Here is an 87,802-nt window from a genome sequence, read left to right as displayed (position 1 = left end):
TCACAATCGGTTCACGAGCATAGCATCACCCAACAATCGGTGCCTGTTGCAAGCACATCAGTTCATGCGAACCCTGTATCTAATAACAATACAAATAACGGTTCACAATCGGTTCACGAAAAGGTTAATGATTTGGCATCTAAAACATTTGATGCTCAAGATCCAGTATTGGAAAAAAATCCTCAAATTAGCTTTTCAAAATTAGTTGGCAACCAGCGGGCAATTATAATTGCACTATACAAAAACATTAAAATAAACAAATCAGATACAACTGATGAGTTAACACTCGAATCAATATCCAAATTAACTCAAGTCAATCAAAAATCTCTTAAAAACACTTTGTTCCGTTTAAATAATGCAGGAATACTTATCCGAGCCGATCAAAAGGTTGGGCGGGGTGGCTGGGTTAAATATAAAATAAATACTCAAATCATAAGAGAAATTCAACAGAAGGAATTTTTTAGATAAATGTTGTTTTTTTGTGGTTCTATCGCGTTGTGATAACATAAGGAGCAATTTCGGTTTAAAAGAACATGATATAAAGAAAGAAATCAAAAATAGATTTTATCTTCTCTTATAGAAGAATTATCAATAAGATCTTAACAGTTGGTTTATACGTTAGATGTAAATGGAAAAAATATGAATGTATTAAATACTAATATAATGAGTTTCTATCATCCCACTAAAGTTGTTTTTCTTGATGATAATCAAGCTTTTCTAGATGCTGTTGCTTTAGAGTTGTACGAACAAGAAAATCTACTCATGTTTACGAACCCAGATAGCGCGATGGAGCAATGCAAAAATAGTAACGAAAGCATATTTCAATTCACAGCAATGGAAAAAGAGAATAATAACTTAGATCTAAATGGCAACTCTATAACAACAACATTCAACATGGTTAATATGATTTATGAACCTTCACGTTTTAATAATGTTGCTGTATTAGTTGTTGATTATTCAATGCCGAAAATTAATGGTATTGAATTTTGTAAACAACTACGTGATAGAAACATATATAAGATACTACTAACAGCCGAAGCTGATAGTGATATTGCAATCAACGCGTTTAATGATGGGATTATAGATAAATTTATATTAAAGACACATGCTAATTTATTTGAACAATTGAAAATCTATATTAATGAGTTAACAAATAAATATTTTATTAATTTTTCACGTGATTCTCTTAATTATGGTGGTGGATCATTAAAATCCTTATTAAATAATGATTCATTCAAAGATTTGTTTAATAAAATTATTAAACAAAATGCCGCAATTGAATACTATCTTATTGATCGATTGGGTAGTTTTTTATTTTTGACAAGAGATGGTAAACCAACGTGGTTGCTCATATCAGATCAAGATAAAATTAACAGTCAAGTTGATTTATTAAAAGATTATTCTTTTCCAGATGAACTTATCAAAAAAATAAAAGAAAAAGAAAATATATTGTTCTTGTTTTCAGAAAATGAATATAAAGAAGACCTGGTTGAATGGAAAAAATATATTTTTGAGTCCCAAAAATTAGATGATAACTACAATTTTAGTATCGTAGTAGGAAATTTAACCAACTCAATTGATTGGGACAAGGTGGTTTCATATCAATGAACTTCTACCATTTATCAAAATTATCGTGAAATATAATTTCAATCTTAGATATCTCTTTTTGAAGGGATAACATTGCGTTTTTAAATAAATCGGCTTGAGCAACACTAAGGGAGTTATCATTTTCTAAGATTTTATTAACAAAATTAGATGCTGATTTTGATATGCTTTTAATAACTACGAATGAATTCGTAACATCGTGAATTAGCTTATTTTTTTCTTCTAAATTCATATGAATTTCTTCTTTAAAAAGGTGGCGACTTCCCAATAATAGACTTTAACCAAGGCATATTTTCAAACCGCTTCGGAGAATGTCCTGTAGCTAGATGAATTTCCGTGAAACCAAGATCAAAAAGCTTTTTAGCTTCAATTTCCCCTTTGATATTGTTATCAAGATCTGAATCAATATAAATTATTGTATCACTGGTATAATCATTAATTACACTCATGAATTCATCCATGGAGGAATAAAGCGCGATTTGTGTACCCGCATCACTTGCGGCAAAGGCCCAAGTGGTTCGCATCATTTCATCGTCATCAATAAAAACGAAGGATGCATTACTTACACGCTGATGGCAGAGGTTAATCTTAATATAAGGAACATATGGTTTTGGTATAATTTGAACATCAAGTTTTTTGCATCGATTGCGTACAGTCAAGTCTTCGAAACAACTGGTTACTAGAAAAGCTTTGGTTTTTAATTCAAGATCAGCAATAACGTCCAATCCGTTTTTATTATCCGCAAGTAACTCATAGTCAATTAGATATATATCAGGTTTTAATTCTTCTATTTTTTTTAATGTCAAATCAGATGCATTATAGAAGTGTACTATCCTAATGTCAGAAAAACCTATAAATTTTTCATTCCATGCCTCATGGATTGATGGATCATCATCCAATACAATAATTACCGATTGATTTTTAATAAATAATGCTTCACAGAACCAAACAGGGGGATTAGAGCGAGGTAAAAAAATTGTAACTTTCGTACCTATACCAACTTCTGAATGAAGTTCTATTTTTCCATTAAGCAATCCTATGTATTTTTTAGAATAGGATAAACCAAAACCAGCACCATTTTTTTTATTAAAGCTAAATCCTTGCTCAGTTACTTGGGGTAGAATTTCTGAAGGAATCCCACATCCGTTATCTTCAATAGTAATTTCAACCTGGTTATTATCACATCGTAGGGAAATAATTACGAACCCACTACAATCAATAGCTTCAATGCTGTTATTTATAAGGTTTGATAATACTCGTTTAAAAGAAACTAGATTAATATTAGAAAAACTACTATAACAACATGGTGATACTTTTAATTGGATGTCAATTTTTGAGTTATGATATTCATACCGTTTTTCAGAAACGATATTGTCTAAAACAACAAATATTAATTCAGGTAATATATTTCTATCTAAATCGTTACTTCCCAACTCAGAAGAATTATGTTTTGACTGTGATAGTATATTATTCGCAATATCATTAATTCTCTTAGCTGCACTTCTAATCATAATACGCTTATTTTCTGAAATTGAAGTCACATCAGATAAAGCTGTATTAATTGCCGCTAATGGTGACCGGATGTCATGAGCAACTTGCTCAGCAATCTGTTTTCTTGCATCATAGTAAGCCTTTTCCTTTTGTAAGCTTAATGTTTGGCTATGTTCCTCAATAAATTTAGTTGCTATTTGTCTATACTCATCAATATCTACTTTCGAAAATTCAGAGGCATTATTATTTTGATGTGAAGAAATAAAATCAAGTAAATATCCTGTGCTATTTGCAATGGTCTTTCTCATAGATAAGAATAGAAATAGAAAATTAAAAAGAAATATTCCAATAACCGTTATTAAAATCAATAAAAGACCATGAGAAGCAGGTATTAAAAAAATCGAGTTATATTGCTTTTTTGATATCACATATCCAAGTATTTGGTCATCTTTTTTAATTGCAGTTATACCGGAAAACTGACCATTATCCGCTTTGCAAATTGTATGGATATTGCCACTAATTGACTGACAAGATCCAAGATTCTCCAATGGTTTTTGAGCGGAGACAAACTTTATTGAGTCTAATTTACGTTCATTTTCTAAGTTGTACAATGCCAAATCTAATGCGTGTTTATTATTCAGCAACTGATATCTTCCGATTTCATCCGTAGTAAATGAGTCATTTATTATTAAATTTTTCGATAATGATCCTATCTGACTATTATCAAAATACTCTTTTGCCAGTAGTAAAATCAATCCAAAAACAAAAAACTGAATAAATGCTGAGTATGCCATTTTTTTTATAAATATAGTTTTTATTGAATGGCTTTTATTTTTCATATTTATATCCATCTTTATTTACAGACAAAATTATATAATTTGTCGAACGATGGAATTTACCATTATTGATATATGCCCCGGTGATCCCATTATAATTAATCTTAAATATACTATGTGTATCAATGAAACCAACCACCTTAAATGCGTTTAAAATAATTCGCATCGCATCGTATGTATATGCAGCTAATATTGTAGGTTGTTCATGATATTTTTTAGTATAAATACTTTCAAATGCCTGCAAAGCAGGGCTTGGTTTTATGAAATCTAAATTGCGAATAAAATACGATTGGATCAATTTATTATTAAGCCGCATAAAAAAAGTTGGACTTACTGATGACCCAAAATTCTCTGTCCCGATAAATATTGTATTTTGATTATTCATAGCATCGGCAATCTTTGCTGATGCGATTGCACCCGACAATAGAAAAACATAGTTATATTTCTTTTTCTTTAAAAATATATGTAATTTATTTAAAATTTCTTTATCATTTTCTAAAAAATCGAATGTGTCATATTTAATATATTCTTTATTTAAGACATCAGAATATACCTCTTTATATTTTAACATTTCATCACGATTAATCTCTGTAACTAATAATACGTCATCTATTTTATTAAATCGGCTCCGTAAATAATTTAACATTTCTTTGGCTTGGGAATCATAGCTTGGCATAAATATAAATACATTATTAGGCAATTTATCTACTTCAGTAGTGCTAGCATACGAGGTAAATATTGGTATATTATTGTTTTTCTGTTCTTTAATTGCCAATAAAAGATCGGAAAGATATTCAAATCCAATAATTGCTGAACAGCCCTCACTTACCATTTTTTTATACGCATGCATTGGCTCTAGAGGCCTATTATTGTAAAAATAATTTTTAATCTCGACTTTACCAAATTTTTCACCTTGGTCTAAAGCAAGATTCGCAGCATTTTCAAATGATTGGCCATAGGATTTTAAGTTTTCAACAACTCTCCCTGTTAAGCATATTTTAATTTGATTATTAGCCATGACAGCAGGGCATACTGATAAAAAAAATATTAAGACAATAACTTTAAGAATGTTTGATAAATTCATTTAAAATCTCACTAAAATGATTATTTTCTTCTATGTGTGGATAGTGAGCAGATTTATAGAAAGTTAAAATATTTTTATTTTTTGACAACGCTGCTTCTTGTCCGTTCATAACGAAATCATGAAAACCATTTATCCATAATTTAGAGATACCAAGCGTATCAATATCAACTGGAAAATTTAATTCACTTGAATAAAGATCTTTTCTTACACTAATGAACGTTTCTGTATCTGTAGGAAGTCGAATGCGCTTTTGAATTTCCTGAACCATATGGAAACACTCTAAATTTGCCCAGTAGAAGTATGGCCTATCTTCGTTTTCTTGAAATAGAGGTGTTAATTGTTCTGATATTTCCCATATTTTATTAAGATCAAGATCATTTATTGCATTGAATAATTTATTATACTCAACCAAGTTACTCTTTTTTAAATAGGATAGATCAAGCATCAAGTTATTTAGTCGGGGAGTAAGTATAGAATTGGCTGTAGAGACAAAAACACCTGGGATAAATGATGAGAATTTTTTATAGTAATCAAAAAGTAATTTTGCACCATAACTATGTCCAATTAAAGCTTGCGTTTCAATTTCACAAAATTCTGTTATATATAAAATTATTCTTTGTAAATCCTCTATATTATCCTGATGCGAAACGACCATAGATGTTTTCTTAGATTTACCGCAGTTTCGTTGATCATACAATATGATATTGTAGTTTAGTGAGCTAAATAATTTATTATTATCAATAAGATATTCTATTGTTCCGCAATTAAACCCAGGGCCCCCATGGATAAAAAGAACATAGGGCTTGTTTAAATTTTGGGTGAATTTAACTATATAAAATTCTGGATGATTTAAAATGTCTTTATCATATCGTCCCATCAAGAGTCGCTCTCTAAAAAAACTCTACGTATCCAAATGATAGGGGCTGCAATTCTTACAGATATATTCTTAATTTCTTTTTTTACAAGACTTGGATTTTGATTGAGACAAACTAAATTAAATAAGTTTTGGTCGTTACCTGGCATCAGAATTCTGATGTATATATCATTGTTATCATCAATAACAATGCATTCTTTTCCAATAGCATTTTCAATTTTATTGTATATTATTCCTGCAACATAATTACCTGGGTATAAAAGGGGGGTCATTCCATCATCTTTAACAATAGCATTAACAGAATTATGGAGTTCGCTAAATAGCAGTAATTCCTTAGCGATATGATTTTCATCGATCTCTTGTATATCTAAATCTTTTGTTAGATGAATAGCCTCTCGCCCAATGCCATGCATGAGCCATGAATCTGAGCAATACACATTGAGTTGTTTAGCACGCTTAGCGATTTTTTCAGCCCCCTGCTGAGTTAATCCACCTCCCCAGCCCAATTCCCATCCTTTGATTGCTGCAGAAGTAATATCGCTATCTTGACAGAATTCATTCCTAGTAAGAGATAAAAGATGGTCGCGAACAAATCTTATTCTTTTTCCTCGTGATTCTGCACTAGATGGGTTATCGAGTAACGAGTTTTTCATATTATAAAAATAACTAAGTTGGTTGTTTTATAAATAACATAGTATACCAATGGAGTTAAAAAATCATCGTTAAAACTACCTTAAAACAATTGTCGATTTTATATCTCACAAATAAATGGATAATTTTATCATAACAAATAATCCCCCATGGTTAAATTTTCATTGACTTTTTAACCATGAATAGATAAAATTTTATTCTATAGTACGGGTAAAGGGAATTTGATGTGAATTATTTTGAACCATATAAACAAGCACGAATAAATATTGAGAATAGATTTAAAGGGTTATTACACGCACACACAACTTTAATAAAGTCTCTTATAACGCTAGCAAATCCGCTAACAGGAATAGTTACTGGAATTACTTACCGAGACATTGCCGATTTATTAACTATCAGCAAAGCTCCTGGAAGAACTGGGTCAGGAGCTCCTCAAAAAGAAACCATTCGAAGTTATTTGCGATCCATTGAAAAACAATGTCCGGAAGATTTTAAAGTTATTAGTGAAGGCCAAAAACTACAATTTCAGTTCCCAAAATTACCAAAGATTTATGCCGATTTTCTTGAGCAATCAGAAGTGTACACAGAATGCAGGGATGAACAATCCATATCTAAAACCATTGAAAATGCTAAGAAAAATGATGAATTAAAATCGCTTGATAACACACAGGAATACACCGAACTGTACACAGATCAATACACAGCTGATACTGCAGTAAAGAATATTAATATATTTAATATAACTAACTCAAACAAACAAACTCAAACTGCGGGCAATGATTTTTCTTGCAGCAAAAAGCAAATTAGCGATGACTTTTACCCAAACACAAAAACCATCGAAATGGCATTTTCCATGGGACTAACCAAAGTCACTGACAAAGAAGAAATTCAGGCGTTTATCAAGCACAACAAGAAACAAAACACTCTATGGGCTGACTTTAATCCAGTATTCATTAACTGGCTTGAGCGAGATGCCCAATACATGCAAAAACAACTACAAAAGGCACAAGGACAATTAAGGAGTCATCACAATGAGCGTGGTACAAATCAAAGCACTCTTAACCAAACAGCACTTGAGCGAGTCAGCGAACATCATGGCATTTCAATCGACTCACTCTGGGACACCTCAGGCAGTGAACTCAACTCCGGTTCATTTATCGAAGGAACACTTGTCCAGCCTCTGGATGAAGCTGACTGCAATATACGGGCAACTTTTTATCAGTAAGCATGGAGTGAAAGATACAGGAGTTTGGTTTGCTGCACTTAAAGATTTAACTCCAAAAGCATTAGACAGTGGTGTGGAGCGATTAATGACATTGAGTAAAGGCGACAAGTTTTGTGAATTTCCACCCAATTGCCTGCAGTTTCGAGCTTTGTGTCTTGGCTTTTATAGTGATTTGCGCCTGCCTTCTGCTGCCGAGGCGCATAGGGAGGTTTTAAACAGCGCTTATTCAACGAACCCAAACTGGAGTCATGCAGTGGTTAAATTTACTGCCAAAAGACTGGGGCTTAAATTTCTGGAAATTGATAATGAAGGCCATTCTTTTGCAGTATTTAAAGAGGCATATGAACAGGTATGTCATTTAATGAGACAAGGACACCAGATCCCGGAAATTAAAGAGAAGGTGCTGTGCGCTTTGCCTCAATCAAAAGACATTGCAACAACACACCTTGCGAAAATTCGCCAGTTATTGGGAGTTGCATGATGAAACAAATTCCATGTTTAAAACTGTTTACAAAGGAAGAACTGTACTGTCTTTTAAACGCTTGCTCTGAGTCTTTGGCTCTGGCCTACCAGGAAATCCCTGAATGCGATTTCTGGCACATTGCAATGGAGGCACGATTGGCATGCGAAGCGCTTCGATTCGAGATTGATTCACAAAAAAAAGAATATTCAATTCACTAACCAATAAAAGGAACACAGCATGTTAATACTTACACGTAGAATAGGCGAAACCGTACTAATCAATGATGACATTTATATCACCGTGCTCGGTGTTAAGGGTAATCAAGTCCGCTTAGGGTTCGATGCACCACAAGATGTAATTATTCATCGTCAGGAAATACATCAAAAAATTAAAAAAGAACAATCTCTGTTTTTAAATACGCCTGGTCAGTGGAAGGAAGCACGGGGCGTACAGACTCATTAACCAACCAAATCACCATACTAACGAGTTAAGGGAATAAAATGAAACCATGCATTAACCAGATACAAAAGGCAATCACCACTTTAGCTTTAACTGGATCTTTTGCCCTATTGGTGAGCTGTGCTGCAACATCAACAGTGATCGAACATCGCAACTTAGAAACAGATACAAAACTCAGCCAAACGATTTTTCTTGATCCTGTAGCTCAAAGTCAAAAAACGATTTACATCACGGTTAAGAATACTTCTCAAGAGTCATTATCCATTGATAAGTCACTAAAGCAGGCATTAGAAGAACATGGCTATAAAGTGGTTGGAAATCCATCCAAAGCCCATTACCTGCTGCAGGCCAATATTCTTAAGGTTGGAAAAATGAGCGTGTCTGCAAGCCAATCCGCGCTAGGTGGTGGGTATGGCAGTGCATTGGCAGGGGCAGCAACAGGAACTGCACTGGGTGCATTAAGCGGTCATTCAAGCACCATGATTGGTGCAGGTATAGGTGGAGGAATTATTGGTTTGGCTGCAGATTCTCTAGTCAAGGCAGTGAATTACACGATGATTACCGATGTACAAATTTCTGAACGTGTTGGAAACGGTACCGTTCATGAGCAGTTTAATTCCAACCTTCAAAATGGCACTGCATCTGGAACCACCCAGACATTGAGCAAACACAGTGATTACCAACGCTATAGAACGCGGGTGGTATCCAATGCCGATAAAGTCAATCTGAGTTTTGCAGAAGCAAGACCCGCATTGGAACAAGGTCTGGTAAAAACATTAGCGGGCATTTTTTGATGCAGCCTGATTAGAGCTTCATGAAAAAAAGTGCATAGGATTTAAAAAACAATAATGAGTTAAAGAGGGAATAGTAATGAGAATCAATGTAATAGTAGGACTTATCATCACCGCACTGGGTTCACCCTGTGCTGTTGCAACCAGTTCGAATCACTACGATTTAGAAAGACGAATTTTTGATACGTCTTATCAACTAAACCAGATTGCCAAAGAAAACAACTCCGATTTATGTTCTGGAGATGTCGCAATTGCTGCAGCCTACCTGGAGTCAGCAGGAGCCCAATTGCAGCATCATAAAAAAGACAGTGCAGTTGTTTCTATGGCTTATGGATACAATGAATTAAAAGAAATCAGCAATGTAAGAAGCTACTGTACACATTTATCACCGAAGGTAAAACCCTATCTTGCACGAGTTATTGTGATGAAAAGTGAACTTGAGAACATCAACATACCAGAAACAGACCAAACATCGGACTAATTTTAAAAGCTTAAGTTCATAACAAAAATAAAAGGAGCGCTCAATGAACCCAATTAAAACACTCATGCTGTCGATGACCCTTATCGTTGTGAGTGGAGTTATTCATGCAGAGCCCACAACACTGCCTGAAAACAACTTTAAGATTAATCAGAATCTGACTGCCGTTTCAACTGAAAATGATGAACAGGATGTCGAATATTTTAAACACATTCTTTCAGGTGGAACGCTTTTTACGCTTTTGCTAGCAATGGATAAGGAGGTTCCTGATGTAGCCAAAGCAGTTGAGTATGTGGCTTTGTTCAAAAAACTAGATTCTGCAAATCACCTACTGACGCAAATTTTAGTTGAACTTAAAAAAAACAACCACCTGTTAAGTCAAAGCATGCTTGATAAAGGAGTAACCATGAATGGATAAACGCTCTTTTTAAAACCACAAAAACACGATTCATTAAATAAAAAGAATAAAAAATGAGCACAAATTAGGGCTCAGGGGATTTTTTTAACCAAAAAAGGAGAATGTGATGAAATACAGAACAGCAATGAACGATTTGAGCCTTAAAGGATATCTCTATGCCAGGCAACTGCTCCCGTTTTTAATGATTGGTTTGGCGCTGCTGTGCCTGATGCCAGACTCCTGTTTTGCTGCTGAGAATCGGCTTTCTGGATTAAAAGAGGAAGTAAAGGCAACCTTTGGAGCGGATTCAGATCTCCCTTATTTTCTTTTGTTAGCAGAAGGGCTTGCAGGGGCTTATGCCTACATCAAAACCAAAAATATCGCAGTCCTTGCAGGTGTTCCTGTATTGATGGTGTTCACTCACTGGGCATTGAAATAATGGCTCGTAACTACCAAACATTCATGCTCTCTGATGAGCCTAAAATTGCGGGTATTCCTGTTACCACAGGCCTGCCCATTTTTTTACTCACGGGAATTGGGCTTTTAACAGGACTTGCCTATCAGCTTTTTATGATAGGCGCAGCCCTAAGCGTTGCGATGCATATCAAGTATGGCGGACTACCTCTGCGGAGTCTGTTTGCCATCGTGTATTGGTCGCTGCCTCACAGGTTAACGTCTCTGTTATTTCGAGCTTTGCCCGATTCTGCCAACCGAATTTATATCAGGTGATTTAATGGATACTTCATTTCGTGATAATGCGATTGCAAAAAACAGACTGTTATTCAAGCTGACACTGATTTGGGCGCTATCGAGTACGTTTGCAGTTATTGTTCTTTGCGCCTTAAATTTTTATACCTTACTGCATAAGCAGGTTCACTGGCTTCCTGTGTGTACTGGTCTAGAGTTTAGCATTGGTGATAAAGGCTATTCACCCGAATACCTGAAAGAAATGACGCAGAAAGTAGCTGACTTACGTCTGACCTACAACCCTGAAACCATTGATGCACGCTACACCATGCTGTCTCATCTGATTCCAGCGAAATACCAGGAATCGTTTTCCAAACTACTGGATGCCGAGCGCAAAACAGTACATGACAAAAATGTAAGCTCAGTGTTTTACGCCGAAAAAGTATCCGTGGATGTCACTAAAAATCAAGGTCAAATCGAAGGGCAGTTGCATCGTACAAGCCATGGACTGCAATTAAAGCCACAACACAAAATGTATCGAGTGCAGTTTTCACATCAATCAGGCCTTTTAAATCTTGTGTCCATTCAGGAGATACACCATGACTAACTCAATTTATGAAAAAGCTAAAAAAACCATTCTTCTTATTAGTTGTTTGTGCTCAGGAATTGTTTGTGCAAGCACTCCTCCTTCGGTCATCGCTTTTGAAGAAGGAGAGCAGTTTAATCTGACCTTATCGAGTATTAACTTTAATCGTGTGTTTATTGAAGGAGAATCGATCACTAAATTAAGTTACCCAGAGCATGCTATTACAGTCGATAAAAGTGAGATGGATAACCCTGAAAGCACGGATTCTTCGGTGTATATAAAGCCCAATTTTCAAGTTCCCATTACCCTGTTCCTAACTACAGATAAAGGACATCACGTATCACTTACCCTGACACCTGATGAATCGGTTGGAAAAACCTTAAGGCTTGTGCCTCGCGCTCAAACAAAATTGAAATTTGTGAAACTGGATACCCCTGATGCTAGTGAAGTAGATGAGGCAATCGCTGCCATGAAAGCAGGGGAGACCCCCAAAGAATTTAATGAGAAGCGAATTACTCCACGTTCTTTTTACATTAAAAAAAACATTAAGGTAACTCTTGAAAAACAATATCAGGGGAAGCGTTTCACCGGCTTTATCTATCGGTTAGAAAATACATCAAATCATGAGCTGGCGCTTACAACCGCCTTATTTGCCCATAAGGACGCAGAATCCCTGTCATTAAGTGATGAGGCGCTTCCACCTAAAAAAATCGCTTATTTATACGGGTTATACAGCAATCAGGGATAAACCAGGAGCTGCTTAAAATGAGTTGGAAGGAGAGTAGGTAATGTTTAAAAAAATAAAACGATGGTTGACGCTAAAACCTCAAAATGCCAATAAACTGGCCAAAAAGGAACAATTGAAGCACGCAGCCATTTTATTACTGGTGGGTGGGGCATCCTATGGATTTTATTGCTACTCATCAGCTGAGAAAAAAAAACCAGTCCACCAGGAAGAAGCTCCCTTCGAGAGTATTTTTGAAAGTACTTTTAATCAGGGCAGTGACGAGGCACTCCTTCTGCAACAGCAGCAACAAATTGATTCTTTAAAAGAGTTAGTGGCAGAACATCATAAAAAACAGCAGGAAGCAGCACCTGTGAAAACAGAAAATTCGGAAACAAAAGCTTTGATCCAGGCCATGAAAGAACAGCTTTCACACCTTGAAGAAGAAAATAAAAAAATGAACGAACAATTACAGGTTGCACTAGTTTCTACCCGTCAGGCAAGCCTGGTCACCGTTAGGCCTCCAACTCGTGAAGAAATGGAAGCACAGCAAAAGAAAAAGCATCAGGCAGAGCGCGAACTGCTCGCAAAATCAGGACTGGAAACAGTGCAATTTAACAACCGAAAGAAAAAAAACAAGGAAGTACGAACCTCTAAAAATTACGTTTGGGCGGGAACCTTTGTTGAAGGGGTGTTGCTGACTGGTGTTTTAGGTGATGCAGGAATAAACGGCTCAAAAAACATGGGAACTGCTTTAATCCGCCTTACCAGCGGAGGAATAATGCCCAACAACCAGCGTTCTCATCTAGAAGACTGTGTCGCCCTGGTATCCACTTATGGTGATTTATCAGGAAGTTCCGTGGTGATGCATTTAGAAACACTGTCTTGCGCAGGAAACAACATCAATTTTGAACAAAAGGCCTACGGCTCTGTATTTGATTTGGATGCCATGCAGGATTTACGCGGAACATCCATTCTAAAAACAAAGCCGCTCTTAACCTATTCGGCAGCGGCAGGCATGCTGGCAGGATTTGGTGATGGCTTAAAGAATTTAAATACCGCTCAAACAATCAATCCGGGGGCTGGCACCATTACGACCTACGGGCAGGCATCAACCCTGGCTCAATCGGCTGCTGGTGGTGCACTTAGTAATCCTGCCAATCGTATTTCAGACTATGTAATGCGCATTGCTGATATTTATCATCCACTGGTTGTGGCACGTGCTGGTCGTCGTGTGTCCGTTTTATTTACTAAAGGCTTTTGGATAGACAAAGAACATCAGGTGTACGAGTCAGGACGCGCTATCAATGAAGGACATGCCCAAAACGAGTCTGGGGTTACAACCACTGTAAGCCGTGCCTATGAATTAAATACACACCCTGTGAATGGCGCTTCATTGATGCAGTCCAATAATCCAGAGCCCATGGTTCAAACCGTTAATCCTGTTGAGAATCCCCTCTTAAATCAACCAGGACAACCCTCTACCCCATTATTTTCAACCGTACAAAATGAGGAGCCACTTCATGACTAAACCTCTATTTTTATTGAGTACCCTTTTCTTAGTGTCGCAGTTATGTGCCTGCTCGAAATCCATCCTCGACAATCAGGATGCAAGATGTCCCTTTGCTGACAGGGGTGGTTGTCAAAGTATGGAAATGGTGAATCGTATGGTGCAGGAAAAACGCTATACACCCGATGGTCAATTCGTGCAGCAGGCAAGAATTCAAGATCTGTATTCAGATTATAAATAGGCGCTGGCACGAATACAGGAGAGAAGCAATGCTTACAAACGCTATAGAATGGGTTCAAGATACTTATCAGTTGCTAAAGGAGACCTGGAATGACAAAGGGCTAGCCGATAACGGAGCCGCTTTTGACCTCAATGCGCATCAATATCCTTCTTTTACTGAGGAGCTATTACCTTATCAATATTTTGATGAGGAATCGAAGCTGTTTTTTAATGAACACAATGCGGGTTTAATTTATCGCATTGTCCCTTTAACGGGTGCGAATGAACACATAGCAGAGCAGCTGGATGCGCTGCTTCAATCTAAAGTGTCTCATGAGTTCACCTTGCAGTTGATTTGCGTCAAACACAATCAGGTAGGGAAAGATATTGAGGCATTTACTTCGCAGTTCACAAAAAGCGAATTTGAAAATTTAAGCCTGTTAGGAGAGAACCTTAAGGCATTTTATCAAAAAGCCGCCATACACGGTTTTAAAACCAACACGATGCTTGCACCTCGATTAACGCATACGGATTGCTATATCGTCATTGATAAAATCAAAAAAGAATCCGAGAGTGATTTAAAAGCCTGTTTTGGCCAGTTTCGCGTTTCATTTGAAGCATCCTTAGGTGCTGCAAAAATTGGATTTAAGCAAGCAGATGCGACTGATTTTTTGCATTTGCTTCAGTTTTATCTGGATAATTGCCCTGATGCAATTACCCCACGCCCTGTTATATACGACAAAACCAAATTACTTAAAGAGCAGGCGCTGTCTCATGACTTTGATATTGAAATTAAAAACAATGAAGTAGTAATTCAAGGGGCTAATGAAGCTGGACATGCTTATGAAACAGCTGTATCTGTTCTGACCATTGATCGCCTGCCTCGTCAGTATTGTTTATGGGAGAACATCAATAATACCAGCAACATTTTTCATCCTGATAAAAGAATATCCTGTAATCACATCATCTCGGTCATCTATCTGGTTGAAGAGCAGGGACGTGCTCAGGGTAGGGCGAACCGTAAGACCCGTGATTTGGATAAAAAATCTAAAAGTGATTATGCCTTGAATGTAGCGGGAACTGAGGAGCAGGCAAGAGTATGGCGTACTTTTCGAGATGATTTATCCTCACAGAAGACTCGTTCTGTAAAGATGCTTTATAACGTGGTTCTTTTTTCAAGACCTCATGAAAAAGAGCGTGATGTGGAGGCTGCTCGCACGGTATTTGCGTTCAATGACATTAAACTGGCATTGTGTAAACGGATGCAATGTCCGTATTTTTTAGTCTCGATGCCGTTTTTTTTCACAGGAAATCTGGCTAAGGATTTTTCTCTTCCAACCATGATGTGGCCAATTTCTTCATGGAATGCAACCCAATACATGCCAATTCTTTCTGACTGGCGCGGGGTGGGCAAGGGTATTTTGTTGCCCACCATGCGCGATCAGTTTGCCTGCATCGATCCTTTCTCGGGTGCATTTGGCAGCAATTACAATATGGCCGTAACCGGCACATCGGGCGGTGGAAAAAGTTTTTTCATTCAGATGCTGATGCTCAATATTTTATTTAATGGCGGGGATATTTTTATTATTGATGTAGGCGGGAGCTACAGAAAACTGTGTGAGGCGCTCGGTGGGACTTATCTTGAATACAGCAATTTGGCGATGAATCCCTTTACCCATGTTACGGACATTTTACGAGAGATTGATGACATTATTGCCCTGTTTGAATTATTAACCTGCCCGACCAGCGGTGCTACAGATGACGACAGAGGCACTTTAAGAGAAGCCATTTTAACCGCTTTTGGAACAACTCAGAATCAAACGCGCATTGATGAGGTGGCAGGAGTCTTATTGTCGTTGTACGAGCACGACCGCGAAACCTATCCTACAGCGCGCATTTTGTCTAAAAACCTTCAGCGTTACTGTTCTGCGTCAGAGCATGGAAAGGCGTTTAATGAACCATCCCAGTTATCGCCTGATGCCCGCATAATTGTAGTTGATTTGAAGGAAATTGAAGACAATCAAAGCATTCGCGCACCGGTTCTCCTGTCCGTTATTTCTCAGTTTCAAAGGCGTATGTTCAACTCGGACAGAAACAAACAAAAGATGTGCATCATTGATGAAGCCTGGTCTTTTTTTACAGGAGATTCAATTGCAGTGAACTTTATTACCAAAGGCTTTCGTACTGGTCGGCGGCATAAAGCATCATTTGTCACGATTACTCAGGGGATTGAGGATTATTTTGAGTTTTCAGAAGCTCGTGCCGCATGGGAAAACTCCGCTTTAAAGCTTGTTTTTTTACAAGAAGAATCACCGCTTTTAGAGCATCAAAAAAAGCATGAGACTTTTTCGGACTACGAGATGACTATTCTGAAATCATTCCCAATAGCGAAAGAAGCTGGTTTTTCGCAAGTCTTGTTGCGCGCCAACGGTATTTCCTCCTTTCATCGCTTGTTCGTTGATCCGTTTACTCGCGTGCTTTTATCTTCTGATGGTGATGACTATCAGGCGGTCATTAATTATGTGGCACAAGGATTTGCATTTCTTGATGCGGTATCGCATGTCGCAGAACTGCATTATGGGAGGGGTTATGCCATTTAATCGCTTAAACACCACATATTGGGTCATTGCAGGAGTTGGTGGGTTCATTGGAGTCCTGGCGGGTATGTTGATGATGTGGCCTAAGCCGTTACCTCTTTTGGTGGTTGATATGAATCGTGCCATAGAGGCGCCTTCAGTGCTGCTTGCCCGTTCTAAACTGACTCATGATGAACAATTAAACATTATGGATCGCTTTTCACGAGCCCTTCCAGAAGTCATCAAGGACTATGGAAGGTCTCACCGGGTAACCTTAGTCAGTGCGCCCGTATTGACTGGTTACAAACCTTCCCAAGTGGATGTGACGGACGAGCTCATTGCTTTGACCATAGCAAGGATAAAGCATGAAGCGCACTAACAAACGATTTTTTTCCTTGATTCTTGGTCTGGCCTTCTTATTAGAGCCTGTAAGTCATGCAAAAAATATTGGTCAATATGGCCAGACATTCCCTGTTATAGAAGAGGATATAAGAAAAGTCATTATGAACAAACTCAATGCATTACAGCAAAGTGGTGATTTAGAGCATGTTCAGCGTGATTTAGAGCAGAAAGCAGCGCGTCAAGCGATGAGACCACACCCTTTGGCATTGAGCACGACTCGCACGCCTAAGACGTTTCGCATCTCGCCGGCAGTGACTGTATCTCATGATATCTGGACACCTGATGGGTATTTAATTGCAAAAGCAGGAACGCGGATAAACCCATTTGAGCGCGTTCACTTCCTCAAAACCCTGATTTTCTTTAATGCGGATGATGCAAGACAGGTTACCTGGGTTAAGAAACATTACACCGATTTTAAGCACGTTAAGTTCATTTTAACCGGTGGTGATGTTCGAGTTGCCGCAGAGCTTTTTGGTCGAATTTATTTTGATGTGAACGGCATCATTTCATCTCGGCTGCAGCTTCAACACGTTCCAAGCATAGTCAGTCAGGTAGGTCTTGATTGGCAAATTAAAGAAATTGGAGTGAATGATGAATAAACGACTCTTCTGTTCAATTGCTGCAGGCTTATTCTTCATCTGTTCATTGCACGCGTCACAATGTAAAGGGCATTTTGTCAATCCTATAACGGACATTTGCTGGGATTGTTTGTTCCCATTAACCATTGGCTCCTCCGAAGTAGTAAAAAGCCAGTATCCTGATACTAAAAATCCTGGGAACCCTATCTGTTCCTGCCCAAACAAATTACAACTTTTAGGAGTTACTATCGGTTATTGGGAACCCTTTGCGTTAGTCGATGTGACACGAAAGCCATATTGCATGGTGAATCTTGGGGTGCAACTGCATATTAAAGACCAGGGGCTTGGTGGTTCACAAATGCCCGATACGGATGGGCGAGGCGCATTTTATTACGTGCATTGGTACAAATACCCTCTGATGTATTGGCTGCAGGTCCTTACATCCATCGGCTGTATGGAGACAGAAGATTTTGATGTGATGTATTTGAGTGAACTGGATCCCACATGGAATGACTCGGAGTTTGCTTTTGTTCTTAATCCTGAGGCCACCTTATTTACCACATCGCCAGTACGGGCGTCTTGTGCAGCAGATGCAACCAAAGCATTGGCAGGAACGGCCATGGATTCTCTATTCTGGTGCCAGGGCGCTCAAGGATCTACCTACCCGCTCAATGGTTTTGTGGCGAATCAGGCAAGTCCCATTAGTGCTGCAACACTCCTGGCAGAACGCACCGACTTTAAGCTTCATCGCCTTGGAGCAATTAAAGATTCTGTTGGTAAAGATTGGCCTGCACTTTGTCGCACCTATCACTCTTCCATTTTGCCTAAAAGCCGGTATCGGTACCAGTTAGTCAATACATTACCTGATGCGAAACGCTGCCAGCCCTTTGGCCGTTCAGTCATTACCTGGGAGGCCGGACATACCTACCCTGGAGATGGGGATAATTTTGGGTATCTGATTTGGCGCAAGAGAAATTGTTGTTTTTTATAAGGAGGCCTTTAATGGCGCACTACATTAAAATCATTATCCTGTTTCTGACCGGGATTGGCGGATGTTTTGCAAACACTAATGATGAATTAAGTCATTATCAGGAGGAGGGGGCTCACCAGGTATCAACCATTCCGAGTAAGACAATCGAAATGCTAAATCGTACGTCCTCACGGAATCAATCAGAGCACCAATCATTGATTGATACACTCATGCAACACAGCGCAGACGGCTTACAAAGCAATCAAAAACCGCAGGGAGCTGAAGGTGCCATTTTATTTGTATCCTTTTCCATGCCCGACTCACTATTATTTGCATTGAGCGATGAAGCAGCACGTTTTCATATTCCCGTGGTCATTAATGGCTTAGTGGATGGTGATTTTAAACAAACCATAGAAACATTTAAACGCCTTAATAGCGAAGCTCAAAAGCAGCATTTAAACTTTAAGGGAATTTCTATTGATCCGGTCTGGTTTAGTCAATTCCACATTACAACGGTTCCAGCGCTTGTAGTCACAGAACCCTCCAAGTCTTGCGGTTCAGGGCAGTCCTGTGCCAATCAACCCTTTGATGTAGTCTATGGCAATGCAAGCATAAAAAAAGGACTGGAGCTCATCGCCCAGAAAGGAGATGCAGGAGCCACATTAGCGGCCACCATATTGGAGAAAGGCCATGTTTAGATGCATGTTGGCCATCGTCTGTATTTTTGGATTTGGCACGTTCTCAGCTGCCAATACAACAGCGCAGGACTTTCAGAAATTAAAAGAATACGCAAAATCTTTGGGGAATCAGCCACTGAGCGCCATGAATGAATTTAAGCCCCAGAATACCTTCAAAGACTATACGGAAAATCCCTCGCAATCGCTTCATTATCAGGGGGTTGAAACTGAAAAAACGGATTTAAGTACCTTGGCTGCGAATGCCTTAAAAAATGATGCCGGTGGACATACTGTGACCGAGCATTTTGGTCAGCGCCAGTTTGAAATCAATACTAAAAATGAAGCGATTAAAAACGCCAAATTAATTGAAGAAGAAAGTTATGCGATTACCCATGGACAATCTAATGAGCGGATTAAATGCGATGAAAAGCCACCGGCTTGCGAGATTAAATCGCATGAGGAAATCTGTCATACATCAAGGCAATTACCAGAACAACAGTGTTTAAAAAAACGCAAAGTAACCGTGAACACAGAGCGATGGAGTCAAAGAGCTGATTTTGAGGTATGGGTTCATAAAAAATGGACTGGACTCATAGCGGTTAATCTTATAACGGGTGCCATGACCAATAGCGCAGGAGGTCACTTAACTAATCCGATTAAATTAAATCATCCCTGCGAAGAAATGAAAGCCACAGTTCACTCCATTTTAAATAATGGGGGTTCTGCTCATTGGGTGCGTGTTGTGGGACTGCCAACCTGCCAAAATGGAGGAGTAATCACCCTGTATATTTCAGATAAGTTCAGTCGCTATTACCCAATTCAAGTGGCATTGACGATTAATGCTCATTCCAAATCCTATGTGGAAGAAGAGCACTGGGATAATGAATGCGCCAGTCTTGAGACAAACAACTTATGTCAAAAAACACAAGAGCAGTGTACTGATTCCAATCCAACCCGTGTCATTAATGGCCTGCCCGTCACCCGCGATTGCTGGGAGCTTAATGCACGATATCAATGCGCATCCGCTGCAGCTGATGAATGTAAAACGCAACGTGAAAAAGGATGCTTACAGGCAAGCTCGCGCTGTACATTAATGAACAATAATGCCTGCTCACTCTATGAGCAGGTATATCGTTGCGATGAGACAGTCTGCCCACAGCCTGTGGCTTGTGTGCGTGATCTCTTTTGTGCTGATGGAGACTGTACGGAACATACTGCAACTCAGAATGATGGTTTTGGGGAGGCGATGGCACCTATGGCCGTTGCAGGAGCTGCTGGCGCTGAGTTTGGTAAAACGCAGGCCACCTTATTTTCAGGCCATCCCGTGCAGTGCAAAATCTGGGTTTGGGACATTATTGATTGTTGTTCGAATGAAGGCTGGGCTGACAAGCTCCATATCGATTTGTGTCGCGAAGAAGATAAGGCTTTAGGCAAAGCCAAACTCAATTATCTGGCTCATTACGTAGGCGAATTCTGCAGTCAGAAAGATCCCATTTTTGGCACCTGTCTGGAGCACAAACGCACCTATTGTGTCTTTGACAGCAAAATGGCACGCATTATCCAGGCCGAAGGACGTTTAAGACAATTAAATCCCAATGCTTTAGGAGATGCGGAGCATACACGCTGCGCGGGGCTCAGTGTGAATGAATTACAAAGCCTTGACATGGGGCGCATCGATTTTTTAAACCCCGTCTATCCATTTCCCCAAGGACAGCCAACAAAAGAAGCAGGAATTGTAGGCGATGTCGTTTTAAATAGCCCCGACGCTTCAAAAGCAATGGATGAAATCAAACGGCGAGTCCAGAAAAAGGCGGAACAAAAATGAGATTATTCACTATTATTTTAATGTTACTTTCCATGCCGGTCATGGCTGATTTAGTAAGTCCACCCGCTCATGGGTTTCATTGGTACAGTACAGAAAACAAAGAGCCTCAGATGAAACCTGTTCAAATTCCAAAGGTGTCAAAGCCTTCGCTGACTCCTTATGAGCAGCTCATGGAAGTCCGCAAAGCCACCATGAATAAGCTCGCAACGGCATTAATTGCCCCATCATTTGATGCAACCTATGAGTACATGAAAGCCCAGCAGGTGTATGCCAAAAACAATCAGAAATTTGTCCAGTACTGGCAACAGGTGTTGTTGTCTCATCCTGAGCTGGATCATTCCTTAAATTTTCCAACTGACAATACGGCTGTGGCCATTCGCAATGATTCAATGAATCTTTTAATGGAGAGGGTAGTCCGAGAAGGGGCTAAACGTTATGGATTAATCCTTTTTTACAAAGGGAACAGTTCCATTTCGCAAAAATTCATCACTCATCTTGTGCCATTCGTCAATCAGACCCACTTTTCAATGATTTCGGTCACAACAGATGGTCAACCGATTGAAGGTCTTCCTAATCCTAAAAACATACCTCTTCATGAAATACAAAAAACAATGAATTTACAGTCACGCTACATGCCCGCACTGTTTCTTGTTGATTTAAAAACACAAAAAATGTCGCCCTTGTCCTACGGTTTTGTCTCCACAACCGAGTTAAAGGAACGCCTGCTGGATGTGGCGACTCATTACAAACGATACAGCTATGAGGGGTTTGAAGCATGATTGTCCGCATCATTATTTTACTGCTTTGTTCTGTAATTAATCCATTGCACGCCAATGTGGCAGTTGAAGAACTCAATGCACTGTTATTGAAAAAGCAAGCCCCTAAAGCTTTTGCACAGAAGGAATCAGCTGAAGCTAAAGATTTATCCAAAAATTATTATTTTGCATTTATTTATCGAAGCACCTGCCCACATTGTAAAAAATTCTCCCCTGTTTTAAAGGATTTTTCAGAAACATTCCATATTAAGGTTCGTGCTTTTAGCCTGGATGGAGAGTCCCTGGATGGACTCGATACCACACCATTAACACCTGAGCTTTTTCAAACATTCTATGTATCAGGAGGGTATAAGCCTACGGTTCCCGCCTTGTTTTTAGTCAATCGACATACCCTGGAGGCCTACGCTGTCTTGTTTGGAGAAGCAACTCCTTATCAGCTGGCACAAAGAGTACATGAATTAAAGCAACACATTGAGGAGAAATTTAATGATTAGAGCTCTTGTGCTAACCGTTGTTGCGTCTTTTACTTGCGTGACAGGAAATGACGCTCATGCATCAGCCAGTGCCGATTTAAATCATTTTTTTAATAATCTTGGTTATTCTGCGAATGTCACGGGTAGCCATTCCTATGAATCACAGGCAGCAGGATTTGCATCATTAGGCTCTGTCTATGCCAGAAATCAGGTGCGCTCCATTCAGATAGCTCACGTTGATGTACCTGGGTTTCGCTCAGGATGTGGCGGAATTGATATTTTTGCAGGTGGTTTTTCCTTTATTAAATCAGAGCAGATTGTTTCCTTCATGCAGAATATTTTAAGTAACGGGGCAGGCTATGCAATGAACCTTGCACTGGAGACCGAGCTGCCTGAAATTGCTCATGCCATGCAATACATGCAAAAGCTGGCAAATGACATTAATGGGACAAATTTTAATTCGTGCGAGATGGGCGAAAATCTGACTGCAGCAGTTTACCCTAAAAATCGAGCCGCACATCAGCGTTTGTGTGAAGACATCGGGCGCAATCGAAATGTATATACCGATTGGGCAGAAGCAAGGCATAAATGTTCTACAGGAGGGGAGATTGAAAAGCGACTGGAACAAGCGAAGAATGATTCTGAATATAAAGACCGAGTGCTTGTAAATACCAATGTGGTTTGGGATGCACTGCAACTGAATGAGTTCATCAAATCCGATACAGGGATTTCAGAGGTCTATATGTCGATTTCAGGAACGCTGGTATTTGATGCCAAAGGGGGAATGCAAACGTATCCCTCTTTAGCGACCAACCAGAATTTTGTTAAGGCGTTGCTTTATGGAGGAAAATTACCCAGTTATACGTGTACTGATTCGAACAAGCCCTTAAAATGTCTTGACATCAATGTGAAAGGAAGCCAAGAGATTAGCAGCAAAGATGCCCTTGTTTCTCAAGTACAAGCCATCCTGCAGGGCGTTTATGAGAATATCAAATCAGGGGCGGCCTTAACGCCACAACAAAAAGGGTTAATTGAACTAACCCAGCCGTCTGTATTTCAACTTATTTCAGCAAGTGCACAACAGAATATCGGCATACAAAGCAGTTATGAACTTGCTCAGAGTGTAGCAACGGATTTGCTTGCCCAGTATCTTGCAAATTCACTTGAAGTGATTCGAGCATCCCTTGCAGGGCGTGATTTAGGAGGTTCCCATGAAGAGAAATTATTTAAAAACCTGCAGGTGGCACAACAATTTGTAGATAATTTTAATAGCGAATCACGAGCACGTTTTAATGCAGCACTGACAACCAATCAATTAGTTCAAAACAACGTGAAGCAGGCGCTTAATGCCCTTAATCCCATCTTAAGAAAATCATATACCGGAGGGGCACAATGAGCCCATTATTAATCTACACCCCACAAAATGGGATTTATTTAAAAGAGTTGCTTGATGGTATGGCCGCTTTGCTTACTGAATCTACCTTTAGTACGGCGTGTGACATTATCATGATTCTATCCGTTGGTATGGTCGGTTATCAGTACGTAATGGGTAAAAAGCTGGAATCACTGGCTCGCTTTGTGCTGACCACCTTTTTAGTCATGTATTGCGTGCTAGGCATTAAAGTGCCTGTGGCTATAATTGACATGCAGACAGCCGAAGGAGCAGGAGAGGCCTTAACAGTGGATCATGTGCCTCTAGGCGTTGCTTTACCTGCCTCATTGATTAGTGGCATGGGCTATGGAATTACGACTGCCTTTAGTGATGTATTTCGCATGCCAGATAGTCTGGAGTATAACAAAACAGGAATGATTTTTGGTGCAAGAACCTGGCTTGCGGCAACTCAGACAAGGCTCTCCATGTCGCCTGATTTGGCACAAGACCTATCGTCCTATATCCGCCAATGCGTGTTTACGGCAAAACTTTTGGCAAGCCATCAATTAAGCCCTCAAGAGCTTACCCAAAGTGCTCATCTTTCTAAAACCTATTTTGAGGAGCCATCACCCATTTATCGGGTGATTCTGCACAATGGAGTCAATTTAAGTTGTGGAGATGCCGCAGCCAATTTAAAAACTCGATTGCCCGTTGCAGCCAAATTAGAGTTGGAGCGTCTTAATCATCTGGTAACCACAGGTGCTTTAGGGTCACGCAACACGGACAGCAGTTCTTTACCAGGCGAAAAGACTTTTGGTGACAGGCTGCAAGCTGCTCACAAATATTACATGAACATTACCGAAGATGCGGCTGAAACACTCACGCAGAATATCTTAATTAATGCGACCCGCGATGCTGCTGCCGATGCTTTTGCTTTTTCAGGAGCTGATGCGGCACTCATGAATTACACCAATACGGACAGCACTCAAAAAATGCACATCGCTGAAGCCAATAGCTTTTGGCTTGCAGGATTTCGCCTGCCTTACTATATGACTGTGATGTGGATGTTGACGCTGTGTATCTTTCCATTAGTCGTTTTAATTTCATTTTTTCCGACCCTGAGTAACGCTTATTTCCTGTGGGTACAATCTCAAATCTACCTTTGGTCATGGCCTCCGATGTTTATTATTTTTCATTGGTTTGTTTCCATGGCCTCAAGTACCACCATTACTTTATTTGGTCAAAAAACAGGAGGGGTGACCTTCTCTAATATCGATTCATTAGCCAGCATGCACAGTAATTTTGCCTATACGGCAGGTGCATTGGCAGCAAGTGTTCCTGTTATTGCCCTGTACATCACGAAGGGATTGGGACAGATTTTGAGTACCTCCTCCCAGCATTTTGGTGGTATGGCGCAATCCTTGTCAGTGAGTGAAGCGCAATCTGCAGCTGCAGGTAACATCTCAATGGCAAGTTACAGCGGTTGGAATATGAACTATGAAAATACCAGCGCCAATAATGTTTCGGCTAACAAGCACGATACCAATTGGACGAACATGCATGGGATGCACACGGAACAATTGGGAAGTGGAGTGCTTAAGACGACCACAGGCCATGGGGATGCTGTTTTTGATGTAAGTCCTGGGATGTCACGAGGACCCATACACATTTCAGATACAAAGGCCTTAAGTGGCTCTTTAAATCAAGCTTTTGAGGAATCCAGGCAGGCTGCAGCCAATGAAAGTCAGCATTATCAAACGTCCTTATCCAGTTTTGCGCACAGTGCAGTACAATTATCGAAAATGCAGGGACATGATATGCGTTTAGGCGATGGAGTATCTGAAAGCGAATCCGGTCAATACAGCCAGGCCTTATCGACCATGACGCATATTGCCTCGGATGTAGCTAAACGCGAAGGGATAAGCCAAGAGGATGCGCTGGCTCATATGACCTCAGCTGGATTAAATGCCCACGCCGGAGTCGCAAGTGAAAAAAGTATGCTGGGAAGTATTGGGCGGTTTGCTTTTGGAGCAACAGGAGGTGCTGATAGTCATGCCAAATTCGATAGGTCATCAACGAGTAGTGATCGTTACCATGAAGGCACGGACAGCAGCATGTCAGCGAAGGAAGCAGAAGACTTTAATCAGGCGCTAAATTATGTGAGCCAGTTTGCACAAAACCATCATTTTGATAACAGCCATTCGGAAGGGGCAAGCCTTTCGAATCAAATGGGTACCGATTTAAGGAATGCGCAAACGGCAAGTCAAAACTACGATGCCTCGATGTCTAAAGCCGCTCGCATCAGCACGGCCAGGAGTTATGTGGAATCCAACTCCGATCAGATTACCACCGATCTTAATCAGGCATTTCCTGGCTTTGTGGCACACCGCATTGGAGAAAAGGCACGAGATGAGTTGTATTCCAATCCTTCAGATATTGCCTCATTAAAACAATTACAAATGCTAGCTAATGAGTTTATCAGTGAACAACGAGAAGGTTTAATCGCACGATACGGCAATGCTTCTAAAAATGATCGGATTGACTCCTTTTACCAGGATGCAGCAAATCCATTAAGAACCAAAGAGTCACAAATGGGAGCTGACTACCACAAGAACAGTAACGCGTTGGAGGATTCTGGAAGGACTCTGGGAGTTGGCATGGATGCATCAAGAGCCGAAGGCATGCAGCAAAAAATTAATAATCAGGTCGATGCTGCGGTAAATAAAACAAGCAGTGGAGGAGGGCGTTTAAAGAGTCAATACCAGCAAGCGGTTGAAACAACGAACAACGATGTAGGTGAGGGGAAAAAACTGGGGCAAAGTAACGTCAACGCGGTTATACCCGCCTATTTTACTAAATGGGTTGATCATCATGATAAATCAGCCCCAAAGAAGGAGCTTATCCATGAATAATGAAGAAATGAATTCACAAGAATTAAAAGAGGCCATCGCCTTGGATATAGAAACATTAAAAACATTGGACGTGGATATTATGCCGGCCAAGGAGTATTACCAGGCGAACAGAAGTTTGTTTTTGCATGTTTTTTTTAAACTATATGGAACAATACTTCTAGGATTTTTACTTCCACTCCCTTTTTATTGGAAGGTGTTGATGGTGGAGATTTCAACGCACGAGCTCATCTACATGTTTTTCTGGCTGCCATTAATGGCTCTAGGACTATGCCTTTTTGTTTTTCTATTCATTTACAGCTCATTAAATCAATACATTTTGATTGACTATCAATTGAAACACAAACTAAGAACAGGCTCATTGATTGTAAAACAAATAAGGCGGGCTGGAACTATAGCCTATCGAATATTTGCGGGGATTGTTTTGATTCCTTCACTGTTCTTGTTTCCCAGTGCTGCCTTCTTCATATCCTTTGGCGCGTTTTTCATCAGCGGGATTTTAACGAACATCCTTGTTGAAATGGAGCTCAATAGAATAGGCATCAGCGTGCTGTTTACTCTCATAAAGAATTATTTTGATAAGGACAAAAATGCCAGTGCGGCAATACCCTTAAAATAAAAAAACACATCAAAAAGAATAAATTGTAACCACAAATACAAGTAGTGGAAGCCGCTGCTTTGCCCAAAACAAGCTGGAGGAAGATAAAATGAGCCATGAATCCAATTACAAACATTATACCCGGGGCGGTCAGATCTCATTCCATAATCTGCGGATGTGGTTTCAGATTAACAAAGCGCTCTTTCATGTTTACTTATTCATTTGGGCAGGGTTAAGCATTGTATTAACCTGTATCTTTGCTCCACATGGAATGATAAGACAGACTGTGTCCTATCACGCGGCTCATTTTTATCACCTGGCAGGGGTGCCACATGTATTTTCTATCCCTGTTAAAGGGGGGTATGCATCACAGACTGTCGAACAGCTTCTCCACAATCACTATTTTTCTGCTACCTCCGATCGTTTACTGACACTCCTGTTACAGTCAACTCTATGGAGTTTTCCCCTATCGTTGATTGTGGCACTTTTGGTGAGCCGATATTTCATTTATCGAGGAAAGGTACAAACACAAAACCAATTTATACGCGGGGCGAGTTTAGTCCCATCAGAAACACTTAAAAAACAGATAATAAAGCAAAGAAAAGCATCTGATTTACATCTTGATGGATTTCCCCTGTTGCAAGGTGCAGAAGTGCAGCATTTATTGGTTCATGGCACGGTTGGGATGGGTAAAAGTCAGTTCATTATGAAATTGATGGATTGTTTACGTGCACGAGGCGACCGAGTCATTGTCTATGACAAGGGATGCACGTTTACTCAGGCTTATTTTCAGGAAGATCATGATGTTTTACTTAATCCTTTTGATGCACGCTGTGCTAATTGGGATTTATGGCTGGAAGCCCCAAAAGATGAATTACTGGAAAACATGGCAGAAAGCCTCATCCCCATGCATGGAGAAAACGATCCATTTTGGGTTAATGCAGCACGCACCGTGTTTGCCTGTCTTGCAAGTCAAATGCGTGAGGATAAGGAACGTTCCCTATCCAAGCTGTTAGGGTTACTGGTAACGGGCGAGTTTAGTGAGTTGGAACCTTATCTCAACGGCACGGCTGCAGCGACTTTGGTCAGTAATAAAATAGAAAAAACAGCCATCTCCATTCGCTCCGTCATCACAACCTACCTTAAATCAATGCAGTCGTTAAGTGGGCTTGATGAATCTGGTAAGCCTTCCTTTTCCATTCGTGATTATCTGTTAAATAAAGATTTGGAGGGCTGGCTTTTTATATCAAGCAATGGGGAACAGCATAAATCTTTAAAACCATTGATTTCGATGTGGATTGCCATGGCATCCCTGACACTTTTGAGCTTGCCAGAAGATGCGAACAGACGGATTTGGTTTATTTGTGATGAGCTGCCCAGCTTGCATAAATTACCTCTTTTGGGTGAAACCATTGCCGAAGTCAGGAAATTTGGCGGCTGTTTCTTGCTGGGAATGCAAAGTTTTAGCCAGTTAGAAAAGGTCTATGGGCGTAGTGGTGCTGCTGAAATTTTTGACTTACTCAATACCCGTGCCTTTTTCGCAAGCCCAAGCCATGAAATGGCGCAGCTCGTGAGTAAGGAGCTTGGGGATGAGGAGATTGATGACACCCGAGAAAATTATTCCTATGGAGCCAACTCCATTCGTGACGGTATTTCGCTAGGGAAAAATCGTATTACTCGACCTTTAGTGACTTATCCTGAAATTATGGGGCTTGATCCGCTTACCTGTTACCTGCGTTTGCCAGGTCAATATCCTATTACTAAATTGGAACTTCTCTATCAAAAGCGAAGTGCAAAGGCCTCCGGTTTTTTACCTCGTACTCTACCGCCTCTTTCTGCGTGTAATGCAACTCTTAAAAATAATGCTGTTGTTAATGATACAGCAGACAACCGTTTTGAGGTTCAAGCACCAATTAATAAAAAGCGTGTCGAACGTGAGTGCGATATGGAATCCATTTTTTGACAGAGGAATAAATCATGTTAAGTATGCAAGTAAAACCTATTAATAATCCCAAGTATTATTTTGATAAAGAAAATTATTACTTTTCGAATCAATTAACCACCGAATGGGTTGGGTTAAGTGCGGTACGTCAAAACCTTTCTGGAGAGATTAACGTACTCGATCTCGAAGCCGTTGTCGGCGGTACATTACCAAGCGGTGATGTCATTGGCCTGAAATCTCTTAGCGGTGAAATCAAGCATCGTGGCGGTTATGATTTGACCTTCTCCGCACCTAAATCTGTGTCGTATCTTGCCCTGGTCTGTGGGCATAAAGAATTTGTTGATTTGCACTTAAATGCGGTGAAAACCGTATTGAAACTCATTGAGAGGGAAGCTGCCGAAGCACGCAAGTCAGGGAAAGAGGGCATGGAGTATGAAAAGACTGGTAATCTGTGCTTTGCAACCATTCTTCATGATACCTCGCGAGAGCAAGATCCCCAGCTTCATGTGCATGCGCTGTTGATGAATTTTACTGAGCGTCTCGATGGCAAGTGGCGGGCTTTAGCCTCTGATATCAGTCGCAATCACGGCACTATGGAATGGATTATGAACAACCAAATATTTTTAGGCCTTGTGTACCGATCTGAAATTGCTCTTGGTTTAAAAAACATGGGGTTGGAAATAGAGCAGACTGGTGATGCTCATGGTTTATTTGAAATCAAACATTTTGATAAGGAACTCCTGACGCAATTGTCCAAACGCCGCGCGCAGGTTGAGGAACAAATAAAGGGCATGCACTCTGATTCCTTAAAAGCGTATGACAGGGCAACTCTGGATTCCCGCAAGGCAAAAGAAGTAATCGACCCCGAGGTATTGCGTGAACGTTGGAACAAAGAAAGCGAGGCTCTGGGCGTTAATCCATCGACTTATTTAGCTACTTTGAAAGAACAAACTCATGCCGCACACGCGATAAAGGATAATCAGTCTAAGAGTCAAGAGTTTGGCATGGGTGTGTTTGATGCCATTGCTCACTTAGAAGAAAAAAAACTTAAGTTTACTTATCAAGAACTATTACAGACAAGCCTCCATTTCTCATTAGGTGAACAGGGTTTTGATTCACTAATTCAACAGATTGATACCGCACTTGGCACACAACAGCTCATTGCTCTTGATACGGAAGATACATGTTTTACGACGCATAAATTAATTAATAAAGAGCAAACGCTTATTAAAAAAATCTCAAACTTTACACCACAAAAAAATGCCATAGTACGCGATACGAATAAAGTAAAGGAATTAACTGATAATGAGTCCATTCAAAAGGGTGTGACCCAGGCCTTATTTCATAAAGAGGGGGTTGTTCGAATCAAACAAGAAAGTGCTATATCACGAGAGCTCCTAAGCACTTTAATCGATTATGCCCAAACGTCAAAAAAAATTCGCGTACTTAGCCCCTCAGCCCTTTCTGCACTAAGTATTAATCAGGACATGACCAAATCAGCACCCTCCTTGTGGCAATGGATTTTGTCTATTGGGAAGCAGGATTTGTGCGAAACGGTTGCGGGCTTTAATTACCGTCATGAGTCAGACCATAAACTGCCTTTTTTTAAAAGTAAAAAAGAGCGAGAATTAATCATTGTGGATGAGTCGCAGCGCCTTTCCCCTGACGAGATGAATACCTTATTATCCATCGCCGATAGACGTGCAGCCAAAGTAATTCTTCTGGAAAAATCACAATCCTTGTCCGGCTTTAAATCAGACATCCCAGGCCTTCTGGATAAAGCCCAGATAAAAACATTTAATGTAGCGGATAAGCCGCTACGTACTACCAACATCAATCTCATTGAGGTACTAGAAAAAGATTCGCGTATTTTAAAAACGGCGCAACTGTATAGCTCCATACCGTTGAACCAGAGACGTAATACCCAGGTATTGACCGCATCGAAGCTGGAAGCAAAAGAAGTCAATGATGCGGTTCGCAAACAGCTAAAAGAGCAAGGTGAGATTTCATCGGGTGAAAAAACCATTAATACCTTGACTCGACTCTTTCTGACCGACAGTGAGAAAAAATTGGCTAAAAATTATCAGAACGATTGGGTATTAATTCAGAATACGCGCAATGAATCTAAAAAATTCACCGTGATTAGTGTCAATGAGAAGGACAATCAGCTGGTGGTGCGTAATCACCATGGACTAATATCCCAACTGCCTGCTAAAAACATCACACAATCCATTCAGGTTTACGAACAAACACCATTATCTGTTGGGATAGGTGATAAATTAGTAGCCACAGGAAGCCTTTCTTTTGAGGGAGTAAAAATGGGTACGCAGTATGAAGTATCTGCGTTCACTCGCCATGGAATTAAGATAAAAAATGGAAAAAACACCATTCACCTACTCACGAGCACCGAAAAGCATCTCCCGTTGAATCATGCTTATGCCAAGACCCTGCATGCCAATGATTTTAAGCCCGTTGAACGAACCATCGTTACTCTGCCTGCCTATGCTCTTCGTCAAAACACGCTGTCCTTGTTGTCTGAATCAAGTAAAGAAGAGTTACAGATTATTACTGATGATGTGGATAAGGCCAATCGATACGCGCTGAAAACCACCTCTCAAGCTTCGGCAATATCCTTAACTTTAGAGGCTGCCAAAACAAATCATGGCGCGCACATCATTGATAACGCCACAACAAATGAGCTGCTGACAACACTTGAGAAAGCCTTAGACCTTTTGTCCGGCGAAAAACCAATGAAAAGTGATGCAGAAAAAGCACTGCAATTTGCTATTGCCCATCTTTCGGAGCGAGAGGCAGCATTTGAAAGGGCAGAAGTACTTAAGGTGGCACTTCACAAGGCTATTGGGAAGTCAGGCTTTAACGAATTGGATAGTGTGTTAGATAAGGTAATAAAAAGCGGTGATTTAATTTCTGGAAGGCAGAATTTATTGACTACCAAAGAAGCGGTGGTTTTTGAAGAATCGATTATTAATACAGTTAAGGCAGGAATTAACACGCTTAAACCGTTGATGAGTAGTGATGAGGCGCGCAGCCAATTAGAACAGGCAAATCTTACAAAAGGACAAAAAGAAGCCTGTGAGTTAATCACCACTACAGCGGATCAATTCATTATGATTCAGGGCTATGCAGGAACGGGTAAAACAACCATGAATCGAACGGCCATTGATACCATTGAACATGCAAAATCAATGGTACCCGGTGGCTTTGATATCGTTGCAGTAGCACCAACGCATCAGGCGGTGAAGGAAATGAAAGCATTAGGTATTCAGGCACAAACCCTAAAAAGTTTTCTTATTGAGCAAGAACAAGAGCCTACATTAACCAATAATTCACTGCTACTTCTCGATGAATCATCGATGGTATCCAATCGAGACTGCGCAAGCTTAGTCCAAAAAATTAAAGATTCAGGTGCTCGTTGCGCTTTACTGGGCGATATCAGTCAACATCAGAGTATTGAGAGCGGAAAACCAAGCAAGATATTGATGCAGGAGGGCAGCATTAGGGTGGCCATTATGGACGAGCTGGTAAGGCAGCAAGTAGTAGGTTATAAAAAAGCCATTGAAACCTTGATTGGCGGGGATACAGACAAGGCTTTAGCTCAATTAGCAGCCCTACCCTTAGTTTCCATTGAACGAAATAGAGAAGACAGTCCTTATCATGAAATTAAATGCTCCGTTATGGAAACAGGTAAAAAGGATGATAGGCACCAACACGAACCTTCAAAACAAGAGGCTAATGAAACTCCTTTAGAGCAATTAAAACACAATAGCCCCATTGAAATGGCAGTAGGGGACTATTTATCCCGTACCCCTGCATGTCGTGATAAGACCATTGTTATTATTCATGAAAATAAAAAAAGAGAGATTGCAAACACTCTTATACGGGATGCTCTGATGGAAGAATCCTCTCTAGGCTCTGATAATAAATCATTCCCTCGATTATTAAGTACGAACTATACCACCGCAGAGCTTTATTATTGTGAAACTTATCGTGACTGTTTAAAAAAAGATGGGGAGTATTTTTTAAAAAAGGGGGATCAATATTTCAAAGTGGTTTCTGTGGATGAATCGGCCAAGGTAGTCGTTTTAAATGATACCAAAGGAAATAAATCAGTATTTGTACCTGAAAAAGAAAATAAGGATTGGAAAATCGAATTATTTCAATCAAAGCCAGGAAAAATCTCTGTCGGTGAAAAAATTCATTTTAAAAAATCCGATAAATCTTTAGGACGTTTTGCTAATGAACGGGCGCAAGTGACTGATGTACAGGATGAGTCTTTTACAGTAAAAGACAGCAGTGGAGCAACTCATGTGTTACACAAAAAGGAGATGAAGGATTCTCATTGGGACTATAGTTATACGGCCACCAGTTATTCGATTCAGGGTGCCTCATCTCCTTTTGTCATAGGAGTTGCCGAAACAAGAAATGCTAAGGTAAATCATTTGCGTTCGTTCTACATCATGGCAACACGTGGCTCGATGCATGCCATGATTTACACGGATAACTATAAGAAATTGCAAAAACAACTGCGTGTTACCCCGGAAAAAACCTCAGCCTTGGAAGCTTTAAATCGCCTTAATAAAGACATCAAAACAAAGACAGTCACAAGCCCCCTAGTTATACCAAAGACTGCACCTACCAATCCCATAATAAAGGAAAAAACAGTCCAGTATGACGCAAAGGTAATCGCCCAAAATTTATCGCATCATGCTGAATTGGTCATCGTATCGTTGCTCGGGGAACCGAATAGAGCACTTTCTTCAAAAAATGAATATCGTTACGGAACAAACGGTAGTTTAAGCTTTTGTTTAAGTGGGGAAAAACGAGGAACATGGTATAACTTTGAAACCCTTGATAAAGGAAATATGCTTCATTTAATTCAAAAAACATTGAATCTTAATTTTAAAGAAAGTCTTGAATATGCGGCAAAAGTAACAGGCGATGATTTAAAAGGAAGCATTAAAGTGATGAGTAAAAAACCTAGTGAATTTAAAGAAAAAATAGATAATAAAAAGAGTAAGACCGAAGATTATGGTCTGCAATTAGCGCGTGAATCAAAACCTATAATAGGTACGATTGCAGAAAAATATTTGAAAGAAATAAGAGGAATTCACAATATTTCCGGTGAGAATATTCGTTTTCATCATCGGGTATATACCAAGAGTACGGAGGAAGTAAAATACAGGCCAGCTTTATTAAATATTGCGCGGGACAAAGACAATAACGTAGTCGCTGTAGAGGCAATATACCTGGATAAAGAAACAGCGAATAAACCAATAATGAACATGAAGGATAAGAAATCTTATGGTTCAAAAGCAGGATCTGGGGTTATCCTAAGCGAAGGCCATGGAAAAGAAAGTGTCACCTACCTTGCAGAAGGGGTTGTAACAGGATTAAGTGTTCGAGATGCAGTGCATAATGAACGGGTTATAGCCACCCTTGGCAAGGAAAACTTCCCTAACATTGATATGGCGTTACTTACGAATAAAGTGGTTCTTTGTCTTGATAATGATGGTAAACCTATTAAAGATGACAAAGCAATAATTCTCACTATTGAACGATTAAAGCAGAATGGAAAGACCGTGGAAATTTCCATACCAATACGGGAAAAAGACTTTAATGATGTGAATAAATCCAGTGGAGTACAAGGGGTTGTTGATACATTAAACAAAGCGGTAAGTATTGATAAAATACTTGGAGCCACTAATAAAATCGATGTGAATGAAGACCAAATCAAGAAGTGTCTTGAGAACATTTCACGACAATTAAAAATAGAAATACCTGAAAACAAAAATCAATCCATTGAAAAAATAAGAACGTTACAACGAGAGGAAATGGAAATTTATTAGTCTTAGATGGAGTTGATTGATGTTGTTCTTGGTCTATTAATAATAGCTATTGCCATAGAGTTCATCATGCAACTAATCCAAAATTGACATCAAATGAGGTTTATTATGCGCGATACAGTTCATGTTTTTATTGCATTTATTTTCGCTTTAATCGGTACATTTTTTATGATGAATTGGTCATTTAATCGGCTCTTAATGACGGCGCCCATTGATGTACCTGTTATCATTATGCTTGCTCTCTTTATTATGTTGCTTTTTTCTAAAAAAATTATAAAAGGCTTAAAGGAAATAAACAGATACACATGGCTAATTATTGTCTGTTACTTATCAGGAACCTTAACCATGGAATATCAGACCTATAAGTTTAGTGTGACTTTAGAAGGGGTATTTATGACGTTTCCTTTGGTGATGGCATTCATTTATTGGTCATATAAAAACAATAAAATCTTCTTATTGAATAGTTCTGTAATGACGAAAAAAGAGGCTTTTAAAACTGATTTATTCCTGATATCCACATCATTTTTATTGGCAGGATTTTTATCTTTAATGATGGATTTAAATAATAGTGATCTTAGAGCTTTTTGGCCATTTTTAATCTTGTTTATCAGCATATATGGATTTGTATTTTCATTGATTTACGCTTTGTTAGGTCTTTTTCTCAATGAAAACCATACAAAATACACTTTATTTTTTGCATCAGCAATTATGTTAATTTACAGCTTACTAAGCTTTTTTCCAAGAAAAATTGGGCTTTTAAATAGTGCTGAAATTGAAATTATTTATGCACTACCAATCATATTATTATTTCTTCATTTAGTTTTTATTGTAGGTTTTCAAATAAAAAGGAGGCAGTTAAAAAACTAAACTGATGTGTGACACAACACTTAAGGGTTTCACTATGGAAACCCTTATTAAACAGTTCAGTTGCTATTATATTAACTCGCAGAATCATTATAATAACTTAGTTATTAATATAGCCATCAACAAAATTATCTACTTTCTTCTTAAGTGACGCGATATGATCATCTGCATTGATTGATCCTTCTGGAAGTTTGTTTTTATCGTAAACGCAACGAAAAATATCCGCACTGACTGCAAGCAATCTTAACAGATGAGTTGTGTGTTGCCGATTCAATTCCTCTTCTTTTTCCAAGCGTCTTTTTTCATCCTCACTCACCGCTAGATTCTCTTTGTTATGGAGATAAACCTTAATCCCTAATTCAATTATTTCTTTCATGGTTTGAGATGATGAATCATGTCCTTCATCTTTTTTTATTGATTCGAGCTGGTCGATTGTTTTTTGATTTAGATAACAATAAGCCTTTGGCATAAATTCCTCTATTTAACTGATAATGAACATTCCGCACATCGGTTTTCAATGGTTTTATAGAATTGTATCATTTAATAGTGGGTGTGGAATAGGTGTCTATTGGCTATTTAAAGACTTATTTATATCAAGAAATAGGTGTGGATTGGGTGTTGATTTATTTTAACTTATTGATTAATATATAAGAGTGTATCAACACCCATGAGCAATTGAGGTGCTAATCAAATTAAAAATGCCAAATCATGGTTAACTATATGAATAATAAAGAAAATGTTTTAGGCAATGACCATTGCGAGGGGTGTGTTCTTTTTTATTTGGTTTTGCTTTTTTTGTGTGTTTCACTGGCCATTTTAGTATAGTTTATTTAAATTAATATTTTGGAAAGCGCAATAATAATTGCGTACTTGTGATTCGTTGGATTCTCTTATCTATAATCGTGTCACTGAACAGGGATATTTATATCATGGGCATATTAAAAACAATTCTGAAAAAAATTGCTAAAATCATTCATTTTCGACCATATAGCGAATGGACTGAAAATGAAAAAGCAAAGTATGCTAAACAGAATTCTTTTCGTTCTTGCTCCAAATCAAATAATACAGAAATTAATCCTGCTACAGGATTACCAATGATTGGAGCTTTAGACAGCATGGGAAATTCTTTTGGTTCCAGTGCATCCGATAGAGACAATTATTGGAATAATGATTATCATCGTTATTCAACGTATAATAGCAGCAGTTATGATCCATTTAACAATCGCTATTAACAATACTAATTTTGATATTAAATTGAGGATTTATTATGGCTTTAATCAGCGCAAGAAAAGCACCTGAAACTGAAAAACTCAAGATCGAAATCAGCAAAGATATTTACTCAGAGATAAAAGAATACTGCTTATGGGCTGGTATCGATAACATTAGCCATTTTTTTGAAGAATCATCCATGATGATTTTCTCTAAAGACAAAGAGTGGAAACAACACAGAAAAGAGAAAAAATTAACTTTTGCATAATTAATTTTAAAAAGGATATTCGAGTGAAAAACAGTATTAAAAATATGTATAAATACATAGTACCAATAGCTATTATTAGCATATTTATTTTTCACACTTATTCAGTGCAATCAAAACTAGAGCAGAAAGAAAAACAAACCTATATTACTATAAAAGAGTTATCCGAACTTGCCGCGAAAACTCGAGGTGTTGAGCCAACTTTTTTGGATAAGGCAGTAATTGCTATTATGGATTGGTTCATCCCTGTCGCTTTTATTAATAAGAATGAGTCTCTCAAATTACTGTCTGAACATAAAAAAGAAATCACCTCAGAATCAAAAAAAATTTATGTGCCATCAAGCAAGATGGGGGAAGTTGTAGTCATCAAAAAATTTAAATTTTCAACACCGGAGATTAAGGAATCAAAATCCATACCTATGGGCAAAATTTTTAGTGCATTTGTCATCGCTCCCTTTCATGATTCTGATAGTCCTAATCAATTACAGTTTAAAATAAATATCAACTCCATTTCGTGCACCGCAATCTCTGATTCCATTTTAAAAACTGATTATAAATCAGGGAAAATAGTCGCAAAAATTAGCGAGATAAAGTGTGCTGATGAGTCGAAAACCATACCTTTAGAAGCAGTCGCGCTTGTGTCAGGTAGGGTATTATCCTAAAAATGAATATTCGATCTCTTCAAATAAAAGCACATTCTATAGTCTTATGTTTTTCTTTAATTAAACGGAAGGTGGCGTTACTTTTATTCATTATTTTCCTGATAAATAGTAAAGCTATTTTTTCTTACATGAAGAGCTTTTTCACTGTAATCATTAACAAATTGGATGTTCTAATTTTAGATCACCAAATTTTTTATTATTTGGTGATCTTATCAATCAACATTCTATTAATTATCAAAGCATATTCAAGCTATAAAACTAACAAGATGAGGCATAAAGACTAGCAAAAAACACCTCTTGCAATTCAAAGTAATTCCCAATCTCCAAAGTATCCCTCTTTGGTTTTAATTAAATCCTCATAAACGCACATTTCTAAACCATCCCCTAATTCATCCCACCCCGTTAAATCCATGGCCTCCTTCAATGCACTCTCAGTAACAAAAAAGATCCTTGGTACTCCATAAGTCCATATAATTCCATCAACATCATTAAGGGTTGCGCCTTCAAATCCCCAATCATCCATTTCTTGTTCTGGGGTATTGCGTCCATGATATAATCTTAATTTCATAATTGTCCTTTAAAATTGATTGATTTGCTTGTCATCCGTGGAATGATGAACAAAGGAATATCCCTTTGCTCATCCATGTCTGATTATCTTTTTATTTCCATCATTTTTTCAGTAAGAGTCCATAACGCACGATTTAATTTCACATTTTGATCAATAGCTTTTACTTCTCTGGTTTTGGTTCGAGTGGTATAACCGTATTTATTTAAACGATGACCACGGATACCGCCTTTAATTAAATTTTCTTGAAGAACATTAAACACGGTAAACAGATCATTATCTTTTTGATCCACATAACGCCTTGGTTGCAATAAACTCTTAGGATTAACGATAATACCTCCCTCAGCATCAGAAAATTTAAGTGAATGAGCAGCCTCTGCAAAAATCATTTTTTCATCGTCATTCAAATGAATTGAAGCCATATCATCTGATACATCAAGCATGTTATTTGCTGTCTCAATCACCTTGTAGGTGCCTTCGATGACATTCCCAAGAACATCCCCCTGATGTTTAATTCTAATTTCGTTATACGCTTGTCCAGCGATCATTCCATTACTGCACACAACCCGAAAAAGACCCGCCATTAAGCGATAAGAAGACAAACCATCATGAGAGTTAATAAGAACCAATTCGGGATAAAGCCCCTGATTATTTTGCAGGACATCATGGCGTTGAAAACGGAGCATGTGTTTTGCAAATACTTTCGCTTCTTGGTTCTGGCTTTTGGTCTGAGCTGCCCAAGTAGGGAAAAACCCTTCCGACATTAATTTGTCAATGATTTGCTCGGTTGAAATGGGTGAGTACTTGGTACTCGTTTTATAAGACCTGGCTTGTGTAAATATGGATGGCGCTAATTTGAATAATTTATCTTTTGATAATATTGGTAACATGTTGTTCTCCTATGTTTTTACTATTGTTCTCAAGGAACAAATACAGTATCGCAAAAAAACGATCTGATGTCAACTCATTTTATAAATATTGTTTATAAAATTAATTTATTATAAATATTGATATCTTAAGATGCTCTTGTTATACTGTTCTTGTCTTAATGACCAATAGTAAAAACATAGGAGAGCCACATGACTATTCCAGAAATTATCCAACACCAATTGCTGCACACTAATAAAGCGATCGTCTGGTCGTGGGGCGTGTCTAAATGGTATGCTTTATCAGATAAAGCCCTCTCAATAAGAGTTCATGCGCGTTACTTAGGTGGTTTTGTCTGTATCGAGTTGGATGAAGCGCAAGACTTATACACTATATCCTTTTACCTGAATAAAGATTTTCAAGACATGCAGGTGTGGCCAGTAATACCCTATAAACCGATGAAAGGTGTTTATTGCGATCAACTGGTTGAATTCATTGATAATAGAATAGAAAAAATACCCGATTATAAATATTGACTAGCGCCCTACTCCCAATGATGGGAGTAGGCTATCAACAGGAGTCGCTTCATGAAAAAATTATCATTTGCCGTTAAGGCAAACATGAATAAACCACCTAGAGTTCATGTGCAATCAGCAGATAAAAAAACAACTTATGGCTCATTTCAAGCAAATAACTGCGATGAATTTGATGGCTGGGATAAATTAAGCCCAGAAGAAACCATTGAATTAAAGCATTACATGAACAATATGTCGGCTATTGAGCATTACTTTTCTACAAAGGCGCTATCCGAACAAAAAGATTTTAGGATCAGATTACCTGGCAGTTTTATCGATGCTGTAGATGGAATATGTAATCTATGCTTTGAGGAACACATCAACTTAAATGTTTATGATGCCATGATTAGTGCCGCTATTGGGCAACTTAAAATAAAGACAGCAAGCCTTCCTGATGACAAAAAACAGCACGCGCTGACACTGCTTAATCAACTAGGATTATCAGAAAATGTAAAAACAGATGTTTCCTTGAAAATACAGGCGGTATTCTCTGAATTATTATCCATTCATAACAAATCAGAAAAACTGCACCAAAAAGCCAGGATGCTTTTTAGTAAAGATAAAAGTATTGCGCCAAAAACTATTGAGGAAATCGCAAAAGGTGAGCTATCAACCTCTAAATGGTTAGTGGCTTGTGCTGTAGAGATTTTACTGGAAGAAAAACCAGATATGGTGCAAAAAGTGTTAGCTGATGACGATATCTTGTTTTTGTGGGCTAATCCTTTACTAAAAAATCATAGACCAATCAAGGAAATGCTCGATAAATTAGAATCTTTGAATAACTCGGAAACGTTAAGCAATAAACTAAACTCCATGATTAATTTTAGTTAAATACTTTCCAAATTATCACATTTATGCTATAAATTACTATGAGAATAAAATTTTACCAAAAACAATCAGGCAAAAACCCTGTGGCGGAATTCCTAAATGATTTGCCATCCGATGAAATCGCGCGACTTGCCGGTTGTTTAAAGAATGTTGAAGAGCTTGGTTTTGATAGCCCAAGGGTACAATTCAGGCAAATAAAAGGCTCGCTTTGGGAAATTAAGATTAAAACATCACGCAGTGGTTATCGTTTTTTTTATGTGTGTATTCAAAAGGAAGTCATTGTTCTTTTACACGCTTACAAAAAGCAGTCACAAAAAGCGCCAAAGCAAGAAATTGAACTGGCTGAAAAACGAATGATGGAGGTATACGACCATGAAAGCACTTACCTTAAATGAGTTTATTGACGACAAAATCAATAAGGACGAAGAATTTGCCAAGCACTATGAGCGTGAGCAAATCATTAATAACATTGCCGTCATGATTGTGAATGCCCGTAAAAAGCGGCATATGACTCAATCCGAGTTGGCCAATAAAATTGGAACCAAGCAATCGGTTATTTCTCGTCTTGAAAGCGGCAATAGCTCCTTTATTCCCTCATTAGAAACGTTGGTAAAGGTCGCTGATGCGCTCAACATGCACTTAAAATTGCAATTACAAGCCTAATAAACATTTGGCCAACATCAAATAACAGTACTTTTTAAAGGATATAAAATGGCATTAGATTTTTCCAAACTGAGTACAGGACAAACTGTTGATACAGTCTTAAAGCCAAGAGAAATTTTTAGCGCCTTACCAAATAAAAAACCAAACAAATTCCATTACCCCCGCGATGTGCAATCTCAAGTATGGAGCAAATGGTTTGACCGCAAAGAAGAACGCAACCTGGTTATAAAAATGAATACTGGTGGCGGTAAAACAGTGGTTGGCCTTTTAATTTTAAAAAGTTGCTTGAATGAGAAGAAAGGGCCTGTAGTTTATATAGTTCCAGATAATTTTTTAGTAGAACAAGTGTTATCCGAAGCCAAAGATCTTGGATTAAATGCCGTTGATAACCCTGAAAATGAGAGTTTTTTAAAAGGAAAAGCAATTCTAGTAACTAATATATATAAATTAATTAACGGGAAATCAGTATTTGGTGTTGGCGATGAGGGAGCAAAAATACCCATTAAGACACTCCTTATTGATGATGCTCATGCGTGCGTAAACACAGTCGAAGAACAATTCACTTTGAACGTATCATCATCTAATCCAGCATATAAAAAATTATTTAGTCTTTTTGAAGAAGCAATGAAAAGGCAGTCGGAAGCAAAATATTTGGAGATTGAAGCGGGAGACCCCTTTGCTTACATTCTGATCCCATATTGGAACTGGCAAGAAAATCTAAGTAAGGTAATGCAGGTTTTAATTGAAAACAAAAATCATGAAGACATAAAATTTAAATGGCCATTAATAAAAGAAAATTTAGAGCGATGCAGTTGCGTTATTAGTAAGCATTCCATTGAAATTACTAGTAATTGTATTCCAATTGATGTGATTCCTTCTATTAGTAATGCATCAAGAAAAATATTTATGACCGCGACATTATCAGACGATAGCGTCTTAACGACCCATTTTGGTGTTAGCTCTCAATATCTTAATAACCCTATCACTCCAGATTCAGCGGGAGATGTAGGTGATCGATTAATCCTATTACCACAAGCTCTCAACACAAATATGTTCGATAGTGATGTTAAAGAATTATGTTTGAAATTATCCAAAGAATATAACGTGGTAGTTATTGTCCCATCTAACAAACGATTGGAGTTTTGGGAGGATGCAGCTGATCTCATTTTAAAAAAAGACACTATCCTTCAAGGAGTTGAACAACTTAAAACAACTCATATTGGCTTAACAATTTTAGTTAACAAATATGATGGGATTGATTTGCCCGAAAATGCTTGTCGATTGTTAGTTATAGATGGATTACCAGCCGCTAGAAATAATATTGATAAAATTCGCCAGAGCGAGCTTGCGGGTAGTTCGAACAAAGTAAATCAAATCGTTCATAAAGTAGAACAGGGGATGGGGAGAGGTGTTAGATCTAATGATGATTATTGCGTCATTTTTCTTATGGGAAAAGATCTTACTTCTCAGCTTTATACGGGCGAAACTTTAGAACTATTTTCACCGGCGACAAAGGCTCAACTAGAATTGTCAGAAAGGGTAGCAGATCAAATAAAAGATAAAGGAGTTGAGGAAATTAGATCCGTAATAAACTACTGTCTAAAAAGAGACCCTCAATGGGTTGAGTTAAGTAGAGGTATTATGGCTAACCTAAATTACTCCAATAAAAATACATCTGACTCAATAAAAATCGCTTTAAGAGAAGCTTACGATTTAGATCGCTCAGGGAAACCACAAGAAGCAGCAAACAGAATTTTGCATGAAATCAATAACTCAACCGATGATCTTTTATTAAAAGGCGTATTAAAACAATACATGTCGGAGTATATAAACAAGTACGATAAGGTGGAATCGCAAAAAACCCAACTATCCGCTATTTCTGATAATTTGAGAGTTCTTAAACCAATCGAAGGCATCAGTTATAAACCATTAAAAACCCATACAGGATCACAAGCAATACGATGTTCTACCTATTTAAAAGACAAATTTAAAGATGGAAACAAACTTATTATCTATACAGAGGGAGTATTTTCAAAACTTATATTTAGTGAAGGTACTGCAAATATATTTGAGGATGCTTTTAACGAGTTAGCATACCTTCTTGGCTTTATAGGCCAACGCCCCGAAAATGATTATGGAAAAGGACCAGATAATCTCTGGCTGTTGGATGATTTAAAATTTTTAGTTATTGAATGTAAAAATGGTGCAACCACCGATTTTATTTGCAAACACGATTGTAATCAGCTGAATGGTTCTGAAATTTGGTTTAATAATAATTATGGCAATGGTGCTAAATGTGTACCTATTATGATTCATTTATCTACTTGTTTTGAGTATGCGTGTCCTCCAAGTAACAATATAAAAATAATAAATAAGAGCTTATTAGAAAAGCTAGTTAATAACGCCCGTAAATTTATACGATCTATAGCCACTGAAAATAAGTTTGAAGACAGTCAAGCTGTCAAACAACATCTGGCACAATACAAGTTAGAGGCTAATGATATTATCGCCAACTATGCAACTGCTTTTAAAACAAAAAAAACCTGAGCACTACATACTAGGAAAAAAGATAAAAATCAGCATTTCGATAGAATACTTGTTGGGATTATTTTACTAACCTTTGAATTGGTTGAACAAGTATCGGCTTATCTCAAAATAAAGATCATCTCGATTAATTCGTATTCCATAGTGATCGGTATTGCGACAGAGAGTAACACCTTTAGAACTCACCCAAACAAATCACTATGTGATCCTGTTCGTGATAATCGCAACAATTGTATGCGATCATCTTTAATGGTCTTATAAATTAATAACCAATCGGGGGTAATGTGACATTCACGATAACCATCCCAATTTCCGGAAAGATTGTGATCCTTATGCTTTGGATCCAGGGGTTCTTCCTTTTGCAATTGCTCCACAATAGAGTCTAAGAGCGTCCTTCTTTTCCCTTGCTTCGTAATCTTTTTCAAATCACGCTTAAACTGTGTCGCCAACTCTAATTCAAGCATTATCTACAGAATCCCATACATCCTTCATTGTTTTAAATCGCTCGCCTTTTCCTGATTCCAGCTCTGCCATGGCCTCTCTTGTCTCTTTGTTCGGTATTTTTACCTCAAAAGGCAGGCCATTTTGGAGACAGACCTGGCTATAGAACAGTCGAATCGCCTCGGCTGTAGATAAACCTACCTTATGCAAAATCGCTTCTGCCTGCATTTTAAGAGCAGGCTCAATACGAGCATTAATTGTTGCCGCCTTATTCATCTTAGTAACTCCCAAAATACTGATATTTTAATTGTATAACAAATGCATTACATTTTCAATTTTTCTATTTTATATGGGCTATCAATAAAGTACACTTTAGCGATAATCAGAAATCAAGATGGTTATACCTATCATATGATTTAAATTTCTATTTTTGATAAATGACTTCCAGAGCTTCTGGAATTAATTGATAAAAACAAACTGCACATTCGGCTTCAAATTTGAATCAACATTAAAGACATCCTCTTATATTCAAAAGAGGGCGTGCTCAGCGCTAGCAAGAATTATTAAGTGCTATGATTGAAATAACATCCTAATTTAATAGAATCCATTATAAATCAGGATGGTTAGAAGAGTAGTTAAAGGTGTCTGCTAAAGTCCATGGATTGATGCAACACGCGAATAACTGCAATACCATAATGAGTCATTTTGAAAAAAATAACATGAGAACCAACATTAAATGCTCTCAAATCCTGACGAATGTAATCACATTTGCGAGAAATCAGAGGATCATCCGCTAGATACTGGAAACCGGCTTCAATTGCTAAAATATAATCATCTGTCTTTTGAGTGCCGAATTCGCCAATACTATATAAATAGATTGACTGAAGATCCTCTATAGCCTTTGGATAAAGACGATATGTTTTATTTGGCATGAGGGACTTTCTTCATTCGCTCAAGAAACTCTTCCGCGTTCCACATTAATGGATCGCCGCTCCCCTCCCCTTCATCGATAAGATGACGCAACTGTTCAAGTTTTGAAGCCGCTTGTTTTTCACGAAGCAGGCGCAGCGATTCTCTCAATACTTCGCTGTTACTTCTATAATCTCCTGAATCCACAAGAAACTGAACATAATCACGAAGTTCACTACCCAAATCAACAGTCATTGTGCGAGCCATAAATACCTCATCAATGTAAGTAAATGTCTTACATTTAGTATATAAGACATTTGCTTACATTTCAAATTAATCATGGCTATCACTAGAGTACACTCTTGTGATGCCTGTCTTGATCTTGGATCCTCTATAACTTTTAGCTATCAAAAGATACCAATTGTTTAATTTGATAGAACCCATTCACATAGTCAAAAACCTATTGATAGACTATCCTAGATCCCTAACTTTCAAATAATTGTTCTATTGTTTCCTGCATTTCGTCCTGACTGGGCTTCGCATAACGAAAAATTTCTTTTATTGAAACATTTCCACTAAGTTCCTGAGCAAAATGCACTCCATGCTTATCTGTTACTTTTTTCAAAAAAGTATGTCGAAGTTTATGGGGTGTAAATTCAAATCGCTCATTCTCAGGCAAAAGTGCAAGCACTTGTTTTAAAACTCGCTGACATATTCGAAATATATTCCGAGTATTAATACGATTCCCTGCTCTATTAATAAACAAAGGCTCATCTGGTTCTGTAGTGCGATTCTTTAAATAATTATCCAAATGCTCTCTGGCTTCTTGCGGTAAAGGAATTTTAATAGTCACCCTTTTGCTCTTATGTCGCACTACAGAATGAAGGCCTTTTGAATGATACTGGTGAACATTTAATGAGACCAGTTCGGATTCCCGCAAACCCGTTCCCAACAACACATAAAAGACAGCCGTTTCCAATAATGCATTTTGATTTTTCCGGGTGCATATTTTAGCACGTTGTTCACAAGCTGCCTTTAAACGCATGAGTTGTTTTGAATTCAGGCCATTCCAAACTGGAGCCTCAGTCTGTAAATCTTTAACCCCTGATAAGGGATCACCTGCAATCAATGGTCTTTGTTGGTAAAGCCATCGTCCTGCATGACGAATGGTAGCCATTGTTCGATTAATAGAAGTCGCTTTGTATGCTTTTCCGGTTTTCTCAGAAATAGTTTTAGACAATGAGCGTTGAAATTGTTTGCTTACTGCAGGAGTCCAATTATCCACCTGGTCATGTCCTACTTCCATCTGAAAAAATTTTAAAAACTTAGATAAATCTTTTTGTTTCGCCTGGACTGTTTTTTCAGGCGCACCTTTAACATGAACCTGAAAATAAAATGACAACCAGGCCGACAAAGAATTGGTATCAAAATGAACATCCAAAGGATGGAAAACCTTATCTACCCCAAACTTTTGATTTTTGTCATTTTGACCATCCAGTAAATTCAAGGCTTTCTCCATGAGTTTTTTTTAATAATATCATGTTTGGGGTAGATAAGGTACGTTATCTACCCCAAATAATATCACATCACCAGAAGATGTAAAATATTTAATTCACCGCTCCTGGCAATTCCTCTGGGAATAAAATTTTACTAATCATATAATGTCGTATTAGTTAACAACTGCGGATTAAGTGTGAATATAAATGAGTTTGTTGTAGAAGAAAAAATCATTGAGATTCGCAACAAGCATGTCATTATCGATAGTGATGTTGCTGAATTATATAATGTAGAAACTAAAAGAATAAATGAAGCGGTAGGTCGAAACCCTGAAAAATTCCCAACTGGATATCTCATTGAACTAACTCAAGAAGAGTGGGAGCCATTGAAGTCGCAATTTGCGACCTCAATAAAAGGGGGTAAGACAAAACTACCTACAGCCTTTACTGAAAAAGGCTTATATATGCTGGCCACTATATTAAAAAGCCAGAAAGCAACAGAAACCACTTTAGCCATTATAGATACTTTTACAAAAGTTAGAGAAATATCACGCACGATTAAGGCACTACCACAAACCCACAAAATTCACCAAAATACCAGGAGCTCATGCAAAAAACAGGGGACTTAATTTCTGATTTAGTTGTTCCAGAAAATTTAGATACTTCTGAAACCGAGGCAAGCATTGAAGTTAATCTTGCAATTGTGAAATTCAAATATACCGTAAAGAAAAAAAATAAATGAATTCTTTATTAAATAGGGGAAACTAAATAAGTTAGCGATATTTAAAGTTCGATGTGGTTTTCATATAAATAAGTTTCTTGAAAAACACTCACCACCCTATTTTATAACCCAACTAACTGTCGTTTATTGAAAGTAGTATTCTTAAGATGAAGCAAGGCACACTTAGAAAAATAGTCTTGCGAATTTTTCAAATCCAAAAGACTCAATTTATTCCTTCCGTACAAATTTTAGATGAATCATTAATAGGCTTCCTTACCTTGTTTTCTTCTTTTCTTAAAATCAGAGGGTTCTCCAGAATCATTTATTCTTTTTGTTATTGCTTATATTTTTCTTTATATTGGACGCCTCATTAGAGTATTAGAAAAACCTTTTAGAGAAGGTCATGAACCCATGGAGGATGTAAGTCTTTTTCTCCTTAGAGAGATCAAAAAATAACATGCTCCATAGACTGCTATTGACACCATGAGCCATTCCGCATAAAACTAGTACGGCTTTATTAAAATTATCAGAAGGGAACCAAAATGGCAGACCAACTTCGCGGCAAAGTAAAATGGTTTAATGAAGGCAAGGGCTTTGGATTTATTGAAAGCGGTGGTAAAGATTATTTTGTCCATTTCAGTGCGATACAAAGTAATGGGTTTAAAACTTTGCCCGAAGGTGCAAACGTTCTGTTTAAAGCGGGTAAAGGACAAAAAGGACTGCAGGCAGAAGAAGTAGAACTCATTAAATAAAATAATGAGTATGCCATTTATCTCTATAAATAAGACGCAGTTAACCACAGAAATAAATCAATTTGTTTTCCCTATGGAACCAAATTCAAGGATGAATAAAGATGAATAAACGGGTTGCATTGGTCACGGGTGGAACAGGAGGTATTGGAACGGCCATCTGCCAAGAGCTGCACCAATTGGGTTATCAAGTGGTTTCCTGTTATTTCAAAAATGGCAATCATGATTTGGCAAGAGTGTGGCAGACAAAACAAGCGACGCAGGGCTTTGCTATTGATATTGCCTATGCTGATATTACATCATTCAAAGAGTGTGAACACTTGACCGATTTAGTTATAGAAAAATACGGCAAAATCGATGTGCTTGTTAACAATGCAGGAGTTACCCGTGATGCAACTTTAAGAAAAATGTCGCAAGAACAATGGCAGGAAGTGATCAATGCGAATTTAAATAGCGTTTTTAATATGACTAAAACTGTATTATCTACCATGTTGGATAACAATTATGGCCGCATTATCACTATTTCTTCCATCAATGGACGTAAGGGGCAGTTTGGGCAGTGCAATTATTCAGCAAGTAAATCAGCACTTTATGGATTTACTAAAAGCCTAGCACAAGAAGTAGCCAAGAAAGAGATTACCGTGAATACGATTTCACCCGGTTACATTAAAACTGAGATGCTGGCATCAATAAAGGAAGACATTTTAAATACCATCATTGCTCAAATTCCAGTAGGACGCTTAGGCTATCCTCAAGAAGTTGCTCGGTTAGTTACTTTTCTTGCTGACGAACAAAGTGGTTTTATTACAGGTGCAAACTTTGATATTAATGGTGGCCAATATATGTAAGCAAATGAGCTTGTTCATGCGCGCTTATTAAGAAAAAATCATCTTGACCTAAAAAATCCAAATAATCTCATATTATCTACAGCTCTGTTTTTTCCATAAAAGATCGACTGCTGGAATGACAATAAGCGTGAGCATGGTCGCACTCACCCTCCCTCCGACCATAGGTGCTGCAATACGGCGCATGACTTCTGAGCCCGTGCCACCAAATAACATAATCGGCGAAAACCACCTCTGTTAATGTGCCAGTACATCTTCTTTTGCCTTATTCTGCAAAGTCTTTTTCTGTTCATCCGATAAATCCAGGCTTTTAGCGGATAATGCATTGACTAAATCGCGAATAGCAAACGCATGCTCATGAATGGAAGCTAATTGGTTTTCTTTTAATGCCTAATTTATAATGGTAAATTTAATCCGTCTAAAATAGTACTTCTAGTACTTCGCTTACTTAACCCCCTATTACGATAACAATTTCCCCATTGGAACAGTCCTCTATTCATTATTATTAATCCTACTACACAGATAAAGAGTCTTTCTGCATTCTGTTTGTAGGGTCGTATGGGAGATTTCAAATTGACTCAGTAATAAAGTCTGAACTTCCTCCCTTACCAACTCCTCTTTAAAACGAGAGTCAATGACAATATGAGCTGTTAAGCTGATTTTATCGCTGGTAATAGCCCAGATATGTAAATCATGTACGTCTGAAATACCCTTTATGGACTTTATTCCAGCCTTAATTTTATTAAAATCAATTCCTGCTGGCACCCCTTCTAAAAGAATATTGATAGTCTCTTTGAGAAGTACCCACGTGCGGGGCAATACCCACAAGCCAATTAAAACAGCGAGAGCTGAGTCCACCCAACTCCACCCAGTAAAGCGAATTAAAAGCGCTGCAATGATCACCCCTACAGAACCTAACATATCACTCCAGACCTCAAAATAAGCACTTTTTAAATTTAAATTTTTATCTTTGTCACGGGATAATAAATACATCGATGCTAAATTGATAAGCAGACCGAGACTGGCAATAATTAACATACCCGTGGAATAAATTTCTGGAGGTTGCTTAAACCGCTGATATGCCTCATATATAATATAAAGTGCTACTACAAATAGAAGAGCGGCATTAAATGCGGCGGCTAGAATTTCAAATCGATAGTAACCAAAGGTACGGCGTGCATCAGCAGGTCGTTTACTTACACGAATAGCAATTAATGCAATAATTAACGCAGTAACATCGGTTAACATATGCGCTGCATCAGAGATTAATGCAAGACTACCGGTCAGAACACCGCCGATTACCTCAGCAATCAGAAAACCACCCGTTAATGAAAGAGCCCACCAAAGTGATTTTTCTCTCGAAACGCCTTGATTACTGGGCTTAACTTTTTTGTTCATGAAGTCTTCCTAACAAAGATGTTTCAAAACTATCCTGAGTATCTAACGACTTAGATGCGCATTTCAATCAAACCTTCTATAACATTCTAAATGAAATACCATGTAAAAAAATGGCCGCGAATATTAAAAAAATAAAGAGAACAATAATGAAATGCCGACTTTTCCTTTTTTTAAAAAAGAAAAGAAAAAGTCCGCACAATACAATGACTGCTGCAGACACAACGACTAAAAACCATGGATTAATGTCCATCATCTTTTCCTTGTCTGATTAACGCCCTGACTATTCTTTTGGTTCATGTACATGTCCACCATCACCACCAAACCCTCCTTGATATCTTTCTTCAGGATGAGTTGGAGCAGGAGTATTTTTTGCACATGATATTAAACTGCAACCTAGTAAAAATGCCCCTATCAAAACCATAATTTTTTTAAAGCCCATATTCATTTTAGTTCCTTTTAAATTGGTGCTTAATGAGCATAACATACTGAATAATAGAATGTATTGCATTATAATATATTAGAATTTTATGTCCTCATCTCCTAAACACATCATCTGTTTTTATTATATTCCTCCAAATAATCAATTATCTTATTGACATCATTGACGTTCATAGGTTTTGCAAAGCATGGATAAAGGCTCTTTTTTAAAGTTTTGTGGGGGGATGCACTGAGCAATATAATAGGTGTCCGTCTGTTAAAGGTTGATTGGTGGATCATGTCACCCAGCTCGTAACAATCAAATCCTTTATTAAGTTCTGCATCCAGCAAGATCAAATGATACGTTTTTAGTTCCACCAAAACTAAAGTGGATTCCCCATCAAGAGCCATATCGACAGAATGCCCCAATTGCATTAATTGAGAACGTATCACAATACGTGCACCAAGCGAGGATTCTGTGACTAAGAAGTGCAATAAACCATTCATACATACCTCTCAATACAAGGCTTCTTTCGTTAACCTGCCCATGTGTCTTTCTTATTTTTTAATATCGATATACTGCGTGCCTTAAGGCACTACAAATCCATAAATCTAAACTCACTCCTGAATGTTTTGCAGCGATGTATACATCCCGATAAAGCTCGGGGGAAATAGTCAGGTTCAATTGCCCTAAAAAGGGTACGTCAGGGATTTTGAACTGTTCATCACACCGTTTTAAATAATTCTCAATGGCCACAATAAAAGCCTGTTTTAAATCATGTGCCATGGTCGCCTGGAAGGTAATAACTGCCTTGGTATTTATAATTTCACCAAAAAATAGTTCATTGAGATCGTCAAATTCCACATGACCTATGTAGCCTTTATACTGCAACATAACGACCTCCTAGCTCATGTAACAAGCGTCTTATTCGCGCCCTTTTAATCACTTAATTAAAGGATACGTGTCGCTTTTGACTCAATGACTCTTTTCCATATAGCTTTTATGGGCGTTAAGCAACCGCAAACCATTTGCCACCACAATGAGACTGGCACCCATGTCTGCAAATACAGCCATCCACAAGGTAGCTAATCCACTAAGAGCTAAAATAAAGAATACCAATTTAATAATCAGAGATAAGCTGATGTTTTGCCGTAGAATACGAGACGTTTTACGACTTAAGTGAATGTATAAAGGCAGCATCGCCAAATTATCATTCATTAAAGCAACATCGGCTGTTTCTAAGGCAGTATCAGTGCCTTTTCCCATAGCAAAACTTATAGTAGCTGCAGCCAGGGCTGGGGCATCATTAATTCCATCACCGACCATCCCTACCGCTTTATATTCCTTAAGAAGAAGACTAATCGCCTTCATTTTCTCCGTAGGTAACACATTGGCTTGTACTTCATCAATTCCTACAAGTTTTGCAATAGCACGAGCGGTAGTGGCATTATCTCCAGTGAGCATCGCGGTTTTTATGCCTTGTTGATGCAAGGCTTCAATAGCCTCTTGGCTTGTGGAGCGAAGCGTATCCGCTACAGCAAAAATTGCTAATACCTGGATCTTATTGCTTAAGATTACTGTTGTTTTGCCTTCTTCTTCCAATCGTTCAAGCTCTAGTTCAACTCCTAAACTACATACTTCGTTGTCTTCCGCTAATTGGTGATTACCAACATAATAGAGTTCTTGGCCAATTAAGCCTTGAACACCTCGACCAGGCAAAGCGGTAAATTGATCGACAGAGAGCATCTCTTCATCCGGTTGCTCTTTATGCCAATAGGCTACCAATGCGTTTGCTACGGGGTGTTCGGAGTGAGAATCCAGGCTTGCTGCCCATAATAATAACTCTTTCTTTGTATGGTTTTTATCATAAGCAATAAAATCAGTAACTACCGGTTTACCTTCAGTTAATGTGCCTGTTTTATCCAGGGCAATTAATTTTAAACGATAGCCGTTCTCTAAATAACTTCCCCCTTTTATAAGTATTCCGCTCTTAGCTGCAGCGGCTAAACCACTTACTACTGTAACAGGGGTGGAGATAACTAAGGCACAAGGACACGCAATAACCAGTAAAGTTAATGCCTTATAAATCCAATCATACAAAGGATAACCAAATACCAAGGGAGGGATGAGGGCGACTAGAACTGCAATAAGTACCATTATTGGGGTATAGTACATCGCAAATTGATCGACAAATCGCTGAGTTGGAGCACTCTCACTTTGCGCGTGTTCAATCGCTTTACCAATTTTTGCGAGTAGGGTATCTCCTGCAGCGTTACTCACTTTAACTTCAAACGAGCCATGTTCATTGAGTGTTCCGGCAAAAACACTATCCCCTATCCGCTTACTCACCGGCATTGACTCTCCAGTAATAGGCGCTTGGTTCACCGTACTTTGACCTGAAATCAAAAGACCATCGAGAGGAATACGCTCACCGGGTTTCACTCTAAATACGGCACCAGGTCCCACTTCAGTAACGAGAAGTGTTTGCCATTGACCATTTTGCATTTTAACTTGAGCTACCTCTGGGGCAATTTCCATTAAACTTCGAATCGCCTGGCGTGCCTTATCTAAAGAATAACGCTCAATACGTTCAGCAAGCGCAAATAAAACGGTCACCATTGCAGCCTCTGGCCATGCACCAATAAAAGCAGCACCCGTTATGGCAATTAACATTAAGCTGTTAATGTTCATCGCTTTGGTCCGTAAAGCAATCCATCCCTTTTTAATGGTTGCAGGACCGCTTAACGCGATGGCTAATAAGGCAGGAACAATAACCCAAATGGATTGTTCTGTTGCAAGATAATACGCAGATAATTCTGAACAAAGGGCAAATAATCCCGCAAGTCCAATGGCACCCCAAGACGCATCAATACCAAAACGCTTACCCCCATGCTCTGTTACGCTGCTATTTTTAGAACGAACGCTCATGCCCAGACTTTCAATTTTTTGCTGAATGGGCTCAATAGTGGGTAAATAATGGTGTACTGTTACTTCTTCTGCGATGAAGTTAAACTCTAATTGTTTTATTTCAGGTATGGTTTCTAATTGCTTTCGGATTAATTTTTCCTCAGAAGGACAATCAAGCCCTGCAACAAAAAAGGTCGTTAGAGTTAGAGGCGTGGTCATAGTAACACTCCTAAATAATACTCACTGCATTAACTAGACTCTAGTTAATTGTTCTTCAAAGAGATGCTCCATTTGGAACACCCTCTTAATTATCCGTCTCTTCGGTAAAATGCTTCAGCATGTCATCTAAAATACAGCGAACATGAGCATCATAAATACTGTAATAAATATGTTTCCCTTCTCGGTTGGCAACGAGCAGCCGAGCCGAACGAAGTAAACTCAAATGATGGCTGGTTAGTGGTACTGATAACTGTAATTGTTGTGCCAGTTCAGAAACAGACTTAGCACCCTCTAAACAAGTCACCAAAAGTCTCAAGCGATTAGGCTCACCCATTAAATGTAAAATATCGCTCAGAGTTATCATTTGATCGTGTGTTAGCATAATGACCTAAACAGTTAAACAAGTATTTAACTATTACTATAGCTAAACACTGTGTTTTGTCAAATTCACTCTGATTTTTTTTCAGGAGGTGGCCCTTTTTTACGGCGCTCATGGAAGATGTAATATAACCCTGGTAAAACTAATAGAGTCAGGAAGGTCGAGGAAATAATTCCGCCAATGACTACTGTTGCCAAAGGACGCTGCACCTCAGAACCCGTGCCTGTAGCAAGTGCCATGGGTACAAAACCGAGCGATGCCACTAATGCAGTCATCAACACGGGGCGAAGTCGTGCTAATGAGCCTTGCAATACCGCATCTTTTAGATAAAACCTTTTCTGTTCACGCAATTTATTAATAAAGGTAATCATGACCAAGCCATTGAGTACCGCAACCCCAGATAAAGCAATAAATCCTACACCTGCTGAAATGGATAAAGGAATATCGCGTAACCATAAAGCGATAATCCCACCCGTTAAGGCCAAGGGAATTCCCGTGAACACTAATAATGCATTTTTAACATTTCCGAAACTCATAAAAAGGAGTAAGAAAATCCCGATCAAGGTAATCGGCACTACAATTTGCAGGCGTTGTGTGGCCGATTGCAATTGTTCAAACTGGCCTCCCCAGGTAATCCAATAACCGCTAGGGATTTTGACATTTTGTTCTATCCGTTGTTTGGCTTCATTCACAAAAGAACTTAAGTCACGATTTCTCACATTAGAGCTTACGACAATACGGCGCTTACCACTTTCACGGCTTATTTGATTAGGGCTTTCACTTCGAACAAAAGAGGCGACCTCATTAAGCGGAATAAAATGACGCTCTCCATCTTTTGAGAGCGGCAGAGGAATAAATATTTGTCGCAATACATTGGGATCTGAGCGCATGGATTCAGGCAGACGGACAATTAAATCAAATCGCTTGTCTCCTTCAAACAACTCTCCGCCCTTCTTACCGCCGGTCGCAATAACGATGGCATCTTGTACGGTACTTATTTGTAATCCATAACGTGCTAACGCCTCACGATTAATCTTAACCGTTAAAAGAGGCAACCCACTCACCTGTTCTACTTTTACATCCGCAGCACCGGGAACCTTTTTTAATTGGGCGCTTATCGATTCAGCAATTTTTAACAACACATCCATATCATCACCAAATACTTTTACAGCCACATCACTGCGAACCCCTGAAATCAGCTCATTAAAACGCATTTGAATGGGTTGAGTGAACTCATAATTGTTCCCTGGAACTTGTTGGACTGCGTGTTCAATTTCTTGGACTAATTCTTGTTTGGTTTTTTTAGGGTTCGGCCAATCTTGACGCGGCTTTAGCATGATAAAGGTATCTGCTACATTCGGAGGCATGGGATCAGTGGCTACTTCTGCAGTACCTAGTTTTCCAAACACAGTTTTTACTTCAGGAAATTCTTTTACCCGTTTTTCTACTAAATCTTGCATGGTAAGAGCTTGGGTTAAACTGGTTCCAGGGATCCGCATCGCATGCATTGCGATATCTCCCTCATCAAGACTGGGAATAAATTCTCCACCTAAACGAAAAGCCAGGAAAAGGCTTACTGCTACTAAAAATAATGCGGCACCCAAGACCACTAATCGGGCATGAAAACAGCGCCTTAATACGACGGCATACCCAATACTCAAATGATGCACCAACCAATTTTCTTTTTCTTGGACGCGACCATTTAAAAAAATAGCAACTGCTGCAGGAACAAAGGTTAAGGCAAAAAGCATCGAAGCTAACAGCGCGATAATGACCGTTTCTGCCATGGGAAGAAACATTTTACCTTCAACTCCGGTCAAGGTTAAAATAGGCAAATAAACTACGGTGATAATAAACACGCCAAATATGCTAGGCCTAATGACTTCTGTTGTGGCATAGGAGATGACTTTTAAGCGTTCTTCAAGATTTAAAATACGTTTAAGGGTATGCTGTTGCTCCCCTAAATGTTTGATACAGTTCTCAACTATTATCACCGCACCATCCACGATCAAGCCAAAATCAAGTGCTCCTAAGCTCATTAAATTGGCACTGATTTTGTTCTCAACCATCCCTGTGATTGTTAATAACATCGATAAGGGAATGACCATGGCAGTAATTAAAGCCGCGCGAACGTTACCTAAAAAGATAAACAGAATCACACAGACTAATAACGCCCCTTCCAGTAAATTTTTCTTAACCGTATTAATCGTTGCATTCACTAATAAGGTTCTGTTGTAGACTGTCACCGCCTCAACACCAGACGGAAGTGATTTATTAATTTCCATCATTTTTGCAGCCACACGCTCAGATACGGTTCTGCTGTTTTCACCCATCAACATAAATACAGTGCCTAAAACAACTTCCTGGCCATTTTCAGTTGCAGCGCCAGTACGTAATTCTTTTCCTATAGCCACCTCAGCTACATCTCTAATACGAACAGGAGTTCCTTCGAAACTGGCAATAACAATGTTTTCTATGTCTGCAATATTTTGTACCTGACCTGGAACACGAATTAAATTTTGCTCGCCATTGGTTTCAATATATCCCGCACCCACGTTGGCATTATTGCGTTCCAAAGACTCAACGACATCATTTAAACTCAATCGATATCGCACCAGTTTCATGGGATCAGGTGTGATATGAAATTGCTTTTCATAACCCCCAATCGTATTGACCTCGGCAACGCCCTCTACATTGCGTAATTGCGGTTTAATAATCCAATCTTGAATGGTACGCAACTCAGTAGGATTATAACGTTGGCTGACTGGCACGTTCGCCTGATTGGTCACGGTGTACATGAAAATCTCGCCAAGACCCGTAGAGATTGGTCCAAGAGTTGTTTCAACATCAGGCGGTAACTTATTTTTCACTTCTTGCAAACGTTCATTAATGAGCTGCCGTGCAAAATAAATATTGGTGGCGTCTTTAAAGACCACTGTTACCTGAGACAGTCCATAACGTGATAAAGAACGGGTGTAACTAAGACTTGGCAAACCACTCATCGCCAACTCAATTGGGAAGGTAATCCGTTGCTCTACCTCAAATGGAGAATAACCCGAAGCCTGAGTGTTAATTTGTACTTGCACGTTCGTGATATCAGGCACGGCATCTATAGGAAGGCGTTGAAAGTTATATACTCCAAGGAGAGCAATAGCGGCAGTAAATAACAACACAAACCAACGGTGTTTCAGGGAAAACCGAATAATTTTCTCAAGCATTATTGATCCTTAGTGCTCATGGCTTGCGCCATCTTTACCTAATTCAGCTTTCATAAAGAAACTGTTTTTACTCACATAGCGTTGGCCTGCATCAAGACCTGACACTACCTCTGCCCACTCTTCATCTTTTTGCCCTATGGTTACAGGAGTCGCCTCAAAGTAATCGCCTTGTTGAACAAAAACCACCTCGCGTTCTTCAAGGCGTTGAATGGCAGATAGAAGAACCGCAACAGGCACATTTTTTTCCTTAATGGTGATTGCTGCATTCACATACATACCGGGCAACCACGCACGAACTTCATTAGGGATAACCGCGCGAGCTAAAGTAGTCTGACTGTCTTCAATCCCTAAAGGAGCAATGTAAGAAATGGTGCTCGTGGATTGGGGCTTACCTTCATCCCCCGTCACGGTGACTTCCATACCTGACTTTATCAAAGGCGCTTCTTTGCGATATAAGGTGAAATCTGCCCACACATTAGCAAGATTAGCCACTTCAAAAATGGGCTTTGTACTTTGTGCCAACTCACCATTGGTCGCATACTTTTGTACAATAGTCCCTGTCATCGGTGCGGTAATGGTGTAATTTTGTAAGCTCTCGTTACTTTCAATCGTGACTAAAACCTCTCCTTTGATTACCTCGTCACCCAAATTCTTATTGATTGCTTTGATAATTCCTGAATAACGGGCATAAATAGGGGTCAGGGTATCGCGATTGGGAACAATTTTTCCTACTACTTTGAGTTGAGTTTTAATCGTTTGGCTTCGCGCGACTTCAGTTTGGATGTCTGCGGCTTTTAAAACGGTCTGGGGAATTTTAACGCGTCCTTCAGCAGTCTCATAATGCCAGGTGATGTTTTGCCCCTTGATATTTAAGTTAATCCCTACTTCAAAGGAATGGGGTTCACGAATCACTTCATTACTTTGTAAAAAAGTCTCAACAGGCGTGAAATTAATGGTTTCTTTTTTTCCAGAAAAGCGGGTTAACGCAACAGTTAATCGCGCTTTATCAGGTGAGATTACTTCTCCATTATCATAAAGGTAGGCACGGAAATGAGGAGGCATACCCCGTTCAAAAATTAAAAGCTCCATAGCTAGTGAATCTTTTTTAAACAACCGACCGCCCTGTGGTCCTTTTTCTATGGTTTCTTCATGTTCCTTTTCTTCTCCGGCGGTTGACGCATCCTCTGCCCAAACATGAAATGCACACATAATAGTGAGTATAATAATGAATGGTTTTAAAAATTTCATTTGCTCTCCTTGGGATTATCCAGCCCCAAAAGTCCTGTAATCTGAATTAAGGATTTATGATAATCGGCATGGGCTTGTTGATAATGTCGTTCTTCCTCATACAAAGCATTTAAAGCCACAGATAATTCAATGTAGGTATAACGTCCCATTTGATACCCTTCTTGAGCAAGTTTTATGGATTTACGAGCCAAGGGTAACAACGACTTGGTCACCAGTTGTGCTTCGTAATTATTTTGCTGCGCTTGTAAAAAGGATGCGTAGAGATTTTGGCGCACTGCCAATTGGGTTCCTCGATATTCATGGGCAGTTTGAGTGTATTGAGCTTCTGCGGTGAGGATTCTTCCTTGATTTCGATCATACACAGGAACTTGAGCAAAAGCTGAGGCAACTGCAGCATTACTGCCATCATCTGAAAAATGACGGCCACCCAATTGAATGTTCAAGTCAGGCCATACTGATTTTTTTACTGCAGTAATGGTAGCGCGTTTGGCTTGCAACAGAAGTTTCATTTGAAGCAATTGCGGACTCCCTGCAATTTTCTTTAATAATTGCGGCCAGCTCCATAACGTGCCTGGCAGTCCTTTATCTACCAATACATTATCCACACGGAAGTTAGTTCCTAATAACCGCGCCAATTTTGCCCGCTGTAATAAGGCCTCGCGTCCCGCTTTACTCTCCTGAATCTTTGCTTCACCCAATCGTACCTGGGCTAATCGTAAGTCTAATTCAGCTCCAGCTCCAGCTGTTACACGCCGTTCTATAGCAGAGACTATGTCTTGGTTTAATTTTATTAACTTCTTGGTGACGAGATGCCATTGAGACGCATACAATGCATCTACGTAAGCCACACCTACAGCGACATACAGCACTGTTTTTTGCACATTAATACTGGCCAGAGAAGCGAGATAATCCGCATAAGTTGCTTTTTTGAGGTACTGTAATCGATGACCTAAAGGGATGGGTTGCGTTACAGAAAGTGTCGTTTCTGCAGATTCATAACTGCTGTAGGCACCTGAGCCACCAAAGTTTTCCGCGGTCAGTGTGACTTGAGGGTTAGGATAAAGCCCGCTTTGAATGAAGTAACCACGCATGGCCTGTGCTTTGTCCATTTCAGCCTGCAATTCTGGATTGCTTTGATAGGCCTGATTCAATGCATCTTTAAATGTAAGGGGGTTAGCAGCCATTACTTCGTTTAAAACAAAGATGAATAAAACCGTAAGTATCCCTCTTATGAAATAAAGCATTCCTTACCTTCAATAAATGTCTGTAAAAACAATCTTCTTTTGAGTTTACTCTTAAATAGATTAATTATACACCCCTGCGATTTATTCTTTAAAATCATTTAAAAACTTAAGGATACATGTTAAAACAAAGATATTGATCATCAAATTAATGCTTTATTATAAGTGACTCTGCTATGTTGATTCGTTTTATAGGCTTAATTCTTTTGATACATACGTCTACCATAGCAGCTAAGCCATTGACAGTAGGCATTGTATCTTATGATCCTCCCTTTACTGTTCGTGCGGATAAAGACCATTATTTTGGTTTTGATATAGAGCTTATGAGCAGCCTATGTACTGAAATGAAAACCCAGTGCCAGTTTAAACCCATGTCCTTTAATCAACTCTTTACACAATTAAATAAAGGAACAATCGATTTAGCCATTGCTGCAATTATCATAACCGATGAGCGACAAAAACAATTTAGTTTTAGTCTTCCCTATTTAGTAAGTAACGCACGTTTTATTACAACATCAAAGAACTCAATCACGTCGATAGACGATTTCAATAAAAAAAATGTGGGCGTCATACGAGGAAGTATTTTTAAACAATGGATCACTCTTAAATTGCCTGGAATATCCATTACACAATATCCTACAACAGAGCAATTAATTAGTGCATTAAACAGCAATGAAGTTGATGGTATTTTAATGGATGATTTTTCCGCAGACTATTGGATTATTAATAATCAGCACTCTTTTACAGGAATTGGCGAACCATTACTCATAGGGACAGGCTATGGAATTATGGCTAAAAATGGTTCTGTGCCACTCATTAAAAGAGTGAATAAAGCGCTTAAAAAATTAACCAATAATGACATTTATATTACTTTATATAAGAAATATTTTCATATCATTCCAACACACTGATCTTTGAAAGGAATTATTAAATGACTAAGGACAGCCCCATGCGATTTTTTAAGCTCTTAAATAAAATAAGTATCCTAATTTTAATTTTAATGGTTCTATCCTCTTGTACTTCAACAACTGGAGATACACACACGCATAAGAAGAACCCAGGAGGGGGGTATCGCCCATCGGGACACCCAGGACGGCATTAATAGTAAACGAGATGTAGTTACTTTTTAGATGAGGCACTGATGAATATGAGAAGTTTAATACAAAACACGCGAATGACACCAAGCGCTAAAATTATTTTTCTTTTTATATTCTCTATATCCTTAGCCTTCGCCAGTGAGCATCCCGTGTCAAAGGTGATTATTCCTAAAACCATCCCAGAAGTTTTTCAAGAAATAGACGAATACAATGCCGCTCTTGATAAAATGCTTGAGATGAACCAGTTAAGTGAAGTGCACTATCATGTTTTTGCTGTTCTTGAATTGGTAAAGGCCCTACCTAAATTAAGCCAACATCTATCACCAACACAATTAAAGATACTTCAAAACCATATTGCATCTATTAAAAAACTGGCCACTCAAATGGATGCAAGCAGCGATGCAAATGACTACGATGAAACTCAAGACCAATATAAAAAATTACAAAGTCTTATAGATGAACTCCATACCTATTACTCCATTAAAAAACACACCCAATAATTAACAATCTCTTTAATGGATTTTCCATTATTAATTCTAATTCCATCTATACTTGTATCAACTCCTTTGATAAAAAAGAGATAATGGACATCGTGTTTAATCATAGTATTCTTGCTATAAGCGGTGTTATTTTCGCCATAGGAATTATATTGTTAATTCTCGCCAATGGACAATTTGGAAAAACAATGAGGCGTATGGGGTTTATTCTTTCTGGTTTTGCTTTAATTGCCTTTACTCTCTCATACTTTCTTGATGTGCTTTCAATGAACACTTAATTTCCGTGTAAAACCTTAAAGGCTAAACACCTCTTTGAGTCGTGTGCATGCAATCAATTAATAAATTGAATCCTCATTAAATCAATGTATAGTTGAGTTTAGGGATAGTGATACCCATTCAATCTATCAAAAATCAGTAAGGGATGAGCGGTAATGAAGAGCCATAAACATCAAAAGAACAGCAACGGTATCAAAAAATTTCATATCTGTTTGTGGGTTGTACCTCTTATGATTTTATTAGTTGTCACCAAATTTTTTATTCATCGCTTCAATTTAGAATTTGTAGCCGTAAGCCCTCTTTTTACAAGCACAATGGCCGGAGCCATTTTCATCATCAGTATTTTACTTGCTGGGATTTTAGCAGACTTTAAAGAAGCCGAAAAATTTCCAGCAGAAATCCGAGCCACTCTTGAAAATATATTAGAAGAAGCAACCCTTTTTCATCAGAAAAATAAGGAATTTGATTTAAAAAAAATTCTTATCACTATTAATAAAATAGTTCACCTCTTTTTTAAAGGAATAGATCATGAAGGAGATCACCACGATTTAGATCCTTGTCTCAATGCAATCAACCAATTGGCATCATCCTTCTCAGAGATGGAACAATTAGGTATGGCGCCTAATTTTCTTGTTCGCTTAAAAATAGAACAAGGTGTATTACGAAAAATAGTATTACGAATATATCAAATCCAAAGGACTCAATTCATTCCCTCCGTCCATATTTTGGCTGAATCACTCATAGGTTTTCTCACCTTGTTTCTTCTGTTCTTAACGACTGAAGGCTCTCCAGAATCATTTATACTCTTTGGCTTCATTGCCTATTTTTTTCTCTATATTGGACGACTCATCAGAGTATTAGAGAAACCATTTAGAGAGGGACATGAAACCATGGATGATGTGAGTCTTTTTCTTCTGCGAGAGATGAAAAGTTAACAGAGGTTATCTCTATTGACATCATGTAACATCCCGCATAAAACTAAATTAGATTCATTAAATGACTAGGAACCCAAATGACAGATAAAATTCGTGGAAAATTAAAATGGTTTAATGAAAGCAGTAGTGAAGATTATTTTGTTCATTTCAGCGCTATACAAACAAGTGGTTTGGAACATTACCTGAAAGTGCAAATATTATGTTTAAAGTAGGTAAAGGACAAAAAGGCAGGCAAAAGAAGTTGAAATAATGTCCTCGATTTGCCTAATCGTCACTAATGCTTCTCTTAATATTAAATAGTTCGTAAAAACCATATAGGTGGTTTAGGTAAGCAATTTACCATTTTATGCTGTCTTGCTCTAACCCAATGAATTAACAGATCTTTTATCTAACCCTAAAAATCAGATTTCCACCTAAAAACGCCTGTTTTTGCCCTGAAAATTATTCGCATAAGTAGACATATATGAATAATTATGACCTTTTTCACTGTATTATGTGAAGCAAACTACTATGTTAACGCAGGGGTTGATTATTCACATAACACATACGCGGAATTTAAGCTTTTCATTGTAAGGTCTTAAATTTAACCATTATAACTCTCTAAAAATTGATAAAATAATTATTCACATAATATGCCACAGCATAAAATGGTAATTTCCTTCCCGAAACCCCTATTGTAAAATTCAAATATTCCGTCAAGAAAAAAACAAGTAATATTATTGCAAATAAAGCATTTAAGGAATTGCGATATTTTAAATTGATATGGGTTTTTAATACTTAAATACCTTTGATCAGCCTTATTCTATTTTAGTCTCGAAAAACAGTATTTAATGCGATATGAACCAATCAATTATTGGAATATGAAGTCACTTACTAATATACTCATATTTTACAAAGAATTAACTAGCATATAGTAAGTGAATTGGCTATCTACTTATGAAAACAGATTTGTCTTAATTGACAAAACAATTTCTAAGAGATTTTAACATACCCATGAAAAACCTGGAATCAAAGAGAAGTGACTAAAAAAATAGATGCGGATCGAATAGCGCTGCTCAATGATAACTTATTTTTTAGCATTCCAGCTCATTTTTTTTGTTTCTTAATAGTCTTTGTTGGACTGGATAACGAAGTAAATCACACATACCTTTTGATGTGGTTTATGACCGCAATATTCACTATTGTTTTACACGGTAGTGTATTTATTATTAATCGCAACCATCCTTTACCAACTGAATATTATTTAAAATTTTTAATAGGTCTAGCAATTATTTATGGGGCACTTTGGGGAATATCGGGCTCAATGCTCATGCCACCTAATAACCTGTTATCTCAAATGATGGTCATCATCATTAGCATAGGTGTTGTATCTGGGGGACTGCATACTCTTCAGCCGAATATGATTGCAAGCATCCTTTTTTTTATTTTAATCCTTCTACCCTTAAGTATATGGTTATTCCTACAAAGTGCCTCAACCTATTTTTTACTTGGAATAGCTTTACTGATTTACTTCTGTTTTGTAATTATGGTCTCCTGGATGGGAAATAAGCTGCTTAATACCAATTTTAAATTACGTTATGAAAATTTAGATTTAGTAGATAGATTAGTGGCTAACAATTCGATTTTGGAGGAAAGTGAATCTCGTTTTCGTTCTGCGTTTGATTCTGCTGCGAATGGGATGGCAATAGTTTCATTAGAAGGAAGATGGCTCAAAGTAAATCAGTCTCTTTGCCAAATCGTTGGTTACACTGAAGAAGAATTATTAAATTTAGATTTTCAGACCATCACTTATCCTGATGATTTAGAACTGGATCTAAATTATGTCCAACAATTATTAGCAGGTGTTATTAGTTTCTATCATATGGAAAAGCGTTATATTCAAAAGAATGGTCATGTCATTTGGATTTTACTCAGTGGCTCTTTAATACGAAATGCCGAAAACCAACCCCTCTATTTTATTGCGCAAATTCAAAATATTGATGCCCAAAAACAAGCAGAAGGAGAACTAAAATACATTGCATATCATGATGTTTTGACCGGATTGGGAAATAGAAAGCAATTGGATGCATCATTTGAACTTGCCTTGTCCTATGCAAAACGACACCAAAACCAGATGGCCATTTTGTTCATGGACTTAGACCATTTTAAAGAGATCAATGATTCATTGGGGCATGACATCGGGGATCTCTTACTTCTAGAGATAGGATCTCGATTAAAAACAACCGTCCGTGCAACCGATATCCTCATTCGTCAAGGCGGTGATGAGTTTATAATAGCCCTCACTGAACTCCCTAGTTCAGATCAAGTCGTTGAAGTTGCCAAAAAAATTCTAAATACCATAGCAAAACCAATAAAAATAAAGCCACATAAGATTTCAATTACGGCCAGTATCGGTATCAGCATTTATCCCAAAGATGGGGATGACCTAAGCATCCTTATTAAACAAGCCGATAAAGCGCTATATATCGCAAAATCGGAAGGAAGAAATAATTTTAAATTTATTGATGTTTAATGTTTACTTGGAAGAAAAAAAAGCCCACAGAGCCGGATAAGTAACCATAGACATCCAATAAAAAAATATCATTTTAGTTTGGGTAATAACCTCTTTGGCTATTCTTCTGGTTCGTGAATATGACCGCCATCACCGCCAAAACCTCCTTGATACTCCTCATTTTGAGGCGCCTTAGAAGAGCGTTCCACGCAAGACATCAAATGACAACTGATTAATAAAAGCCCTAACAAAAAAGTAATTTTTTTAAAACTCATCTTCATGATGTATTTTCCTTAAATTAGCCTTTATGCAGGATAACATATGCAGACATTATTAATATATCTTAACCTGTGTCCAAATAAAAACCATGATCAGTTAAGCCGCAAATAAGGTTTTCCACTAATTACAAATTACTATCCCTAGTCTATATTTTAGTGTTGGAAGATAAATAATGATACTTTAAATCGCAAGGAGAGCTTATGTTTCGAAAAATAGTTATCGCCAGTAGTATTGGAATTATTTTAATGCTTCCCATCTCACTTTGGGCAAACAAACCATGTGATTGCATGACGAACCCCTCAGGTTCAATGACCAAATGCCAAGCCGCTATGGATCACATGATGATGGATAAACTAGGTAATAAAGACAATCAGTACGATAAACGCTTCATTGATTTAATGATTCCTCATCATGAGGCTGCTCTCATGATGGCTAAAAACGCGTTGAACAATGCGACTCACCCGGAACTTAAAGCCATGGCGCAACAAATTATTAACGCTCAAGAGAAAGAAATAGAACAATTAAAAGCTTGGCGTAACGAATGGTATGGACAACCTAAAAAGGGAGATTGATATGACACATCAACAGTATGACATGTGCATCAAAGCATGCCAAGTCTGTTTATTGGAATGCGAACATTGTGCAAACGTATGCCTGCATGAGGAAGATTGTAACGACTTGGCTCGTTGTATTTCGTTGGATAGGGATTGCGCCTCGATATGTGCCTTAGCGATTGAAATGATGGCACGTAATTCACCTTTTGCCAAAGAAATTTGTGCCCTATGCGCCAAGATTTGTCGCGCTTGTGGTGATGAATGCAGTAAGCATCAGCACATGGAGCACTGTCAACGCTGCGCAAAAGCGTGTTACCAGTGTGCTGAAGCCTGTGAAAAAATGGCCTAGTTAAAATAGCCCTTTTGCAGCATCGATGCAAAGGGCTATTGTTGATGCTTCATTATCAATGTGGGCATTTTAACCCCTGGGTAATTCATAATGGTCATCATGCCGCTTTCTTGATGATAGAGCATGTGACAATGCATCATCCAATTTCCGGGATTATCACTATCAAATTGAACTTTAACCGTAGACTTAGGTAGGACCAAAACAGTATCTCTCATCGCTCCATTTGCTAATTGCTTTCCATCAATTTCAGTCACTTGAAACACGTGTCCATGTAAATGCATGGGATGCGCCATCGGGGTTTTATTGACAAATACCATCTCGATTCGTTTATTGGGAGCAACAAGCAATGGCTTAATCTCAGGCCAGGCTTGTTTGTTTATAGTCCAGGAATAAGGCTTCATTGTCCCTTCCAAATTGACCGTCAATGTCTGACCTGGTTTCATTTTCTTAAGGGGTGCAAGTGCATGAAGCTTAAATTCCTGATCATAGTTTAAAGCACCTGCTGTATTCTTTGTTGTTTCTGATAACGTGTTTATTTTGGTTCTATCTGTCGTCAGAATTAATCCGGTCTGCATTGATGTGCCCTCTCCTTGAGCAAGAATAGGATAGGTACCCCCTTGTTTCGGAATAGTGACTAACACATCCATACGCTGTCCAACAGCCAATTGAAACTCATTTCCATTAAAAGGTATTATTTTTTGCCCATCAGCAGCAATCGCTTGAGCTTCCAAAGTTCCCGTATTAACAAAAAAATTAGTCATTGCAGAACCTGCAATCAGACGAAGCCGAACAATTTGTCCCGGGATTACAGAAACAATTTCTGGATTTTGTAGCGTATGATAATTGGTAAGAAACGCATCATAAGTCACATCATTTAAATCAGCGACAGGTTTATCCATTTTCATCGAATCCATGTTGGCCATGGTGTTATGATTCATATGAGCTCCAGAATGCGCCATGTTTCCTTTTTTTAACTCAGAAAAAATAACCTCTGGAGACTTGTAGCTGAAATCGCCAATAAATAACGTGACTTGTTTCGTTGTTTTGTCTTCTTGCGGTTCGTTAATGATAAACGGTGCAGAGAGAAATTGTTGTACCTGTAGATCATGATGCGAATGCATCCAGTATGTTCCTGATTGCTTGAGCTTGAACCGATAATGATATTCACCACCTGGAGGAATAGGCTCCTGTGTTACATAAGGAACCCCATCCTGATTGTTTGGGACAATAAGACCATGCCAGTGAATTACCGTAGGTTTGTCCGTGGTGTTTTTTACCACGGCGTCAAAAAAATCTCCCTCAATGCCATGATAACCCCAGGTGCCATCGGGCTGCTCGATACGAAAGAGTTGTGTTTCTTTACCGTCTATCGTAATCGGGTATTTTTTGATAAGCAACACAGTCGATTGTACGGGCGCTTTAGCTAAAACAGCCCCCGCACACGCAACTAGAATACCACCTGCAATGAGGCGCTTTAATGATGTATTAAACATAATCATCCTTTAAAAAAACTATTTCATTGATTTTTTTTAAGTTCAGCACTGTACTGAACACGAATCTGAGCTATGATTTTTTGCATTTTTGCAAAGTTTGCAAGTGAACCGTCTTTATCGTTTGCATCGCCTGTTTTATCCAAACGCTTTGCCAACTCATCAATGTAGCCCATTTGTTTTTTGACCATTACCAGTTGCTCTTGTGGTAGAGACTGGCTTAAAGGCAGTAAACTACTCATTAGATCATTAATAGCAAAAGCATGATGATGTATTTCCCCTAATCGATTGTTGGTAATTGCTTCATTGATACCTGATAGTTCTTTATCGACAGCCTGCCAAATTGCTGGAATGGTTGTAGGTTTTTCTTGAGCCTTTTCATCGCCATGCGCGTAAAGTGCGGGACTTAATAAGCAGAACAACAGCGCAGCATGCATCATTTTTTTTGCCACATACATTGTACCAGTCATCATACGTCTCATCTTAAGCTCCTTCTTTGGTTTGATTAAGCGATTGTCTTTGTTCACGCCAGTATTCGATGGCATTGTACACCGTAGGCACAACAAACATGTTCAATACCGTGGAGGTAAATAATCCTCCCAAAAGCACTTGTGCTAAAGGTCGCTCCAATTCTTTGCCCGCAGGAGAGCCCCACAATAAGGGGAATAAACCCAATGCAGCAGTGGCTGCTGTCATTAAAACAGGAACTAATCGGTCAAGGGTTCCATGGATAACTACCTCATTGCGTGTTTTGCCTTGTAAGCGCAATTGATTGTAATGACTAACCAAGATAATTCCATTTCGGGCAGCAATTCCAAATAACGTAATAAAGCCAATCATCGCGGCAACACTCATCTCTCCACTGGCTAAGAATAAGGAAATGACTCCACCAATCAAAGCAAGTGGTAAATTGAACATCACCAATAACGCTTCACGTAAAGTTCCAAAGGCTTTATGCAGCAGTATTAGCATCACAAAAATAACCAAGCCACCAAAGATTAAAATGACACGTGATGCCTGTTGTTGACTCTCAAACTGCCCACCGTATTGAATGAAATATCCTGCTGGCAATTTAATTTTTTCCTGAACTTCCTGCTGAACATCACCAATGACACTTCCTAAGTCACGTCCCTGCACATTAAAACCAATGACTAATAAACGTTGTACGTTTTCACGATTAATAGCAAAGGGTTGTGGTTGTACACTGATATCCGCTACCGCGCGTAATGGGATTTGATTCACGGTATTTTCGCCCGTACCGTGGGCATCAATGAGCATGTTTTGAATGGCCTTCACGCTGTCGCGCTCTTGTGCCTCCATTCGTAGGTATAAATCAAAAGTACGCTGCCCCTCCAAAACACTGGACACACTGACCCCATTTAATAGGACTTGGATGTCTTCCGAAATTTGTCCTACATTAACCCCGTAACGCGCTGCTTTTTCGCGGTCAAGCTGAATCACCAGTTGCGGCACTTTAATTTGTTGTTCTTTATTTACGTCTACTACTCCTGGAACAGTTTTCAGTACTCTTTCTAGCGACTGCCCTAATTCATTTAGGGTGGTTAGATTATCACCAAAAATTTTAACCGCCACCTGGGCTCTGACTCCAGAGAGCACCTCATCCATCCGGTGCGCAATAAATTGGCCCACATTAAATACTGCCCCTGGAATATTAGCTAAATCTTGACGTATGCGACGTAATAACTCATCGGGCGGCATCGATTCATCCTTATCAAAATCAAGGCGCACATCAAATTCACTGACATTCGGGGGCAAGGCATCTTCATCAAGTTCACTACGGCCTGCACGTTGGGAGATTGAGATGACTTGGGGGTAGCGAAGTAAGGCTTTTTGCACTTGCTCTCCTAAGCGCATCGATTCATCAAGAGAGGTACCTGGTAACGTACTCATCGCCACAATAAAATTTCCTTCATGAAACTCAGGCAAAAAAGAGGTGCCAAAGAAAGGTAACAATGCTAAAGCAAAAACAAAGGCCGCCAATGACATCAAAACGACCGCCTTACAATGTCCTACAGCCCACTCCAAAGCAACTAGAAAATGGCGCTTGAGCCAAATCACAAAACGCGTTTCCTGCTCATGGGATTGTACTTGCGTTGCCACCTCATAATGACGCTCCGTTTGCGATAATGCATGTAAACTGACGCCTTCATCCTCTTTTTTCTCTGAGCTGCGGACCAAAAGCAAATAACACAGCGCGGGAACCATGGTAATGGAAACCACTAAAGAGCCTAAAACAGAGGCAATATAGGCAATAGCTAAGGGGCTAAAAATTCGCTCAGCAATACCTGACAAAAAGAAAATAGGTAAAAAAACAAGACTAATAATAACTGTGGCATACACGACCGAGCTTCGAATTTCTAATACTGCATCAAAAACCACCTCAATAGTAGGAAGCGGATTGTTCTCCTGTCGGTTAATACGTAAGCGATGTACCACGTTTTCAACCGTGATAATGCCATCATCCACCACCTCACCAATCGCTATCGCCATCCCACCTAAAGTCATCGAATTAATACCAATACCGAAAAAATGCAGCACCATAATGCCAAAAACAAACGAGACAGGCATCGACAAAAAGGTTATAAATGAAGCACGCCAATTCATTAAAAAGAGAAACAGTACGGCAATAACAATGATGGCCCCTTCTAACAATGCCCGCGTTAAGTTATGAATAGCCGACTCAATGAAATTTGCTTGACGAAATACATCAGTAATGAGGGTAACGCCTTTGGGCAAAGACGCTTTAATATCAGACAGTGCCTTTTCAACTTTTGCAGTAGTAGTCACCGTGTCCGCGCCATAGGCTTTAGAAATGGTGCCAACCACTCCTTTTTCTGTATTGTAAGCCCCATCACCGCGTTTTATTTCACCGCCAAAAGCAACGGTTGCAATATTATTAATAGTGATTGGTACGCCATTACGCACGGTAATCAGCGTTTTTTTAATGTCCTCAAGCGTTTGAATACGCCCCAAAGTACCAACAACAAGCTCTGTTCCTGCTTGATGTAAAAAAGCACCAGGTACGTTTTGGTTGGCTGTAGTCAGTGCTTTACGTACCTCTTCAACACTAATGCGATAGGCGAGCATCCGTTCAGGAATAAGGCGCACCTGATATTGCTTGACTTCCCCGCCAATGGATACAACAGATGCCACACCACCAAGAGCTAGAATACGAGGGCGAATTGTCCAATCCGACAAAGTACGCAGGGTCTCAAGGCTTTCTGTTTTGCTGACTAAGGCATACTTTACCAACCACCCCACAGCAGAGGTTACTGGCAACATAACTGGCGGCCTAACTCCTGGTGGTAAGGCACTCGTAGCCTGTTGAATGCGCTCATTAACTAACTGCCTATTACGATAAATATCGGTTTGGTCATCAAAGACCACTGTAATCGTAGAAAGTCCTACTGAAGTTTTAGACCGCACGCTCGCAACTCCAGGAGTGCCATTAATCGCACTTTCCAAAGGATAAGTGATTAAGGTTTCCACATCTTGTGTTGCCATACCTGGAGCTTGTGTTTGTACCACCACCTGCGGCGGCGCAAACTCTGGAAACACATCGACCGGCATTTGCTTTAAAGTATAACCACCTAATATACAAAGAATTAGGGTAAGCGCTAAAACCAAGGGGCGATTATGCAATGACCAAGCAATGAGGCGTGTAAACATTAATGACTCTCCTCAGTGCTTCCCTTAGGTTTGCCACTTCCACTGAGCCACATCGTATAGAGCTCTCGATTTCCCTGGATAACCACCTCATCTCCCGGAACTAAACCTTCAAGAATTTCCGTGTATTCATCATCACTGGCACCTTCACGAACTACAACACGGTCATAAGTCATTCCATTGCGTACAAAAACAAAATACTGATTATCGGCTTGTAACAAAGCCTCATTGGGGATGGTCAAAGCGGTTTCGTTGCGGCTTAGTACTACACTCGCACGCACAAACATTCCCGGCTTTAAAAGACCCTGCGGATTGGCAAGACTAATGCGCACATTCGCAGTACGTGTTAACGCATCAAGATTAGGCTCCATAAGCAACACGTTCCCAGGGAAGGTTTTTTTTGGATAACTTAAAGGATGAATCGTAACGGCTTGTCCTGTTTTAATTTTTTCTATGTCTTCTTCATAGACTTGTGCGACTACCAGTAACTGGTCACGATTACTGATATGAAATAAAACAGTATTCGGCTCAACGGCTTGTCCTAGATTGACATTTCGTGCATCAATCACGCCGGCAATGGGTGCTTTTACCACGACACTGGGTGGAGGATTACCAATGAGGCGTGATTGTACTATGGCCAAACGTTGACCCACCGTAACTTTATCCCCTAAATTCACATCAATCGCACTAATAGCCCCACTAATACGAACACTGACATCGGATTGGGCATCTGGCCAAACTTGAATTTGTCCGTTCAAATTAAGTAATTGTGCCATCGGGCGGTTAGTCGCCTCAGCAACCTTGATAGCCAACAGGTCAGTTTGTGCCTTGGTAAGCGCTACAGGTCCTTTAGCTCCTGCCTCACTGACCTCAATTTCATCCCCATGAGCCCAAAGCAGAGCACTACTGCCAAGCAACAAAGTCATTAAAAGCGCTCCAACTCCCAATGTACTTAGAACAACTCGTGTCATGTCCGTTCCTTTTTAAGATAAATAGTTGCAAGGTTTTACCTCTGTAGATGTTCCAATCGCCGTACACAATCCCACATAGCTCTGCAAGTACTTTTCAAGATTAGTGAGATAAGCCAATTGCACGTCATTTTGTTGCCTTTGAACTTGAACTAAGTTCAATAATGACAATTGTCCATTTTTATAAGCCGTATTGGCTAATTGCACGTTTTTTAACGTTAGAGGTAAGGACTGTTTTTGAGTCTGCTCTATCGTATGCTGCAAAAGCTTTAATTGTGCTAATTGACTACTCACCTGTGTTTCAATGGTTAAATTTAAGGCACGCAAGGCCAGAATGGCTTGTGTTCCTGTGGCGCTTGCTTCAGCAATCAGCCCTTGATTTTGGTTGAGCAAGGGTATGGGAACCGACAGGCTCACCCCTAATGTGCGGTCGGCCGGTTGAGGAGCGCCGCCTTCAACCACAATTTTATCTTGCTGAACGCCCAAGCCCACTGTCCAATCAGCAAAACGCTCAGCACGAGCCAACTGGACATTTGCACGGGAACGATGAATCGTTAAGAGCAATGCCTGGCGATCGGGTCTGTTTTTTAAGGCAATCGCTATAAGGGTATTCACGTTTGGCCAGGAATTAGTTTTTGGGGGATTTAAATCTAAATTTAAAGGCGCATTAGCAGGTCGTCCTAATAGTTGATTAAGCAAGGCTACTTGTGCGATTTTAGTACTTTCTAATAAGTGCCTTTCCTGATGGATGCGCTGATATTCAAGCTGAGCGGTATTGCTATCCACTTCGGAAACTTCTGCTACCTGGTAGCGGTTTTTAGTGACCGCAACTAAGTTTCGGTTCAAACCAAGTAAATAGTTTTGTTGTTTTAATCGCCCTTGTGTAACCACTAAACTATAAAACGCATTGGCCACATTGGCAGATAACTGACGCTCTGCCTCTCTGATTTCAGCCATAGCTTTGGCTACATCAACGCGCGCTACCTTTTTCTGTCGGGCAATACGTCCTGAAATCGGAAAGGCTTGTGTAAAGCCTGCGGAACGTGAGTACTCACCTTCATTATTAAAGATTCTGTCATCATTGTTGTTAAGATTAAGGCTGGGATTGGACCAGAGTCCTGCCTGAACCAGACGTGCTTCTGCTATCGATACATTGAAACGCGCAGCCTTTAAATCACGGTTTGCATGTAATGCCATTTGCGTCACTTGTTTTAACGTAAGTTCCTCGGACTTCGCCCACACAAGGGTGGGCTTTATTAAAAACACGATTATTAAAATGATCCCTGTGCGTAAAGCACTCTCTTTTTTCATCATTTTGTTTCACTTCGAATGTTTAATTTAAGACTGCGTAATCGCAGTGCATTACCAATTACTGAAACGGAACTCAACGACATTGCGGCCGCTGCAATAATTGGACTTAACAGTAATCCTGTCATTGGATATAATACCCCGGCCGCCAAGGGAACACCTAATCCATTATAAATAAAAGCAAAAAATAAATTCTCACGAATATTTCGCATAGTTGCTGCCGATAAATGACGTGCTTTAAGAATTCCCTCTAAATCACCATGTAATAAAGTAATCCCGGCACTTTCTATGGCAACATCAGTTCCTGTTCCCATCGCAATACCAATATCTGCCTCAGAAAGTGCTGGAGCATCGTTGACTCCGTCGCCGGCCATGGCCACCACAAACCCTTTGTTTTTTAATTCACGCACATGCCGGCTCTTCTCTTCAGGCATCACTTCTGCAATCACATTTGTGATGCCCAGTGTGTTTGCCACGCTTAAGGCTGTTTTTTTACTGTCTCCAGTGAGCATGTAGACATCTATCCCACTTCGATGAAGTTCACTAATAACCATTCGGCTATTTAATTTAATGGGATCTTCCACGACCAAAATTCCAGCCATTACCCCATCCACTGCCACAAACACAACCGTTGCACCCTGAGCACGCGTCTCATCGGCTTTTTTTATGAGTTCAGAATTATCCTTGACGACAGACTCTTGCATGAATCGAAGAGAACCTATGGCCACTTGATGACCATCCACAACACCTGTAACGCCTTTGCCCGTAGGGGCATTAAATTGCACGACACCGGTAAAAGACAAGTGCTGTTTTTTTGCGCCTGCGACAATTGCCTGGGCCAGTGGGTGTTCGCTTTGATGTTCGACCGAAGCAGCCATTGTCAGTACTTCGTTCTCATTGAATGCTTCATCAGTCACAATGCGAGTGAGTACAGGTCGCCCTTGCGTTAATGTTCCTGTTTTATCCACAACCAGCACATTGACTTTCTCCATCTCTTCCAAGGCTTGGGCATTTTTAATCAAAACACCCGCGCGAGCCCCCTGCCCTACCCCAATCATAACCGACATGGGTGTTGCCAAGCCCAGAGCACAGGGGCAGGCAATAATAAGAACCGATACTGCCGCAATTAAGCCATAACTAAGTGAGGGTTGTGGTCCTACTAATGCCCATACGATAAACGCTAAAACCGCAATTAAAAGAACAACCGGTACAAACCAGCTCGATACTTTGTCCGCCAAACGCGCAATAGGCGCACGGCTTCGTTGGGCATCACTCACCATCTGCACAATGCGGGAGAGCATGGTATCACTGCCCACATGCAAGGCTTTCATGACAAAGCTTCCCGTTTGATTTATCGTAGCACCGATGACTTTGGCACCCACCTCTTTGCTCACAGGCATGGGCTCACCCGTCACCATCGACTCATCGATATAACTTTGCCCCTCCTTTACTTCACCATCTACCGGTACTTTTTCACCGGGTCGCACGCGCAATAAATCACCAACTTGGACTTTATCCAGGGAGACTTCTTCTTCAAGGCCGTCTGTTCCAATGCGGTGTGCACGTTCTGGAGCGAGACTCAATAAAGCGCGAATCGCACTTCCTGTTTGCTCCCGTGCTTTTAATTCCAGAACTTGACCGAGCAAAACTAAAGTGGTAATCACTGCAGCGGCTTCAAAATAGACGGCAACGAAACCCTCTGCATTTTTAAATGCGGCTGGAAACAGAGCAGGAACTAAGGTCGCCACCATGCTATAAGCCCAAGACACACCAATGCCCATAGCAATTAAGGTAAACATATTGAGTTGATGTGTTTTAAGTGACTGGTAACCTCGTTGAAAAAAAGGCCATCCGCACCATAAAACGACAGGAGTCGCAAGCATGAGCTGCAACCAGATTGCTAACCCAGAAGGAAGGGTATGTCTTAGAAAATGACCGCCCATCTCCAAGAAAAACAAGGGCAAAGTCAGGATAAGGGCTATCCAAAAACGCCGTCTCATATCCAGGTACTCTGTATTGACTTTCTCTTCAACACCCACTGTTTCTGGCTCTAATGCCATACCACAAATAGGGCAATTACCCGGTTTGTTTTGGCGTACCTCTGGATGCATCGGGCAAATATAAAAACCACTTGATTTCGTTCTGTCTGAATCTTTTGGTACGTTGGGTTTATGACAGCATGAATCTGAGTGTGCGCCAGTGGCGTGATGTCCTTTATGATGATGGTTATTCATAATGCACCTAGTCGTATTTTTTTAATAATGCAATAATTTCATTTAACTTTTGGTCACGTATCGCCTCATCACTTAATGTGGCAATATGACCAAGACACCCCTTAACGTGGGTATCTAAGACACTCAATTCAATGGTTTTTAAAGCACTACGCGCTGCGCGAATTTGTGTCAGAATGTCAATGCAATAGCGCTTGTCTTCGATCATGCGCTTAATCCCTTCAAGTTGGCCAATTGCACGATTTAAGCGATGCAATTCTTTTTCGTGGGTTGCGTGATGAATCATAACGTCCTCCTATACCCTTATAGGTATATACCCTGCATGGGTATAAGTCAACCGGTTTACCTCAAACTATTTAAACACATTAATTTATCTAAAAGAGCATGGTGCAATGAATTATCTGACTTGGAACGCACAACAAGATGCAGCTTAATTTATTAAAAAATCTTCATCCCTATCGAAAAACAATAACCTATAGCCACATCCCGGAACAAAAGTAAAGGCTGATAATAAAATCAGAAACAATATTTTTTATTAAAAAACTTAATAGGAAAAATGAATCCATTTTTTTGCATATTAGAAAATGAATGTTTATTATTCCTTATTCACAGACGGTCATCGCTGAAAATCTTCGTTTATTTAGGCTATCAAAACCAGATAAAATAGGGCTATTTTTGACCACTGTGGTTTATTTGTATATAATGATGCACTTTATTCAACTAGTGAGTCATGAATGGACAATAGGAATGTAATCGTAACCCCTCACCTCATCACTTCATTAAGTGCTACGCTATACCAGCAAAAAGAACATGTCTTATTAGGAATCAGCCCTTTTAACAGCTACTTCTCCGAAGAAATGATAGGCGACTGGATTCAATGGGCACACACCACATTTTCATCATTTCATGTATTCATCCCGGACACTTTGCCAATATATACTTTTTTAGCGCTGGGGTATGATGAGTTAAACGCAAAAAAGAAGGCTAAGAAACAGGCCGCCTATCTGAAGAACAAAGTAGCACGCGCTTTAGTACAGTGCCAATTAGACGACATCGATGCCAATAAACTCATTATTGATATGGATTATTTAGAGAACAATCAAGCCTATCTAGAGTTAAAGAAGGCATGTTACGCGCTGTACAATGAAAATCCTGAGTTTCAAAAGGAATGCGACCAATGCACAGGATGGGTGTTAAATGGCCATGCCGTTAAAGACAGTCATCGCGCCAATAACAATATTGCGGTTCAATACATACTGAATGAAATGCCTCTATTCATGGACACGCCATCGATTCTTAATACACCATCATCCCTATTTTCTTATCATCAGACACCACAATTCATAAATTATCTCTATACTGATCATAGAAAGAATGAGTTTGTTGCCTTAAACCAAGGATATATCGAACTATTCGTTCATACACACACGATACCTGATGGAGTAGTGTTTGGGAATGAGCTTTGATGATGACTATCTGTATTTAATCATTGATACCATAGAGGCCAGTATCTTCTGGAAAGATACGCATGGTCGCTATTTAGGCTGTAACCAATATATGGTTCGCATGAGCGGTTTTAAAAATAGAGCTGATTTAATAGGAAAGAAAGATTGTGATATGCCCTGGTGGCAAATTGCTGATAAATTAGAAGCCATAGATCGCAGTGTTCTTAAAAACGGTATTTTTGAAGGAGAAGAAACCCCGCTAACCGCCTCATCAAAAAAAATAGTATTCCATACCAAAAAAACCATTTTATATGATAACAACAATAAAATTGTAGGCATCATTGGAATATCAATTGACATCACCGAAAGAAAGAAAGCAGAAACGTTGATAAAGAAAAAACAAAAACAATTAATCAAAGAAAAAGATAAGGCTCAAGCAGCAAACCAGGCAAAAACAGAGTTTCTTGCAAACATGCGCCATGACATCAGAACCCCTCTATCAGGAATAGTAGGATTTTCCGAGATTCTGAAAACCGAATCCAATGAACCTCGTATTAAAGAATATGCAGATAATCTGGTAGCCTCAAGTCATGCATTACTTGATTTGATGGATGAAGTACTTGAAGCGGTAAAAGTCAGCTCAGGTGATATTCCAAAGCTTAAAAGAAAATTTAACTTAAACCATACCTTAGAGCAGGTTGTCTGTCTATATTCTGCTAAAGCACAAGAAAAAAAATTGAATTTATCGTTATCAGTAGATAAAAAACTACCCAAATACGTCATAGGGGATAAAATCCGGGTGCACCGTATCGCTCTTGAACTAATAGGAAACGCGCTTAACTTTACTGATAGGGGTTATGTGACAATCAAAATAGAGCTCGCAAAACAAAAACAGCGCCATCTAGTGCTTAGAATGATTGTCAGTGATTCAGGTATAGGTATTCCTAAAGACAAACAACAGGAAATTTATCTGCAATTTAAACGGCTGACCCCTTCTTATCAGGGAATTTATAAAGGTTCTGGTCTGGGACTTTATGTAGTAAAACAATTTGTAGATGAATTGGCGGGCGAAATTTACGTCGACAGCGAACCGCACAAAGGAACTGTTTTTACCTGTCTTATCCCCTTACTTGAACCACTACTTGATGACGACTCAGGAGTTGATAACACTGCCGCTTTAAAAACAGAACAACCCTATCTGCCATTATCACCCTTAACTCATCAACACCAATCAGTTCCCCTCGCATCAGAAAATAAAGCAAAAAGTACTGTGCTGGTAGTAGAAGATAACTTCATTGCTCAAACAGTAGCAAAATCCATTCTTAACGCCATGGAGTGCCGAGTGGATGTTGCATCCAACGGGGCTGATGCCATTGCCTTTTGTGAACAAAATCACTATGACTTAATCTTCATGGATATTGGCCTAGGCACAGGCATGGATGGCTATGAAGTAACCCATCATATTCGCAGCCAAATAGACAACACGCGTCATATACCTATTATTGCGCTAACAGCTCATGCAGCAGATGAGAGCAAACAACGCTGCATTGAAGCCGGAATGGATGCCGTTTTAACCAAGCCACTGACTCAGGCACATGCCATAGATATTCTTAAATCGTTTATTCCAGAGCGTTATGAAACTCCAGAAATTGAATCATCCAAAACAAGAAAAGACTTGCCTGACAGTGATGATGAAATGTTTCAATTAAACCAGTTCCCTATCTTAAACAGTGAAGAAGCATTGAAGAACTGTGCAACTCATGAGATGTTAAAAGAATTGTTAACCTTAATGACTCAGGAACTTCCTGCTGATTTGGAACGTATGAAAAATGCCTTCAAGGCTCTTGATTATCCACTGGTTGAAAAAACCGCCCATAAAATAAAAGGTGGCGCGGTTTATGTAGGAACCATCCGTATGAAATACGCCTGTCAGTATGTTGAGCGCTACTGGAAAACAGGGCAACGTGAATTATTTGATATACTCTATCATCAGGCAGTAAGTACTATAGAAGAAACCATCACCTATATTGAGGGATGGCTGCAAAGGAATACTCCATGAATAAAAAATTGTTTCATGCGCTCGAACGCGAGTGTTTAATTTATTTATCCAAAAAAGAGGTGAGGCAAGAACTGCTTCGCCCGCTAATTAAGGAATTTCTTTCCACACAACCAGAGCATCTACTGTTAATCCTGACCAAAGAAGAACAAACAACTGATGCAGTCAGTGATGTAATCGCCCATCAATTCACCGATACCCATGATATTTTAATTCATCGAGTGATACACCACCTTAACGACCTGCTTTATGAAACCATCAAGCCTTATTATTTCCAGAACAAATGCTAATAAAAATCCACTCATCTCGCTATGACAATAACCATTAGGAGTCAGTTGATGTATTCTCTTTCTTGAATTGTTCCTGTTTTCTTAAATAAATTTCCTTCCTGTTCACCGTCACCTGTTTAGGCGCATCAATTCCCAGTTTGAAATTTCCAGGTTCATGGGTTTTAAAAGGGGTAATCACCACCTTTTGATTGTTCTCCAACGTAATAATTAACTCAGATTCAAAAGCTACTGTTCTTATTTCCATATTGGTTTACTCGTTTTAGTTCAAAATAATTGCAAAAAAAGCACCGGTTATACTACAGCAACCATCGGAGTCCTATGGGTAGAAGCAGGAAAAAATGGAGGTTCTTTTTTTATTGCATAAAACCCATTGACGCTTGGCTTTACACCATCAAACGATTCCTGAACCTCTTCGGGTTGATCCACATCAATTTGTTCCAGGCGAATAATCTGTTGTTCCTGCCTGTCCAAAAGCTTGCGATACCTCTGATTACTTTCTTCTAATTGTTTTGTAACCAGTGTGAGTTTGCTTTCCGCCTCACAAATTCGCTCCGCTACCTGATCAAAGCTCTTTTCTTTATTATTTAGAAATTCATTGAGTCTTAATTGAAATGAGGTACGTTGCTCTTCATCTGCTATGACCGTTTTTGATAGAGCTTCAACGGTGCTTCTCAGAACAAGGGCAAGTGTTTGTGCCTGGTCAACCTCTTTACTCATTTGTTCTTTCACTGCATCAAGTTCTGTAATTTTATCAGCCAACTTATTTTGATTGTCTTGATACTCCTGAGCAACCTGTTTTAATTTTTTTTGAGTTTCGTCTAAAACCTGAGACTGTTCCTCAATAGAGCCTTTAAGCGTTTTGGCAGTCAATTCGAGTTCAATCTGAGTTGCACGTAGTGCCTTTTCGGTATCAGTCAGCTTACTGATTTCTGATTTTAGTGTGTTAATCTGCTCACAAAATTGATCCACATTTTGGGTTAGGCGCGCATTTTCTTTCTGGAATGCATCGATTTCAAGGGCTAGTTGTTCGCGTAAGAGTTCTAAAGTTGAAATAACCGTGTCCAACAGGTCAACAAGACTTGAAATTCCTGCGTTTAAATGTTCGGTGTTGTTTGTGTTTTGGTTTTGATGATTTTCAAGAAGGATGTGACTTACCGCATAAATAATTCCAGTAACAATACTAAGCGTAATAAGGGCTGCAAGATTTGCCATGAGTCCAATCATCAAAAGAGGTATGGTGAGCACTGCACCTGCGGTAATTTTTTGCCACAAAGGGATTTCGTGCCATGTACTTGCAGCACGAGAAAGCCAACTAGGATTGATATTCATTGATTGAATCAGTTGATTCAGATCTACCTTAATTTTCTGTATTTTATTTTGAGTCGTTACAATTTTCTCAAAACGCTCTTTATCTTTTTTTGTTTTCTGAGCGAGCGTGTCCTGCTCCATCTGTTCTGATTGATGGATATCAGAATCCAACTCAAGTTCCACTTTTTGATACGACATGATTCTTCCTTACAACGAATGGGTCATCCACTTTTTTTTAAATCGAAATGGTGTCACCTGATGATTAGGTTAACCTTAAGATAAGCAGGGTGACGGATAACCTCTTAATTATTGAGTTAATTACCAGTACCTTTTTTACGTATTGGATTGAGGTGTATCTTCGGTTTTTGAGGCACCATATAAAAACCCTGAAAATAAGGTCTTAAGGTTGCTCATTGAGGGGGAAAATTGATTTTTAATATTCAGAATGTTACTCATTACCACGTTTCCTTAATTTGGTTTGAAACAACAATCAACCGAGCGCTTTTCCTTCGAACGGTTAAATCTTGATCATTCTATCGAATAAATTGTGCTCAGTCATTCTTTTTTTAGTGACTCTCTTTTATTGATGATATTGCAGGCTTTAGATTATCTGAATGGATGTTTTTTTGGATCCCACCAACCACCAAGCGGTTCGTTTTCATCAAAATATTCATGCACTTTTTTAAAGGAATATTGAGATAATTGTTCATATTCTGATTGGGGTAACAACATATAGTCTTCTTCATCATCGATAATAGCGTTCAGCATCACTCCGACCAGGTGGCATCCATGCCATTTTGCACGGGTAGTTCGATTTTTTCTTTTGGTGTTTTTATGACACCGTGCGGCAAAGGACTTCACTTCATCGTTCAAGAAGGCATCAAGGTAATGAAAGGTTTTGTAGGCCAGCTGAACGTGGTTTGGGTGACCTGCAAACACGGTCGGTTTTCTATTTCCTGCGGTTATGGAGGCCGTGGTGCAGCCAAAGATGTATCCTAAAAGAAAAATCAGTTCATCTGCGTAATCATCCATAGTCAGATTGCCTAAGTTAAACCCGTTACTGATGGCAAAGAGTTCTGGATTAAATTTTTGAGAAAAGAGCTTTTGATTTAAGAGTTCCTGACGGATTAAAAGCAGATGTGGTCCAATCTGGTGGCAATTGTCTTCGGTGAGGTAATAATTAATCGTTTTATTAAAGGTGTCCAGTAGTTTTTCGTCTGGTTTTTTAATAGTAAGACGCTCAATATGTTTGCGGTATTTTTTATAGGACTCATTGGTTCTAAAATCATAGCCCTCGGGTTTACGTGGCCATTCGCGTACTTCTTCAAAATCAAAGAAATCAAACTCAGTGTCTGACTCTTCATCGTCAGATGACTCATCAAGCTCATCACCAAATAAGGAAATGACATTGGTGTTGCCTTGGGCAACTGGTGTTATCACAGGGATTGATAAATTAGTTGGTTTTGGATTGATGTTACCAGGTTTTAATGTGTTCGTGTTTATCAATGGTCTGATTGATTCATTATTTTTGTCTTGCAGTGAGGTACAGCCATCCACTATCGCTTGTGAGAGACTGATATTTTTTTGATGTGCGAGGTCTTTTAATGCGTTATACGCTTCATCACTGATGGTGATGGTACGCAGAGTTTTCTCGACCAGATATTTTTTTTGATTAAGAGCACGATAACAACGACTAAAAGCTTGAGAGTCTACGAATTCATCAAGCCATAATTGAAACAGGTGTACAGTTTCTTCATCATGCGCTGTCTTTTTGAGTTCAGAAAAAGCTTGGATTGCCTTTATTCTCACTGAATTGTTCGTCTCTTCACTCATAAATCGATTATTTTGAATGGCACGTTCAAAATAGTGATAACAGGATACATAATCATCCAGGGATACTTTGCGTTTTTTATTAGCCATAGTTTATAACGCTCAATTAATTATTAAGGGCAGTTTATTGATAGCCATTGAATTTATCAATAGTTGATACATTAGTTGTTTTTAATTTTGCTTTTTCACCATTTTGTATTTACCATCTGTTGATACATTTCTTTTATCAATTAGCTCCCCGGCCGTGATCTTGGTAAAAAAGGGTCATGTTTAACTTTTAATCTTAACAAGAGCGTTCTAATGAATTAGTTAATTACTATTTCATTTTACTATTGCTCTCATTGAGTACTCTTTCGCCTTGTTCTTAAGTCCTTATAGGTATTGCCTTAATTCAATCTATTCACATGGTTATCCCCTAAAAGTGTGGATAAGAGCATGTTCATATTTTGCTCACCTGCCTTTGATTTTGGAGCTTAGGAGCATTTAATAGTTATGAGCGAAGCGAATTCATTTAAAGCAGGTTAAAAGAAAGATTTAGATTTGTGCCTCGTCATTCATCGCTCAGTCGCAAAAATAAAAATAACGGAGTATTTTATTAAGAACAATGAGGAACGGAGCGAGCTTGCGAGTGAGTAGTCATTGTTCTTAATAAAATGCGGAGTTATCTTTTATTGCGATTGAGTGATGGGTGATGAGGCAATCGATCTTTAATTATTGCTTTGTTTGTTTTTTTATTTGATTATTGGCCATAGGCCAATTCTTTTTAATAATTAATAAGTTTAAATGATTGATGAGCGTAGCGAATTCCTTATTATTAATTATCCACAGTAATGTTCTGTGGATAATATTCAAGAAGGTTTAAATGGGACTATAAGTAAGAGCGGACACTTAAAAGCTATTCTATAAGACACTTAAATTTCATTGTGACAAAAAAGATACAGTCGGTTATATTGGGGATGGGGATTTATTGCATGTAATTCACATGTTTTGCAGGGAATAAAGGCTTTTTCCTGCTCTAATTATAGATAATGAAAAAAAATTAGGGGTTGTGAGACATTTTACTGGTATTGCGGGTAAAGAGTGGGGTTAGAGGGTCATCTCTGATAAACAAAGGTAAAAGTATTAAGGTAGGTTGCAGCGCCCTATTCCTGCAATTTGTGACGGCGTAGAAGGGATTCGCGCCGTCTGCGTTCCTTTTCGCGAGCTCGCTCTTCGGTTTTCTGCTCCGACTTCAGCATGTCTTTCATTGCATCAATATGGGTTTTAGAGTTCCCTTTTGGAGCAATAAAATCAAGAATGTTCCGTGCGGCAGCCTGAGACTCCTGAGCATTGGCAATAAAGGTGCTTCGCTTCTTATTAAGCCGTTTACGCGCTAGAGCGCGCTGTGCAGACAGTGCCTGAAGATTAATGTTGCATGCCTTAAAAAAAGCGGGTGTTAGGCATTTTACTGCAGCAAGACCAATAAAGCGCTCTTTGCCTTCCTCTAGTTTGACATCAAAACGCTCGATCATTTTTAAATAGCCTGCACGAACCAGTAATTTAATAGCGCGTTGTGCTCGCTTTAAACCAATTCCTGCCTTATCAGCAAGAAATTCGATAGTAAGGGAGCGAAAGCCTTCACTTGCATGAGGTACACCCACCCTAAGGCTTGCCAGTTCCGTGTAATGTAATAAGACCTGAGCAATACTTGCCAGAGCTTCACGTGCCTCCGAGCGCTGCTGGCGTGTTGAATTGCGGCGCATACGGATTTCTTTAAAATAGGATGTGGGTAGCCCATAGTAACGCCGCCAGGCATCAATTGCCCAGGTAATTATTTTGGGGCGTTCCTTATGTTCCTGTGGCTTTTGAAAAAAACGCGGGGACTCAGGATCATGGCCGCACCAGTTGCCCTGACGCACCACCCCTGCCCTTCGAGCGCTGTAGCTTGTTTCTGTTGATTTCTTTATGAAATCAATGCAATCCATCACTAACGCACTTTCTTGCATGCGTGTAATATCCTTAGCGGTAGCTAATTGTTGACTAATCAATTACTTAACGCTAAGATATATTTGTTCAGGTTATACTTTAGCGTTAACCGGAAAGCCCGCGTCAACGGGCTTTTTTTTTGCCTTTTTTAAATCAATAATAGAAAGTTATCGTTTATTATTTAACCCGTCAACTCCTTTTTTTTATATAACCAATTGAAATATAGCATTTTTTTATGTTTTATTGGTTCACAATTGGTTCACATAAATGCTTGTAAAATGGTTCACTATTGGTTCACATATCACCAAGAAATTTACCTAAATGTATTTTATATTTCCCACCAATAATGGTTCACAAACGGTTCACGTACTTGTCGTTTAAATGGTTCACAATTAACACGAGGCAATCACGAGCAATGGTTCACAAACGGTTCACCAAATTATGATATTGGCCTTTATTTAATTGGATAAAGAAAATATGTTGAGCCATGCCGTTCGATTTACAATTGGTTCACAATTAGTTCACAACAAAAGATGCTTAATGGTTCACAACCAAATTAAATATGCATCAAATGTAATTCAACATTCAGGCCAAATAGTTCCTTAGTATAGGTTCACAATTGGTTCACAATCAGGGATGTTTAATGGTTCACAATAGGCACACAAAAACGCTTTTTACATATATAAAATTTTTTTTATATGTTTTAACTACTTTATCATTGACCTACATAAATGAGTATGTAATTGTATGTATTAACTGTATAAAAACAAAAAAACATACAAGGCATAAATAATGGAACAAACAAGCTGGACTAACTCAGACATACGTAAATTATTTAAAATGGATAACCGCTTTAAATCTGTTCAAACATTATATAATGCTGAAGATCGAGGCGAAATACCAATAGCAAAAAGAGAAGCCCGGGGGAAGGTTTCAACTAGAGTATGGGAATTAGAACAACTCCCTGAAATCGGAAAAAGATTTGGTTTTTTAAAGCCACCCGCACAACAAAAAATATTATGTAAGTATATGCAAAAAGGAGGAGTGTATAAAACGACTTCCAGCTATAATGAGGCACGGACTCTAGCACTTAATGGTATAAAGACTATATTAATAGGATTAGATCCTGAGTGTTCTGTTTCAGATATAATAATTCCTCAACAAGAACTTAATAGGCTTGATGATTTTGAACAAGGAAAAGGCTTATTTCATTTTTTCGTTGAAAATACACCATTAGAAGAAATCATTCGCCCAACGTCTTTACCCACACTCGACTTTATACCCGAAACACACGATTTAGTTAAATTAAATAAGTGGATGTCTTTTGAAAAACGTCGTGAATATATCTTCCAAGATAAATTAATACCGCTTCTCTCTAAATATGATGTCATCATCTTTGATAACAGCCCCACATGGAATCACCTCGTAGAAAATTCCATTTTGGTTTCATCATCAGTTGTTATGCCATTAGGATGCAGTCTTCTTGCGTATAATGCTTCTTCGACTAATATGCAAAACATTTGGGACTTTCAAGATGTTATGAAGCTAACAGACCAAGGAATAATCATGTTTAGTACTGCACTTGAAAGAAGCTCACTTAGTCAACAAATAAATGCAACGTATCTGAGTCGTTATGTAGACTATATGATTACTACACCAATACGTAAATCTGTAAAATGGGAAGAAGCTCTAATGTCCAAACAAACCATATTAGAATACGCTCTTGGCTCCTCTCAGGCAGAAGAATACTACCATCTGATATCTGAATTATGGGGTAGAGTTAATAACAACGAACTTAGCTTCGTAGATCTTTTGCTAACTAACGAGCTAGAGGCTATCTGATGGCTATAAAAAAGGGAGCGTTCGAATTATATACTCAGGAAAGAAAACTGCCAGAAAAAAGGGTAAAAAGCCCCGCCAAAGCAAGCCATTTTTTTGATGATATTTATACCAAAGATAACGGTTCACAATCGGTTCACGAGCAAAGCATCACCCAACAATCGGTACCCGTTGCAAGCACATCAGCTCATGCGAACTCCGTATCAAATAACAATACAGACAATGGTTCACAATCGGTTCACGAGCAAAACATCATCCAACAATCGGTTCCCGTTGCAAGCCCATCAGCCCATGCGAACCCTGTATCTAATAACAATACAAATAACGGTTCACAATCGGTTCACGAGCATAGCATCACCCAACAATCGGTGCCTGTTGCAAGCACATCAGTTCATGCGAACTCCGTATCAAATAACAATACAAATAACGGTTCACAATCGGTTCACGAGCATAGCATCACCCAACAATCGGTGCCTGTTGCAAGCACATCAGTTCATGCGAACTCCGTATCAAATAACAATACAGACAATGGTTCACAATCGGTTCACGAGCAAAACATCATCCAACAATCGGTTCCCGTTGCAAGCCCATCAGCTCATGCGAACTCCGTATCAAATCACAATACAGATAATGA

Annotated in this window: 86 protein-coding genes and 2 pseudogenes; 53 read left to right on the top strand and 35 right to left on the bottom strand. The window is 38.9% G+C overall.

The window, feature by feature from the left end; translation table 11 throughout:
- Positions 1-468, top strand: a 468-nt coding sequence (locus Lery_RS15450) for a hypothetical protein (RefSeq protein WP_162262967.1), incomplete at its 5' end; no start/stop codon positions are given.
- Between the two features lie 171 nt (positions 469-639).
- Positions 640-1,608, top strand: coding sequence for a response regulator (locus Lery_RS11235; protein ID WP_058527347.1), 969 nt, complete (start codon positions 640-642; stop codon positions 1,606-1,608).
- Between the two features lie 4 nt (positions 1,609-1,612).
- On the opposite strand, the gene Lery_RS11230 is transcribed toward Lery_RS11235, so the two are convergent.
- Genes Lery_RS11230 through Lery_RS11210 form a run of 5 tightly spaced genes read right to left on the bottom strand, consistent with a single transcriptional unit; the run spans position 1,613 to position 6,543 of the window.
- Positions 1,613-1,837, bottom strand: a complete 225-nt coding sequence (locus Lery_RS11230; RefSeq protein ID WP_058475047.1) for a hypothetical protein — start codon at positions 1,835-1,837, stop codon at positions 1,613-1,615.
- A gap of 13 nt (positions 1,838-1,850) precedes the next feature.
- Positions 1,851-3,935: an ATP-binding response regulator gene (locus Lery_RS11225; RefSeq protein ID WP_058527346.1), complete on the bottom strand. Its 2,085-nt coding sequence runs from the start codon at positions 3,933-3,935 to the stop codon at positions 1,851-1,853.
- Positions 3,925-5,016: a type 1 periplasmic-binding domain-containing protein gene (locus Lery_RS11220; protein ID WP_058527345.1), complete on the bottom strand. Its 1,092-nt coding sequence runs from the start codon at positions 5,014-5,016 to the stop codon at positions 3,925-3,927. Before Lery_RS11220 ends, Lery_RS11225 begins: the two co-directional genes overlap by 11 nt.
- The gene (locus Lery_RS11215) at positions 4,994-5,893 is read right to left on the bottom strand and encodes an alpha/beta fold hydrolase (RefSeq protein ID WP_058527344.1); all 900 of its coding nucleotides are present in this window, start codon (positions 5,891-5,893) and stop codon (positions 4,994-4,996) included. Before Lery_RS11215 ends, Lery_RS11220 begins: the two co-directional genes overlap by 23 nt.
- Entirely contained in the window at positions 5,893-6,543 is a 651-nt protein-coding gene (locus Lery_RS11210) for a hypothetical protein (RefSeq protein WP_058527343.1), read from the bottom strand. Before Lery_RS11210 ends, Lery_RS11215 begins: the two co-directional genes overlap by 1 nt.
- A gap of 224 nt (positions 6,544-6,767) precedes the next feature.
- Between Lery_RS11210 and Lery_RS11205 the strand changes: the two genes are divergently transcribed.
- The 27 genes from Lery_RS11205 (at position 6,768) to Lery_RS11075 (ending at position 35,909) form a co-directional block, all read left to right on the top strand.
- Positions 6,768-7,766 (top strand): hypothetical protein, encoded by a 999-nt coding sequence (locus Lery_RS11205; RefSeq protein ID WP_058527342.1) that lies wholly within the window; start codon positions 6,768-6,770, stop codon positions 7,764-7,766.
- A 7-nt stretch (positions 7,767-7,773) separates the two neighbouring features.
- Entirely contained in the window at positions 7,774-8,247 is a 474-nt protein-coding gene (locus Lery_RS11200) for a hypothetical protein (protein WP_237759219.1), read from the top strand.
- Positions 8,244-8,447 carry a hypothetical protein gene (locus tag Lery_RS11195; protein WP_014845157.1) on the top strand — a complete coding sequence of 68 codons (204 nt, stop codon included), beginning with the start codon at positions 8,244-8,246 and terminating at the stop codon, positions 8,445-8,447. Before Lery_RS11200 ends, Lery_RS11195 begins: the two co-directional genes overlap by 4 nt.
- Before the next feature lie 19 nt (positions 8,448-8,466).
- Positions 8,467-8,691: a carbon storage regulator CsrA gene (gene csrA, locus Lery_RS11190; RefSeq protein ID WP_058527340.1), complete on the top strand. Its 225-nt coding sequence runs from the start codon at positions 8,467-8,469 to the stop codon at positions 8,689-8,691.
- 38 nt (positions 8,692-8,729) lie between these two features.
- Positions 8,730-9,482 carry a complement resistance protein TraT gene (locus Lery_RS11185; protein ID WP_058527339.1) on the top strand — a complete coding sequence of 251 codons (753 nt, stop codon included), beginning with the start codon at positions 8,730-8,732 and terminating at the stop codon, positions 9,480-9,482.
- 76 nt (positions 9,483-9,558) lie between these two features.
- The gene (locus tag Lery_RS11180) at positions 9,559-9,960 is read left to right on the top strand and encodes a hypothetical protein (RefSeq protein WP_058527338.1); all 402 of its coding nucleotides are present in this window, start codon (positions 9,559-9,561) and stop codon (positions 9,958-9,960) included.
- 43 nt (positions 9,961-10,003) lie between these two features.
- Positions 10,004-10,375 (top strand): hypothetical protein, encoded by a 372-nt coding sequence (locus Lery_RS11175; RefSeq protein WP_058527337.1) that lies wholly within the window; start codon positions 10,004-10,006, stop codon positions 10,373-10,375.
- 106 nt (positions 10,376-10,481) lie between these two features.
- Positions 10,482-10,793, top strand: a complete 312-nt coding sequence (locus Lery_RS11170) for a type IV conjugative transfer system pilin TraA (protein ID WP_031562484.1) — start codon at positions 10,482-10,484, stop codon at positions 10,791-10,793.
- Positions 10,793-11,083, top strand: a complete 291-nt coding sequence (gene traL / locus Lery_RS11165; RefSeq protein WP_021460416.1) for a type IV conjugative transfer system protein TraL — start codon at positions 10,793-10,795, stop codon at positions 11,081-11,083. Before Lery_RS11170 ends, traL begins: the two co-directional genes overlap by 1 nt.
- 4 nt (positions 11,084-11,087) lie before the next feature.
- Positions 11,088-11,648, top strand: a complete 561-nt coding sequence (locus tag Lery_RS11160; RefSeq protein WP_058527336.1) for a TraE/TraK family type IV conjugative transfer system protein — start codon at positions 11,088-11,090, stop codon at positions 11,646-11,648.
- Positions 11,641-12,375 carry a type-F conjugative transfer system secretin TraK gene (gene traK, locus Lery_RS11155; protein ID WP_058527335.1) on the top strand — a complete coding sequence of 245 codons (735 nt, stop codon included), beginning with the start codon at positions 11,641-11,643 and terminating at the stop codon, positions 12,373-12,375. Before Lery_RS11160 ends, traK begins: the two co-directional genes overlap by 8 nt.
- A gap of 40 nt (positions 12,376-12,415) precedes the next feature.
- Positions 12,416-13,882, top strand: a complete 1,467-nt coding sequence (locus Lery_RS11150) for a TraB/VirB10 family protein (protein WP_058527334.1) — start codon at positions 12,416-12,418, stop codon at positions 13,880-13,882.
- On the top strand, positions 13,875-14,102 hold the full coding sequence (locus Lery_RS15445) for a hypothetical protein (RefSeq protein ID WP_031562476.1): 228 nt from the start codon (positions 13,875-13,877) through the stop codon (positions 14,100-14,102). The genes Lery_RS11150 and Lery_RS15445 overlap by 8 nt, the downstream gene beginning before the upstream one ends.
- Entirely contained in the window at positions 14,047-16,680 is a 2,634-nt protein-coding gene (traC, locus tag Lery_RS11140) for a type IV secretion system protein TraC (RefSeq protein ID WP_237759218.1), read from the top strand. Before Lery_RS15445 ends, traC begins: the two co-directional genes overlap by 56 nt.
- A complete protein-coding gene (locus Lery_RS11135; RefSeq protein ID WP_058527332.1) occupies positions 16,670-17,035 on the top strand; it encodes a TrbI F-type domain-containing protein in 366 nt (121 codons plus the stop codon). The genes traC and Lery_RS11135 overlap by 11 nt, the downstream gene beginning before the upstream one ends.
- Positions 17,022-17,657 (top strand): type-F conjugative transfer system protein TraW, encoded by a 636-nt coding sequence (gene traW, locus Lery_RS11130; RefSeq protein WP_058527331.1) that lies wholly within the window; start codon positions 17,022-17,024, stop codon positions 17,655-17,657. Before Lery_RS11135 ends, traW begins: the two co-directional genes overlap by 14 nt.
- The gene (gene traU / locus Lery_RS11125; RefSeq protein WP_058527330.1) at positions 17,650-18,627 is read left to right on the top strand and encodes a conjugal transfer pilus assembly protein TraU; all 978 of its coding nucleotides are present in this window, start codon (positions 17,650-17,652) and stop codon (positions 18,625-18,627) included. Before traW ends, traU begins: the two co-directional genes overlap by 8 nt.
- An 11-nt stretch (positions 18,628-18,638) precedes the next feature.
- Positions 18,639-19,304 carry a type-F conjugative transfer system pilin assembly protein TrbC gene (gene trbC / locus Lery_RS11120; protein WP_237759216.1) on the top strand — a complete coding sequence of 222 codons (666 nt, stop codon included), beginning with the start codon at positions 18,639-18,641 and terminating at the stop codon, positions 19,302-19,304.
- Positions 19,297-21,108: a type-F conjugative transfer system mating-pair stabilization protein TraN gene (gene traN, locus Lery_RS11115; RefSeq protein WP_058527328.1), complete on the top strand. Its 1,812-nt coding sequence runs from the start codon at positions 19,297-19,299 to the stop codon at positions 21,106-21,108. Before trbC ends, traN begins: the two co-directional genes overlap by 8 nt.
- Entirely contained in the window at positions 21,105-21,887 is a 783-nt protein-coding gene (traF, locus tag Lery_RS11110; protein ID WP_058527327.1) for a type-F conjugative transfer system pilin assembly protein TraF, read from the top strand. Before traN ends, traF begins: the two co-directional genes overlap by 4 nt.
- Positions 21,884-22,378, top strand: coding sequence for a type-F conjugative transfer system pilin assembly thiol-disulfide isomerase TrbB (trbB, locus tag Lery_RS11105; protein WP_058527326.1), 495 nt, complete (start codon positions 21,884-21,886; stop codon positions 22,376-22,378). Before traF ends, trbB begins: the two co-directional genes overlap by 4 nt.
- Positions 22,371-23,753, top strand: a complete 1,383-nt coding sequence (locus tag Lery_RS11100) for a conjugal transfer protein TraH (protein ID WP_082657198.1) — start codon at positions 22,371-22,373, stop codon at positions 23,751-23,753. Before trbB ends, Lery_RS11100 begins: the two co-directional genes overlap by 8 nt.
- Positions 23,750-26,641 carry a conjugal transfer protein TraG N-terminal domain-containing protein gene (locus tag Lery_RS11095; RefSeq protein WP_058527325.1) on the top strand — a complete coding sequence of 964 codons (2,892 nt, stop codon included), beginning with the start codon at positions 23,750-23,752 and terminating at the stop codon, positions 26,639-26,641. Before Lery_RS11100 ends, Lery_RS11095 begins: the two co-directional genes overlap by 4 nt.
- A complete protein-coding gene (locus tag Lery_RS11090) occupies positions 26,634-27,257 on the top strand; it encodes a hypothetical protein (RefSeq protein WP_058527324.1) in 624 nt (207 codons plus the stop codon). Before Lery_RS11095 ends, Lery_RS11090 begins: the two co-directional genes overlap by 8 nt.
- Positions 27,258-27,345: 88 nt before the next feature.
- Complete coding sequence (gene traD, locus Lery_RS11085; RefSeq protein ID WP_058527323.1) at positions 27,346-29,199, top strand: type IV conjugative transfer system coupling protein TraD; 1,854 nt, start codon at positions 27,346-27,348, stop codon at positions 29,197-29,199.
- A gap of 14 nt (positions 29,200-29,213) precedes the next feature.
- Positions 29,214-35,045, top strand: a complete 5,832-nt coding sequence (gene traI, locus Lery_RS11080; protein ID WP_058527322.1) for a conjugative transfer relaxase/helicase TraI — start codon at positions 29,214-29,216, stop codon at positions 35,043-35,045.
- A gap of 105 nt (positions 35,046-35,150) precedes the next feature.
- Positions 35,151-35,909, top strand: a complete 759-nt coding sequence (locus Lery_RS11075; protein WP_058527321.1) for a hypothetical protein — start codon at positions 35,151-35,153, stop codon at positions 35,907-35,909.
- 97 nt (positions 35,910-36,006) lie between these two features.
- Here the strand turns inward: Lery_RS11075 and Lery_RS11070 are convergent, their stop codons facing one another.
- Positions 36,007-36,375, bottom strand: coding sequence for a hypothetical protein (locus Lery_RS11070; RefSeq protein WP_058527320.1), 369 nt, complete (start codon positions 36,373-36,375; stop codon positions 36,007-36,009).
- A gap of 403 nt (positions 36,376-36,778) precedes the next feature.
- Between Lery_RS11070 and Lery_RS11065 the strand changes: the two genes are divergently transcribed.
- From Lery_RS11065 to Lery_RS11055, 3 genes are read left to right on the top strand one after another with little or no spacing between them, the layout of a single operon-like run.
- A complete protein-coding gene (locus Lery_RS11065) occupies positions 36,779-37,138 on the top strand; it encodes a hypothetical protein (protein ID WP_272946893.1) in 360 nt (119 codons plus the stop codon).
- A 35-nt stretch (positions 37,139-37,173) separates the two neighbouring features.
- Positions 37,174-37,383, top strand: a complete 210-nt coding sequence (locus Lery_RS11060) for a hypothetical protein (protein ID WP_058527318.1) — start codon at positions 37,174-37,176, stop codon at positions 37,381-37,383.
- A 23-nt stretch (positions 37,384-37,406) separates the two neighbouring features.
- Complete coding sequence (locus Lery_RS11055) at positions 37,407-38,042, top strand: hypothetical protein (RefSeq protein WP_058527317.1); 636 nt, start codon at positions 37,407-37,409, stop codon at positions 38,040-38,042.
- Between the two features lie 304 nt (positions 38,043-38,346).
- On the opposite strand, the gene Lery_RS11045 is transcribed toward Lery_RS11055, so the two are convergent.
- Positions 38,347-38,610: a hypothetical protein gene (locus Lery_RS11045; RefSeq protein WP_058527315.1), complete on the bottom strand. Its 264-nt coding sequence runs from the start codon at positions 38,608-38,610 to the stop codon at positions 38,347-38,349.
- Positions 38,611-38,693: 83 nt separating this feature from the next.
- Positions 38,694-39,497, bottom strand: a complete 804-nt coding sequence (locus Lery_RS11040; RefSeq protein ID WP_058527314.1) for a DUF932 domain-containing protein — start codon at positions 39,495-39,497, stop codon at positions 38,694-38,696.
- Positions 39,498-39,686: 189 nt separating this feature from the next.
- On the opposite strand from Lery_RS11040, the gene Lery_RS11035 reads away from it, so the two are divergent.
- From Lery_RS11035 to Lery_RS11015, 5 genes are read left to right on the top strand one after another with little or no spacing between them, the layout of a single operon-like run.
- The gene (locus Lery_RS11035) at positions 39,687-40,010 is read left to right on the top strand and encodes a hypothetical protein (RefSeq protein WP_058527313.1); all 324 of its coding nucleotides are present in this window, start codon (positions 39,687-39,689) and stop codon (positions 40,008-40,010) included.
- Between the two features lie 51 nt (positions 40,011-40,061).
- Entirely contained in the window at positions 40,062-40,880 is an 819-nt protein-coding gene (locus tag Lery_RS15920) for a hypothetical protein (protein WP_058527312.1), read from the top strand.
- 38 nt (positions 40,881-40,918) lie between these two features.
- Positions 40,919-41,272, top strand: coding sequence for a type II toxin-antitoxin system RelE/ParE family toxin (locus Lery_RS11025; protein ID WP_031562429.1), 354 nt, complete (start codon positions 40,919-40,921; stop codon positions 41,270-41,272).
- Entirely contained in the window at positions 41,250-41,540 is a 291-nt protein-coding gene (locus Lery_RS11020; RefSeq protein WP_014845124.1) for a helix-turn-helix domain-containing protein, read from the top strand. Before Lery_RS11025 ends, Lery_RS11020 begins: the two co-directional genes overlap by 23 nt.
- A gap of 48 nt (positions 41,541-41,588) precedes the next feature.
- Positions 41,589-44,087: a DEAD/DEAH box helicase family protein gene (locus tag Lery_RS11015; protein ID WP_058527311.1), complete on the top strand. Its 2,499-nt coding sequence runs from the start codon at positions 41,589-41,591 to the stop codon at positions 44,085-44,087.
- Between the two features lie 179 nt (positions 44,088-44,266).
- On the opposite strand, the gene Lery_RS11010 is transcribed toward Lery_RS11015, so the two are convergent.
- The 5 genes from Lery_RS11010 to Lery_RS10990 form a co-directional block, all read right to left on the bottom strand.
- The gene (locus tag Lery_RS11010) at positions 44,267-44,548 is read right to left on the bottom strand and encodes a type II toxin-antitoxin system RelE/ParE family toxin (protein WP_058527310.1); all 282 of its coding nucleotides are present in this window, start codon (positions 44,546-44,548) and stop codon (positions 44,267-44,269) included.
- Positions 44,541-44,801, bottom strand: coding sequence for a type II toxin-antitoxin system RelB/DinJ family antitoxin (locus Lery_RS11005; RefSeq protein ID WP_014845121.1), 261 nt, complete (start codon positions 44,799-44,801; stop codon positions 44,541-44,543). Before Lery_RS11005 ends, Lery_RS11010 begins: the two co-directional genes overlap by 8 nt.
- 359 nt (positions 44,802-45,160) lie before the next feature.
- Positions 45,161-45,457 carry a type II toxin-antitoxin system RelE/ParE family toxin gene (locus Lery_RS11000; RefSeq protein WP_058527309.1) on the bottom strand — a complete coding sequence of 99 codons (297 nt, stop codon included), beginning with the start codon at positions 45,455-45,457 and terminating at the stop codon, positions 45,161-45,163.
- Positions 45,447-45,701, bottom strand: coding sequence for a type II toxin-antitoxin system ParD family antitoxin (locus Lery_RS10995; protein ID WP_058527308.1), 255 nt, complete (start codon positions 45,699-45,701; stop codon positions 45,447-45,449). Before Lery_RS10995 ends, Lery_RS11000 begins: the two co-directional genes overlap by 11 nt.
- Positions 45,702-45,918: 217 nt before the next feature.
- The gene (locus Lery_RS10990) at positions 45,919-46,941 is read right to left on the bottom strand and encodes a tyrosine-type recombinase/integrase (RefSeq protein ID WP_058527352.1); all 1,023 of its coding nucleotides are present in this window, start codon (positions 46,939-46,941) and stop codon (positions 45,919-45,921) included.
- Between the two features lie 186 nt (positions 46,942-47,127).
- Between Lery_RS10990 and Lery_RS10985 the strand changes: the two genes are divergently transcribed.
- The 4 genes from Lery_RS10985 to phbB all read left to right on the top strand — a co-directional run bounded on the left by Lery_RS10985 (position 47,128) and on the right by phbB (position 49,248).
- A complete protein-coding gene (locus Lery_RS10985) occupies positions 47,128-47,559 on the top strand; it encodes an ORF6N domain-containing protein (RefSeq protein WP_237759215.1) in 432 nt (143 codons plus the stop codon).
- Positions 47,538-47,672 carry a hypothetical protein gene (locus Lery_RS15810; RefSeq protein WP_272946892.1) on the top strand — a complete coding sequence of 45 codons (135 nt, stop codon included), beginning with the start codon at positions 47,538-47,540 and terminating at the stop codon, positions 47,670-47,672. The genes Lery_RS10985 and Lery_RS15810 overlap by 22 nt, the downstream gene beginning before the upstream one ends.
- Before the next feature lie 521 nt (positions 47,673-48,193).
- The gene (locus tag Lery_RS10980) at positions 48,194-48,403 is read left to right on the top strand and encodes a cold-shock protein (RefSeq protein ID WP_058527307.1); all 210 of its coding nucleotides are present in this window, start codon (positions 48,194-48,196) and stop codon (positions 48,401-48,403) included.
- 101 nt (positions 48,404-48,504) lie between these two features.
- Complete coding sequence (gene phbB / locus Lery_RS10975; protein WP_058527306.1) at positions 48,505-49,248, top strand: acetoacetyl-CoA reductase; 744 nt, start codon at positions 48,505-48,507, stop codon at positions 49,246-49,248.
- 267 nt (positions 49,249-49,515) lie between these two features.
- Here phbB and Lery_RS15725 read toward each other — a convergent pair.
- The 10 genes and pseudogenes from Lery_RS15725 to Lery_RS10935 all read right to left on the bottom strand — a co-directional run.
- Positions 49,516-49,617, bottom strand: a pseudogene (locus tag Lery_RS15725) (transporter); the annotation flags it as partial.
- Positions 49,618-49,737: 120 nt separating this feature from the next.
- Positions 49,738-50,643, bottom strand: a complete 906-nt coding sequence (locus Lery_RS10970) for a cation diffusion facilitator family transporter (protein WP_058527305.1) — start codon at positions 50,641-50,643, stop codon at positions 49,738-49,740.
- A 280-nt stretch (positions 50,644-50,923) separates the two neighbouring features.
- Entirely contained in the window at positions 50,924-51,088 is a 165-nt protein-coding gene (locus tag Lery_RS15485) for a hypothetical protein (protein WP_165481480.1), read from the bottom strand.
- A 104-nt stretch (positions 51,089-51,192) separates the two neighbouring features.
- Entirely contained in the window at positions 51,193-51,567 is a 375-nt protein-coding gene (locus Lery_RS10965; RefSeq protein ID WP_058527304.1) for a response regulator, read from the bottom strand.
- Positions 51,568-51,625: 58 nt separating this feature from the next.
- Positions 51,626-51,955 carry a type II toxin-antitoxin system HicB family antitoxin gene (locus Lery_RS10960; RefSeq protein ID WP_058527303.1) on the bottom strand — a complete coding sequence of 110 codons (330 nt, stop codon included), beginning with the start codon at positions 51,953-51,955 and terminating at the stop codon, positions 51,626-51,628.
- A gap of 81 nt (positions 51,956-52,036) precedes the next feature.
- Positions 52,037-54,187 carry a heavy metal translocating P-type ATPase gene (locus tag Lery_RS10955; RefSeq protein ID WP_058527302.1) on the bottom strand — a complete coding sequence of 717 codons (2,151 nt, stop codon included), beginning with the start codon at positions 54,185-54,187 and terminating at the stop codon, positions 52,037-52,039.
- An 85-nt stretch (positions 54,188-54,272) separates the two neighbouring features.
- Complete coding sequence (locus Lery_RS10950) at positions 54,273-54,569, bottom strand: ArsR/SmtB family transcription factor (protein WP_058527301.1); 297 nt, start codon at positions 54,567-54,569, stop codon at positions 54,273-54,275.
- Between the two features lie 65 nt (positions 54,570-54,634).
- Positions 54,635-57,784 carry an efflux RND transporter permease subunit gene (locus tag Lery_RS10945; RefSeq protein ID WP_058527300.1) on the bottom strand — a complete coding sequence of 1,050 codons (3,150 nt, stop codon included), beginning with the start codon at positions 57,782-57,784 and terminating at the stop codon, positions 54,635-54,637.
- 9 nt (positions 57,785-57,793) lie between these two features.
- Positions 57,794-59,032 (bottom strand): efflux RND transporter periplasmic adaptor subunit, encoded by a 1,239-nt coding sequence (locus Lery_RS10940; protein ID WP_058527299.1) that lies wholly within the window; start codon positions 59,030-59,032, stop codon positions 57,794-57,796.
- Positions 59,029-60,216, bottom strand: coding sequence for a TolC family protein (locus Lery_RS10935; RefSeq protein WP_420324164.1), 1,188 nt, complete (start codon positions 60,214-60,216; stop codon positions 59,029-59,031). Before Lery_RS10935 ends, Lery_RS10940 begins: the two co-directional genes overlap by 4 nt.
- Before the next feature lie 233 nt (positions 60,217-60,449).
- On the opposite strand from Lery_RS10935, the gene Lery_RS10930 reads away from it, so the two are divergent.
- From Lery_RS10930 to Lery_RS10905, 5 genes and pseudogenes are all read left to right on the top strand, one after another.
- Positions 60,450-61,184 (top strand): transporter substrate-binding domain-containing protein, encoded by a 735-nt coding sequence (locus Lery_RS10930; RefSeq protein ID WP_082657197.1) that lies wholly within the window; start codon positions 60,450-60,452, stop codon positions 61,182-61,184.
- 230 nt (positions 61,185-61,414) lie between these two features.
- On the top strand, positions 61,415-61,870 hold the full coding sequence (locus tag Lery_RS10925) for a hypothetical protein (protein ID WP_058527297.1): 456 nt from the start codon (positions 61,415-61,417) through the stop codon (positions 61,868-61,870).
- A 428-nt stretch (positions 61,871-62,298) separates the two neighbouring features.
- A complete protein-coding gene (locus tag Lery_RS10915; protein WP_058527295.1) occupies positions 62,299-63,078 on the top strand; it encodes a hypothetical protein in 780 nt (259 codons plus the stop codon).
- A gap of 77 nt (positions 63,079-63,155) precedes the next feature.
- Positions 63,156-63,328 (top strand): annotated as a pseudogene (locus Lery_RS10910) (cold-shock protein).
- 768 nt (positions 63,329-64,096) lie between these two features.
- Entirely contained in the window at positions 64,097-65,590 is a 1,494-nt protein-coding gene (locus tag Lery_RS10905; protein WP_058527294.1) for a GGDEF domain-containing protein, read from the top strand.
- 98 nt (positions 65,591-65,688) lie between these two features.
- On the opposite strand, the gene Lery_RS15480 is transcribed toward Lery_RS10905, so the two are convergent.
- Positions 65,689-65,850, bottom strand: a complete 162-nt coding sequence (locus Lery_RS15480) for a hypothetical protein (protein WP_165481479.1) — start codon at positions 65,848-65,850, stop codon at positions 65,689-65,691.
- Between the two features lie 198 nt (positions 65,851-66,048).
- Here Lery_RS15480 and Lery_RS10900 point away from each other — a divergent pair, with 198 nt between their 5' ends.
- Together Lery_RS10900 and Lery_RS10895 are read left to right on the top strand one after the other, a co-directional pair.
- Positions 66,049-66,420, top strand: a complete 372-nt coding sequence (locus tag Lery_RS10900) for a DUF305 domain-containing protein (protein ID WP_058527293.1) — start codon at positions 66,049-66,051, stop codon at positions 66,418-66,420.
- A 1-nt stretch (position 66,421) separates the two neighbouring features.
- Entirely contained in the window at positions 66,422-66,751 is a 330-nt protein-coding gene (locus tag Lery_RS10895; RefSeq protein WP_058527292.1) for a four-helix bundle copper-binding protein, read from the top strand.
- A 35-nt stretch (positions 66,752-66,786) separates the two neighbouring features.
- Here Lery_RS10895 and Lery_RS10890 read toward each other — a convergent pair whose 3' ends face one another.
- Genes Lery_RS10890 through Lery_RS10860 form a run of 7 tightly spaced genes read right to left on the bottom strand, consistent with a single transcriptional unit; the run spans position 66,787 to position 76,721 of the window.
- Positions 66,787-68,244 carry a multicopper oxidase family protein gene (locus Lery_RS10890; protein ID WP_237759214.1) on the bottom strand — a complete coding sequence of 486 codons (1,458 nt, stop codon included), beginning with the start codon at positions 68,242-68,244 and terminating at the stop codon, positions 66,787-66,789.
- Positions 68,245-68,267: 23 nt separating this feature from the next.
- Positions 68,268-68,723, bottom strand: coding sequence for a hypothetical protein (locus Lery_RS10885; protein WP_058527290.1), 456 nt, complete (start codon positions 68,721-68,723; stop codon positions 68,268-68,270).
- Between the two features lies 1 nt (position 68,724).
- The gene (locus Lery_RS10880; protein WP_058527289.1) at positions 68,725-71,931 is read right to left on the bottom strand and encodes an efflux RND transporter permease subunit; all 3,207 of its coding nucleotides are present in this window, start codon (positions 71,929-71,931) and stop codon (positions 68,725-68,727) included.
- Complete coding sequence (locus Lery_RS10875; protein ID WP_236619477.1) at positions 71,931-72,854, bottom strand: efflux RND transporter periplasmic adaptor subunit; 924 nt, start codon at positions 72,852-72,854, stop codon at positions 71,931-71,933. The genes Lery_RS10880 and Lery_RS10875 overlap by 1 nt, the downstream gene beginning before the upstream one ends.
- A 57-nt stretch (positions 72,855-72,911) precedes the next feature.
- Positions 72,912-74,207: a TolC family protein gene (locus Lery_RS10870; RefSeq protein WP_058527350.1), complete on the bottom strand. Its 1,296-nt coding sequence runs from the start codon at positions 74,205-74,207 to the stop codon at positions 72,912-72,914.
- A complete protein-coding gene (locus Lery_RS10865; RefSeq protein WP_058527288.1) occupies positions 74,207-76,438 on the bottom strand; it encodes a copper-transporting P-type ATPase in 2,232 nt (743 codons plus the stop codon). The genes Lery_RS10870 and Lery_RS10865 overlap by 1 nt, the downstream gene beginning before the upstream one ends.
- Before the next feature lie 7 nt (positions 76,439-76,445).
- A complete protein-coding gene (locus Lery_RS10860; protein WP_082657196.1) occupies positions 76,446-76,721 on the bottom strand; it encodes a metal-sensitive transcriptional regulator in 276 nt (91 codons plus the stop codon).
- 448 nt (positions 76,722-77,169) lie between these two features.
- Here Lery_RS10860 and Lery_RS10855 point away from each other — a divergent pair, with 448 nt between their 5' ends.
- From Lery_RS10855 to Lery_RS10845, 3 genes are read left to right on the top strand one after another with little or no spacing between them, the layout of a single operon-like run.
- The gene (locus Lery_RS10855) at positions 77,170-77,901 is read left to right on the top strand and encodes a tRNA-dependent cyclodipeptide synthase (protein ID WP_058527287.1); all 732 of its coding nucleotides are present in this window, start codon (positions 77,170-77,172) and stop codon (positions 77,899-77,901) included.
- On the top strand, positions 77,891-79,939 hold the full coding sequence (locus tag Lery_RS10850) for a response regulator (protein ID WP_058527286.1): 2,049 nt from the start codon (positions 77,891-77,893) through the stop codon (positions 79,937-79,939). Before Lery_RS10855 ends, Lery_RS10850 begins: the two co-directional genes overlap by 11 nt.
- On the top strand, positions 79,936-80,226 hold the full coding sequence (locus tag Lery_RS10845) for a hypothetical protein (RefSeq protein WP_058527285.1): 291 nt from the start codon (positions 79,936-79,938) through the stop codon (positions 80,224-80,226). Before Lery_RS10850 ends, Lery_RS10845 begins: the two co-directional genes overlap by 4 nt.
- 34 nt (positions 80,227-80,260) lie before the next feature.
- Here Lery_RS10845 and Lery_RS10840 read toward each other — a convergent pair whose 3' ends face one another.
- From Lery_RS10840 to Lery_RS10825, 4 genes are all read right to left on the bottom strand, one after another.
- Positions 80,261-80,470 (bottom strand): carbon storage regulator, encoded by a 210-nt coding sequence (locus Lery_RS10840; protein WP_058527284.1) that lies wholly within the window; start codon positions 80,468-80,470, stop codon positions 80,261-80,263.
- A 47-nt stretch (positions 80,471-80,517) separates the two neighbouring features.
- Positions 80,518-81,732, bottom strand: a complete 1,215-nt coding sequence (locus Lery_RS10835) for a LegC2/C7 family Dot/Icm T4SS effector (RefSeq protein WP_058527283.1) — start codon at positions 81,730-81,732, stop codon at positions 80,518-80,520.
- Positions 81,733-82,140: 408 nt separating this feature from the next.
- Complete coding sequence (locus Lery_RS10830) at positions 82,141-83,454, bottom strand: DUF7168 domain-containing protein (RefSeq protein ID WP_058527282.1); 1,314 nt, start codon at positions 83,452-83,454, stop codon at positions 82,141-82,143.
- A gap of 1,052 nt (positions 83,455-84,506) precedes the next feature.
- The gene (locus Lery_RS10825) at positions 84,507-85,349 is read right to left on the bottom strand and encodes a hypothetical protein (protein WP_058527281.1); all 843 of its coding nucleotides are present in this window, start codon (positions 85,347-85,349) and stop codon (positions 84,507-84,509) included.
- Positions 85,350-86,121: 772 nt separating this feature from the next.
- Here Lery_RS10825 and Lery_RS10820 point away from each other — a divergent pair.
- Together Lery_RS10820 and Lery_RS10815 are read left to right on the top strand one after the other, a co-directional pair.
- A complete protein-coding gene (locus Lery_RS10820) occupies positions 86,122-87,171 on the top strand; it encodes a ParA family protein (protein ID WP_058527280.1) in 1,050 nt (349 codons plus the stop codon).
- Positions 87,171-87,802: hypothetical protein (locus tag Lery_RS10815; protein WP_202814038.1), on the top strand; the 632-nt coding region annotated here is incomplete at its 3' end. The genes Lery_RS10820 and Lery_RS10815, both read left to right, overlap by 1 nt.

It is taken from the genome of Legionella erythra, from assembly GCF_001467615.1.
GTDB classification, from domain to species: domain Bacteria; phylum Pseudomonadota; class Gammaproteobacteria; order Legionellales; family Legionellaceae; genus Legionella_C; species Legionella_C erythra.
This window is presented reverse-complemented; position numbering and strand designations above follow the sequence as displayed.

Coding starts and splice junctions, on each gene's coding strand:
- Lery_RS11235 (WP_058527347.1), top strand. CDS start 640: ATGAATGTATTAAATACTAATATAATGAGTTTCTATCATCCCACTAAA.
- Lery_RS11230 (WP_058475047.1), bottom strand. CDS start 1,837: ATGAATTTAGAAGAAAAAAATAAGCTAATTCACGATGTTACGAATTCA.
- Lery_RS11225 (WP_058527346.1), bottom strand. CDS start 3,935: ATGAAAAATAAAAGCCATTCAATAAAAACTATATTTATAAAAAAAATG.
- Lery_RS11220 (WP_058527345.1), bottom strand. CDS start 5,016: ATGAATTTATCAAACATTCTTAAAGTTATTGTCTTAATATTTTTTTTA.
- Lery_RS11215 (WP_058527344.1), bottom strand. CDS start 5,893: ATGGGACGATATGATAAAGACATTTTAAATCATCCAGAATTTTATATA.
- Lery_RS11210 (WP_058527343.1), bottom strand. CDS start 6,543: ATGAAAAACTCGTTACTCGATAACCCATCTAGTGCAGAATCACGAGGA.
- Lery_RS11195 (WP_014845157.1), top strand. CDS start 8,244: ATGATGAAACAAATTCCATGTTTAAAACTGTTTACAAAGGAAGAACTG.
- csrA (WP_058527340.1), top strand. CDS start 8,467: ATGTTAATACTTACACGTAGAATAGGCGAAACCGTACTAATCAATGAT.
- Lery_RS11185 (WP_058527339.1), top strand. CDS start 8,730: ATGAAACCATGCATTAACCAGATACAAAAGGCAATCACCACTTTAGCT.
- Lery_RS11180 (WP_058527338.1), top strand. CDS start 9,559: ATGAGAATCAATGTAATAGTAGGACTTATCATCACCGCACTGGGTTCA.
- Lery_RS11175 (WP_058527337.1), top strand. CDS start 10,004: ATGAACCCAATTAAAACACTCATGCTGTCGATGACCCTTATCGTTGTG.
- Lery_RS11170 (WP_031562484.1), top strand. CDS start 10,482: ATGAAATACAGAACAGCAATGAACGATTTGAGCCTTAAAGGATATCTC.
- traL (WP_021460416.1), top strand. CDS start 10,793: ATGGCTCGTAACTACCAAACATTCATGCTCTCTGATGAGCCTAAAATT.
- Lery_RS11160 (WP_058527336.1), top strand. CDS start 11,088: ATGGATACTTCATTTCGTGATAATGCGATTGCAAAAAACAGACTGTTA.
- traK (WP_058527335.1), top strand. CDS start 11,641: ATGACTAACTCAATTTATGAAAAAGCTAAAAAAACCATTCTTCTTATT.
- Lery_RS11150 (WP_058527334.1), top strand. CDS start 12,416: ATGTTTAAAAAAATAAAACGATGGTTGACGCTAAAACCTCAAAATGCC.
- Lery_RS15445 (WP_031562476.1), top strand. CDS start 13,875: ATGACTAAACCTCTATTTTTATTGAGTACCCTTTTCTTAGTGTCGCAG.
- traC (WP_237759218.1), top strand. CDS start 14,047: ATGGTCAATTCGTGCAGCAGGCAAGAATTCAAGATCTGTATTCAGATT.
- Lery_RS11135 (WP_058527332.1), top strand. CDS start 16,670: ATGCCATTTAATCGCTTAAACACCACATATTGGGTCATTGCAGGAGTT.
- traW (WP_058527331.1), top strand. CDS start 17,022: ATGAAGCGCACTAACAAACGATTTTTTTCCTTGATTCTTGGTCTGGCC.
- traU (WP_058527330.1), top strand. CDS start 17,650: ATGAATAAACGACTCTTCTGTTCAATTGCTGCAGGCTTATTCTTCATC.
- trbC (WP_237759216.1), top strand. CDS start 18,639: ATGGCGCACTACATTAAAATCATTATCCTGTTTCTGACCGGGATTGGC.
- traN (WP_058527328.1), top strand. CDS start 19,297: ATGTTTAGATGCATGTTGGCCATCGTCTGTATTTTTGGATTTGGCACG.
- traF (WP_058527327.1), top strand. CDS start 21,105: ATGAGATTATTCACTATTATTTTAATGTTACTTTCCATGCCGGTCATG.
- trbB (WP_058527326.1), top strand. CDS start 21,884: ATGATTGTCCGCATCATTATTTTACTGCTTTGTTCTGTAATTAATCCA.
- Lery_RS11100 (WP_082657198.1), top strand. CDS start 22,371: ATGATTAGAGCTCTTGTGCTAACCGTTGTTGCGTCTTTTACTTGCGTG.
- Lery_RS11095 (WP_058527325.1), top strand. CDS start 23,750: ATGAGCCCATTATTAATCTACACCCCACAAAATGGGATTTATTTAAAA.
- Lery_RS11090 (WP_058527324.1), top strand. CDS start 26,634: ATGAATAATGAAGAAATGAATTCACAAGAATTAAAAGAGGCCATCGCC.
- traD (WP_058527323.1), top strand. CDS start 27,346: ATGAGCCATGAATCCAATTACAAACATTATACCCGGGGCGGTCAGATC.
- traI (WP_058527322.1), top strand. CDS start 29,214: ATGTTAAGTATGCAAGTAAAACCTATTAATAATCCCAAGTATTATTTT.
- Lery_RS11075 (WP_058527321.1), top strand. CDS start 35,151: ATGCGCGATACAGTTCATGTTTTTATTGCATTTATTTTCGCTTTAATC.
- Lery_RS11070 (WP_058527320.1), bottom strand. CDS start 36,375: ATGCCAAAGGCTTATTGTTATCTAAATCAAAAAACAATCGACCAGCTC.
- Lery_RS11060 (WP_058527318.1), top strand. CDS start 37,174: ATGGCTTTAATCAGCGCAAGAAAAGCACCTGAAACTGAAAAACTCAAG.
- Lery_RS11045 (WP_058527315.1), bottom strand. CDS start 38,610: ATGAAATTAAGATTATATCATGGACGCAATACCCCAGAACAAGAAATG.
- Lery_RS11040 (WP_058527314.1), bottom strand. CDS start 39,497: ATGTTACCAATATTATCAAAAGATAAATTATTCAAATTAGCGCCATCC.
- Lery_RS11035 (WP_058527313.1), top strand. CDS start 39,687: ATGACTATTCCAGAAATTATCCAACACCAATTGCTGCACACTAATAAA.
- Lery_RS15920 (WP_058527312.1), top strand. CDS start 40,062: ATGAAAAAATTATCATTTGCCGTTAAGGCAAACATGAATAAACCACCT.
- Lery_RS11025 (WP_031562429.1), top strand. CDS start 40,919: ATGAGAATAAAATTTTACCAAAAACAATCAGGCAAAAACCCTGTGGCG.
- Lery_RS11020 (WP_014845124.1), top strand. CDS start 41,250: ATGAAAGCACTTACCTTAAATGAGTTTATTGACGACAAAATCAATAAG.
- Lery_RS11015 (WP_058527311.1), top strand. CDS start 41,589: ATGGCATTAGATTTTTCCAAACTGAGTACAGGACAAACTGTTGATACA.
- Lery_RS11010 (WP_058527310.1), bottom strand. CDS start 44,548: ATGCTTGAATTAGAGTTGGCGACACAGTTTAAGCGTGATTTGAAAAAG.
- Lery_RS11005 (WP_014845121.1), bottom strand. CDS start 44,801: ATGAATAAGGCGGCAACAATTAATGCTCGTATTGAGCCTGCTCTTAAA.
- Lery_RS11000 (WP_058527309.1), bottom strand. CDS start 45,457: ATGCCAAATAAAACATATCGTCTTTATCCAAAGGCTATAGAGGATCTT.
- Lery_RS10995 (WP_058527308.1), bottom strand. CDS start 45,701: ATGGCTCGCACAATGACTGTTGATTTGGGTAGTGAACTTCGTGATTAT.
- Lery_RS15810 (WP_272946892.1), top strand. CDS start 47,538: ATGCAAAAAACAGGGGACTTAATTTCTGATTTAGTTGTTCCAGAAAAT.
- Lery_RS10980 (WP_058527307.1), top strand. CDS start 48,194: ATGGCAGACCAACTTCGCGGCAAAGTAAAATGGTTTAATGAAGGCAAG.
- phbB (WP_058527306.1), top strand. CDS start 48,505: ATGAATAAACGGGTTGCATTGGTCACGGGTGGAACAGGAGGTATTGGA.
- Lery_RS10970 (WP_058527305.1), bottom strand. CDS start 50,643: ATGAACAAAAAAGTTAAGCCCAGTAATCAAGGCGTTTCGAGAGAAAAA.
- Lery_RS15485 (WP_165481480.1), bottom strand. CDS start 51,088: ATGAATATGGGCTTTAAAAAAATTATGGTTTTGATAGGGGCATTTTTA.
- Lery_RS10965 (WP_058527304.1), bottom strand. CDS start 51,567: ATGAATGGTTTATTGCACTTCTTAGTCACAGAATCCTCGCTTGGTGCA.
- Lery_RS10960 (WP_058527303.1), bottom strand. CDS start 51,955: ATGTTGCAGTATAAAGGCTACATAGGTCATGTGGAATTTGACGATCTC.
- Lery_RS10955 (WP_058527302.1), bottom strand. CDS start 54,187: ATGACCACGCCTCTAACTCTAACGACCTTTTTTGTTGCAGGGCTTGAT.
- Lery_RS10950 (WP_058527301.1), bottom strand. CDS start 54,569: ATGCTAACACACGATCAAATGATAACTCTGAGCGATATTTTACATTTA.
- Lery_RS10945 (WP_058527300.1), bottom strand. CDS start 57,784: ATGCTTGAGAAAATTATTCGGTTTTCCCTGAAACACCGTTGGTTTGTG.
- Lery_RS10940 (WP_058527299.1), bottom strand. CDS start 59,032: ATGAAATTTTTAAAACCATTCATTATTATACTCACTATTATGTGTGCA.
- Lery_RS10935 (WP_420324164.1), bottom strand. CDS start 60,216: ATGGCTGCTAACCCCCTTACATTTAAAGATGCATTGAATCAGGCCTAT.
- Lery_RS10930 (WP_082657197.1), top strand. CDS start 60,450: ATGTTGATTCGTTTTATAGGCTTAATTCTTTTGATACATACGTCTACC.
- Lery_RS10925 (WP_058527297.1), top strand. CDS start 61,415: ATGAATATGAGAAGTTTAATACAAAACACGCGAATGACACCAAGCGCT.
- Lery_RS10915 (WP_058527295.1), top strand. CDS start 62,299: ATGAAGAGCCATAAACATCAAAAGAACAGCAACGGTATCAAAAAATTT.
- Lery_RS15480 (WP_165481479.1), bottom strand. CDS start 65,850: ATGAAGATGAGTTTTAAAAAAATTACTTTTTTGTTAGGGCTTTTATTA.
- Lery_RS10900 (WP_058527293.1), top strand. CDS start 66,049: ATGTTTCGAAAAATAGTTATCGCCAGTAGTATTGGAATTATTTTAATG.
- Lery_RS10895 (WP_058527292.1), top strand. CDS start 66,422: ATGACACATCAACAGTATGACATGTGCATCAAAGCATGCCAAGTCTGT.
- Lery_RS10890 (WP_237759214.1), bottom strand. CDS start 68,244: ATGTTTAATACATCATTAAAGCGCCTCATTGCAGGTGGTATTCTAGTT.
- Lery_RS10885 (WP_058527290.1), bottom strand. CDS start 68,723: ATGAGACGTATGATGACTGGTACAATGTATGTGGCAAAAAAAATGATG.
- Lery_RS10880 (WP_058527289.1), bottom strand. CDS start 71,931: ATGTTTACACGCCTCATTGCTTGGTCATTGCATAATCGCCCCTTGGTT.
- Lery_RS10875 (WP_236619477.1), bottom strand. CDS start 72,854: ATGACTTTGTTGCTTGGCAGTAGTGCTCTGCTTTGGGCTCATGGGGAT.
- Lery_RS10870 (WP_058527350.1), bottom strand. CDS start 74,207: ATGAAAAAAGAGAGTGCTTTACGCACAGGGATCATTTTAATAATCGTG.
- Lery_RS10865 (WP_058527288.1), bottom strand. CDS start 76,438: ATGAATAACCATCATCATAAAGGACATCACGCCACTGGCGCACACTCA.
- Lery_RS10860 (WP_082657196.1), bottom strand. CDS start 76,721: ATGATTCATCACGCAACCCACGAAAAAGAATTGCATCGCTTAAATCGT.
- Lery_RS10855 (WP_058527287.1), top strand. CDS start 77,170: ATGGACAATAGGAATGTAATCGTAACCCCTCACCTCATCACTTCATTA.
- Lery_RS10850 (WP_058527286.1), top strand. CDS start 77,891: ATGAGCTTTGATGATGACTATCTGTATTTAATCATTGATACCATAGAG.
- Lery_RS10845 (WP_058527285.1), top strand. CDS start 79,936: ATGAATAAAAAATTGTTTCATGCGCTCGAACGCGAGTGTTTAATTTAT.
- Lery_RS10840 (WP_058527284.1), bottom strand. CDS start 80,470: ATGGAAATAAGAACAGTAGCTTTTGAATCTGAGTTAATTATTACGTTG.
- Lery_RS10835 (WP_058527283.1), bottom strand. CDS start 81,732: ATGTCGTATCAAAAAGTGGAACTTGAGTTGGATTCTGATATCCATCAA.
- Lery_RS10830 (WP_058527282.1), bottom strand. CDS start 83,454: ATGGCTAATAAAAAACGCAAAGTATCCCTGGATGATTATGTATCCTGT.
- Lery_RS10825 (WP_058527281.1), bottom strand. CDS start 85,349: ATGCAAGAAAGTGCGTTAGTGATGGATTGCATTGATTTCATAAAGAAA.
- Lery_RS10820 (WP_058527280.1), top strand. CDS start 86,122: ATGGAACAAACAAGCTGGACTAACTCAGACATACGTAAATTATTTAAA.